Below are 115,343 nucleotides of genomic sequence, written 5' to 3' on the forward strand. Positions count from 1 at the left end.
CAAAACCGCCGCGCTGGATGATTTGAAAAGCCGCTATGAGAACACCCTGGCGGTGGCGCAGTTGGACGTAACCGATACCGCCGCCATACGGCGGGTGGTGAAAGAAGCCTTTGAGCGGTTCGGTAAAATTGATGTCGTGATAAACAACGCCGGTTTCGGCGTGGCCGGCGCCGCCGAAGAGGCCACCGACGAGCAAATCCGCCGGCAAATCGATACCAATGTTATCGGATCGGTTCAGGTCACCCGGGCCGCCTTACCCTATTTGCGCGCCCAGGGCGGGGGGCGGATTTTGCAGCTGTCCTCCATGGGAGGACAGCTCTCTTTCCCGGGCCTGAGTTTTTACCATTTGAGCAAGTGGGCGATTGAAGGTTTTTATGAGGCGGTGATTCCGGAAATCGCGCCCTTCAATATCCAGGTTACGCTTATTGAACCGGGTGTGGCCCCCACCGGTTTTGGCGGCGAAAACCTGTCCCGTACGCCGGTAATGGCGGTGTATGAACCGACGCCGGTGGGCGATTTCCGCCGCAGCGTTGCTGCGGGCGCCTTTTCCACTACCGGCGATGCCGGCAAAATGGTGGCGGCCATGATAGATTCCGTGTCGATCAATCCCGCGCCCAAACGTCTGGCCCTTGGCAGTGATGCCTTCGACATGATTGGCGCGGCGTTGGTAGGCCGGCTGGCGGACCTGTACAATCAGAAAGCGGTGGCATTATCAACGGACCGGGTTCCCCGGACGGACCCTTTTTAACCCGTGACGTTCTTCCCTGCCGGGTCGGCGAACATCCGCGGGCCGGATTTTTGCCATGGTTTTTAATCTGATATGATGTTAAAAATGCCGCTGCGCTTGAAAAGTGGCTATCCTTTTAATATGACAATGCTTTTAAAGTCGGCTTTTTTGCACTGTGCATTGTATACCCTAAATAATTCGAGTTGCAGGAAAGCCAACGCACCTGCAACTTGAAGTATGACGGGTATACCGTCCGGTGGGACGGAGCGAATCATTGAAAAACAGATAAGGCCATGCCCATGCGCTATACCATTATCACGTCGTTGCTCATTCTGGCGGCATCAGCGCTGCCGATTGCCGGTGGGGCGACCCAAACCCCGGCCTCGCCAACCCCTGATGCGGCCGCAAACGCGCCGGCCGTTGCGGCGAATCAGGATATCAGCGTCGCCGTGCTCGACGGCAAAATCACTCTGCGATTGCCGGGGGATTTTGTTGATCAAAGCCGGAAAGACGCCGCCGGACAAAATTCAGGCGTCGTGGTCAGCCTGTACGTTAACAAATCCCGTTCCCAGGTGGTGGGCATCAGTGAGGTTCCCACCGCCGCCGGGGATGCCAACGACACCAGCGACGATGCCTTTAATAAAATGGCCCAGGGTGCGTTTTCCGGCCTCAAGACCCAATTCAACCATGTGACAAAAACCGGCCAGACCACGCCCGTGGCGGGGGGGCACAAATTTCTGCGTATTGACAGCAAACAGGAGATGAAAGGCGAAGCCATGATGGGCACCATACTGGTCACGCCTTACAGCGCGCGCGTCGTGACCCTGCAGATATTGACCCCGGAATCAGGTGCTTCAGGCCATGATCTGTTGGTTAAGCATATTCTGGACAGTATCGCGTTCCACTAAGTCGGCCGCGAGGCGTCAACAGTCGCGGCGAATTCCACTGTTTCTCCTTGCGTGCGCCATACTAAAGTCAGGATGACGGTAACCGGAGGCGAAGATGAAACTCATTGGCAGTTACACCAGCCCGTTTGTGCGGAAAATTTCGGTAATCCTGCTGGAAAAGAGTCTCCCCTTCCAGCTCATAAACGCATCGCCCTGGGAAGAAGACCCCCAGGTCATTGCCGTTAACCCTTTAGGTAAAGTACCGGTACTGATCACCGGGCAAGGGGAGCCCATCTTCGATTCACCGATTATCGCGGAATATCTTGAGCTTTTATGCGCTGAACCGGCGCTGCTGCCGGCGGACCGTCTGCAGGCCCTGCGGGTGCGCCAACTGGAAGCCCTGGCGGATGGCGTGACGGATGCCGCGATGGCCATTGTCAGGGAGTGCCGGCGGCAGGCGGACCGGCAAAACGAAAGTTTTATCCTCTATCATCGGGAGAAGATCCGCCGGGGCTTGAATGCGCTGGAACTCGCGGCTGGTGAGGGTAAATGGCTTAATACTTCCACCCTGTCCCTGGCGGATATCGCCGTGGCCTGTTCGCTGGGATTTATCAATTTTCGCCGGGTGATGCCGAACTGGTGTGTGGAAAGGCCGGCGCTGGTAGCAATGGCCGGACGTATATTGGCCAGAACCAGTTTTGCCCGAACGGCGCCGCCGGCGGCGGCCGATGTGTATACGAGTGAAATGTTATAAACGGAAATGTGAGACCTATCGTAAAGTGCAAATTCCTTCTTCTCCCGCCTATCTCCCCCGCTTCCCTGAAGCTAACGTTAACGGATAGCGTACAGACCGGCTTATCGCCGCGTGTCGAAGTTGTTCGCTGATAACGGCCCTCCAAGGCCGGTAAGGCATCGATCAGGCTATTGAGTGTAAAGGAGAAACCATGGCTCACAATCCCCCCTCAAGCCGGCTGATACCCGGCGAATATGGTTACCCGCTTGAACTGAAACCACGCTACAACAATTTTATCGGCGGCGAATGGGTCGCGCCGGTGAACGGTGAATATTTTGTCAATCTGACGCCGGTAACCGGCCAGCCGCTGTGCGAAATCGCCAGCTCCGGTCCCGGCGATATCGATCTGGCCCTGGATGCGGCCCATAAGGCCAAAGCGGAATGGGGCGGCATGTCCATACAGAACCGCGCCGCCATTCTTTTTCGCATCGCCGATCGCCTGGAGCAGAATGTTGAACTGCTGGCGGCGGTTGAAACCTGGGATAACGGCAAGCCCATCCGCGAAACCAGCGGCGCCGATGTGCCGCTGGCTATCGATCATTTCCGTTATTTCGCTTCCTGTATCCGCGCGCAGGAAGGGGGGATCAGCGAAATCGACGGCGATACCGTGGCTTATCATTTTCATGAGCCCCTGGGCGTCGTCGCCCAGATTATTCCGTGGAATTTCCCGTTGCTCATGGCCTGTTGGAAAATGGCGCCGGCCCTGGCGGCGGGCAACTGCATCGTATTGAAACCGGCTAAGCTGACCCCTTTGTCGGTCCTGGTGATGATGGAGCTGATCCAGGATTTGCTGCCGGCCGGGGTCATCAATGTGGTGAACGGCGCCGGCGGTGAAATCGGCGAATACCTGGCCACCTCCAAACGCATCGCCAAGGTGGCGTTTACCGGCTCCACCGAAGTGGGGCAGCAAATCATGAGTTATGCCTCGCAGAATGTGATCCCGGTGACCTTGGAGCTGGGCGGCAAATCGCCGAACATCTTTTTTGCCGACGTAATGGCAAAAGAGGACGCTTTCTTCGATAAAGCCCTGGAAGGTTTCGCCCTGTTCGCCTTCAACCAGGGCGAAGTCTGTACCTGCCCCAGCAGGGCGCTGGTGCAGGAGTCCATTTACGAGCGTTTTATGGAGCGGGCGGTGAAACGGGTCGAGGCAATCCGCAGCGGCAATCCGCTTGATAGCGGTACCATGATGGGGGCGCAGGTCTCCTTGGGACAAATGGATACCATCCTGAATTATATCGCCATCGGTAAAAAAGAGGGGGCCGAAGTCCTGACCGGCGGACGGCGTAAAGCCATGGAAGGGGAACTGGCCGAAGGGTATTACCTGGAACCCACCATCTTGTTCGGTAAAAACAGCATGCGGGTGTTCCAGGAGGAAATCTTCGGGCCGGTGCTGTCGGTCACCACGTTCAAGGATATGGACGAGGCGCTGGCGCTGGCCAATGATAGCGATTACGGGCTGGGGGCCGGCGTATGGAGCCGCGACGGCAATATTGCCTATAAGATGGGCCGGGGCATCCAGGCCGGCCGGGTATGGACCAATTGCTACCACGCCTATCCCGCCCACGCCGCCTTCGGCGGTTATAAGCAATCCGGCATCGGACGCGAGACCCATAAGATGATGCTGGAGCATTATCAGCAGACCAAATGCCTGCTGGTGAGCTACTCCGAGCAGCCGATGGGACTGTTCTAGATGAGAATATGGCCGGCACTCGCCGGCCATCACTAATACTAATGCGCCGCGGTGGGCAATGACGTCAGCGTCGAGGCGCGGCGGCGGATAAACACCCGCACCAGCGCATACCAGCCCAGCACGCTCAGCAGGTTAAACAGATTGAACAATCCGCTGCCGCCCTGTTCATACAGCACTTTGGCCAGCTCAATGCCCAAGGTATACACCACCATGTTCAGCATGCCCACCGCCGCCGAAACGGTGCCTTTGCTCATGGAGCTGGAGAACAGCGTCAGGCGATACAGGCCGGCGTTGGCGATGCCGATACCGAATGCATACAGGCTCAGGCCGGCAGTCATCCAAAGATAGGCATGGGGAGACCAGAGCGTTGCCGCGGCGGCAACCGTTAGCCCGCCGATAATAGGCGCGACGCCGAGCTTGATAAGCCTGTCCACGGTACGCCCGCCGCTTAAACGGGCCAGGGTGAGATTGCCGATAATCAGCGCGCCGAATATCGGCATTTGCAGCATGCCGTATTCAACCGGCGTCAGCCCCTCCTCCCCCATCAAAATGACCGGCGACTGAGCCAGCCACGAGAGCAGCGGCAGACAGGCCAGGCCGATGGCCATGGCGCCATAAATGAATTGGCGGTTGGTCAGCACTTTTTTATAGTCCTGCCACAGGCCGGCGGGGGACAACGGTTCGCCGATGCGTGAAGCGGTTTCCGGCATTGCGCGCCACAACCCCGCCAGGGCAATGGCCGCCACCGCGGCAAACAAAATGAACATTACCTGCCAGGAGGCGAATCGGACAATGAGGGATCCGCCCAGCGGGCCCAGCAGCGGCGCGATAAGCGCGACATTGGCCATTAGGGCGGTGATTTTGATGCACACCGACTCCTCGTAAGACTCCTGTATCGTGGCATAGCCTACCGCGCCGATGAAACACAGGCCAAACCCCTGCAAAAAACGCAGCGCGATAAATTGTTCAATGGTATTCACCAGCAGGATGCCCAGACAGGCGGCGATAAAAAACAGCACGCCCGCCAGCATGACCGGACGGCGCCCGCGGCGATCCGACAGCGGACCCAATAACCACTGCAGCACCATGCCGCCGGCCAGATAGGCTGTCATTGAAGTGGGAACCCATTCACGCCCGGCATTAAAGGTTTCGATGACCGCCATCATACCGGGCTGGATCATGTCATTGGCGATATAAACCGCAAATTCGAACAAAACCAGGCACAACGGAAACAGCAACGCCCGCCGTCCGGAGCGGGTAGCGGGGGAAAAAGCATTTTGCATAAACTAACCAATTGAATTTAGGGTGAAAAATAGTTCAACCCAGTAGTACAACCACTTCTGGCTGGCTATTTTGCAGACAAATATTGCCAGAAGCAACCCCCAAGATGGCCTGTCAGCACATTCTGGCCGTGGTTCTAAAGACTCGCCTGGCCGCAACGAGAATTCTATTGGGTAGATATTGTTTAATGCCGCTGAGTTATATAGCCTATTTTTAATATAGCCAGATCTACGTCAATGAGTACCGAGCGGGGAAAAGGATGATAACCGAGAACAACGACAATAGATTGTACTGGATAGATAACCTCCGCGCCACGGCCTGTCTTATGGTGATAATGATTCATACCACCTCTTTTTATGTCACTCATGGCCTGGGGGTGGGCGAATATAATTGGTTAATGGCTAATGTACTCAATTCCGCTTCGCGGGTGTCGGTTCCGCTTTTTTTCATGATTTCCGGTTTTCTTTTTTTTGGCGAGAGGCAAGCCGGTAAAAAACATTTTTGCCGCATAGCATGCTGTATACTATTTTATAGTATAATCTCTTTGATTTATATGAATTATTTAACCTCCATCAATACCGTGGAGGCGTTGAAGGATGTGTTTCAAAAGCCGATATTTTTTCATCTCTGGTTTTTTTATGCCTTGATCATCATCTATCTGCTATCGCCCCTTGTTCGGATAAAACCCGTATCGGCGAAAGGTTTGATCTGGATTGTCCTGTTGTTGGGCGTCCTGGCTAATCCCAATACCAATGTGGTAAATATAGGCAAAGTGTCCGTTCTACCCCTCAATTTCTATATCAGCGGCGATGCGTTTTATTATGTGTTATATGCCATGCTCGGGCGCGCTATAGGCGTAATGGACATACAGGGTAAATTCATCCCCTACGCCATGGGGGGGATTTTTTTGCTGGCGGTAGCCTTAATAGCGCTGGGTACGAAAAGGCAATTGATCATAAACGGAGAGTACGCTGAAACCTATTATATCTATTGCGGACCCCTGGTGTTTATTGCCGCCATCAGCCTGTTTATCGTGTTCAAGCAGGCGTTAACCCATCCGCCGGCCATGCCGTTACGGTTGATTTCACACTACTCGCTGGGCATTTATGGTTTCCATGCTTTTTTCATTAACTTTGCCCGCACCCATAATTGGGATAACAAAGCCTATCCGATGCTCGACATTCCGGTGCTGTTTGCGGTTACCCTGGTATGCAGTTTATTACTGGCGGTGGGGCTGGGAAAAATCGACAGACGCCATTGGGTAAGCTGAGGCCGGCTGTTCAGCTATTCCAGCGCAATTGCGCCCGCCGCAGCTGGCGGCTGGATGAGAACCCGGCCGCCAGAGCCGATTTCTCTATTCCCATGCCCTGTTGCAATCGCTGCTGCGCCACCGCGAGTTTCAACTGCTCATGATATTCCCGGACGCTAAGCCCCAAATGCTCGCGGAATAAGCGGGTCAGGTGGCGGCTGCTCATAAACACCTGCCGGGCCAGATCTTCCAACTGCCATTCGGCTTCCGGCTCATGGGCCAGAATATCCTGCGCCCGATGCACCGCCGGATGAAGATGATTGCGATAGCGCAGCCAGGGCGACAGCTGCGGATCGTCCCCGCCGCGGCGGAAAAAAACCACCATTTCGCGGGCAACGGCCATCGCCTGCCGGGCATCGACATACTTGCTCACCAGATAAAGGGCCAAATCAATGCCGGCGGTAATGCCGGCGCTGGTAAAGATGCCGCGATCCTCCACATAAATCCGGTTGTCTTTCACCAGCGCGGCGGGCGCCTGCTGGCGCAGCCGCTCCAGCACATCATGGTGGGTGGTGCAGCGATAGCCGTCCAACAGTCCGGCCCGTCCGGCCAGCAATGCGCCGGAGCAGACGCAAACCAGCGACCAGCGGCGGGACAGAACATGCTGCCGGCTTGCCTGCAGCCAAAGCTGTGCTTCCCTGGCGGGAGCGCTGTCCAACTGGTGCCGGGAATCCGCCACGCCGGGTATCAGCAACAGGCTGTCGTCGGGCAAATCCGCCGGGAGAGGGGCGATGTGCCCCACCGTCAGGCCCACCGACGTCATCGCCTCTTCCCGTGGGCCGATATAATGCAAGCGGAAGGCGCCGGATAAGGCCAATACCTCCGCCGGCCCGGTCAGATCCAGCGCCATCGTTTGCGGCAATACCAGAAAATAGACGTCGCGCATATGTGTGCCCTCGGTGGCCGGCGTCAATCTGCCGCGGTTAATTCAGCCAGGCATCCGGATACATCCCTGATAGCGGCGAAGCGATCTATCAGTACGGTTTCGGTATGAAATTTCAGCTCGGCGGTGCTGACGGCCTGGCCGGCGTGGGTCATGGGAAACGTCAGCGTCGCCTCGGTAACAAAGGTCACCCGGTACCCCAGATCGGAAGCGACCCGCGCGGTGGTCTCACAGCACTGCTCGGTACGCAGCCCGGCGATAATGAGATGTTTTATCCGCCGCTCCTGCAGCCAGGCATGTAATCCGGACTCGGTAAGGGCATTATGCACGTGTTTATAGACTGTGACATCGGCGGTATGGGTCAAAAAAGGGAGCCGGGTCACTAATCCTGAATCCAGAGCAAAAGGCCATTCGCCGTCGTCGTGGAAAATATCCACCAACAACGCTCCCCGTTGACGGCAGCCCTCTATCAGCGCCGTCAGCGCCTGTTTAAACGGGGGCAAATCCGCCTCGGACCAATAGGGACGGTGCAGAAAAGATGTCTGGACATCGATGATCAATAACGCGCTCTGTGCCATTTTCGGACTCCTCAGGTTGACTGTGGAATCATAGTGCCCCAGGGGCTGGGGAATAGACAGGTCAAAACCGGACATCATTATGGTGATACGGGACAGCTTCGGCAAAGTCGTCCAGGGCGAGATGAGAACGGTAGGGGAAAGCCGGTAGGGGGGTTATGAAAAAGGCCGGGGCAAGTCTGGCGGCGGGGTAGCGGTCAGACAGATTAAAATCCGGCCTGGGTATGACGGCCGGACGGTGCCGGCCGTCGGGGACGAAATCTTCCGGCCGGGTTAGGTTTCGGTCCAGACACCCAGAATATATCCCTCGGGATCTTTGAAATGCAACCGCTCTCCGCCCGGAAAGGCGAAGATGGGTTTCACGATCTCAGCTCCCGCGGCCTGCAGCTTTTTCTGGGTTTCAACGAGATTCTTGGCATAGAAAATCACCAGAGGGCCTCCTGCCGTGGTTATGGCCTCGGTGGTGGTAAATCCGCCGGTAATGCGGCCGTCGGAAAATTCGGTATAGGTTGGGCCGTAATCGGTAAAGAGCCAGTCAAACACCTCGCCATAGAATTTTTTAGCGCGGGGTATGTCGCTGACATTGAATTCGACATAGTCTACCTGCCCATTGGCGCCGATCTCTTTCATGGTCATATCCTCTGTTGCGTTGACATACCATAAGTATGGCCTATCGGTTGACGGTTAGCCGATCATCAAAACAAAAAACGTTCCCGGCCTTACCGACCGGGCGCTTAAATCCGATGCATTTAAATGATCATGATGTGGCAAATTGTTATTAAACTAATAATTTAATTATTTAAAAACAAAAGTCATTCGCAATGGGTTAGTCGATTAAAAATATAAATACTTAATGCCAATTGATAATTAATTTTATAATACATTATTATAAAGCGTTATCCGGCTGTCGCGGATGGCCTATACTCTTAGCCGACGGCGTTTCTTTAAGCCGCTTTTCGCCTAGTGAAAAAAATGTTCATGGCATTCACTGGAAAATTTGATAGGAGTTATTATGCTGGGAATCACTGAGGTTGTGGATCGTTTGTCCGCTTGTTTCAAATGTCCGTCGGATAACAATCCGGCTACGGATGAGGGACAAAGGGCCAAACCGGGGAATGTTAACAAGATCGTGAATATCACTTATACGCCCTCTTCTCCCTCCTTATCCGCACCCACCTTGCCTTCCCAGCATGATGCCGCGGCAGATTCCGATTGTACCGAAATCACATCCCAATGCCACCAAGGGGCGCGACAACATTCTGTTCGTTTTTCCGACGAGGTGGTAGTCGATCGGCCCCTACGACTTACACGGCCACAGCTAAAAAAAGTTACTCATGTCGTTAATCGAGAAGTAGCAAGACCCCAAACGCCCTTGCCGGAAAGGCAGAATACATTGTCGCTTAGTGAATAATCGATAATATAAGTAAAATGATGGCGACAGCACAGAGAGCTGCTGCCCGAAACAATATATAAATTTTTTATATGCATAAAAAATTTTATTTATAACTATATATATAATCTCCCGGTCGGCGACAGCTATTGCTAACCCCATTTTCCGATGTTAGTATGTCTCCGGCTGGTAACATTTCATTAACAAAAGCCATGGCTAATTTTATCGTCCTTTTTTCATAACGCGAAAGGCAGCGATGAATGCCTAAAATGATTGAATATGCCTAATGCCAAGGCTGTTGCAATACTCTAAAAATTACAAGGATAATAAATACCTTAAAAACAAATGCCACTATCAGAAACAAAAAACTAATCATTGCTTTTGAAAATATAAAATTAATTCTAAATTTTACTAATATCTATAATAATAGGAGATTGAGGTATGCTAACATTTTTGGATCATGCCAATTATAATAATCGGCTTTCGTTGATTATGCCGCCGGTAGCCAGCAAGAATAATAATTATCTCCCAAATTTACGCCAGGTCTCTAACCGCGATGATAAACCCTATACGAACAAGGCCGAAAAGAATTGTGACCACCTGGTTGATTTGTATCCATCAGCATTGATGTTCGCAACAGGAGAATCGCTGCCGGTAACATTCAAGCAGCTGTTTGTAGATCATTGCTTAAGGGATTTCTTTTCCTTGTGCCAAGGAAATGCTGATAAAACTTATGATAATTTTATCAATACCGATGCCGAAGAAATTTGGGTGCGAGAAAGCATCACTCTCTATGCATGCTCAAATTATATTGTAAAATACTATATTGAAACTTGTTCAATGCAAAAGCAATCCAATGTTAAAAAATTTCATAAGCATATAAAGGCATTGAGCAATCTTATGGTAGGTGACAGTTTCGATAGATCATCAAAATTTATAGTAGACATTGACGGGAGCCACAAAAATCATCCGCCATTGAGCACGCTTTTAAATAAAATAGGCGGCGATATTGTCAAAATATTTGATAATTGTCATGGCCCAAGTGATGATATCATTAATCTCATATTGCTTAACCACAGTATTCTAAATGTCAAAGGCAAGGACAAGGTAATAGTGGTAAATCATTCGTGGGATGGCGATATAAAGCATTTACAGCACATAGACAATGAAAGAGGTAAAACCCGGCAGCGAAGTTCATCCAGCACATCATATACTGAAGAACAATTAATTCGCGTAATCGGTACCCGGACCAAGTATCAATGTTTGAATATAAAAGGAAATAATAGTCAATGATTTCATCTATGCAAAGGTATAACGCTTGTATCCAACAAGCGCTTGTATCCAACAAGAGTGTCCTTCGTTATCCTCTTTAAGCAGATTATCAGGAGATGCCATAATGGACGGAGCCGCAGCATGTTTAGATATCGTGTTCCCTTGCTGTTATTTATCACCACAGACCGGGGCAAACAAAAGCGGGAATCTTTCAGCAGGGGAATCGAGAATCGCGGCAGCCTCTGCGGCTGCCAATAGACCTGTTCTTCCCGGTTTCAAGGATAGGCGGGCGCTCATCTCAACCGATTCGCGCTATAAGGTGTCTGGTCTATGTATATACTCTTTCCCGAGCTTTGTCGGGCCCCTGGAAGGCTTCACGCCCCCTCCAAGCGTATTCGTGATATGCAATAATAGGGGGCCGTCGCAGATTTGCGGCACCCTCAGCCCGGCACCCACCATAACGCGACAGCCGACATCAACGCCAAACCCGCTTATCACGGCCCCCGAAATGGATACCGTGCCGATTTCACTGAATCATCTATAGAACAGTATGCCTTTATTTGCCGTAATGCATGCCTTCCAGCTTCATGCCGTCAGGGTCTAGGAAGAATACCGCATAATAATCATCATAATATTCACCGGCGGGGTCGGCGATTTCGGCGCCGCTTCGTTCAAGCCAGGCCTGCAGCTCATCCACATCCTTACGGCTGTTAAGAGACCAGGCGTAATGATGAAAGCCTATATCGCCCTTGCGATAGGGATGCTTCTTGCCCTCCTGGTCTGCCTGATATATCCAGAAGCGGGTATTGCCGTTGCTCCAGCCCATGGCCTCGGGCATTTCGTTCATAATTTCAAAACCCAGGAAATCGAACAAGCCGCTGTAGAACTTCCTGGAAACCGCAAAGTCACTCACGCTGACCACTAAATGATCCACTGCCTGTACACGGGACATAGCCTTTCCTCCAGCTTGAAAGCCGGGCGGCATTGAGTGGGCGCTGCCTCACATGTCGTGCCGGCTGGGCAAAAAAACAGATTGGCGCTTAGGGTTAATGCGCGCTTGCACACAAAGTGCAAGCCGGGAAAGTTTCCCATCACCCTGTGCCTAAGTATAGCTTCAGGCTTGTTCGGGGTTATGCCACAGAGTGGTAATGCCTCCCCGATCGCCGGTAATCGGGTCGGTGGCGGGCAGGGGGACCTTGGCGATACGCTGACGGACCGCCGCCAGTTTGGCGGGATCATCGCGGCATAAGTCGGCGCTCATTCCGGGCGGATAAGCCCCCACCACCATAAAACCTTCCTCGGATTTGACGGCCTTATGGCCGACCCCGGCCGGAATAAGCACCACATCCCCTACGGTCAATGGCAATACCGGCCCGGTTTCCCCGCCGAACTGAACCTGGGCCTGTCCGGCATACACTCCCAGCAGCTCATGGGTCTCGGCGTGGAAATGGGTAAAGGGGTAGATAATATAACGCCATTGGGGCGGCCATTGATGTGCGGTGAAACACTGTTCAAGCCATGACGCCGGATCTTTTGTTTCAACCGGAATGATATTGCGGTAAATGACCAGCGGCAGCGGACTGTTGGGCACCCCGCCCACCGCCTCGTTCAGGTCCAGGGTTTCTATCGTCATCTGGAATTCCTCTGAAAACATGTTTTATCAGCATAGTTAATCATTAGAATGTCGCGAGAGATTTACAGACCCTACCCCAAGGAATAAGCTATCTGACGAATTGTAAGGTACGGATATCATTGTTCTCTAATTCGTTTTTAACGGGAGTCATCTCATGAGCAACGCTTTTTTAGACGCGATTACGGCTCGACGTTCAATCTATGCCATCGGCAAAAATGTCAGCCTGTCGGAGGACCAAATCACTTCGCTGATCAAACAAGCGGTGAAACACAGTCCCTCGTCCTTTAATTCTCAAAGCTCGCGCGTGGTGGTGCTTTTTGGCGCCCAGCATGAAAAATTATGGAATATCATTAAAGAGACCTTGCGAAAAATCGTTCCCGCCGAGGCTTTCTCCACTACTGAAACCAAACTCGCCTCCTTTGCCGCGGGCAAGGGTACGGTGCTGTTTTTTGAAGATACCCAGGTCATCGATACGCTGCAAAAACAGTTCGCTGCGTATGCCGACAACTTTCCCATTTGGTCGGAACATTCTACCGGTATTGCTCAGTTCGCCGTTTGGTCGACCTTGGCCCAGGAGCATATCGGCGCCACTGTTCAGCATTATAATCCGCTGATAGACGACGAGGTGAAAAGCACCTGGCATTTGCCGGACAGCTGGAAGCTGCGGGCGCAAATGCCGTTTGGCTCCATCGAGCAGCCGGCGGGAGAGAAAACGTTCATCTCCGACGAAGAGCGCTTTCGTATTTTTAAATAAGCAAAGAGTGTGAACCGCTCTTTACGTCCGGACCGATACGCTGCCGCGGGTATCGGTCTTTCAATATTGACGGCCTGACAGATAAAAGAGGCCGCCTTTCTCAAAAAAATCAGAAGCGGCTATAGTTAATGAGCTGAGCGGTCAAAAAATAAGCAGCGGGGTCGGCATCGGCTAACGCAATGGCCGGGGCCGGAAGATAAACGTGGTGAGTCACAGGAGAATGGCGATGACCAGGATTTTGATAGTATTTCTGTTTTTTGTAGCGATTTGCGCCGGAATCATGGTGGTACAGATGGGCGGCCGCTACCCTTGGATTTGATCTGCCCGCGGTAAGTCTTGCCTCCCTTGTGCCTGGTTGATTGATACGGCCGTTTCCTGTGAGTTTGGCCGGGAAAGGCTGTTGTCCGTTTGGTCCGGCTGAGGGCAGTGTGTTAGTTATGATTTGTCCGGCGGGCTGACTTTATGCAAGCCCGACCAAAGCTGCATGGTGTTGATAAAGACCATTAGCGCGGTGAAGACAAAAACCCAGCGAAACCCCAGTACCGCCGATACGCTGGAGCCAATGAGGGGGCCCACCACGTTGCCCATATACATAAAGGATTGATTATAACCAAAAATCCTTCCTGTCACCCGTTCGCTGGAATATTTGACCAGCAGGGTCTGGACGGCGGGCATAAGGGCACCGTCGGCGAAACCCAGCAGAAAGCGCAATATCCCCAACTGCAGGGGAGTCTGCACAAACGCCATAATGCAAAACAGCAGAATGCTGCCAATCATGGCGGTCATCAGGATACGGCCGGTGCCGATGCGATCCCCCAACTGGCCCAGTCGCGGGGCGGCAATAAGCGCCGACACCCCGGGCACGGCGGCGATGGCGCCGCTGATAAAGGCCAGGTTGCCGTTGTTGCCGGCAAGATCCTTGATAAACAGAGTCAGGATAGGGCTGATGGAGCTGTTGGTCAGCTGGATCATCATCGTGGTGATGAACAGGCTGAAAATCAGGGTGGGATAGGGCAGGGTTTCGAAAACCGCTCGCCCTTTGAGCATATTCGCCTTGGTGACCGTGACAACTTTTTCTTTAATCAAAAACAGCGTAATCAGGAAGCTGACAAACATCAGCAGCGCGGTAACCAGAAACACCGTCCGCAGCCCCAGATGGTCCGCCATAAATCCCCCCAGCAGCGGGCCGACGATAACGCCGGCCACCTGCCCGGTGGAAAGAGTACCCAGCGCCCAGCCGCTTTTATCGCGCGGCACCTGTGAGGCCACCAGCGCCATGGCATTGGGAATATAGCCGGAGGTTAGCCCCATCAGGGCGCGCAGCAGGAAGAGCTGGTAGACATTCTGGGCGAACCCTTGTAACGCGATGACCACCGCCATACCCAATGATGCCCGCAGCAGCATCAGTTTACGTCCTTTACGATCCGCCAGGCTGCCCCAGAGAGGGGATACTACCGAGGAGATAAGAAACGTGGCGCTGAAGACCAGACCCGACCAGATACTGAGGGCCTCATGGGAATGCACGCCCAACTGTTCAACATACAGCGGTAAAAACGGGAGTATTTGGCTCATGGCCAGTCCGGTAAAGAAGCAACCTAACCAGACGGAGATAATATTGACCTTCCAGGCTTCCATGTTTACACGCTTACGTTAAAGAAATAATGAGTTGCTTGTCGGGCAATATTAACAGCTTGGCGCGGCAAGACTCTATGTCGTTTATAATATGTAGCAAAATTATGGAGTATTGACATCATTATCCGGCCCTGGGGAAAGCCCGGTTAGCGGGCATCGAGGGAAAATTAAAAAAATAATTTGCTATTCTATAGTGTGCTATATAAAATAAAACCATGAAGTCACCACTTAACGGCAACACACCGATGGCTATGTCAATGTCGCTAGACCAACAGTTCTGCTTTGCCCTGTACTCCGCCAACCTGGCGCTGAATAAGGTGTATCGCAAATTACTGGCGAAGCTGAATCTCACCTATCCTCAATACCTGGTCATGCTGGTGTTATGGGAACGGGATGAAATCATGGTATCGGAAATCGGCGAGCAACTGTTTTTGGATTCCGCCACCCTCACCCCGCTGCTTAAGCGTCTGGAAGCTGCCGGTTTATTGCTGCGGTCCCGTTCCGCCGAGGATGAGCGCCAGGTGATCATCCGTTTGACCGATCAGGGCCGGGCATTGAAAGATGTTGCCAAATCGGTTCCGGACGATGTGCTGTGCGCCACCGCCTGTAGCGAAGAAAAATTAACCGGCTTGAAAAAACAGCTTGAATCCTTGCGCGCCCAGCTGGCGCAATGGTAAAACCGCCCAAGGCGACCCTTTAGCGGAACGCATTATGATCAGAACGGATCGGCTATAATTAATTGATGTGGTCCATTTATATTGCAAGCGATTTAATCGTGAATGAATACGCTCCGGCAAGCGGAGATAACATCCCATAACGTAAGAGGAAAAAACGATGTCTATTGAAAAAGTTCTTTATCGTGCCAAAGCCAAGGCTACCGGCGGACGTGACGGACGGGCAACCTCATCCGACGGCGTACTGGATGTGAAATTAGGCATACCCAAAGAAATGGGCGGACCCGGCGGGGCTTTCACCAACCCTGAACAATTATTTGCCGCCGGCTACTCGGCCTGTTTCCTTGGCGCGCTCAAGCATGTTGCCTCCCAGGAAAAAGTTAAATTACCGGCGGATGCGTATATCGAAGGCACCGTGGGCATTGGTCCCGTTCCCACCGGCTTTGCCATTGAAGCCCAATTGGATATCCATTTGGCGGGCATGGATCGTAACGTGGCGGAAGAGCTGGTCAAGAAGGCCCATGTGGTCTGTCCCTATTCCAACGCGACTCGCAATAACATTGATGTTAAGCTCAACGTCATTAACTAGTTTTGCATAAGACCGGACAGGCGCAAGACGAGGCCGCCGGCGACAGACAAAAAAAACCGCTCCGGGCTGCACGCCTCGGGCGGTTATTTTTTTATATGTTTAATACTGGCCTGGCTAAGCTGTGCATAAAACTTTTTAATGTTATGCGTGTCAAAAAGTATCTATTGTTGTTTTTTTTTAAGATTTTGTTAGCGCTGGTTAGACCTTAATCGTTGCATGTCCTGCAAAAAACACTGTAATAACAGCGACTAAAAAAATTATCACAAAAGTGCCAGGACTTTTTCATTGATGACTTTTGCAAAACTTTTTTCACAGCATAAATTCTCGATATTTCTTGCTGTTTATATTGGGTTTTTTCTTAATCTGTCGGTTTTCATACGCCGTTTTGATTTGCTGCACCCAAGCGCTACCCCTGCCAACATGCTGGTGGCCTTAACGGAGATCACCGCCGCGGTACTGTCCACCTTTTTCCTTATGCGGCTTATCTCATTGGGCGGCCGCTATTTTTACCGGACCGTGGCTTCATTATTGCTGCTGATCTCGGTTGCCGCCAGTTATTACATGACTTATTTCAATGTGGTCATCGGTTATGGCATTATCGCGTCGGTAATGACCACCGACATTGATTTATCCAAAGAAATGGTTGGCTTCCACTTTATCATCTGGATGGTGTCGGTCAGCGCCATCCCGCTGTTTATTATCTGGAAAAACGCCGTTAGCGGTACGCTTATCCAACAGCTGAAAATGCCGGGACAACGTATCAAAGCCTTGGCGGGCCTGCTGGTGGTTTTTGCCTTGATCTGGCTACCGGTCCGCTACCAGGAAAATTTGCAGAATCTGCATGAAAAATTGACCAACACCGATTTGCCCAGCTACGGCGGAGTGATTGCGCACTCCTACCTGCCCATCAACTGGATGGCGGCGCTGGGGCTGTTCACTTATACCCAGCTGGACGAGCGCCAGGATAACGCCTCGCTTTTCGATCCCGCCAAACACTTTACCTATATCCCCCCGGCCGGTATCGATGACACCTACGTGGTATTCATCATTGGTGAAACCACCCGCTGGGATCATATGGGCATACTCGGTTACACCCGGGACACGACCCCCATGCTGTCCAATGAAAAAAACCTGGTGGCCTTTCGCGGCCTTTCCTGTGATACCTCCACTAAACTCTCGCTGCGCTGCATGTTTGTTCGGGAGGGGGGGACGTCGGAAAATCAGCAGCGTACCCTGAAAGAACAAAATATTTTTGCCGTTTTGCATTCACTGGGGTTTACTTCCGAGCTGTTCGCCATGCAAAGCGAGGTTTGGTTTTATAATAATACCGATGCCAATAACTTCTCTTTCCGCGAAATGATTGGCGCGGAAAAACGCAATGACGGCAAAAATGTGGATGATATGCTGCTGGTGAACGAGATGCGGGAGTCAATGAACCGGTATCCCAAGGGCAAGCATCTGATCATTTTGCACACCAAAGGCTCCCATTACCTCTACTCACAACGCTACCCCCGCAGCTATGCCCGTTATCAGCCGGAGTGCATCGGCGTAGATCAGGCCTGCAGTAAAGCGCAGCTGGTTAATGCCTATGATAATAGCGTGCTATATACCGACAGCTTTATCGATAAGGTTATCGACCAGGTGCGGGGCAAGAAAGCCCTGGTATTTTATGCCTCCGATCACGGCGAATCCATTGATGAAAACTATCATTTTCACGGTACGCCGCGGGATATGGCTCCGCCGGAGCAATTCCGCGTGCCGATGATGGTGTGGGCCTCAGACTCGTTCTTGGCGGATCCCGCCCATCGCGATGGGTTTGAACGGTTACAGGCGCAGCAGCGCATCGGCATCACCCATCGCCATGTGGAGCTTTTCGACACGATCCTCGGTTGTCTGGGCTACACATCCCCTGACGGCGGTATCAAGGCGCAAAATAACTGGTGCCAGAAACCCCAGCATGAATCGGCGCTATAAGGACTCAGTCTTGTTGATGAGATTTCAGCCGAGCTTAGCCTTGGTCAGCTGACTGAATGCTTTGTAGACAGTTGTCGTTGATTGATAAAAAAGGGATTGACGCAAAAAGGCGGCCGCAGTAAGATGCGCCCGCATTCGGTGAGTGGCGCAGCCTGGTAGCGCAATACGTTCGGGACGTATGGGTCGGAGGTTCAAATCCTCTCTCACCGACCAATTTTCTCCAAGGCCATGCCGATTGTTTCCCGGGCATGGCCGGTAAGATAAAAGAAAACAGCACGTTATCATGACGCGCTGTTTTTTTTTGTCGGTCGGGTTCTCCTTTGATATAGCTTTCACCGCCCGGGAGTCATGTCCTGTTCCACGCCTGCCGGCTGAGGATGAGATGTGTGACGCCGCCGCCGATTAGCCCCCAAAACGCCGAACCTACGCCCAACAATGTGACACCGGAAGCCGTGATCAGAAACGTGATGATCGCCGAGTCGCGCTGGCGCTCATTTTCCAGCGCACGATACAAACTCCCGGCAATCGTGCCGAGCAACGCCAGCCCGGCGATGGTATGGATCAGCGCGGCAGGCAGCGCGGTAAGGACCATGCCGATAGAACCGCCAAACACACCGGCAATCAGATAAAAAGCGCCGGCTGCGACGGCAGCTATATAGCGTTTTTGCGGATCGGGATGAACGTCCTCCCCCATACAAATTGCGGCGGTAATGGCAGCGATGCAGACGGTAAATCCGCCGAACGGGGCAAGAATCAGCGCCGTCAGCGCCGTCCATGTGATCAAGGGAGAAACCGGCAACTGATAGCCGTGCGCTTTCAGCACGGCGATACCCGGCGCATTTTGCGATGCCATCGTTACCACGAAGAAAGGAATACCGATACCAAGAATCGAGGACAGAGTGAAATGCGGCATCTCAAACGCCGGAATGGCGAACGTTAGCGTCTGGCCGTGCGGTGCGATACCTCCCTGCAGTCCGGCCACAATCAGCCCGGCGGCCAGCGCGAGAACAATCGCATAGCGAGGCAGGACGCGTTTCGCCAGCAGATACACCAGGCACATCGAACCCGCCAGCGCGAAATTACTTTGCAGTGAGGTAAAGGCGTCCAACCCGAAACGCAGCAAAATCCCGCCCAGCATGGCTGCCGAAAGTGCCTGCGGTATGTAATGCATTAGTTTGGCGAATAAGCCGGTGACTCCGCACAGCAGAATCAGCCCGGTGGCAAACACAAAGACGCCAATGGCTTCGTTGATCGACGTGCCGGGAAGGCTGGTAACCAGTAGCGCCGCGCCGGGCGTTGACCATGCCGTGACCACCGGTGCGCGGTAATACAGCGATAAGCCGATGCTGGTGACGCCCATCCCCAGGCCAAGCATACTCAGCCAGCCGCCAATCTGCGCCATGCTGGCACCAGCCGCTTGAGCCGCTTGAAAGATGATCGCCGCAGAGCTGGTATAACCGACTAAAACGGCGACAAATCCGGCGATCAACGCCGAAAATGTCAAATCCTGAAAATTGAAACGCGGTGACATGCGTGAAAATCCTTCTGGTTAGCGGACGCTAGCGGTATGCTGTAGTGCGTTATAGCGCACAGAGGATGCGCCAAATATAGCACCGTGCGTTATAGCGCACAATCGCGATCGTCAAAGGAGCCAGGATGCAGGAAATCACCCGCCACATTGGCAGCCAGTTAAAGGCCGTGCGCAGCGAACGCGGCTGGAGCCTCAGCCAGACGGCGGAAAAAACCGGTGTCAGCAAAGCGATGCTGGGGCAAATTGAGCGCGGCGAATCCAGCCCGACGGTAGCGACACTGTGGAAAATCGCCAGCGGCCTGAATGTTTCTTTCTCGGAATTTCTTGAAACGCCACCCGCACAATCCGCGGCGCTGCATCGCTACGGTGTATTGACCACGTTCAATAGCGAGACGTCCGGGATGCGCGTCGTGCCGCTGTTTCCTTACGACGCCACGCTTCGCATGGATATGTTTGTTATCGATCTAAAACCGGGCGGACACAGTGAATCTACGCCGCATGAAGCGGGCGTTATCGAGCATGTGATCGTGATTGAGGGCGAGCTGACGCTGACGGTAGACGGAGTGACCCGCACGCTGATAGCCGGTGAGGCACTGCGCTTCGTGGCGGATTGCCCGCATGCTTACCGCAACGAAAGCGGTTATACCGTGCGTTTCCACGACCTCATACATTATCCCCACGGCCGCCCGTAACGGACTCATTTCCCGAGCCAAGAATAATCCTAATGTTGCCTCATTTTTACCGTCGCTCTCTCGTCTCCTTTTAGCTTTTTTATTGATATTGCTGGGGAAAAGTACCTCGGATCTTATCATTCAGTTATTTTGAATGTATTAAACAAAAATATTTTCTGGACTATTTTATTAATGAGCGTTAATATTACTTCATCGAAAGCGAAGAGCTTTCACACTCATAACGATTAACACAGGACTTACATCATGAAAAAGACAATCGCAGCACTTGCACTCATCGCAGCTATGGTCGCACCGGCAGTTTCTATGGCCGCACAGAGTGACTACCAGGACTATGCCCATACTTATCCGGTAAGTCAGGGTAACGCAAATCACGTTAATACCGCTGAGTAAAAACGTGTCAAACTGATACAAATAATTTCACTATATTCTCAATCCCGTGGCGTCTAACGCCGCGGGATTGTTGTTTTTGGCCTCATTTATCCCTACAAATGATTTTTTATCATTGCTCCGAATAGTTCCACAGCAGTCCGCCGTCGATTACCATGGTCGCGCCGGTGACATAGGCGGAATCGGGCCCGGCAAGGTAGGCCACCATACCGGCCACATCTGCCGGTTTGCCGAGACGACCCAGCGGGATATTGCCGATAAGCGCGGCGAGCAGTTCGGGGCTGTTGAGCAGCTTGGTATTGATAGGGGTTTCAACGGCGCCGGGAGCGATATTGTTTACCGTAATGCCGTGGGGCGCCAATTCAATGGCCAGGTTGCGCATCAGCATTTTGAGTCCCCCTTTGCTGGCGCAGTAGGTGCTGAAGTGGGGAAACGGCAGTTCCTCATGCACGGAGCTGATATTGATGATTCTCCCCGGACGATTGGTGTCCCGCAGGTGCTGTACCATCGCCTGGGTAATAAAAAAGGTTCCCTTGAGATCGACGTTGAGCACCGCGTTGTAATCCTCTTCGGTGATGTCCAAAAACGGCGCCCTGCGCTCTATGCCCGCATTGTTCACCAGAATATCGATCCGTCCCATTTGCGCGACGCTATCGCTGATGATGCGTTTATTGTCCGCCACGTCGGCGATATTTCCCGCGTCGATAATCACCCGGCGGCCCAATGCCTTGATTTCGGACAGAACCTCTTCAGCGCGATTATCGTCGGCGCGGTCGACAATAATGATATCGGCGCCTTCTTGCGCCAGCCGCACGGCGATGGCTTTACCGATGCCCTGGGCGCTGCCGGTCACCAGGGCGACTTTCCCTTGAAGCTTCGGTTCTTGAAGGCTCGATTCTTGAAGACTCATAGTAATCTCCCGCGTTGATTGGATGGGGCGGCGTTTGCCCGCGCCTGGTTGGTTTCATGATCTCCAAAAAGCGTCAATAGCATGCGTACGACGCCGTTGGTCCAGCCGAAGCCGTCCTGGAGCGGATATTCACCGCCGCCGCCGCCCCGCGAGCCCGCCGCGCCGGAAATATCGTATTTTTCCACCAGCTTGCAGTGCTGCCGGTAATGATCGCCTACGGTGTTGAGCCAGCGGGTGGCTATTTGGTCCGCCAGGAGGTTTTCGCCATATCGGCGCAGCCCTTGAATGGCCATCCATTGCAACGGCGCCCAGCCGTTGGGTTTGTCCCACTGCTGGCCGTTTGCCGACAGGGTGGTCATGATGCCGCCGGCGAACAGCAGCCGATCCGCTAGCGCCTTGGCCACCGCCTTGGCCTGCCGCGGGCTGGCCATACCGGCGAATAAGGGGACGGCACAGGCGGCGCAAAGGGCGCAAGGCCGTGATAAAACCCAGTCGTAATCGCGATAGGTCCCGCTTTCGCTATCCCATAGCAGCCTGTCGACGGCATCGCGCCGGCGCGATGCCCGGTCGCTGAACAGCCGCGCCGTGGCCGGGTCGCCGGTGTTTTTCGCCAGATCGGCGATGGTCGTTTCAAGCTTGAACATAAAGGCATTGAGGTCGATGGGCAGAATCGACGTCGTGCGAATGCTGCTGATATCATCGGCATTGCCGAACCAGCGTGATGAGTAGTCCCAGCCGGAGGCGGCGCCGGCGCGCAGCTCCCGGTAGATTTCATTGGCCGGACGCGAAGATTTGCGCGCGGTTTCCACATCTTCGAGATAGGATTCGTCCCGCGGCGTATCGCGATCGTCCCAGTAGCGGTTCAGCACGGCGCCGTCGGGCAATTTCACCACGTGCCGTTTGGCTTCTCCGGGGGTAAGCGCATCGGCTTCCCCCATCCAATAGTGATACTCCTTCAGCAGCTGCGGCAGATAATGTTCGGCGAAGTGTAATTCCTCTTTTTCGAACAGCTCCACCATCAAGGCGAATACCGGCGGCTGGGATCGACTGAGATAATAGGTACGGTTTCCGTTGGGAATATGGCCGTAATGATCGATGAGGTACGCGAAATTATTCGCCATATTGCGCAGCAAATCCGCCCGTCCGCTGGCGCACAGACCGAGCATGGTAAAATAGGAGTCCCAATAATACATTTCGCCGAAACGTCCTCCCGGCACCACATAAGGTTCCGGCAGCGGCAGTAGCGAAGATTGGGCCGGGTGGTCTTCCGGCCGGCGGATTAACACTTCCCATAAGCCGTCGATATGCTCGAGAATATTTTGTTTCGGGTCGGCAATATAATGACTGACCGGAGCTTGCGGCGGGGCAAAATACTCATTGATAAAATCGGCGAGGCTGAAATCGGGACCGGAAGAGCGCTGTTGATAGCGCGCCAGTATTTCCTCGGGGTCGATTTTAGGCGCACAGTCAACGAACGTCTTGCTGTCCGGGAAAATGCGTGACAGTTGCACCGCCTCAAACAGTGCTCCGTAGCGATCCGCCGGGCTTAATTCATCGGATTTCGGCAATCCGTCGATATGAACCGGCTTCGGCTCCCTATGGACGGGCCGGGCTGAAACGGCATGGGCCGGCGCGGCGTGGGCCGCGGCGTCTTGGACTCCGGCTTGATAGGCTGATTTATTGATAATGAATCCCCTCTCTGGCAACTGAGACTTGACATATACCCGTCATACTTTAAGTTGCAGGTTCGTTGGCAATACTCGGCTCATCCATGAGCCTCGCCCCTTCGGGGTCGCTGCGTCGTCGCCTCCCTGCACCTCGAATTATTTAGGGTATGGTGCGTATTATCGTAAGGCGATGCCGAGGTTAATATCGCTGGTCAATGTCGAATAATTTAAATTAGCTCAGCTTTATAAAAATATCTCTTAAGAATAGTCTGGTAAGCTCAATCTCATTATCTGAATTGGGCAAATAAATCTTTCCTCAAGAATATATTATTTCCAGAATGATCTGGACTTTATCAGTATAGTAAAAGCCGCGATTTTATCCGCTTCTTGGGTGAATTATTAGCAGGTGGAGTAAAAAACCTTAGCTCTTTTACCTTTGGTAAAATTCGCCGGTAATTCCCATGTTATTTTTATTCATAACGTATCTGAGTGTTACTGAAAGGCATTAATCACTTGTAGATTTCATGGTTATTTGAATTATCGAAATTAAAAGAATATATGTAAAAAGGGCAACGGATAAGGGCGATATCTCTTAAACGATTAAGCCTCACGCCCAGGGGCCGCCGGCGCAATGCTAACGGCTGGGCCCCTGGTTAAGGCCGGTGGATGTTTCAACAGGACAAATAACGCCGGGGAGTTTCTCCCAGGGTCTTTTTGAACATGGCGATAAACGCGCTGGGGCTCTGATAACCCAGCGAATTGGCCAGCAGGTTAATCGGCCGGCCCTGGGCCAGATGAGTCACGGCTTCCGCCAGGCGCAGCTGCTGGCGCCATTGGGAAAAGCCCATACCGGTTTCGTCGCGGAACAGCCGGGCCAGGGTGCGGGCGCTGGCGCCGACGCGGTTGCCCCAGTTTTCCAGCGTGTCGTTGTTTTCCGGTTCCCCCAGCAGGGTATCGCACACGCTGAGCACCCGCCGATCCCTAGGCAGCGGCACCATGCAGACGGTGGCGCGCGGGCAGCGGCGCAGCTCATCCAGCAGCAGGGTGGTGCTCATCTCTACGCGATTGAGCTCCGCCGCCTGCTGGGCCTGATGCCAGGATTTAATCAGTTCATACAGCAGCGGCGTGACCTGCAGGGCAACGTCGTCATACCAGAAATCACGCGTCAGCGGCGGAAACAGATAGATATTGTGCGTAGTGACGTCGTTGATGGCGTGCAGTTCATGGGGCATGCCCCCCGGCAGCCAGAGCGCGCGCCTGGGAGCCAGCGTCCAGATATGGCGCTCGGTAAGGACGCGCACCACCCCCTTCAGGGTAAATATCAGTTGCCCCTGTTCGTGTGCGTGCCAGTGTTGGCGTTCACCCTGGCGATAGGCGAGTTCAACATACCGCATTTTCTCTAACCGTTCGGGCTGCGCCGTGTCATACTTCTTTCGCCAGGTGGGTTCCATCGGGTCCTCTCGTTTATCGCTACTGTCTTTTTCAGCAATCGCCGCCAATAACGGAAATAACCGTCAACTACTGTCTGATTTGCGCTATTTCTCCACTTTATATCTTTCCTATACTGGCAGCATTGCTGCTTTTTGAAAAGCAAATGATTATCATTTTTATCCGCGTTGATGGCTGAAACGTTATCTATTGGCCCTTTGCGGTTGAAACATTTTTGTGGAAACGGCGTTTAGTGCGATTTTTGATTCCGGGGATAAGGTATGAACAAGAGAAAAACGGCCGCAAAGGGTGCGCTGCTGCTGTGGGCCGGGATGGCAGGCCACGCCATGGGCGCCCAGGAAACGCCCCAAACGCTGCCGGCGGTGACGGTATCCGGGGCTGACAGCGGCGGCGATGAGGATAACGTGGTTGCCCATAAGGCCGTCGGCGCGACGAAAACCAACACGCCTCTGATTGAAACCACCCAGAGCGTTTCGGTCATTACCCAGGCGCAAATGGCCTCGCAGGGAGCGAGAAACGTTCCGCAGGCGCTGCGCTACCTGGCGGGGGCCGAGTCGGAGGTCAGCGGGGCGGATTACCGTTTCGATACCATTATGCTGCGGGGGTTCGCGGCGGACGAGTACCTGGACGGTTTGCGCCTGCCCCAGGTGTCCTATTGGTCGCGGCCCCAATGGGACCCCTACCTGTTGGAACGCATCGAGGTAGTGAAAGGCCCTTCGTCGGTGCTTTACGGCCAGGTAAATCCGGGGGGTTTGATTAACCTCACCAGTAAAAAACCCACGGAAGAACCGGTGCACGAGGTCTATCTTACCGGCGGCAATCATAACCAGTTCGGCACCGGTTTTGATCTGTCCGGTCCCCTGGACGACCAAAAACAGTGGCTGGGACGGGTCGCCGGTACGCTGTTCCAGACCGATACCCAGGTGGATCACACCCGCTATAAGCACTACGACATTGCGCCGTCCCTGACCTGGCAACCGAACGACCGTACCAGCCTGACGCTGCTGGCGCAGCTGCGGCGCGATCCCGATTCCGGCTTTTTCAACATGCTGCCGGTTAACGGCACACTGGTGAGCAACCCCAACGGTAAAATCTCCGACCATTTCTACGGCGGCCAGCCGGGGACCGACAGCTACGAACGCAAGCAGGCCAGCGTGGGGTATCAGTTTTCACACGAGTTCAACGATGTCTGGACGTTCCGGCAGAACCTGCGGTATGTGAGCAGTACCAGCGATTATCAGATGGTGTATCCCTTCGGTACGGCCACCGATGCGCCGGCGGTGCACCGCTCCACCATGAATATCAACGAGACGCTGAACAGCTTTACCGTGGATAACCAGGCAGAGGCGAATGTCTCCACAGGCGCGGTGGGACACCAGATATTGATGGGGGTTGATTATCTGCACGACTCCCTGCATCAGAACTCCGGCTACGGCAGCACCTCGGACCTTAACTATCTCAATCCGGATTATAGCGCGCCGGTAGACCTGCCTGATGTGACCAACCGTAACCAGCAAACACAGTCCCAGACCGGTTTTTATCTGCAGGATCAGGCGAAATGGCAGCGGTGGGTGCTGAATCTGGGCGGACGTTATGATAAAGCAAACACCGTAACGCATAATCTGGTGGCCGCGAGCCGCAGCGAGGAGAATGACTACGCCACCACCGGCAGGGCCGGTCTGCTGTATCACTTCGACAGCGGATTCGCCCCCTATGTCAGCTACTCCACCTCGTTTGTGCCCACCAGCGGCACCGATTACAACGGCAACGCGTTTAAACCCACCAAGGGCAAACAGGCGGAAGCCGGCCTGAAATACCAGCCGAACGGTTTGGACGCATTGTTTACCGCCGCGGTATATAACCTGCGCCAGACCAATGTCGCCACGGCGGACCCCGATCATGCGAATTTTAGCGTACAGACCGGTGAAATCCGCTCTAAAGGTATTGAGCTGGAGGGTAAGGTTAACGTGACGCCGTCCTGGCTGGTTACCGCGTCCTATGCGCTGACCGATCCGGAAGTCACCAAATCCAACAACGGCGTTGAGGGCAATTCGCCGGTGGGCATCGCCCGTCAAAGCGCCACGCTCTGGAGCGAGTACAACCTGCCCGGTAAATTCGATGGCTTTACCGTGGGGGGCGGCGTGCGTTATGTCGGCACCAGCTACGCCAACACCGACAATACCATGAAGGTGCCCGCCGCCACGGTGTATGACGCCATGGCGCGCTATCGCCTTCAGCAGTGGCAGCTGGCGCTCAACGTGCAGAATCTGACCAATAAAACCTATCTGGCCAGCTGTCAGGATAATGGCTGCTATTACGGTTTGAAGCGTCAATATGTAGCCACCCTCAGCTATCAGTGGTAGGCCAAAGCATGCTGTCCCGCCGCGCTTTTCTGCAATTGGCCATGCTGGCCCCTCTCAGCGCCCGCGCGCTGGCGGAGGGGCCGCGGCCGGATGCGGACATGGATAAGATGGCTCTGCCAAATTCGTCGCCCGGGGTTTCGCCGCCGCGGGTGGCGATACTGGATTGGGGACTGACTGAAATGGCGCTGTCGCTGGGGATTGTCCCGGTAGGCGTGTCGGCGCCGGACTGGTATCGCCGGCTGTTCGCCTTACCGGTGCTGCCGCCGCAGGTGCAGGACGTCGGGCTGCTGTTTCAGCCCAACTTCGAGACTCTCAAGGCGCTGAACCTCGATGCCATCATTATCACGCCCGCGCACGCACTGCTGCGGGACGGGCTCACCGGTATCGCGCCGCTGCTGACCTTAGGCAATTGGGGCAGCCGGCCGATGGCGAATATTGAACGGGACACAAGGCTTATGGCCGGGGCATTCGGCCGGGACGGGGTGGCGGACCGGTTGCTGGAGCAGGCGGCGCAGCGGCTGGCCCGGGCGCAAACGCAGCTGGAGCCATTGCGGGGAACGGCGGTGTTTATCGCCACGGTGGTGGACGTACTGCATTTGAAGCTCCAGACCACCGGCGGCCTGTTCGACGAGGTTGCGCGCCGTTTGGGACTTCGGAACGCCTGGCGCGGCGGCGGCAACGGCCAGGGGGAGGCGCTGGTGGAACTCCAGCAGATTGCCGCTACGGCGGATGCGCGGCTGGTTTCGCTGGGAAACAGCGCCGGCGTACCCCCGGCGGCGGATACGCCGTTATGGCGCAGTCTGCCCCTGACGCAGGCCGGTAATATCGTGCCGTTGCCACCCGGCCTTTCTTCGACGGGGGCGATGTTAAGCGCCGTTCGCTTCGCCGAAGCGCTGGCGGCGGGATTGTTGCAGGCGGAGGGCGCGCGCCATGCATGATTTCTTCTGGCGGCGCTCGCCCCGCTGGCTGGGCGGGGCGCTGTTTCTGGCCGCCATCATCCTGGCCTGCCGGCAGTGTCCCTTCCCGTGGCCGTCTTTTGCGGCATTGCTGCGGGGCAGCGATTCCCACGCTATTATCCTGCGGGATATGTGGCTGCCGCGCCAGGCCATGGCGCTGCTGTGCGGCGCCACGCTGGCGCTTTGCGGGCTGGTGATGCAGCGGGCGCTACGCAACCCGCTGGCGGAACCGCTGACGCTGGGCGTGGCGTCCGGGGCGTCGCTGGCCCTGACCCTTACCACGCTGCTGGCGCCGGGCTGGCTGCTTTATGGCCGGGAGTGGCCGGCGCTGGGGGGATCCCTGCTGGCGCTGGCGGCGGTATTCATGCTGTCGGCGCGACAATGGCTGTCGCCGATGGCGCTGATTCTGGCGGGGCTGATTGTGAATTTATATGGCGGAGCCGTGACGCTGCTGTTCACCATCATTAACGATCGTTCGCTGCTGTCGGTAATGATTTGGGGCGGCGGAACGCTTGCCCAGCAGGATTGGTCAACCTTTGACTGGCTGCTGCCGCGCCTGCTCCTGTGTCTGCTGCCGCTGCTGATGCTGTTGCGTCCGCTGATGCTGCTCAGCCTGCGCGAGGATATCGGCAGGGGGCTCGGCAGCTCTCCCGGCCTGGTGCGCGGGCTGGCTCTGCTGTGTGCGCTGATGATGTCCAGCCTGGTGATAAGCGCCGTGGGCGTGTTCGGCTTTATCGGGCTGGCGGCGCCCCATCTGGCGGCGGCCTGCGGCGCGCGTACGCTGTACCGGCAATTTTTCTGGTCGCCGCTTATGGGCGCCGGCCTGTTGTGGCTGGCGGACCTGGCGGTGGGCAATATGACGGCGCTCAACGGCATGCTGCTGCCCACCGGCATGATGGTGGCATTGGCCGGCGGTCCCTTGCTGCTGCTGTTTTTACCCCGCGTCAGCCAGGTCCGCTCCGGATTGGTTTCTTCCTCGCCGCCCGCGACGGCCGCCCCGGCCGGATCCTGGCGGCCGATAGTCATTGCCGGCGCGCTGCTGTTGCCGGGCATCGCGCTTTCTTTATCGTTCGGCCATGCCCTGCACGGCTGGCATCTCAGCGGCTGGCAGGAGTTCACCGCCCTGTGGCGCTGGCGAGTGCCGCGCCTGGCGGCGGCGATGAGCGCCGGCGTGCTGCTGGCGGGAGCGGGAGTGCTGATTCAACGCCTTAGCGGCAATCCGCTGGCCAGCCCGGAAATCCTGGGTATCGGCGCCGGCGCGTCGTTAGGTATCACGCTATTTTTACTGCTGTCGGGGGGCGGCAGTTTGCCTTTGTTGATACTGAGCAGCGCGCTGGGGGCCTTTGTTACGCTGCTGGTGACGCTGCTGCAAAATCGCCGCAGCGCGTTCAATCCGGAGCGGGTACTGCTTACCGGACTGGCCATCAGCGCGTTTTTCCAGTCCGTCGCCACGGTGGTGATGGTCAATAACAGCCGCGCCGCCAATATGCTGATGCAGCTGATGAGCGGCAGTACCTACTATGTATCGCCGTTGATGGCCGCTATCGCGGCGGCGAGCGCGGTGCTGCTGCTGCTGCTTGCGCCTCTGTTCTATCGCTGGCTTATCCTGCTGCCGCTGCGGGAAACGGCGCCGTCCCTAGGCGTTAACGTGCCGGCGGCGCGGATGTCGGTGCTGGGGATGGCGGCGCTGATGACCGGTATCGCCACGCTTATCGTTGGACCGCTTTCCTTCGTCGGCCTGCTGGGGCCCCATATCGCCCGCCGGCTCGGCGCGAGGGGGCCGGTGGCGCAGCTGCTGACGGCGGCGATGATTGCCGGGCTTATCATGGCGACGGCGGACTGGATGGGGCGCAATCTGCTTTATCCGCGCCAACTGCCCGCCGGGCTTATGGCCACCCTGTTGGGCGGTCCGTGGCTGGCATGGCTACTGTTCCGCCGCGGGCGGGGTTAGGAGGAAAAAGGATGGCGAGTTTTCCTTGTAAACCCCGGTACGTCCTGCTGGCGATATTGGCCCACGGCCTGTTGTTATGGGCGGTGGCGGGACAGCGAAGCTCGCCGCCACGGCTGCTGACGCCGGCTTTGCAGCCGGTGATGGAGATAAGCCTGGCGCCGGAACCGGCTGCGCCCGCCCCGCCGATACCCGCCCCGCCGATAAAAGTACCGCCCCCTGTCCTTGCCCGGGATATACCGGCGCCGCCGCCGCCGGTGAAAGAGCCCGCGCCGTTGCCTGCGGAACCGAAGGCGCCGCCGGCGACTGAACCGGAGCCGCCGTCGCCTGTGCAACAGGTTGCGCAGCCTAAGCCGGTGGAGGTGGCTAAATCTGCCGCCAAACCAATTAAACGGCTTCACAAACCGGCGCCGCAAAAAACCGCTCCGGCACCCCCGGCGCCCCCGGCGCCGGTAAAAGAGTCTGCAACCGCGGCGGCAAGCCGTGTGCCGGATCAAACCCCAAGGGCGCAGGCAGTCACTCAGCCGGTATTCGACGCGGCTTATCTCAATAATCCGCCGCCAGACTATCCGCGCCTGGCGCGGCGGGCGCATCAGCAGGGCACGGTAATGCTTAACGTGCTGGTGACCGTAGGCGGCGGCGCCGGCGAGGTGAACATCGCGCAAAGCAGCGGCAGCGATGCATTGGACGACGCGGCGCGGCAGGCGGTGAAGCGCTGGCGCTTTATCCCGGCGAAACGCGGCGGTGAGCCGGTTGCCGGCTGGGTGCGCGTACCGGTGGTGTTCCGGCTTGACGGTTAGCCCCGTTGAGAAAGCAAAAAGAGGCTTTCCCGTTGCCGGTTAGTCCCGGCGGGAGAGAAACCGGGCGGGAGTAATACCCAGGTTTTTTTTGAACATGGTATTAAAACTGCGGGCGTTCATATAGCCCGTCTCGGCGGCCGCCTGTTTAACCGGCAGGCCTTGCGCCAATCGCAGTATGGCCTGCTGTAGACGATTCCGCCGCCGCCAGTCGCCGAAGGTCAGCCCGGTTTGGCGCACAAAACGACGGGCCAGCGTGCGCGGCTCGATACCGGTATGCTCACTCCACCAGGCCAACGGACGGTCATCGTCGGGACGCTCGTCCAGATACCGGCAAACAGCCGCCAGCCGGTGGTCGGCGGGCTGCGCCAGCCAGACGGCGGCACCGATCCGGCTGCGGTCCAGTTCGCTGCGTATCAGCGGCAGCGTCGGAGGCGGGACATCACCGTTATCCTCATCAATGACCCGCATCAGCAACGCATGCAGCAATGGCGAAATGTGCCGCGCGGCCGCGTGTTTTTCCCACGCCGGCTTGTCTCCCGACATGTACAGGCTTACCACCGGCGCATCGGTGAGGGATAACCAGCTATGAGGCTGCCCGCCCGGCAGCCAGACGGCCGTCAGGGCCGGAGATATCCAGCACTCCCCCCGCGTAAAGACCTGCAGGCCCCCCCGGCAGGCGTAGATCAGCTGGCCCTCTTCATGGGAGTGCCAGCCCTGGCCTTGTCCGGCGGCATAGGTATGTATCCAGCCGCTGACCTTGGGGGAAATAATGCTGAGCGACATGACCGGTCCTCCAGGGGCGGGTGATTGCGGTAAAAAGCGACAATGATTGTCACTCTTGCTGACTTCCGGCGGGATATGTCCCGAAGCGAACACTATGACCGCTGTTTTTTTAAAAGTAAATGATTATCATTTCGTTCATTAGGCGATCTAATAAATAACCATAATCATTTAACTTATTGATTCCGAGGGGATTCATCAATGAATTTGCTCCTGCCCGTTCGCCGCTGGGCGCCGGTTTTGGCTCTTACTTTTACCCATGCCATGACTGCCAGCGCCGCCGTCGCCAGCGCGGACACTGCCGGCACAGCCCCCGCCGCTACCCTATCGGCGAAGGGCGTTCCAGAGGCGCCGGCCGATTCAGTCACGTTGCCGGCGGTACGGGTGACCGCCGGCAATGAGCTGGACGCCGTCAGCGAAGGCACGCAAAGCTATGCCGCCGGGGCGGTTACGCTGTTCGGCAAGCAGCCCGTGGCGACTAAGGATATCCCCAGCTCGGTATCAGTGGTGACCCGCCAGCGCATGGACGACCAGAATATGACCACGGTAAGCGATGCGCTGAATTACAGTACCGGTATTACCGCCGTGGACTATGGCGACGGCACCACGTATTTCAAGTCGCGGGGATATGACGTCGGCATCGAGTTTGACGGCGTACCCCTGGCCAGCGGCATTCAGTATGAGCCGCAGTTTGACCTGGCGATGTACGATCGCGTGGAAGTGTTCCGTGGTCCGTCCGGACTGATGGATGGCGCCGGCGAGCCCGGCGGCACCGTTAACCTGGTGCGTAAAATGCCTGCCGACACCTTTCATTTTGGCTCTCAAACCAGCATCGGCAGCTATGGCGACTATCGCCAGCAGCTGGATGTCACCGGGCCGATGAACGACGAAGGGACGCTGCGCGGACGGGCGGTGGTGGTAGGCCAGGATCAGCATACTTTCCTGGAAAATGAAGTGAACAAGCACGTCATGGCTTACGGCGCATTGGAATATGACGTCTCCCCCGCGACGATGCTGTCTTTTTCCGGTGGAATACAAAGCAATCCCCTGCGAGGCTTTGACTACGGACCGTCCCTGTATACCGATGGCAGCCCGGTTCGTGGCCGCACCACCAGAAACTATAGTCCGGACTGGAACTACAGCGATATCAACATGCAGGAAGCGAACGCCGTTCTGTCGCATACTTTCAGCAATGACTGGAAATCCCGGACTACGCTCTTTTACCGGCATATCCTGTCCAAATCCGACTACGCCTATTCCGGCGGCGGGGTGGACCCGCAGACCAATGAATCGGATTATACCGGACAGCGGCAACGCATCGTCAACGACTGGTTCGGCCTCGACAGCAATCTCTCCGGGCCGGTGTCGGCTTTCGGGCGCCGGCACACGCTGACGCTGGGGGCCAATTACCAGCTTAACAAGCAGAGCAGCCGCAGCGGATTTGCCGATCTCGGTAATTACGATATTTTCTCTCCCAATGATATTCCCCGGCCGGACATTGATTTCACCAGCGGCACCCGCCAGCGTATTCAGCAGGTAGGGGTCTACGGGCAGGGCAACATCGAGCTGGCCGACCCGCTGCACCTGATCCTCGGCGGTCGTCTGGCGGCGTTCAGCCAAAAGAGCCAGCCTTTCCTGCCGGACAGCGGCGATTGGACCACCAGCTATAACGAGCGCCACAAATTTGTCCCCTACACCGGACTGGTGCTGGATTTGACGCCGCAGATTGCCACCTATGTGAGTTATACCAAGATCTTCTCGCCGCAGTCCGCCACCACGTGGGACGGACAAGGATTGCCGCCCCGTACCGGCGAACAGTACGAAACCGGCATCAAAGGTGACTTCATGGATCACCGTTTGCAAAGTTCGCTGGCGTTGTTCCGCATCAATGACGAACACCGCGCCATTGACGATCCGGATCATCCCACGGGCTCCGTGGCCGGCGGCCGGGCCCGCAGCGATGGTTTGGAACTGGAACTTAACGGCAATATCCTGCCGCAGTGGGATATCTACGCCAGCTATACGCTGCTGACCGCCAATTATGTCAACGATCCCACCTACGGAAATGCGCGTTTTGATGATGAAGAGCCGCGCCAGCAGGCCAAGCTCTGGACCCTTTGGCATTTCCGCGGAGGCGCTCTGGATGGTTTTCGCGTCGGCGGCGGCGTACGGGCGCAAAGCGAGACCGATCGCGATGCATGGCAGCAAGGGGGATATGCTTTGGTTGATCTTCAGGCCGGGTACCGCTTCAACAAACATTTAGATGCCAGCCTGACGTTGAATAATGTATTTGATCGCGACTATTACGCCCGCGTACCGTCCAGCTACTTCAGCGAACGTGGCGAGCCGCGCAATGTCATGCTGACAGTGAGCGTCGATTATTGAGGGTTTTGTCGGTTGGGGCATTGCTGGCCGGAACATCGCCGGACGGACAGTTGCTGTCTTTCCGGCGTATTTTTTGGGGGAATCCCGCCGAGCGGACAGGGGAATGGGTGACGCGGCCATCAAGGCAATTACAATGGCCGACATGGATTATAAGCTAATATTCAGCCGCTGTTATGCAAGCCGGCCGCTGTCTGGAGTGTGGTTATGCGTACCTTGTTACAGTTGGCCCGTGATGCCGGAGGATTATTATTGCTGGCATTGATTGCCAGCGTGGTGAGTGGATTCAGCAATGCGTCGCTCATAGCCCTGATCAACAAAACCCTCACCGTCGAGGCGGATGGATTGGCGTTGCTGGGACGGACCTTTATCGCGCTGACCCTGCTGATGCTTATCACCCGCGTGCTGTCCGAAACGGTATTTATGTATCTTGGCCAGCGCGCCAAAGCCCGGCTGCGCAACGAGGTGGTGGCCTGTATCGGCGACGCCGGCCTGCAAAGCGTCGAGAGCCTGGGCATGTCGCGGGCGATGGCGGTGCTGACGCAGGATTTGGATACTATCGTGGTGTTTTTTGTCGGCCTGCCCAACCTGGTGATGTATGGGGCGGTGATCGCCGGCTGCCTGTGCTACCTCGGTCTGCTCTCCTGGCCGGTATTGCTGTGCGCCCTGGTGACCATCACGTTGGGTTCGCTGGGCTTCTGGCTGATTCATGGCCGGGCGCTGACGCTGCTACGCAGTTCCCGGCGGCGCGAGGATACGCTGCTGCATCTGTTTCGCGCGCTGTTTGATGGCGTGAAAGAGCTCAAGCTCAACCCCGTCCGCCGCCGGCGGTTTATCAATAACGAAGTGGCGACAAATATCGAAGCGGTGCGCGCAGAACGCACCCGCGGTTATGTGCTGTATGGCATGGCCACCAGCTGGGGCAGCTTCCTGTTTTTTGCCTTTATCGGCGGCGTGCTGTTCTTGCTCGGACGCTGGCTCCCCCTTAGCCATCCGGTGATAACCGGCTATGCGATGGTTTTTCTGTATATGATTATCCCCATCGAAGGGCTGCTGTCCGCCCTGCCGAACATCGCCACCGCGCGAGTGGCGCTGGCGCGTATCCAGGACGTGCGGCGGCAATTGCCGGCAGAGCCCCTCCAGCGCGGCGCGCCGATGCCGGCGTTGAAAAGCCTTTCCCTTTGCGGCGTTACCCACCATTACCGGCGTGAACTGGATAACGCCTCTTTCCTGCTCGGCCCCATAACCCTGGCCTTACGGCCCGGCGAACTGACGTTTGTCATCGGCGGCAACGGCAGCGGCAAAACCACCTTGGCCAAACTGCTGGTGGGACTTTATCCCCCGGAGGAGGGCGTTATCCTGCTTAACGGCGAGCCTGTGGGCGAAGCGGACTGGGAACGCTACCGCCAGTGTTTCTCGGTGGTGTTCAGCGATTTTTATCTTTTCGATGATGTCAGCAGCGAACGTCCCGCCGATGACGGACAAATATCAACGCTGCTGGCGGCGCTGCAGCTGGAGCACAAGGTCAGCATCCGGCAGGGGCGGTTTTCAACCACCGCCCTGTCCCAAGGCCAGCGCAAGCGTTTGGCGCTGTTGCTGGCCTGGACCGAAGATCGCCCTTTCTATCTGTTCGATGAATGGGCAGCCGATCAGGACCCCGCCTTTAAAGCGGTGTTTTACCGACAAATTTTGCCCGATCTGAAAGCCCGGGGGAAAACCGTACTGGTGATAACCCATGACGATGCCTATTTCCCCTCGGCGGACCGGCTTATCAAGCTGGACGCCGGCCAGATAGTCTCGGATATCAGACAGGAGGGGCCGGTATGGGATAACAGCCGGCTCCACGCCGGGCAATCGGGAGGCTAGGCGGCGCATGCCGGGTTCTTTGCCGGCGCCGCGAACGGTTGGCCGTGCCGGTTTATTTTATCGGGTGCCGGTGTTTTTTACCGGCGCGCAATGGGGCGGTTGACTCAAGGCTTTACCGGCCTGCAATTTGCTGTTTATCTGCAGCAGGATTTCCGGATGCGCCAATAGATATTCGGCGGCGATTTTGCCTATTTGCGCCTGTTGTTCCGGTGAAAGTTCAGACGTGTCATCGGGAAATTCCGGTGCCGGCACCGGCGATATAGCCAGTGCGGCCTCGGCTGCCATTAAGCACGGTATTAATATAAGAATATTAATCAGCAGAGTTTTCATTGTCGTCGTCCTCAAGGACCTGACGTCGTCATAGACCGGGAGCGGGTCCGTCGCTTTCATTCCACTGCTATTCAATGGCGATGAAATAGATATTTCCGGTAAAGAAATACCCCCTATTAACGCATCATAATTAACTTAATCGGTGTGAAATAAAAAAGCCGTAAAAATCGCTCTTGAGAGTATAAAATTTTTGTATAAATCGGTGCGGCTGAATTAAAAGATATATTAATTGAAAGTGTTGGGAAGAGGGACCATTTTTATATTATTTTTACACGCCGCGCCATTATTTTTACGCGGCCTTTTCATTCAAAACATTACACTCAATCCTACCTCAATTCCCCTGTGGAGACGCATTGTGAATTTTTCACTGCTCGCCGGCATTGTGCTGGTGTTTTTATTGCTGGGCTATTTGATTTACGCCCTGGTTAAGGCGGAGGAGTTCTGATGGCTGCCAGCGCATTTTTATTGCTCGCCGGTTATATGGTGGTGTTGATGATTTTGGCCCGTCCTTTGGGCCGGGGACTGACGGGACTGATTAATGACCGACCGGCGCCGGGTTTCGCCGGGGTCGAGCGGCTGATATGGCGCGTATGCGGCATCGGCACCGACAGTATGCGGTGGAGCGGTTATTTATGGGCCGTCCTGTTATTTAATGCCTTGGGTATCCTGATTCTGTTCGTTCTGTTGCTGTTACAGGGGATACTGCCGCTGAATCCGCAGCACCTGCCCGGCCTGTCCTGGCATTTGGCGCTTAATACCGCCATCAGTTTTGCCAGTAATACCGACTGGCAATCCTATGGCGGCGAAAGCACCATGAGTTATTTCAGCCAGATGGCCGGACTGACGGTACAGAACTTTTTGTCGGCGGCCACCGGTATCGCCGTGGCCTTCGCGCTGATCCGGGGGTTCGCCAATCGTTCGGTGGCGACGCTGGGCAACGCCTGGCGGGATATCTACCGTATCACCCTCTATGTACTGTTGCCGATTTCGCTGATTATCGCCCTGATTTTCATCAGCCAGGGCACACCGCAGAATTGGGCGGATTACCTGCCGATACACACCCTTGAAGGCGCGAAGCAAATCCTGCCCATGGGGCCGGTGGCTTCGCAGGAAGCCATCAAAATGCTGGGCACCAACGGCGGCGGCTTTTTTAACGTGAACTCCGCTCATCCGTTCGAAAACCCCGATGCCTTGACCAATTTTATTCAAATGCTCGCCATTTTCCTGATTCCCGCCGCGCTCTGTTTCGCTTTTGGCGATGCCGTTCGCGACCGGCGCCAGGGAAACGCCTTGTTGTGGGCCATGTCGGTGATGTTTATCGCGGCGGCGGTGGCGGTGATGTGGGCCGAACTGAACGGTAATCCGCATTTGCTGGCCCTCGGCGCCGACAGCGCCATCAATATGGAGGGCAAAGAAACCCGCTTCGGTATCCTCAATTCCAGCCTGTTTGCCACCATTACCACGGCCGCGTCCTGCGGGGCGGTGAATGCCATGCACGATTCGTTCACCGCGCTGGGCGGCATGGTGCCGATGTGGCTGATTCAGCTTGGTGAAGTGATATTCGGCGGCGTGGGCTCCGGCCTGTACGGCATGCTGCTGTTCGTGCTGCTGGCGGTATTCATCGCCGGGCTGATGATTGGCCGTACGCCGGAATATCTGGGTAAAAAAATCGATGTATGGGAAATGAAAATGACCGCCCTGGCTATCCTTATCACCCCGTCGCTGGTCCTGTTGGGCACGGCCTTGGCCATGATGACCGCCGCCGGCCGCGGCGGAATGTCGAACCCAGGTACCCATGGTTTCAGCGAGGTGCTCTATGCCGTCTCTTCCGCCGCCAATAATAACGGCAGCGCCTTCGCCGGCCTAAGCACCAATACGCCGTTCTGGAACATGTTGCTGGCGGTGTGCATGCTGCTGGGCCGCTATGGGCCCATTGTGCCGGTGATGGCCATTGCCGGTTCGCTGGCGGTAAAAAAAGTGCAGCCGGTGGGCAACGGAACCTTGCCGACGCACGGTGTGCTGTTTATTTCGCTGCTGGTAGGCACAGTGATGCTGGTGGGCGCGCTGACATTTATCCCCGCCCTGGCGCTCGGCCCGATCGCGGAACATCTGCAATTGTTAGGTCATTAATCGCCGGAGAAATTTTCCATGAGTCGTAATCAAAAGTCATTGTTTGACGCGGCGTTAGTGCGTGTCGCCATGGTGGATGCCGTTAAAAAGCTGGACCCGCGGGTACAGTTCCGCAATCCGGTGATGTTTGTTGTTTATTTAGGCAGTATTTTAACCGCGCTACTGTCCGTGGGGATGGTGGCGAGGCTGGTGGCCGGGTCCGCCGGTTTTTCGGCGGCTATCTCCGTTTGGCTGTGGTTTACCGTGCTGTTCGCCAACTTTGCCGAAGCGCTGGCGGAAGGCCGCAGCAAGGCCCAAGCGGAAAGCCTGCGCGGGGTGCGAAAAAGCAATTGGGCCAAGAAGCTCTCCCAGCCTCATCATGACGCCGAACAACACAAAGTCGCGGCGGATTCATTGCGCAAAGGGGACGTGGTGCTGGCGGAAGCGGGGGATATTATCCCCTGCGACGGCGAGGTGCTGGAAGGGGGGGCCTCGGTGGACGAAAGCGCCATCACCGGTGAATCCGCGCCGGTCATCCGCGAGGCGGGAGGTGATTTTGCCTCCGTCACCGGCGGGACGAGGATTTTATCCGACTGGCTGGTGATTCGCTGCAGCGTCAACCCCGGCGAAACTTTCCTCGACCGCATGATTGCCATGGTGGAGGGGGCCAAGCGCCGCAAGACCCCTAATGAGATCGCCCTCACCATACTGCTGGTATCGCTGACCATTGTTTTATATTTAGCCACCGTCACGCTGTGGCCATTTTCCGCCTGGGGCGGCGAGCCGGTGAGCGTCACGGTGCTGGTGGCCTTATTGGTGTGCCTGATCCCCACTACCATCGGCGGTTTGCTGTCCGCCATCGGCGTGGCAGGCATGAGCCGGATGCTGGGGGCCAATGTGATCGCCACCAGCGGCCGCGCCGTCGAAGCGGCGGGGGATATTGACGTTTTGCTGCTGGATAAAACCGGCACCATTACGCTTGGGAACCGGCAGGCCACCCGGTTCGTCCCGGCGGCGGGCGTCAGCGAGCAGCAAATGGCCGCCGCCGCGCAGCTGGCGTCCCTGGCGGATGAAACGCCGGAAGGCCGCAGCATCGTGGTGCTGGCGAAGCAGAAATACAATCTTCGGGAGCTCGATATACAGAGTCTGGATGCCACCTTTATTCCTTTCTCGGCCCAGACCCGCATGAGCGGGGTGAATTTACAGCAGCGCATGATTCGCAAGGGGGCGGTGGATTCCATTCGCCGGCATATCGAATCCAACGGCGGCCGTTTTCCCGTTGAAGTGACCCGTATGGTGGAAGAGGTGGCGCGCGGCGGCGGCACGCCCCTAGTGGTATCGGAAGATGCCAGGGTGATGGGGGTGGTGGCGCTAAAGGATATTGTTAAGGGCGGTATTAAAGAGCGTTTCGCCGAACTGCGCCGCATGGGTATCAAGACCGTGATGATTACCGGCGACAATCCGCTGACCGCGGCGGCAATCGCCGCCGAGGCGGGAGTAGATGATTTCCTGTCGGAAGCCACGCCGGAAGCCAAGCTGGCGCTCATCCGTCAATACCAGGCCGAAGGGCGGCTGGTGGCAATGACCGGCGACGGCACCAACGACGCCCCGGCCCTGGCCCAGGCGGATGTGGCGGTGGCCATGAACTCCGGCACCCAGGCGGCCAAGGAGGCGGGCAATATGGTGGATCTGGATTCCAATCCCACCAAACTGCTGGAAGTGGTGCATATCGGCAAACAGATGCTGATGACCCGCGGCTCCCTGACCACCTTTAGTATCGCCAACGACGTTGCCAAGTATTTCGCCATTATTCCGGCGGCCTTTGCCGTGACCTATCCGGAGCTGAACCGGCTGAATGTGATGCATTTGCACTCCCCCGGTTCGGCAATATTGTCGGCGGTGATCTTTAACGCGCTGGTGATTGTGTTCCTGATCCCCCTGGCGCTGAAGGGAATCAGTTACCACCCCATGAGCGCCGCCGCGCTGCTGCGCCGTAATCTGCTGATTTACGGTCTGGGCGGCCTGCTGGTGCCTTTCGTCGGCATCAAGCTTATCGATATTGTGCTGACCGTCGCGGGCCTGGCCTAAAAAAAGAGGAATTATGATGAGTCAATTACGTCCGGCCGTGCTGTTAATGATATTGCTGACGCTGATGACCGGCGCCGTGTATCCGCTGCTCACCGGCGCGCTGGGGCAGTGGTGGTTCCCCGGCCAAGCCCAGGGTTCGCTGTTGGATATCGGCGGTGAAATACGCGGTTCCACCCTGATCGGACAGTCCTTTGTCCGTCCGGAATATTTTCAGGGCCGTCCGTCCGCCACGTCGGATTCCCCCTATAATGCATTGGCGTCCTCCGGCAGTAATCTGGCGGCGGGCAATCCGGATCTGGACAAGGCGTTTAAACAGCGTATAGCCGATCTGCGCGCCGCCAACCCTCTGGCCGCCCCGGCGGTACCGGTGGATCTGGTTGCCGCTTCCGGCAGCGGGCTGGACCCGGAGATTTCCCCCGCCGCCGCCCAATGGCAGGCGCAGCGGGTAGCGGCGGCGCGCCGGCTGCCCCTGGAAACGGTGCAGCGGCTGATTGAGGAAAACACCTCTCGTCCGCCGCTTTATTTTCTCGGCGACCCGGCGGTGAATGTGCTGGAGCTGAATATCGCCTTGGATTCCGTGCCGCGGCCATAATAAGGCGGAGCGAGAGAAAAGCCGACCGTCCGCGCGGGTGCGTGGGCGGTCTTGTTGGTAAACGCTGCGCCGTCCTGTTTCCACCAGCCGGCAAGGAGCCTGTATGAACGAGGAGCAACAGCGTCCCGATCCCGATGCGCTGTTAGTGCAAGCCGGGAATCCGCGCCGCGGCAAGCTCAAAGTCTATTTCGGCGCCTGCGCCGGGGTGGGCAAAACCTGGGCGATGCTGCAGGAGGCGCGCCGTCTGCGCGCTCAGGGGCTGGATGTGCTGGTGGGGGTGGTGGAAACCCACGGCCGGGCGGAAACCGCGGCGCAGCTGGAAGGACTTGCGGTCCTGCCCAGGCGGGCCGCAGGCCGGCACCGGCATCAGGAGTTCGATCTGGATGCGGCGCTGGCCCGCAGGCCGGCGGTCATCCTGATGGATGAGCTGGCGCACACCAATGCCCGCGGCTCCCGCCATCCGAAGCGCTGGCAGGACGTTGACGAACTGCTTAATGCCGGTATCGATGTCATCACCACGGTGAATGTCCAGCATCTGGAGAGCCTGAACGATATCGTCAGCGGCGTGACCGGCATCCGGGTGCGCGAAACCGTGCCGGATCCCTTTTTCGACTCCGCCGATGAAGTGGTGCTGGTGGATCTGCCCCCCGACGATCTGCTGCAACGGCTGAAAGAGGGCAAAGTGTATATCGGCGATCGCGCCGAACGGGCCATTGAGAACTTTTTCCGTAAAGGCAATCTGTTCGCTTTGCGGGAACTGGCGTTGCGCCGCACCGCCGATCGGGTGGACTTACAAATGCGCGCCTGGCGGGACGTCCAGGGCCGGGAAAAAGTCTGGCATACCCGGGATGCCATTCTGCTGTGCATCGGCAATAACGCCGGCAGCGAGAAACTGGTGCGCACCGCCGCCCGGCTGGCGGCCAAGCTCGGCAGCGTCTGGCATGCCGTGTATGTGGAAACGCCGGTATCGCACCGCCTGGCCGAACCGCGCCGCCGCGCTATTTTGCGTACCCTGCGGCTGGCCCAGGACCTGGGGGCGGAAACGTCCACCCTGTCGGACCCTGATGAAGTCAGGGCGGTGCTGCGCTACGCCCGGGAGCACAATCTCGGTAAAATCATCATCGGCCGGCGTCCGGCGCGGCGCTGGCGGCGGGACAGTTTCGCCGATCGGCTGGGGCGGCTCGGCCTGGACCTTGATCTGGTGATCGTGGCCCTGGATGAGCGGGTGGAAGCCGCTCCCGGCCCGCTGCAGGATAACCGGTCGTTTATCGATAAATGGCGGGTGCAGCTGCGGGGCTGCGTCGCGGCGATGCTGCTCTGCGCGCTGATTACCCTCGGCGGCAAATGGCTGTTGCCCGGCGTGGATGCCGTTAACCTGGTAATGATTTATCTGCTGGGGGTGGTGATCGTCGCCCTGCGTTACGGCCGCTGGCCTTCGGTGGTGGCGACGGTGCTGAACATCGTGGTTTTCGACATGGTGTTTGTCGCGCCTACCGGCACCATGGCGGTGTCGGACGTGCAGTATCTGGTGACGTTCGGCGTGATGCTGGCGGTGGGCATCATCATCGGCAATCTGACGGCGGGGGTCCGTTATCAGGCACGGGTGGCGCGCTACCGGGAACAGCGGGCCCGGCATCTTTATGAAATGTCCCGCGCGTTGAGCAGCGCCCGGGACGTGAACGATATCGTCGCCACCTGCCAGCGCATTATCAATATCACCCTGCAGGCGCGCAGCGAGCTGTTATTGCCTCGGGAAAACGGCGATCTCGGCCGGGTGGGTGAAACCAACCTTACCTCGATTCCCGACCGCGCCATCGCCCGCTGGAGTTTTGACCGGGGCCTGCCCGCCGGCGCCGGTACGGATACGCTGCCGGGGGTTCCCTGGCAGATGTTGCCGCTCAAGACCACCGGCAACGTTCTCGGCCTGTTGGTGATTGAGCCGGCGAATCTGCGCCAGCTGATGATCCCCGAGCAGCAGCGCATGCTGGAAACCTTCACCGTGCTGCTGGCCGGGGCGCTGGAGCGCATGGAACTCACCCGGCGCGAAGAGCGCGCCCGGCTGTCCGCCGAACGGGAAGAGCTGCGCAATTCCCTGCTGGCGGCCCTGTCCCATGATTTGCGCACGCCGCTGACGGTGCTGTTCGGCCAGTCGGAAATCCTGACGCTGGATTTGGCGGCGGAAGGCTCGAAGTACGCGCCGCAGGCCAGCCAGATTCGCCAGCAGACCCTCAGCACCATTCGTCTGGTGAACAATCTGCTGGATATGGCGCGAATTCAGTCGGGGGGTATCAATCTGCGGGCGGAGTGGGTGGCGCTGGAAGAGGTGGTGGGCGGCACGCTGAAAATCATGGAGCCGTTGCTGAACGGCCGCCAGGTCCAGCTCGATCTGCCGGACCATCTGCTGTTGATTAACGCCGACGGTCCATTGCTGGAACGGGTATTCAACAACCTGCTGGAGAATGCCCTAAAATACGCCGGCGAGCACGCCCAACTGGGTATCCGGGCCGAACAGCGCCAGGATCGGCTGGAAATCGAAGTCTGGGACAGCGGCCCCGGTATTCCGGAAGGGCAGGAAACCGCCATTTTCGAAAAATTCGCCCGCGGCACCAAGGAATCTGCGGTGCCCGGCGTGGGATTGGGCCTGGCCATCTGCAAAGCCATCGTTGAAATGCACGGCGGACATATTCGCGCCGGCAACCGGCCGGAAGGGGGCGCCTGCTTTTATATTCAACTGCCCATGGGGCAGCCGCCCGCGCTGCCGGAAGAGCAGGAGGAAACGCTTCCGCCGGAGTGATGTGTCCGCCGGCAGGCCGCCGTTATCCTTTCCGCGACGCCTGCCTTCGTTGTGCGAGTAACGCGCAGCGGGAGCGCCACTGCCATACGGCTTACGTGCGGCTAAGCAGGGTCTGCGGCCAGGCGGAGCCTTTGCCCCGCCTTGCCCCGCCACAGGGTGACGCTGTCTTCCGGCAGCACCAGCCCGTCGCTGGTCTGGATCCCCTCCCCCTCAAGCCGTTGCCACGCCACGCCGGACAGCAGCGGAGACCAGGGCAGCGTCGCCTGCCCCCCCTCGCCGCGCTGCAATGCCACCAGGATCCGTTCCTGCTGATAGACCCGCACGAACACCAGCAGGCCTTCCCGGGCAATCACTACCTGGCAGCCGCCGTAACGCAGCGCCGGGCTGTCGTGCCGTAACCAGGCCAGGCGGCGGTACAGTCCCAGCAGCGCCTGGTCCTGATCCGCCTCATGCCAGGGGAAGGGTTTACGGCAAAACGGGTCGTTGCCGCCGTCCAATCCCACCTCATCGCCGTAATAGATACAGGGCGCCCCCGGCCAGCAGAACAGCCAGACCACTCCAAGCGCCAGACGGCGGCCATGGCTGCCGAGCACCGTGATAAAGCGCGGGGTATCGTGACTGTCCAACTGATTGAACATGCGCAGCTGCTGCTGATGGGACAATCCGGCGCGGTACTCCTCCAGCCACCGGGCGCACTCCTGCGCCGTCAGCGAGATAGGATGGCCGGCGATATCTTTCCCGGCCAGAAAGGCCCATACCGGCAGGGTGAATCCGCGATAGTTCATCGCCGCGTCTTCCGCATCCGCCTGAAGCCAGGGGCGGGCGTCGCCAAAATGCTCTCCCACTATAAAGGACTGAGGGTTCACCGATTTTGCCGCCCGGGTGATGCCGTTGATGTGATGCAAATTGTTTTTCGCGCCGCCGGATTCTCCCAACATATGCGCCACGTCCAGCCGCCAGCCGTCTATTTGCCACGGAGGGCGCAGCCAGTGGCGCACCACGCTGTCCTTGCCGCTGTAGATTTCATGCACCAGCGCGGAAGAGGCATAATCGAGCTTCGGCAGGCTGGCATGGCCTTTCCAGTCCAGCGCCTCGCCTTCAGGAGTGAAGTTGTACCATTGCCGGTGGAGTGAGTCGGGGTGATGACAGGCGCCGCTACCTCCCTCGTCGTCACGATCGAACCACGGATGGGTCTCGCCGGTATGGTTGAATACGCCGTCCAGGATCAGGCGCATCCTAAGCCGTTGAGTGGCCTTGCGCAGCCGCAGCAGCGCCTGATCGCCGCCAAACCGTTCATCCACATGGCGGTAATCCTTGGTATCATACTTATGCACGCTGGGGGCGGAAAATATCGGGTTAAAATACAGGGCGGTCACGCCCAGCCGGGTCAGCCAAGGCAGCTTTGCCACCACGCCGTGCAGATCGCCGCCGAAAAAGGTGCCGGCGCTGCCATCTTCTTCAAAGTTTTGCCCCCAGCCCTGAGCGCACCCTGCCGACGGTTCACCCGGCAGAAAATCGTTATCCATCTCCGCTGTTGCCTGGCCGGGGCCGCGATTACCTGCTGCCGCTGCGGCCTGGTGGGGATCGCGATTTGACGCTGCCGTTACCGGCAGGACGTGGCCATGGTTATCGGCTGCCGCCGCGGCTTGGCGGGCCGCTCCCGGCTCGGCCGGCAGAGGATGGCGGCTGTCGGACGATATACCCCGCCCATAGGCGCCATTGAGATCGGCACCGGCGGCGAAGCGGTCGGTGAAAATCTGGTAGAACACCTGATCCGCCACCCATTGCGGACCGTTATCGGGCAGATCAACGGCAAATTGCGCCATCTGTCCGGGCGGCGCGGCGCTCCAGCCCAACGGCGTGAACCAGCTCTGGCTCTCTTGCCAGAGCAATTTAAAACAGTAACGCCGGCGCGGCTGCCCGGTGTCCAGCGGAATCTCGGTACGGTACCGCCGGCACCCCAGGCCGGACTGCTCCGGCAGAAGCTGCATAGGGAGCAGCCACTCTTCATTGTCCTGCTCATAACGCAGCAGCGCGGCATCCGGCAGTTCATCTCCCGCCAGCCACAAAGAGAGGATGAGATGCCGGTTACGCTTTTGCATAAAGGGCGCCACCGGAAGATGCCAGGCCTGCAACATACATAACCCTCTTTCTGATGCCTAAAACAACCTACTTTGCCATATATCCACCGGCCCGCCCTCCTCTCCCCCGAACGCAAACAGGGGGGAGCCGGGGGGAGGAGGCGGCAGGCCAGGCCCGCGATCACCGATGCTGAAGTGGGCGTGTTAAAGGGAGAGCGTGCTGATGGAGTCGAAGCGGGCATGGTTTTCCTGCCCGCCAGAGCGCCCCACAGCGCGCTAGGCCCGCCAACACCGGAGCCTGTAGCGGCGTGTTAAACGGAGGTCCGCCGCCAGACTTCCGGCACAGGGCAACGCGGCGGATGCCGGCTTAAAAAGAGAGATCCACCACCAGATTATCGCTATAGGTGCCGGCGGGCGGCGTGGCCTGGCCTGATAAAATTTGGGCCACATAGTTATAGGAACGCAGAGTGCCGTCGGTGCTGACGCCGCTGGCCAGGCTGCTGGACCAGCGATCGCCGCCGGTGTCGCCCCAGCGGCCGCCCCCGCTCCCTTTAAAAATATCATAGCTGATAAAGGAACCGCCATTGGCCATGTTCCGGACATTGTTCACCGCATTGTTGCCGTAATTCACTCCCACCGTATAGGTGCTGCCTTTGGTACAAATCACCGTAATGGACTGGGACACGGGACTGAACGCGGTAAGCAGCGGCGCATTGCCGAAGCTGATATTAGGGGCGGTAATCGTGGTGCAATCGTTGGTAATGGCAAGACTGACGGTCATGGGCACCACCGCGGAACCCGACTGGAGGCCGCCGGGCATGCACTGGCCCACGGCGCCGATGCCGGTACAAATCGCATAGCTGGTAAGCACATTCAGGGTGCCGCTATAGCTGCCGGCGGCCACGTTCTGGCCGGTAAGAGTGCGGATAAAAAGCGGAATGGAAAAATTCAATCCCCCCATCAGCCCGATCAGGTTAACCAACTGGCCGGAGTCATAGCTGGCCGGCGGACCGTTTACCGTCAGTTCCGTCGAGCAGTTGGCGGTGGAGCACAGCTGAATCGGGATCTGGTCGCCGCCGTTGTCATGTTTCAATACCGCACGGCCGCCGCTGATATGGGTTGCGCCGGTGAGCTGCAAACGGATGTAGTTGTCACCCAGCAGCGACAGGGTACTGCCCGAACCGCAGTTGAGATTGATATTGCCGCTGGCGGAGGAAACGCTGCTGTTAACGGTAAAGGATGTCACCGTACCCAGGCCGGCGGATGACGGAGGCAACTGGCAGGCGCCCTGGGCGCGCCAGCACAGGGCGATGGATAACATCATCAGGGCGGATAGCATTAAGCGGGTCATCACGGGGATTCCTCAGGGCAAAGGGGAAAGGGGGCAGGTCAGCGGCCCGTAGGTTTGCAATGGCCGGGGTTTGCCGCCGGGCAAGGCCAGAAACGCGGTACAACGGCGACCGTCCGGCGTGACGGCCCGCAGGCTATTCTCAGCGCCGAGATTATCCACCCAGGCGGTTCCGTCCCAGCCCACGTACTCTATGGACTGACCATCGCGCAATATTCGGCTGCCGGCCGGCAGAGGCTGGCCCTGTTGGTCGTGGAGAACGATCGCGGCGGCGCGCAGCGGTTCAATGGGAAAATGCAGCAAATAGCCGCTTCTGCGGCGCACCGCCACCCGCTGCTCAACGTTTTCCACCGACAGGTCGAGGGGCAGCGCCCGGGTATCGATATCGTATTTCGCCGGATAATAGGCGCTGATTCCCGGCACCAGCAGATAACCCTGTTCGTCGGTGCTTCCCACCAATTGATTTTCATAACGCACCGGAATATCGGGATAATCGGTTTTCACCAGGGCAAAGGCATTGCTTAATTGATCCGCCGCCAGCAAATGGCCGTCCATCAATACCAATGCGCCGTTCATATCGCCCCAAAGGGTGCCGCTGCCACCATAGCCGTACAATCCCGCCGAGGTTTTGAGGTGAGCATTGCGCCAGTTAAGAGTGGCCTGACGATAATCGCTCTCACGCTGCCGGCGGGCATAGGACAGATCCCAGCTAAAACCGCCGTCGCTGGGCATGGCGTGGGTTACCGATACGCGCTGGGCCGTGCCGCCGGGGCGATCGCGCTCCAGGCCGGCGCTGGCGCTGGCCCGCCCGCCGAAGGGGATCACCAGCGAGACGGCGCCGGAGCAGTCACGCTGCCCGGGGTCGTATGTGGCGGTGATAAACAGGCTGGATTCACGCCACAGGGATCTGCTCCAGGAAGCATTCCACAGGCGGATAGTTTCTCCCGCCGCGGTGCGGATATCGATATAGGTCGCGCCGACGCTGCCGTAGGGCTCCAGCGACAGGCTGGCATAATATTGCCCGCTGCGGCGATTGAGGGTCCAAAGGGCATCGGACATATGGTGCGCTCCGCTGTCCAGTATCGTCAGATTGCCGAAACGGCCGCTGCGCACCGTATGCCGCATACCCAAGCTGAAGTAGCGATTGTTGTAGTCATAACCCCAGTCATATTGGCCGCCATGGTCGCCGTACGTTCTGCTGTGGGTGACCGCGCCGTTCGCCACTCCCCACCGACCCAGCTTATACAGACTGCCCGCGCCCGCCAACGCCAGGGATTGCGCCCCTTCCGCATGGCTTTCCAGCGTCCATCCATCGTTAATACCCTGCCGGTAGGATCCGCTGGCCACCGGGATAGCGTAGTCGGCGTTGCGCAATCCGTAAGCCCGGCGCAGCGCGCCGGCGGCAAGGGAATAGTCCGGCAGGCCCGGCTTTAATAGACTGCTGGAAATATAAAAGGGCTGCGTGGTGGTGACCCGGCGGCCCAAGGCGTCGGTGGCCACCACCACCGCTTCCCCCGCCCCGTTAATGAAAGGCAGGTTATTGAAGGCGTACGGACCGGGCCGTACCTCGTTGCTGCCGGCCCGATAGCCGTCGACGAACAGATCAACCGTGGCGGGAACCGCCGCCCGTCCGGCAAACGAGGGCAAAGGGTAAGTCACGAGGTCCGGGCGCAGCGCAAAGTCCCTGGCGATTTGTATCCCGCCGATACGCACGCTGCCGCTCCATGACAGGGCATTGGTGATGACATCCCCGGCTTTCCAGCTTAAGGCGCTATCCTCTTCCTGATCGGCCCAGTAGGTGTCATAACGGATATAACCCTTGGCGGCGCTGCCCGTACCGGATAACGGCTGTTCAATTACGCCATCGGTGGAAAAATGCCCGAACCGGCCGAAAGCGCGCCATTCATTCCAGACGGCAACGCGCGTGGCGCCGCGATTGATGCGGCTGCCGTAGATATCATAATTGAGCAGGGCGCCGGTGCTGGTCAGCCCTTCATGTCGCGGGCTTCCCGGCGCGCCGGTAAAGGTTTGCTGCGGCAGCCATTCCGGCGGCACGGTTAATTTCAATAGCCGCCGTTGCCGGTCATAAATGACGTTCACCTGCGCCATGGCGGTGACGTCGGTTTCCACCGCCGCCAGCTGATCGGTGGGCAGCCCGGCCTGGGCCAAATCCGCCGAACGCAGCAGATAATGTCCGTTGTCGAACGCCACCGGCACAATCCTTCCGCTGTCGAAATCGTTGACCACCAGTTCCAGCATATGGCGCTGGCGCGTCTGGCCCGGAGCCAACGCCGGCGGCGGCGGGAGGGTATCGAAGGTTTCCGCGCCGCCGGCCAGGGGCGCGAGCAAGCCGCAATAGCCGGTAAGGGCCAAAGAGAAACGGCGCAGAGCAGGGCGAGGGGGCCGGTCCATAAAATCAATGGACGTCGGCCATACTGCGCCAGACGGTATTGCGGTTATCCAGGCTGGTTTCCAGCCACGCCTGCGGGGAGACCTTGTTTTTCAGCGGCCAGCGAAGGCTGGAGCCAGCCAGCACATAGCCCAGCAGCCCGTCGGTAAGGGTGTCATTACCCAGGCGTGTTTTGCTAAGCCGGGCATGTACGGGGCCGCCGTTGGTAATTTCCAGGTAGGGATTGCCTGACTCCATGACCATCCGCCAGCTCAGTATCGGCATCCCGCTATCAGGAGAACTTTGCCGGCCATAGGCAAACAGGGGAATGGAGTAACGCATCTGGAAATTAAGCGCATGGGATTTTTCATCCGGATGGCCGTAAGGGGTCGGAATCTCATCCAGCAGCACCCGGTAGGCCCGTTCCCGGTTCGCGGGGGGCGGCAGGCGCTTTATCAGCCTTATCAGCCGTTTTTGCCCTGATTCGAGCCGGATCATGGTGGGCAGGGGCTGGATATCTTGCTGGGTCGCATACTGTTCCCGGCCCGCCGTCTGGCGCCAGGCGTAGACCCTTACCTGCAGCAGGGTCGTGGCGTCGCCGCGGTTCTGCACCCAAAGTTCGGCGCCTTGGCTATTTTCGGTGATGACCGGATCCACCGGCCAGATAAGTACTGAATGGCCGGCCCCGGCCCGGACCGCCCACAAGAGGCATAACGCAAAAGCCGGCATCCATCCGCCGGCTGGCAAGATTTTCATCCGCAGTTCCCTTTGAAAAATCACCAGGACAGTACAACCGACAAGATATCGGTATAAGTCCCCCCCTGGTGGGTGCCGTCCAGTTGCAGTTGGCCGTAAATCGGTAACGTGATATTAGCGGCATTGGCAAAATCGACAGTCATAGACTGATTAACCGGGATTTCGCTGCCGGGAGTAAAGCCGGCGCTGGAGTAGAGCCGGTAAGCCACCCGGTCATTGCCGTTTAGCCGCATGAGGTTGCGGGTGGCGGTATAATGGCGGCCGCCGTCGATGCTGATGCTCAATGTCGTACCCGGCGTACAGGCGATGGTTAGGGCGGAGTTTTGCAGGAAAGCTGTACCCACCGGCCGGATATCGAGGGCCGAGTACGTGCCGAAATCCAAGGCACCCCATACCCCGCCGCCGCCCTCGATCTGGCAACCGGCCACCACGGAAGCCGATACCTGGAAGGATTGGCTGGGCAATGCCCGCGCCGGCCCGGCATACGGCGCAAGCAGGGCGGCGCACAGGGGAAGAAGCAAGGCGGGATGAAACCGCTTTTCCATGACCGGCATCTGGTGTGCTGACCGCGATTAATAAACTACTTGTACGTTAATGACATCGGTATAGGTGCCCGCCGGGATGGCGGTATTATTGCCGCCCTGGGTAATTCTTCCATACACCGGGAATATGGTGCCGTTAATGGGATCGGACGTGCCGGAGGGGATGAGGTTGGCATTGTTGGTGATGGGATTGTTGTACGCCGCGTCGTTATACAGGGTATAGGCAATGCCCTGGGTGGTGTCGTTGTTCAATACCATATAGCGCGGGCTGGTGCTTTGGGCGCCGTAAACCGTGCCGGGGGCGGAATTGCTGCCGGTAATTTGTACCGTATAGGTGGCGCCGTTACTGCAGCGGATACGAATACCGTTGCCGGTGGCGCCGGTCAGGGTGGCATTCAGGGTATCAAATGTCGCGGGAGAAACGCCGAAATCCAGCGTGCCGAAATTGGCATTGCTGGAGGCGGGATTACCGTTTATCAAACACCCGTTGGTGAGGGTCAGGGTTGCGTTTATCGTACCGTTGGTGGTGACCGCCCGGACCGGAATGACAAGCCAGATTCCCAGGGCGCAACCCATGGCTAAAAGCTTTATATTCATCTTATTTCCTTTTCAAAATAATGAACGCGCTCTTCGCCTGATGCTGAAAATAGGTTAATGGGTTAATGAGACTTAGCTAATTATATGACAGTAAAGAATCTTCGTGTTATGGATTTATAGAATATAGACGATTAAATTATTAGTATAAAATTTCAATAAATAAAAATCCGGGCAGGTTTCCGTCAGCACGGGGGATCGGCATGTCTCACCATAGAGAATTGGCGCCGGGAAGATTTCTTTCCGTTGGGCGGTAAAGCGGCAGGCAAGGCCGCATGATGCGGCCTTGCGCCAGGACAGATTTTGAACGCAGCCGGCGCTTTGGCAAGGCAAGGTTCAATTTTCCCGTTTAGCCCCGCAATGGCGTATTTATAGGATGTCTATGTACTAAATTGATTCAGCAACGTCCGATCAACTTTGCCGGATGAGGTTTTAGGCAATTCTTTGTATTCGAGGAAGAGATTCGGCAGCATATAGGAAGGAATCAGGTCTCGCAGACGAATCAGGGCACTACTCTCTTCTAAACGGGCATTTTCCACTAAAGAATAATGGCATATTATATTGCTTTTATCGCTTGATTTGGAAATTGTAATGCATAATTCATGAATTTCCTCCAAGCTGGCAACCGCAGCCTCTATACCGCCAATTTCAATTCGGTAGCCATTGATTTTATACATATGGTCTCTTCTGCCTTTATAATGCAGTTTGCCATCATCATCCAGATAACCATAATCGCCTGTCCTCCAATATCTAACAGGATAGGGATGGAACGGGCTGAGAATATGATGCCGCGCCGTTAACTCGGGCTGATTGATATAACCATGGGTTACGGTTCCTCCCCTGCACCATAATTCGCCGATTTCGTTAACATCACAAATTTTGTTTGCGTCATCATTGACCACGATAATCTCTGTATCATCAACGACTTTTCCCAACGGAATGCTATCACGCAGCAGATCTTCATCCTGTACCCAGTGATAGGTGATAATGTTGGTTTCAGTCGGACCATAGATATTGGCGATGGCAATATAAGGCGCAAGTCCTTTCAGCTTTTCAAGCTTAGCCACCGGGAAGGGCTCGCCGGCATACATGATGGTATGTAGATGGTTTTTGTTTTTTAAAAACTGCCCTTTTTCCATTAATGTCAATAGGGTTGACGGCGTGGTATAAAGCATGGTGGCTTTTTCATTTTCCAGAAGGGCGACATAATCCCGGTGTTTAATGCTAATGTCACGCCGTTTATTCCAATCGTAACAAATCAATGTCGCACCCACACTCAAGGTATTGAAAATATCAAATACCGATAAATCGAATTTAAGCGGCGCCCGTGAGATAATCCGGTCGTTATGGGTGAGCCTGAATTCTTTTTGCATCCAATCCACAAAGGTCATCGCATTCCTATGGCTTAACATAATGCCTTTTGGTGTGCCGGTTGACCCTGATGTATGAAGGATATACGCCAGATCATCCGAAACTTGACTTAAGGTGTCTGTTGTATCAAGCGATTCCATCAGCTCTCCTGGCTTCATCGTCTGCGTAAGCCCGATAGATTTAAAACAGGCATAAGCTGTCATTGCTTCCACCGGCAAATCAACCATTACTCCATCTTTGAAGGTAAAGAGGCAGGGGAAGGCATCGGTTTCGATAACTATCGCATATTTTAAATTGCAATGGAGGAATTGTCGTTGAAATTGATCAAACAAGGGACGGTCGATGAGCAGGATATCAAGGCTCAAATTCGCTATGACGCTGATGAGTAATTGTGCAGGGTAATAGGGATCTATCGGCACATAGGTTTTTTTAGCTTTGAGAATACCGAGAATACTGGCGATCCCATTAACATTTACATGGGATAGTATGCCGACAAAATTATTATTTTTAACACAAGAATTACTAATTTCATTTATTATTAAACTAATTAAATTGGCTTTCCTATTTAGCTGCCGATAGCTCGTCCGGTTTTGATATTCATCAACAATGGCCGTTGCGTTAGCGTATTGATCAACGGATCGGTGAAATCCATCATGTAACAGAGTCGTCATACTGATTCCTTTTGCTATACCCGTCATACATAAAGCTCCGTGCGCGTTGGCTTCGTTGCTATGTTCATTCATGAACCTCGCCGTCTTCCTGCATCTTATATTATTTAGGGTCAGTTTTGATAATTTACCGCTAACGCGGCATACAGCCGAGGCTGAATACTGTCTGAATATCAGCTAAATTATTGCCACTTCGAATAAATTATTATTTTTTGTTTGAGTGATAAAGCCGCTATCTGATCGTAACATTCCTTTGATCGACCTTTTCCTTGATAATATAACATCGGCGTTAAAAATATTTTTTTGATGATGTGGTAAAATACTTGAGTAATATTGTTCGAGCAAATTCCTCGATGTATTTTTTGTACGCCATGTTGAATTAATTATCAGATCGCCTTTTCGTATTCCTTGGGATTTCTCTATTAAATCCATATTTAAATGGCTTATGACATTAAACCAAAATATAAATATTTTATTTTCATCGCCGTCCCTTTGGGTGAGGTACTCCTCAAAGGTGGTTTTGATCAGTTGGGGACATTCAACTCTGGTGGCTAAAGGGTCTATGCCTAAGTAACTTAGGTTTGTGGCCTTTATTAATTCATAGTAGTTGTAATCGCCGCAGCCGACTACCACCGCCTGTTTGTAGTGCTTGAAGAGATTGAGTTTGCAACTTAGAAATTCTTTTTCGGTATCCAAAAAATCCTTTGCTATGTTCAAACTGTTTTCATCCAGCATTTTTTTATAGGTATTATGAATAAATTTCATTTTATCATCTAATCAATATTTCAGTAATTCGGCGTAGGGCATAACCATACCGGCCCCCAATGAATCTGTGGGCCTTATGATAAAACCCATTTTTCCATAAAAGCGCTCGCGCCCTAATGCGGCCATACCCAATATATCAGCCTCAGGACAGGCATGTACTTTTAGATAATGGAATATATTGTGCAGAATACGTACACCTATACCGTAACGATGCTGGAAATCAGGCTGGACCATGAGATCCATTATGCAAAAGATCAGGGAACCATCACCCACCACACGCCCGCTACCTACAATTTGTTGGCCCTGATAGGCGGAGCAGATATATAACGAATGCGCAAGAGCTTGTTCAGCGCATTGGTTAGTTGGCACAGACCAGCCAACGCTATTTCTTAATTCATTGTATTCTGTGGCCGTGATAATTTCATCAGTATATATTATTGCCATTATGTATTTTAAGCCTGATGTGTATTAGAGAAGTATTTCTTTTTTGTAATCCGAAAATGCCTGAATAATTTTTTTCAATTGCCAAGGCTCATTCATGGCGGTGATGGTCATACGGATACATTCACTGCCTTTCGGCATGGTGGGGTAAGGGCATGAAGTCACAAAGAGACCATAGTCCGAATAAAGTATTTTTGAAAAGGTAGTCAGCATTTCGGTGTTGGGTATTTTGACCGATACAATGGGGAAACCATTTTGGCAAAAAGTCTCAAACCCAAGCTGGGCCAATCCGGCCAATAATTCTTGCACCATGCCGTGTATTTTTATTTTCAGAACGTCGCCTTCCTGCGCCAGCAGATCCAGACCGGCATTAAGCAAACCGAAGGCAAAGGGAATGGGTTGCTGAGAATAGTCCAATGGCTTTGAGAACGCGAGCAGGGTGTTTTTCAATTTTTTCGATACGCCGGCAAACGCCATGGCGCAACCCATATTTTTGGCGGTGCCGGCGATGTAAAGTATATTATCATAGGAAAGATCGAGGTAATTAACGATACCCGAGCCATCGCCATAAGGATTCTGGCTTTTATCGGTATTGCCCAGCATACCGAAGCCATGGGCGTCATCAACGAATAATATTGCATTATATTTATGGGCAATTGCCTGTATTTCCGCCAAGCGAACATAATTACCGGTGATGCTGTAGACGCCATCCAGGCAAATCAACTTATGCCGGGCATGCTGATGGGATTTCAACAGCGTTTCGAGTTGGTCCAGGTCGTCGTGGGGATAGCTTTTTAATATTGCGCCTTTATCCCTTGCCAGCTGCGCACCGTGGAACATGATGGCATGGGCGGCTTTGTCCATGATCACCAGATCATTTTCCTCCAGAAGCGCCGGAATAATGCCTATGCTACCGAGAAAAGTGTTGGTGACTATCAATGCATCTTCGGCCCGGATAAAGCGGGCTAAACGCGCTTCAAGCTCCAGGCATAGTCCGTAATGCCCCGTCAGTCTTGCTCTGCCGGTGTGCAGGCCGTAGTCTTTTACCGCCTGTATGGCCGATGGCAGCAGTTCTTCTTGCCTTTTGTCGAAGCCGAGATAGTTGCCTGAAGCAAAATCAATGATTTCCTTGCCGTTTTTGTCAATAAAAACCCGGTTTCGAGATTTTGAAATAGTCACATCATACTGGGAGCTTTCATTTAATAATTTGAACAAATCTTTTCTGCTGCCTGATTTGATATTATCACTCATCTTATTTAATAGTTCATACATATATTAACGCCCTAACCACGATTCAACGATATTTCAATTAACGATTCCCTTGATTGATTATTTTTATCGAATGAGGGGATAAAAATCAAATTTTTTATATTTTAATAATATGATGCTTCCGTTTAATAAAAATTTATAGTTATGGGAGTATGATTTTCTATTTTTCTTCAAATGAAAATATAAAATTCAAGTGTTAATGTTTCACTAATGATATAGACATCATCGATGGTATTATAAATGGTAAGGTTTTAATGTGGCTGTTTGAGCCTGCGGCGGGAACTGGCCAGGCACCAGAGCGGGAACGGCAGCGTCACGACCAGCAACAGCCACAGTAATGAATATACCGCATCGATACCGTCGTTTTGCAAATTGATATAGAGCTTTACCGGAATGCCCTGCGGGAAATAAGAGAACACCAGCACAATACCGAATTCACCCACCACCCTGACCCAGGCGATGGCCAGGCCGGTGGCCAATCCCTGGCGGGCCAGGGGCAACGTTAAGCGTATCAGGATCTGCCACGGCGGCGCGCCGAGGACTTTCGCCGCTTCTTCCACCGTCGGCGGCACGCCTTCAAAAGCCACTCGGGCCGACATGACATAATAGGGCAGCGCGCCATAGATCTGCGCCAGCACAAAAGCGCCGGCATTGTTGGTCAGCGAGAGGCCCAGACGGGCGATGATACCCCCCACCGCGCCGTAGGGGCCGTAAACCGATATCAGCAATATTCCCAATGCCAGGGGCGGCGTCAGCAGAGGTATCAACACCATGATTTCCACCCAGTGACGCATAAATGATGTGGTGCGCGCCAGCCAAAGCGACAGCGGCGTGCCCAACAGGACAATACAGGGAATGGAAATGCAGCTTAATCCCAGCGACGTGGCGACGGAATTCCAATCGCCATAGGCGAGATGGAACCCGTGCCAGGGCGTGACGCCGATGAGCGTGATAAAGGGCAGCGCCAGCAACAGCAATGCCGGCGCCGCCAGCCAGCGGGACACCCGCTTAGGCCGTTGCGCGCTTATTGATAAAGCACCCCGCCCTTAGGCTGGCCGTAACCGTTTTTCTTAAGCTCCGCCTGGCCGGCGGGGCTTTGCAGAAAAGCGATAAATTTACGGCCCAGGGCGGCATCGGGGGCGTTTTTCAATACCGCGGCATAAAACACCAGCGGCTGGGTTTGCAGGGTTTTTTCCTGCCCCTTGGAATCAGTCACCTTGAAGCTTACTTTGCTATACCAGTCCTTGGTCATGGCGGGGTTGCTGAGATTGATTTCATCGGGCAAGGTGATGTAGGGCAGCTTTGACGAAATGGTCGCGCTTTCATAACCTGAAGCCGCGTCCACCTGCCCGGCTTCCATTCGGGTCAGTAATCCGCCTTCGGCGAACACCTGTTGCGGATTTTGCACATCGCCCAATACCTTGTGGGTTAAGCCGGGCTGTTGATAATATTTTTCCGCCAGCAGCATGGTGAAAATAATATTTTGTCCCTGCGGGTCATTGATGGGATCCGTGCGGCCGAACTTCAACCCCGGGGATTCCAGGACTTTCCACCAGGGCGCGGCGCCCGGTTTGGCGTTTTTAATGGCTTCAAAGGCGGGGGCGAAGGTGCTTTTGGGATTATAGGTAATCACCATGCTGGTACTGGCAACCGGCACGGCTTCATCAACCAGACCAGCCTGCTTGAGGATATCCATGGGTCCGGGAGTGATGGAAACAAAGACGTCCGCCACGACTTTCTTCGATTCCAGCAGGTGCGCCATGCCATAGGCGCCCTGCCCCTGGCCTTGATAAGCGGCATGCTCATTTTTGGCAAAGGTCGGGCCGAGATATTTATCCATCACCACGCCCATTGAACCGGCATAAGTCACTCGTATATCTTGCGCCGCCTGGACCGACAGGCTGGATATAGCTCCCAGCGCGCACAGTATCATGGCCGGCAAATATTTTTTCTTTATCATTTTGGGTTACCGTTATATAAAAAATTACATAACAATATCGGCTGCTTAAGTCAAAATGCAAGCTAAAAAAACTGTCAAATTATTAATGACGCTTTAGGATTATATGAGAGGATATGATTTACGCTGCCTGCCGCTGTAAAAGGGACTCTTACCTTTATATTGCCTGTTTTTTCCTAAAGTGGGGAATATAAGAGCCGCCAGGAAGAGCCGCGCGCATTGACGCGAAGTTTATTTAATTGCCGTCCCAGGATGAACCGACCACAGCGAAGTGCCGTGAACTTTCTTTAATCTGATAGGGGTACCAAATGATTACATCAGCCAGAAATCAGCTTACGGGAACCGTATCCGCCATCACAGCCGGCGCGGTTAATGATGAAATTGAGATTACCCTGCCTAACGGCAAGGCGTTGATTGCCACCATTACCCATAGCAGCGTGCAATACCTCGATCTCAAGCGGGGCGGAGAAGCCATCGCTTTTATCAAAGCGCCCTGGGTGATCCTGACCGCCGCCGATACCGGTCTGCGTTTTTCGGCGCGCAATCAATTCGCCGGTAACGTGAAGGCGGTGGTCAAAGGCGCGGTCAACAGTGAAGTGACGGTGGAGATCGATGCCACCATGTCACTGGTCTCGGTGATCACCAACGAAAGCGTCAACGGGTTGAAGCTTAAGGAAGGGGATGCGGTAACCGCGTTGGTTAAGGCCTCCAGTATCGTTATCGCCACCCGCGCCTGAGGGCGGCCATAAGAGGAGAGGGTATAGTGGCCCTCTTCGCTGCATCTATACATAAATGTACATTGTGAGGAATATATATACCCGAATGTATTTTGTCCGGAAATGAGGTTTTTAATTAAATAAACATCAGAGAACTTTTCTTTGAAAAAAAGTACCTGAATGTACTAATGAGCGAAAATCCCCTATCGAGTTCACAGTTTTGCGTTTAGCGGCCGTCATCCTGGCAAGAATAACAATAAGGAATAAACCCTGTTAATACAGGCGCTAAAGTCTCTCAGATAAAATTAAACGGCAATTTAACCCTGATTTAAAACCCCATGGCGGGTTATTGGCATGGGGTTTGCTCTATGTCTATGGCAAGCAATATTATCAGCAGTTTTTATTCATCAGAGGAGTTATTCATTGTGACTCGCAAACTGGCAATTTATGGTAAGGGTGGCATCGGTAAATCAACCACCACGCAAAATACCGCGGCCGCATTAGCCCACTTCCATCACCAAAAGATTTTTATCCATGGTTGTGATCCGAAAGCCGACTCAACCCGGCTTATTCTCGGCGGCATGCATCAGGAAACATTGATGGATGTATTGCGGGATCAAGGGGCGGAAAAAATCACTAATGATATGGTGGTGAAAACCGGCGTATTCGGCATCAGCTGCGTTGAGTCAGGCGGCCCGGAGCCGGGCGTAGGCTGCGCGGGACGCGGCGTCATCACCGCTATCGACCTGATGGAAAACAACAAAGCCTATTCCGAAGATCTTGATTTCATTTTCTTCGATGTATTGGGCGATGTGGTTTGCGGCGGTTTCGCCATGCCCATCCGCGAAGGTAAAGCCCAAGAAGTCTATATCGTTGCTTCCGGAGAAATGATGGCAATTTACGCCGCGAATAATATCTGTAAAGGTTTGGTTAAATATGCCAAGCAGAGCGGCGTTCGCCTCGGCGGGATTATTTGTAACAGCCGTAAGGTAGATGGTGAAAAAGAATTCGTTGAAGAGTTCACCGCGGCCATTGGTACGCAAATGATTCATTTTGTGCCCCGTGACAATATCGTGCAAAAAGCCGAGTTCAATAAAAAGACCGTGACTGAATATGATCCTGAATCTAACCAGGCCCATGAATACAGTGAGCTTGGTCGTAAGATTATTGAAAATAAAAACCTGGTTATTCCTAAGCCCTTGTCGATGGATGCCTTGGAAGCCATGGTGGTTAAATATGGCTTGGCGGATTGATTCCGGCCTTGCCCTAAAAAGTTAAGGGCCGGAGTCATGCTGGCCGCTTAGTGTATTACCGATGAAGTCGGGGATTGAATTATGCCACATCATGAGTTTGACGTTAGCAAATGTATTCCTGAGCGGAAGCTGCATGCTGTCGTTAAAGGAGCTGAAGAAGATTTATCGTCGGTGCTCCCGTTGGGCTATCTGAATACCATTCCGGGAACACTGTCTGAACGCGGCTGCGCCTATTGCGGTGCCAAGCATGTGATTGGCACCCCGATGAAGGATGTTATCCATATCAGTCACGGGCCGGTGGGCTGTACTTACGATACCTGGCAGACCAAACGCTACATCAGCGATAACGATAATTTCCAGCTTAAATATACCTTTGCCACCGATATGAAAGAAAAACATATCGTGTTCGGCGCGGAAAAGGTGCTCAAGCAGAACATCCTGGAAGCGTTCAAGGCACAGCCCACGATTAAGCGCATGACCATTTACCAAACCTGCGCCTCGGCGCTGATCGGCGACGACATCGCCGCGGTGGCCCAGGAAGTGATGGATGAAATGCCGGATGTGGATATTTTTGTCTGCAACTCGCCGGGTTTCGCCGGCCCAAGCCAGTCCGGCGGGCATCACAAAATCAATATCGCCTGGATCAACCAAAAAGTCGGCACGGTGGAACCGAAGATTACCAGCGATCATGTGATCAACTATGTGGGTGAATACAACATCCAGGGCGATCAGGAAGTGATGGTGGACTATTTCAAGCGCATGGGTATCCAGGTGCTGTCCACCTTTACCGGCAACGGTTCCTATGACGATTTGCGCTCCATGCAGGGCGCGCATCTGAATGTGCTGGAGTGCGCCCGCTCGGCGGAATATATCTGCAACGAATTACGGGTACGTTATGGCATCCCGCGTTTGGATATCGACGGTTTCGGTTTTGGACCGCTGTCGGATTCCCTGCGTAAGATCGGGCTGTTTTTCGGCATCGAAGATCGCGCCCAGGCCATTATCGATGAAGAAACCGCACGCTGGAAACCGGAACTTGACTGGTATCTGGCCCGCTTGAAAGGCAAAAAAGTCTGCTTATGGCCCGGCGGCTCCAAGCTGTGGCACTGGGCGCACGTTATCCATGAAGAGATGGGCGTGGAAGTGGTGTCGGTGTATACCAAATTCGGCCACCAAGGGGATATGGAAAAGGGTATCGCCCGCTGTGAATCCGGCGCGATGGCCATTGACGATCCCAACGAACTGGAAACCCTGGAAGCCATGTACCAGCTCAAGCCGGATGTGATTTTTACCGGCAAGCGGCCTGGTGAAGTGGCCAAGAAAATCCGGGTGCCTTACCTCAACGCCCATGCGTACCACAACGGGCCTTATAAAGGTTATGAAGGCTGGGTGCGGTTTGCCCGGGATATCTACAACGCCATTTATTCGCCGATCCATCAGCTCGCCCTGCTGGATATCAGCAAAGACGAGATCCCCACCGACAATGGCTTTGTGACCCAGAAGATGCTCTCCAGCTCCATGGTGAGCGAAGAGGTCAGTTCATCCACCACTTTGCGTCAATATACCGGCGGGTTCGACAGCGTGACGAAATTACGTGAACGTGTTTATCCCGCTTTCGCCAGACAGACTGTGAATACCGAGGAATAAGGAGGACACCATGGCAAGTCCGCTCGACAACCAGATTGAACAGCTGGTGGATTACATCATGAAAAATTGCCTGTGGCAGTTCCATTCCCGCGCCTGGGATCGGGAAAAGCAGAACGAGGGCATTTTATCCATCGCCGAACAGTTGCTGTGCGACGAACCGGTGGATTTGAGTACCCCGGCCGCACGGTGCTACTGGGCGGATGCCGTGGTGCTGGTGGATGCCTATAAGAGCCATTTTTCCTGGCTGGCCGCCATGTCAACGGCGGAGATCAAGCAGCTCATCGCGGCACTGCATGAGCGTTTGAACTACCTGACGATTACCGGATCGTTGAATAAAGAACTCACCGATCAGCGCTATTAGATAGAGGGCAATATCATGTCGTGTGAATTAAAAGCCAAAGACCGTGCCGGTGTGATCAACCCGATATTCACCTGTCAACCGGCGGGAGCGCAGTATGTCAGCATCGGTATCAAGGATTGTATCGGTATCGTCCACGGCGGCCAGGGGTGCGTGATGTTTGTGCGCCTGCTGATTTCCCAGCATTTGAAGGAGAGTTTCGAAATCGCCTCCTCTTCGGTGCATGAGGACGGCGCGGTATTCGGCGCCCTGGATCGCGTTGAGCAGGCCGTAGATGTCCTGCTGATGCGTTATCCCCATGTGAAGGTCATCCCCATCATCACCACCTGCTCCACTGAGGTGATCGGCGATGACGTGGACGGGGTGGTGAGAAAGCTGAACGAGGAGTTATTGCAGGAAAAATTCCCCGGACGTGAGGTTTACCTGATTCCGATCCATACGCCGAGTTTCGTCGGCAGCATGGTGAGCGGCTACGATGTGGCGGTGCGGGATTTTGTGAAATACTTCGCCAAGAAAACCGAACCCAACGGCAAGCTGAACGTGGTGACCGGCTGGGTAAACCCAGGGGATGTCACGGCGCTGAAACATCTGCTGGCGGAAATGCAGATCGACGCCACCGTGCTGTTTGAAATCGAAGATTTCGATTCGCCGGTCATGCCCAGCGGAAATACCGTTTCCCACGGCAATACCACCATTGAGGATTTACGTGGAACCGCCAACGCGCTGGGAACCATCGCCCTCAATCGTTACGAAGGACGCAAGGCCGCCGATTGGCTGGCGGAAAAATTCGATATCCCGACCATTATCGGGCCCACGCCCATCGGCATCCGCAATACGGATACCTTTTTGCAGAACCTGAAAAAGCTTACCGGCAAACCGATCCCGGAATCGCTGGTACGGGAACGCGGCATCGCCATCGACGCGCTGACGGATCTGGTGCATATGTTCCTGGCGGATAAGCGCGTCGCGATTTACGGTAATCCGGATTTGGTGATAGGCCTGGCGGAGTTCTGCCTGGATCTGGAAATGAAGCCGGTATTGGTCCTGCTTGGGGACGATAACGCCCATTACGACACCGATCCCCGCGTCACGGCACTGCAGGAAAAGGTCGATTTCGATATGGAAATAGTGACCAATGCGGATCTCTGGGATCTGGAAAAGCGCATCACGCAAGACGGCCTGAAACTGGATCTTATCCTCGGACATTCCAAAGGACGTTTCACCGCCATCGACAACCAGATCCCCATGGTGCGGGTGGGTTTCCCTACCTACGATCGGGCCGGATCCTACCGTCATCCGGTGGTAGGCTATGCCGGCGCCATCTGGCTGGCGGAGCAAATCGCCAACGCGCTGTTTACCGATATGGAATACAAGAAAAACAAGGAATGGCTGCTGAACGTTTGGTAAGGCGCCCCCCGTGATGCCGCTGTCCGGCGGCACCCGGGGCGCTGCGTCCATTGGCTTCTTACCGGAAGGCGAATCGCGGTCCGGTCACGCCTTCCGAGGATAAACCCGATGTCCAAATTGATTTTCGAAACCGAACAGAAAAAGTTTACCCGCCTTTCCGCCGATGCCCGTGGCTATCACCGCCGCGCGGTACTGTTTGCCGAACAGGCGCAATCGCCGGGGCTGATTTTCAACGTGGGGTCCATTGCCGTTGAATGCTATCTCATTGCCTTATGCGCCTATTACGGCAGCATGGCGTTTAATCATAACTATTCCAGCCTGATGGATACCGCGGAAGAGGTCGTTAACTTCCCGCCGGAATTAAGCCGGAAAATCCGGGCGCTGGATGAAATATTCGGTATCTGTTCCCTGGATAACTATCACCACGGCACTCCCACCGAGGCGGACGCCGCCGGGATCGTCGAAATTTGCCTGGCGCTGTCGGCGATGCTGGACGCCCTAGCGGTGAATAAGCTTCCTTATTAATTAAACGAGGACATTATGCAGTGGATGACAGGCGTTGCGCCCCATGGGCACCCTCATGGCGAAATGCGTCGGGATGATAGGGAGATAACCGATGCGGCGGAGATCAATGAAATCTTGAATGCCGCCAAAGTGATGTATATCTCCCTGGCGGATAACAACATTCCTTTTATGGTGCCGGTGTTTTACGCCTGGGACGGGATGTCCTTATATTTCCACTCGGCCCGCTCCGGCAGCAAGATAGATATCCTGAAAAGAAACAACGCTATCTGTTTTGCCGTTTCCATCGAGCAAGGGGTGGTGGAAGACGAGGTTATTTGTAATTTCGAGGCCAAACATCGCACGGTGATTGGCTTGGGTAACGCGGTATTTATTGAGGATGAACAGGAAAAAATCGCCGCCCTGAACCGCATCGTCGCCCGGTTCAGCGATAAAGCCTGGAGCTTTCCCCAGGCCAATCTGCGTTCCACCCTGGTATTGCGCATTGATGTGGTGTCCATAAAAGGTAAAAAACACGGTTTTTAACCGGAGGACAAAATGAAAATAGCGGTATTTGTCGATACCGAAGGTAAAACGGCGTCTTTGTATCAGCAAGGTACGATTCGGGTGTACGAATCCTTGCAGTCAGGCTGGCAACCGGTGCGGGAAATCCCCTTTGGCCTGAGGGAAGAGATGGGACTGGCGGAAATCCGTGCCCATATCCTGGCAATGCTCGCCGACCTGGACGGCTGCCGTCATTTTGTCGCCCGCGCCATTAACGGCGCGATGCTGTCCTATTTTGACGGTATGGGCATTGTAATGTGGAAGCTGGCGGGGGACCCGGTGGGTTTTTTACCGCGGATACAGCATATCGCCCTGGACAAAGCCCGTCAGGAGCAGACCGCGCAGGGGGCGACAGCCGCCACGTTTATCAAACCCGGCGACGCGGCGGGGGAATATCGGCTCAACCTTATCGACGCCTTGAAGAGCGATAGCGCATTAACCTCCAAACAGGTTTTGCAGCCTTTTTTGCGCCGGTCGGATTTTACCCGGCTTGAGATCGTTTGCGATCATTTGCCCAAATGGTTCGACAGGGAATTACCGGCGCTGGCATTGACCCTGGCGGCGGAGAAAAAGCCGGACGGCCGTTGTTATGCCGTGATCAGCCGTCCCTGAGGGCAACGCTTCGCCACGCTGCTTTTAGTTCAGGCCAAACGGTATTCCCTCCGTCGCGCTGCTTGATGACCGGGTCCCGGTCAGCATGTATCAGGCAATGATCCGCGCTTGAAGGAAGTCGGCGGCCCTGACCGGCTGCTTTCAATCAAGGATGGTCCACCCACCGTGCTAAAACGTACAATGCCGCCGAAGGATTGTCGTTTATGGTACAAAATACAGCCAACGGCGTAATGGCCCCGGCGGCAATATGATGCCAAATCATATCGTTATATATTTTATTACATAGCGACTTTTGGCGTCCGTCTTGCAATATCCTCTGCTCAAGCCAGCTATTTTCCGGCAGACACCGCTGAGGAGAGGGTCATGAATCACGTCGTTAACCCACTGACAAATCACGTCGCCACCCACTCTTTATTGACGGAGTCATTGTCCTTTTCCTGCCACTTGGGTGAGTGCCGTTCCGAACTGCTGCCCTTGCTGTCGGAAGTGAGCAAAGTGGTCAGCCGCGAGGGATCGTTATCCAAGACATTAAAGCTGGTGCTGGAATTGATGCAAAAACACCTCCAGGTCACCCGCGCGATGATTTCCCTATACGACGCCAGCTGCGATCAGATTTTTATCCATGAAAGCTTCGGACTGTCCCGAGAAGAGAGCGAAAAAGGGGTCTATTACCCCGGCGAAGGCATTACCGGCAAAGTGGTGGAAACCAGACAGCCGATTATCGTGCCGGTTATCGCCGACGAGCCGTTATTTCTCAATCGTACCGGCAGCTGGGATAGAAACCTGGATAGCCGTCTTTCCTTTATCTGCGTGCCCATCATGCGCGGCATGAAAGTCATGGGCACCATCGGGGTAGAGCGCTTATACAATAACCGGCAACTGCTGCACCTTGATCTCGAAGTGCTGGGGATTATCGCCACCACCATCGCCCAGGCGGTGGAGCTTCATCTGCTGGAGCGGGCCCACAAACAGGTGTTGCAGGCGCAAAGCGCCCGGCTGAACAGCGAATTAAAGGAAAAGTTCAAGCCCTCGAATATTATCGGCAATTCCAAAGCCATGCAGTCTGTTTACATGATGATTGATAAGGTCAGCCATGCCCGCACCACGGTGCTGATTCTGGGTGAAAGCGGCGTGGGTAAAGAGCGGGTGGCCAGCGCCATTCACTATAACAGCAGCTGCGCCCACGGGCCCTTTATCAAATTCAACTGCGCCTCGCTGCCGGAAAGCGTGATTGAAAGCGAGCTGTTCGGCCATGAAAAAGGCGCCTTCACCGGCGCGGTGGCGCGCCGGGCCGGCCGCTTCGAAGAGGCCCATGGCGGCACCCTGTTCCTGGACGAAGTGGGTGAGCTCTCTCCGGCGGTACAGGCGAAACTGTTGCGGGTCATCCAGGAACGCTGTTTCGAACGGCTCGGCAGTAATGAATCCATCAAGGTGAATGTACGTATTCTGGCGGCCACCCATTGCGATTTGACCGAAATGGTGGAAAAAGGCACCTTCCGCGAAGATCTGTTTTATCGACTGAACGTGTTTCCGATTACCATCCCGCCGCTGCGGGAACGGGGTAACGATATTCTGCTGCTCGCCGAGCATTTTAATGCCTATTTCGCCAAGGAGCAGCAGGTGGACGTCCCCACCATCGCCACGCCGGCGCTGAATTTGCTGCTGAGCTACGATTGGCCGGGCAATGTGCGGGAATTGGAAAACCTGATGGAGCGGGCGGTACTGCTGGCGGAGGGCGGCGTGATCCACAGCTATAACCTGCCTAACGGCCTGCAGCCCGCCGTGCTGGGTGAACTCGGCGGCCAGTCCGGCCTGGAAGCGCGGTTATCCCTGATGGAATACGAGATAATCGTCGAGTCCCTGTCGCGCCATCAAGGGAACATGTCCAAGGCAGCGGCGCAATTGGGCCTGACCCGGCGCATGCTCGGTTTGCGCATGGCAAAGTACCGGCTCAATTATAAAGATTACCGGTGCGGAGGTTAAAATGAGCACACAGACCGATCTCGTTAAAACCGGCGAGCAGGACCGGATATCCGTCCCGCGATTCAATCCCGCCCCAGGCCGGCCGGTCCACGGCCGGTCCCGCAAGCCCCACTCCAGGCACGAGGTGGACCACATCATCGCCCGCTCCCCCGCCATGAAAAATATCATGGCGATCCTCGCGCGCATAGCGCCGACCCGCACGGCGGTGCTGCTGCGCGGCGAGCCCGGCACCGGCAAGGACGTCATTGCCCGGGCGATACATAATCTGTCGCCGAACCGCGAAGGGCCTTTTATCAAAGTCTGCTGCGACTACCTTAATAATGAACAGACCCTGCTGGAGCTGTTCGGCTGCGATTCCGGCTATTCCCCCGGCGCCGCCCGCTACCCCGGCGATATCTCCCTGGCGGCGGGCGGCACGCTGTTTATCAGCGAAATCGGCCATTTTTCCCTGGCGCTGCAAAAAAGGCTGCTGCGAATGTTGCAGGACCAGCTCTATCGGCCCTTGGGGAGCACCGAAACCTTGCCAAGCGACGTGCGGATTATCTGCGCCACGGAAAAAAACCTGGAAGCAATGATGGTGCGGGGGGAATTTTTGCCGGAGCTCTATTACCGGATCCATATCGCCACCGTTAACCTGCCGCCGCTGCGGGACAGGAAAGAAGACATCCCCGCCCTGGCGGCCTATTTTTTTGAACGCTACAACCGGGTTAACGGCCTGCGGCTCTCCATCACCGAGGCGGCGTTGGCGCCGCTGTATGTATGCCACTGGCCCGGTAATGTCCGGGATCTGGAGAATTGCCTGGAACATGCCGCCCTGTTGGCCGCAGACGATGTAATCCGCCAACTGCCCTGCCTGGCGGGACGGTGCTTTCGCCAGCGGCTGAACCAGAAAATCAGCCGGCAGGAAGAGGTACCGCCGGCCCATGAAAGCAACGACGGCGTTCTTGCACCGGCGGTGGCCTGGCGGCCCGTAACCCCCGCAGGCCAAGGCACCCTATCCCCCCCGGCCCACGACGCCGCCTTAGTGGACGAGGACGACCCCCGTAACCGGTTAATCAGCGCGCTGGAAAAAAGCGGCGGCGTCAAAGCCAAAGCGGCCCGGTTGCTTAACATCACACCCCGCCAGCTCTATTACGCCCTCAAAAAACTGCAAATAGAAGTCAAGAAATTCTAGCGACTGCGTCGGGCTAATACCCTGTCCGCGAGTACCGCACTTTAAACCGTGCCCGGTCGGAGCAGGATGCTAGATCGTAAACACGCCGTAAATCCATCCCTGGAGGCTCGATCCGCGCCGTCCTGGCGCGGACGGTTTACTCTCCTAGCATCCTGCCCCGCCTCATAAACTCTGAGAACGTTTGCAAGTTCCCCACGGCCCGCGAGGCCCGCCATCACCATTCGTGCAACGAGCCTGTTAAAGGGCGCCCAAACCGATGCCGGTTTTTAGCGCGCCCCGCGCGCAATCATCAAGCAAAGACCCCAGCCAGCCAGGACCGCCAAAAATCCCCCGCAGCCTGCGCCAGCAACGGCGCATAGCGGCGGCTCTGCTCCCGCAATTGCGGCACGCTCACCCCCGCCCCGGCCAGCTCGGCGGCATGGCCCACATACCACGACTCCAAACCCGCCGCGGTCACCTCCAAATGACACTGGAATCCCAACGCATAGTCACCTAATGCAAAGGCCTGATTGGCATACCTGTCTGAGCCCGCCAAATGCCATGCCCCGGCCGGCAGATCAAAGGTATCCCCATGCCAATGCAACACCTTCACCTGCCGGTTCAACAGCCCGGACAGCGCCGGCAGCCGCGAGATGTCCCCACCGGCATGCAGCGCCCCCCAGCCGATTTCCTTACCCGCCGTACCGGGATAAACCCTGGCGCCCGCCGCCGCCGCCATAAGCTGCCCTCCCAGGCATATCCCAAGCGTCGGCCCTTGCCGCGCCAGCCTGGCGCGTATCAGTTCGATTTCAGGCACCAGGAAAGGATAGGCCTCCTGTTCATACACCCCGATAGGGCCGCCCAAGACAATCACCAGATCGTAGGCCAGCGGGTCCACCTCGGACCAGTCCAGCGCGCAGGCGTCGGCCATGGTGATGTTAAACCCGCTCCGGGTTAATATCCCCCCAAGGGATCCCAAGTCCTCAAAAGCGACGTGGTAAATGGCCAATGCATTACGCATTATATTCTTCCAGTAAAAGAGTTATTAATGAAAACGGGAATAGATATTTTTATCAGGTTAAATCTTTCGCGAAATAAAAATCTTTTATTTAATTGATCTCGGCATTGCCAATTGCTTAAAAATGTCTACCCCGCTGTTTAAGAGCGGTAAAAGACGGCAGGAACCACAACCAAAATATCAGACAACACCCCCTTGGCGCCGCGAATTATTCAGGGGAATATAGCGTGTCAAGGACGCGCCGACGCTGGTGATCCTCTGTTATTCTTATGGCTAGTCATATTGTTTTAATATAGTAGGCGGATAGTATGGCGATGTGAGCGGCAGAGTTGTCGAATCGCCAAATAACCTAATTAATGACAGCATTTTAACCTGCTTTTAACCCACATTCTTGAAACAACCGTTCATATATTAGCCATTCGGAAAGAAAGTTTTTTAGTTTTTAATTAGAATCTATGACCAGTAATCTTTGATAATATAGTGCAATACTTTGGTTTATTAACTATAAGCCTAATGTTCGTGCTGGTTTTATGATCAAATACCTGGTGTTTATGTTCGTTTGGCCTGCCCCGCAAAATGTGTAAATCCCTATTGGTTATATTGACGTCATGGCAAACTGTTGCCAAATTGGGAGCCTCGGAAGTCAGGGGGGCAAAGGATTGTTTGAATGTGTCCTGCATTCAGCATGTCGGTCGACGCTTTTCATCGGGCAGTCCGCACTCTTCTTTCCCCTCTTTCGTTCGGTTGCCGCAAGGCGCACAGCACAGACCGCAGCCTAAAAAAAACAGCGTCTGGCCGTATACACAACACACAACATCACATCACGTAATGGAGCATAATGATGACAATTTCCTTGACCAAATCAGGGATACTGAAGGTCGGCATTAGCCTGGCTGCTTTAGCTGTGGCTGCCAGCGTTCAGGCCAAAACCCTGGTGTATTGCTCAGAGGGTTCCCCTGAAGGGTTCAATCCGCAGCTGTTCACCTCCGGCACCACCTTTGACGCCAGTTCCGTTCCTATCTATAACCGCCTGGTGGATTTTAAACTCGGCACTACGGAAGTGATTCCGAGTCTGGCGGAAAAATGGGACATCAGCGCCGACGGTAAAACCTATACTTTCCATTTGCGTCACGGCGTCAAGTGGCAGGAAAGCAAGGATTTCAAACCGACGCGCGAACTTAACGCCGACGACGTCGTCTTCTCCTTTACGCGCATGAAAGATGCCAATGCCCCCTACCATAAAGTTTCCGGCGGCAGCTATGAATACTTTGACGGCATGGGCATGGGCGATTTGATAAGCAGCGTGGAAAAGGTCGACGATTATACCGTCCGCTTTAACCTGACCCGTGCAGAGGCGCCTTTCCTGGCCGATTTAGGCATGGACTTCGCTTCCATTATGTCCGCCGAATATGGGGATGTGATGATGAAAGCCGGCACGCCGGAAAAAATCGACCTGAACCCAATCGGCACCGGTCCGTTCCAACTGCTGCAGTATCAGAAGGATTCACGCATTCTGTATAAAGCGTTTGAAAACTACTGGGGCACCAAACCGAAAATCGATCGCCTGGTATTCTCCATTACCCCCGACGCGTCGGTACGTTACGCCAAACTGCAGAAAAACGAATGCCAGGTTATGCCGTACCCGAATCCGGCCGATATCGCCCGCATGAAGCAGGACAAAGATATCACCATGCTGTCCCAGCCGGGTCTGAACGTCGGTTATCTGTCGTTCAACGTACAAAAGAAACCGCTGGACAACCTGAAGGTCCGCCAGGCGCTGACCATGGCGGTGAATAAATCCGCCATCATCGACGCCGTTTACCAGGGCGCCGGCCAAGCGGCCAAGAACCTGATCCCACCGACCATGTGGAGCTATAACGACGCGGTGCAGGATTATCCTTACGATCCGGTCAAGGCTAAAGCGCTGCTGAAAGATGCCGGTTTCCCCGATGGCTTCTCCATCGATTTATGGGCGATGCCGGTACAGCGTCCCTACAACCCGAATGCCCGTCGCATGGCGGAGCTGATTCAGTCCGACTGGGCGAAAATCGGCGTGAAAGCCAAGATTGTCAGCTATGAATGGGGCGAGTATCTTAAACGCGCCAAAGCCGGCGAGCATCAGACCGTTATGATGGGCTGGACCGGCGACAATGGGGATCCGGACAACTTCTTCGCCACCCTGTTCAGCTGCGATGCGGCTAAAGACGGCTCCAACTATTCAAGATGGTGTTACAAACCGTTTGAGGACGTGATCCAGCCGGCCCGCAGCACTTCCGATCAGGCAAAACGTATCGAGCTGTACAAGCAGGCTCAGGTGGTGATGCACGATCAGGCCCCTGCGTTAATCATTGCCCACTCAACGGTGTACGAACCGGTGCGTAAAGAAGTCAAAGGGTACGTGGTTGATCCGTTAGGTAAACATCATTTCGAGAACGTATCTTTAGAGTAAAGGTCAATAAACCCTCCTTAACCCTATAGGGAGCCCCCTCCGTTCATGCGAGGGGGCGGGAACATCCCCTGTGCCGCACAGGGGAAGGTATCGCGCCAGCGAGGCCACGGGGGGGAATCCTGAAGATGTGAGCTTTGATAACCCGGTCGCCGCAAGCGACCGGGTAAACTATATACAGAAACAGAGAGTTCGGAATATGTTGCAGTTCATACTCCGACGTTTGGGACTTGTGATCCCGACGTTTATTGGTATTACCTTGCTGACGTTTGCGTTTGTCCATCTGATCCCGGGCGATCCGGTGTTGATCATGGCCGGCGAACGGGGCATGTCGCCGGCGCAGCACGCCCAGGCGATGGCGCAATTGGGCCTGGACAAACCGCTCTATGAGCAATATATCCGTTATGTCGTCGGCATTCTGCACGGCGATCTGGGTATATCCCTTAAAAGCCGCATACCCGTCTGGCAAGAGTTTGTGCCGCGTTTCAAGGCAACCCTCGAACTGGGTGTTTGCGCAATGATTTTCGCCGTGGCGCTGGGTATTCCGGCCGGCGTGCTGGCTGCGGTAAAACGCGGCTCGCTGTTTGATCATACCGCGGTCAGTATCTCCCTGGCCGGCTATTCGATGCCCATCTTCTGGTGGGGCATGATGCTTATCATGCTGGTGTCGGTGCACTGGAATCTCACGCCGGTCTCCGGGCGGGTCGGGGATACGGTGTTCCTGGACGATTCGCTGCCCCTCACCGGATTTATGCTGATTGATACCCTGATCTGGGGGCAGCCCGGTGATTTTATCGACGCCCTTAAGCATATGATTCTGCCGGCCATCGTGCTCGGCACCATTCCACTGGCGGTGATCGTGCGCATGACCCGCTCGGCGATGCTGGAAGTGCTGAGCGAAGATTATATCCGTACCGCCCGGGCCAAGGGCCTAAGCCGTATGCGGGTCATTATCGTCCATGCGCTGCGCAATGCCCTGCTGCCGGTGGTCACGGTCATCGGTTTGCAGGTGGGTACCCTGCTGGCGGGGGCAATCCTCACCGAGACCATTTTTTCCTGGCCGGGATTGGGGCGGTGGTTGATTGAAGCCTTGCAGCGCCGGGATTATCCGGTGGTGCAGGGCGGTGTGTTATTGGTAGCGATCCTGATTATTGTGGTGAACCTGCTGGTGGACGTGCTGTACGGCGTGGTTAACCCGCGTATTCGCCACAAGAAATAGGGGAATGGAAAATGACTGAAATTTCTGAGCCGGTGGTAGCCGGCGCACCTAAGCCCATGACCCCGTTGCAGGAGTTCTGGCACTATTTTCACCGCAATAAAGGCGCGGTAATCGGGCTGGGTTACATCGTACTGATGTTCGTGATTGCCATCGGCGCCGGGGTAATAGCGCCACACGGCCCGGCCGAGCAGTTCCGCGAAGCCCTGCTGCGGCCGCCGGTCTGGATGGAGGGCGGCAGCTGGCAGTTCATCCTGGGTACCGATGACGTCGGCCGCGATATCATGACCCGGTTGATGTACGGCGCCCGGCTGTCGCTGCTGGTGGGCTGCCTGGTGGTGGTGCTGTCGCTGATCTTCGGCGTGATATTCGGCCTGTTGTCCGGTTATATCGGCGGACTGGTGGACGTTATCATCATGCGTGTCGTGGATATCATGCTGGCGCTGCCCAGCCTGCTGCTGGCTCTGGTGCTGGTGGCGATATTCGGCCCCTCCATTGTGAATGCCTCCCTGGCGCTGACGTTCGTGGCATTGCCACACTATATCCGTTTAACGCGCGCGGCGGTGCTGGGGGAAGTGAACCGCGACTACGTGACCGCCTCCGGCGTTGCCGGCGCCGGCGCCATGCGGCAGATGTTTATCAATATTCTTCCCAACTGCCTGGCGCCGTTAATCGTGCAGGCGTCGCTGGGTTTCTCCAACGCCATCCTTGATATGGCGGCGCTGGGCTTTCTGGGCATGGGCGCGCAGCCGCCGACACCGGAGTGGGGCACCATGCTCGCCGACGTGTTGCAGTTTGCGCAAACTGCCTGGTGGGTAGTGACCTTCCCCGGGGTCATTATCCTGCTCACCGTTTTAGCCTTTAATTTGATGGGCGACGGGCTGCGTGATGCGCTCGACCCCAAACTCAAGCAGTAACGAGGAAGCAATGGCGTTATTAACCATAGATAAACTGTCGGTGCATTTCGGTGATGAAGGGACACCGTTTCGCGCCGTCGATCGTATCAGCTACCAGGTGGAGCAAGGCCAGGTGGTGGGTATCGTGGGCGAATCCGGCTCCGGTAAGTCGGTAAGTTCGCTGGCCATTATGGGCCTGATAGATTTTCCCGGCCGGGTGATGGCGGAAAACCTGGTATTCAACGGGCGGGATTTGCAAAAGATCTCCAATAGCGAGCGCCGCCAGCTGATCGGCGCCGATATTGCGATGATTTTCCAGGATCCGATGACCAGCCTGAATCCTTGCTACACCGTGGGTTACCAGATTATGGAAGCCATCAAGGTGCACCAGGGAGGCAACCGCAGAACCCGGCGCCAGCGGGCTATTGATCTGCTGACCCTGGTGGGAATTCCCGCCCCGGCTTCCCGTCTGGATGTCTATCCCCATCAGCTGTCCGGCGGCATGAGCCAGCGGGTGATGATAGCCATGGCCATTGCCTGCCGGCCGAAGTTATTGATTGCCGACGAGCCCACCACCGCGCTGGATGTGACTATCCAGGCGCAGATTATCGAACTGCTGCTGGATTTGCAGCAGCGGGAAAATATGGCCCTGGTGCTTATTACCCACGATCTGGCCCTGGTGGCGGAATCGGCTCATTATATTATCGTGATGTATGCCGGGCAGGTGGTGGAAACCGGCAAGGCGACGGAAATCTTCCGCGCGCCGCGCCATCCCTATACCCAGGCGCTGCTGCGCGCCCTGCCGGAGTTTGCCGCCGATAAATCGCGGCTGGCCTCGTTGCCGGGCATGGTGCCGGGTAAATACGACCGCCCGCTGGGATGCTTGCTTAATCCCCGCTGCCCCTATGCCGACGAGAAATGCCGCCAGGTGGAACCGGAGCTGATGACGCTGCCGGATCGGCAGTCGAAATGCCACTATCCGCTGGATGACGAGGGGAGACCCACCCGATGAGCGAACCTATTTACGATCCCGCGTCAACGGCGCTGCTGCATGCGGTTGATTTAAAGAAATACTATCCGGTGAAAAAGGGCATTTTCGCCAAGGAAACCCTGGTTAAGGCCCTGGATGGCGTCTCGTTTACCCTGGAGCGGGGTAAGACACTGGCGGTGGTGGGCGAATCCGGCTGCGGCAAATCCACCCTGGGCCGGCTGCTGACCATGATTGAAATGCCCACCGGCGGCGAACTCCATTATCTGGGCCAGGATTTGCTGAAACCGGACCAGACCGCGGAGCACTTGCGCCGGCAGAAAATCCAGATTGTGTTCCAAAACCCTTACGGCTCGCTGAATCCCCGTAAGAAAGTGGGGCAGATACTGGAGGAGCCTTTGATTATCAATACCTCCCTGAACCGGGAGCAGCGCCGTGAAAAAGCGTTGGCGATGATGGCAAAGGTGGGGTTGCGCACGGAGTACTACGAGCGCTATCCGCATATGTTTTCCGGCGGCCAGCGCCAGCGTATCGCCATTGCCCGCGGTTTGATGCTGGACCCGGATGTGGTGATTGCCGATGAGCCGGTTTCCGCCCTGGATGTGTCGGTTCGCGCCCAGGTCTTGAACCTGATGATGGACCTGCAACAGGAAATGGGGCTGTCCTATGTATTCATCTCCCACGATCTGTCGGTGGTGGAGCATATCGCCGATGAAGTGATGGTGATGTACCTGGGACGCTGCGTGGAGAAGGGCAGCAAGGCGGCGATATTCGACAATCCGCGCCATCCCTATACCCAGGCGCTGCTGTCCGCCACGCCGCGGCTGAACCCCGATTTGCGCCGCGAACGCATCAAGCTGACCGGTGAACTGCCAAGCCCGCTGAGCCCGCCGCCGGGCTGCGCCTTCAGCGCCCGCTGCCGCCGCCGCTTCGGTACCTGTACCGAGTTGCAGCCGCAGCTGAAAAAATACGGTGAACAGCTGGTGGCCTGTTTCGCCGTCGATCAGGACGAGGCGCAGGGCATTCGCTGATTTCGGCAATAAATAATAAAGCGGGCAGAGGCCAATCTCTGTCCGCTTTTTTTTGCCCCCGAGGTTACTTAAGGGACCAGTACGTCAACTGGTGCAGGCTGGCGGAGTAATAATCCTCTTGCGACAGGATGTTGTCGGTGACCTGGGCCTGATTTCCCATAATAGCGTCCCGGATGGCCAGCATGCCCGGCGTCAGCATGTAATTGGGCTTTTCGCCGGTGAGCACATCCACCCAGGCCGGGGTGCTCAGGCGGTCGAACTGCCGCCAATAGCCGACATAGGGCCCCAGGGCCAGGCTCCTGGGCTGCGCCCAATTGATGTAGAGGGGAATGCGAACGGCATCGAAGCTGAAGCGGGCGGGCTTGTTATCCGCCGGAGACAGGGTTTTATCCGATCTTAGGGTGACCCAGTCGGTGGGCAGCTGCGGGTCGCCAAAACGCATCTGCGCCAGCAGCTTCAGGCCGTCGGTGGATAAATCATTCCAGGTTTTCAGGTGGCCCTGCTGATAAAACGCCTGCCAGGCCGGGAAGATGAAATAGGAGGGATTGAGCGTTATCGCGCTGGTTTGATTGAACCCCGTCACACCGGGCAGCAAGACGGTATAGCCGGCGTACCGGATCACGTTGTGTTTGATCAGCGCCTCCTGAAGCTTGCCGGAGGCGGCGATATAGGCCGGCTGCTGCCATTTTTGGCCCGCCAGCAGCAGTGCCCAGGCGATAAGGGTATCGCCGTCGGATGCGGTATTGAGATCCGCCACCGGCGGGGTGCTGGCGGGGTCGTAGCGCCAGGAATAGAGGCCGATATCTTTGCGATACAGGTGGGCATCGCTCCATTTCAGCAACTGATCAAAAGTGGCGCGATCGTTATTGAACACCGCCAGCAGCATGCCGAAACCCTGTCCTTCGCTGTGGCTGATATTGTGGTTGCCGGTATCGATGATCCGGCCTTCCGGCAGCAGAAAGCGGCTTTTATAATTATGCCAGCCCATGGTTTCCCCCTGGGTGGAGCCGGAGATCAAGGCAAAAACCAAACCTATCAGCAGTGCGAAATGGCGAGCGAATTTCATAAAACGACCGTCCCTTATAAGCCGTTACGGTAACTGAACGTCATCACGCCTTCGGCGCTGTCTTGCTGCCAACGCAGCGCAACATGTGATTGACCCCCTTGCGCCACCAGCCATGCGGCGTAGGCGCCTTCCAGTATTGCCGCCAGCCCGGCAATCCATTGCGACTCATCCGCTCCGGCCGCCGCCGCCGGGAAGGCATAATGCTTAAGCGTCAGCGAGGCCTCCGCCGGCTGCAGACGCACATAACCCCAGTGAAAACCGGCCCACAGGCGGTTAAGCTCGTCCTCGAGATCGCCGACGGTTTGCGCCTGCGCCATGGGAAAACGCTGGGCAAGACGGCTGCCCATCAGGTTGAGAAACTGCCGCCGGTCTTCATCGCCGGCGTTCTCGGCGATGCCGGAGATCATAATATCCAGTATATCCTGCCAGCCGGACTGATATTGCCGCCGGCGATAATAGCCCAGCTCGGGAGAAGCGTTAAGCATATCCTGCATTCTTAATTACCACCCAATAAATATTTGAAATATAACAAGGCTGTGCTTTCGGAATAATCGCCGAATGTATCGTAACCCACCTGTCCGCCCACCGTTACATGAGGATTGATTTTATAGCTGCCGTTGGCATGCACATTATAACTTACGCCGTTTTTGCTTTGGGCGTCGTAATAGGCCGCGGTGCCGTAACCCGCCGCCACCAGGGCTTCCAATTCGGATTGCAGGGTGGAATTGCCGGGGAAATAAGCGGTCTTATCCTGGGTGTAGGATTGATAGCCCACCGAGCCCCCCAGGTTCAAGTTCCAGTCGTCGTAGGTTTGGTTGTAATTCACCGGCAGCGACACGCTGATATAGTTTTGCGGGCTGAAATACCCCCCCTGGCCGAAGCTGTAATAGCTCAGGTTTTTATCATAATCCATAAAGGTAATATTGACGCCGGTTCGCAGCTCGCTGTTGTCGTCGCGGTAAGGGCGCATATAGACGCCCTCAGAGGAGGTGATACCGGTATTGCGGGGAACGTTTTCCCCCACATAGCTGTAGCCGCCCACCCCGGCATATAATCCGGCGTCGCCGTCATCATAGGAGTACTGGATATAACCGCCGTTCTTGGTCACCTGTCCCCATTTATCGCCGCTGATTTTATCCCGGCTACCGACGTAGGCCAGCAAACTGTCGGTGACCGGCCGCCGTTCAGCGGTGATCGTCAGCTTGCTGAAATTGGTCAGGCTGGGGGACCATTGGAACCCGCCCACCAGGGTGCTTAGATCCTGTCCCAGCGGAGTGGAGCCGATATCCGCCTGATAGCTGTCGCCGCTCAGCGCCAGGTTCACTTCCGTACCGGTGGCTTTTTGCGAGCCGGGGGAGTCGGCGACATAATCGTCCGGGTTGACCGTGGTGGTGCTATCGGTGGTGGAGGAAGTGGTGGTGGTAGTGCTGCTCTGGGTCCCGTCGGCATTGGTGGTGGTGGACGTGGTGGTGGTGGACGTGGTGCTGTTCGCCGCGGCGGCGGTAGCGGCGGCGGCGGTTGCGGCCTCAACCATTCTTGCCTGCTGCAGCGCGCCGGTACCGAAACGGTTGCTGGAGGTGCCGGAGGTGGAGCCGGCGTCCAGTGAGACCGGCGTCACGGTGAGCTTAAGACGTGAGCTGTCGAACGGCACGCCGGAGAGAAGCAGGGGCGCCTTGACCTCGGTCAGGTTGCTAAGGCCGCTTTCGCCGTCGCGGCTGCGGATACCTATATCCCCCTCCACCCAGGTGGAGGTCGCGTCCTGCTCCTGATCGAGCAGTTGATTGATTTGCTTGAGCGTGCGCTCTGCCGGCGTTTGCGCCCGGACCGGGGTTTGCGCCACGCCCGTCAGGGGCAGCGGCGTCACGGTGTCGGAGCGCTGCCAGGGTAATATCGTGCCGTAGGCGGAGGCGGTACGCGGCGTAGGGGCATCGGTGCTCTTGTTGATAAAAGGATTGTCGGCGATTTCCAGTCCGCCCACCACCGGCGCGCCGCCGGCGCCGGAGGCGCTCATGCCGATAACCTGTCCCTTGGCCGAACGCAGGAGAGCGAGGGCCTGCTGGTGATCCCCTGCCGCTTCCGCAATGCGGGCTTCCAGTATCATGCGATCGACGGTACGCGGTCCCTGCATGCCCGCCACCAGCCGCTTGGCGCGGCCGATGTCCCCCTGCGCCAGCGCGGCATTGGCCGCGCCGGTACGGGCATCGTCATTATTGGGCTCTTTGGTCAGCACAAAGTCGTAGACCCGCATCGCCTGCTCGTTCATTTTGCCGGATTGATACAGGCGGGCCATGGCCAGCATCAAATCGACATTTTGCGGGTCGCTTTGCATCGCCGCGATGAGCTTATCGTAGGCGGCGGCATATTGTCCGCGCTCGCGCAAATCGTCCGCCTGCTGGATAACCGAACCCTGCCGGATGCGGCTCAGTTCGGCCGGGGTGCTGCCGGCCACAATCTTCGGATTGTTCAAAACGGCGTCCGCCTCGTCGTTAAGGCCCGCCTGGGTCAGTACGCCGATTTGCGCGGCATAGTCGTCAAGAGTGCCGTTAATCCCGGCCCGCATATTGCCGCGTACCAGGGACACCGCGGTGGCGCTATCCCCCAGCTTCATCAGATCCTGCGCCAGGTTGCCCACGTCGGACGGGGCGGACGGCGGCGTTTGCGCCAGGGCATGCAGCGTGTTCAACGCCGCGGTGCGGTTACCCTGCTGCATGTAAGCCTCGGCGCTGCTCATCTGTTCATTGAAGCTGACGCTGGCGGCCAGGTCGCGCATCGCCCGGTTACGGCGGTTTTGCGGTATCGAGGCCAGCAGTTGGGATGCCACGGACCAGCGCTTGGTTTCACTGGCGAACAGGGCGGCGGCATAGAGATTATCCGCCGGGGCGCCACGTTGGCCGGCGGCGGCCATCAGCGACTCCGCCTGAGCGCTGTTCCCCTGTTTTTGCAGAATGCGCGCCATATCCAGCCGGACCCAGATATTGGACGGCTGTTTTTGCAGCGCCTGCTGCAACAGGTTCAGCGCCCGTTGCGGATCCCCTGCCTGCAGCGCCTGGGCGGCCTGTTGCCGCAACGGATCCACATTGACGCCCACATAGACTTTCGGACGTTTATCCGCCGGAATGGTTTGCAATAACTGCTGCGCCTCGGCGCCTTTATGCTCCTGCTGCAGCGTGTAATACAGCCCCAGCTTGGCATCGGTATTCTGGCTGTCTTTGGCAAGCAGGCCGCGATAAGTCTGCTCCGCCCCCGGCAGGTCGTTTTTTCGGCGCTGCACATCGGCACGGAATAATTCCGCCGATGTGCCCTTGTCGCCTTCCTCCTGCGCCAGCGGTTCACTAAGGGCCAGGGCCGAATTCAAATCGCCGGAGGTTACCGCGCCCTTGGCTTTGTTCAACGCGCCGTAAAAATGCGCGTCCTTGGCCAGGGACGCCCACTGCGCGCTGTTGGGACCGCCCTGTTTCACCGCCTGGTTCAGATAGTTTTCCGCCGCGGCAAAATCGCCGCCGCGCATGGCGATATACCCCAATCCCGCCAGCGCATCGCCGTCATTGGGGTTAGTGGTCAGCACCGCTTCAAACCGGCTGCGCGCCGCGGCGAGATCGCCGCTGTTCAGCGCGGTATACCCCTGGCCCTTCTCCTGCCCGCCGACGCTTTGCTGGAAATGCGTCAGTACGCCGGCATCGTCTGGATGGCGCTGCATGTAGCTGTCGTAAACGGCTTTATCTTCCGGTTTCGGCGCCATCCAGATGAGCGCCTGGCGCAACGCGCTGTCCGCTTGTTTATTGCCGGCCGCCAGGGGCATCAGCAGGCCGATGCCTTCCCGGCGGCTGCTTTCGTCATAAGTCAGGATACGGCCAAGGGCCGCTTTGGCGGCATTGTCGGTGGGCTGCTGGCTCAGCCGGTCCCGCAGGCCGGCAATGGCTTCGGGGCGGGAGGCGGGTACGCCGGACAGCGTTTCGTAGTACTCCACCGCCAGGCTGTCCAGGGGCTTGTTGCCCTGAAACAGCGTGCGATAGCTTTCCAACGCGCGGGCGGTATTGCCCTGGGCCGCCAATTGACGGGCATTGGCCAGCTGGGTGGGAGAAATGGCCTGCATGACCTTGGCGTTATCAAGATTTTGCAGCCGGGGATCGTTCGGAGAAACCGCCTCCAGCCTTTGCCGCCATTGCTGGGCCTGGGCCCGCTGTCCGCTGCTTAGGGCATAAAGGGCCAGCAGGTAGAGCGCATCGGCGTTGTTGCTGTCCACCGCCAGAATTTTTTGCAGCGATTCTTCCGCCAGTTCGTTATGGGCTTTGTCATGCCAATAGGCGGCCTGTTGCAGCAGGGCATTGATGGCAGGGCTGTTTTGGGCCGCCGTGGCCATGGCGGAAAAGAACGATAGGCCCGCCAGGCCGACCAGGCACAGCGTTCTGAATTCTTTATTTTTGTCCTGTTTCATCTTCTCTTACCCATATGGCCCAGTGGTGCGATCCGTCTTTGAATCCCGTTATTTATTGGCGCTGTTCGCCAGGCGCTTGGCCGCGTGCCGCGCCAGCAGCACGGTCACGCTGCTGCCGATGACGATGGCGAACAGCAGGCCACATAATGAAAGGAAAATAATATGCTGGTTGGCATACCAGATAATCATCATGTACCAGGGCATCTCGCCGCGGGGGAACTGTGAACCCACACTAAAACTCTTGACCCCGTTTTCGCTGCTGATAACCGCAATGTCTCCGCGAATGCCTGCATTAATCGTCAATGACTGCAAATCGGTGTTCAGGGCGGCAAGCTGGTCGCTGTCGGTAGCGGTGGCCATAACCACCAGGCGGTTGCCGGGCCACGGAGAAGCGAAACTCAGAAAACCCCGCCAGGCGTCGGTGGAGGCCAAATAGCGATCCGCTTCCACCCCTTGCCGGAAAAAATTGCCGGAGAAATAGCCCTTGAGCTTGTCCGTTAAGGTCTCTGCTTTTACCGACAGTAATCCATTGCGCATTTCAAAGGGCGAGCTCGCGAGCAGATCCCCAATCAAGGCGGTTTGCTTGAGGGAGGAGAAGACCAGAATATCTTTATCCGCCAATTGGGCGTTGTCCCCCTGCAAACCGAGCCGCACTTCAACATGGTTCAAGGGAATGCCGGTGGCGTTGCCGGCGCGGGCGGCCATGGCCAGCAGGGCGGCGATCTCGCCCGCCTCGGGCTTGGCGGGCAACAGCATTACCGTCTCGGAAAAATCCGCCAGGCGGCTGAAGGGAAACGCCGCGCCGACGTAATACGAGAGGTTGGGCAATAAGGTAAAATGGTGTGTCTTGCTCAGATCAATGTAGGAATCGGGATCGATCCGGCTTTTGATATTGTTGCTGGTGAGCAGGCTGCACGGGGCATCCGGTTTCGGTTGCAGGGAGAAGTAGAATTCCAGCTGGTTGTCGCCATAGATAAGGTAGGGCGACAATTGCAGGCTGTAGGATTCCTGGCGGGTATCGCCCCCCAGCTTATGCCAGGCGGTTTCAACCAGACCGCGTTTATTCACCGACAGGCTGCGCAGAAAGGTGCCGTTCAGGGTGATGCTCAGTTGGGAGCGATCCTCGTCAATCCAGCTCTCGGTGGGAAAGCGGTAATCGATTTGCACCGGGAAAAAGTCGCCATCCCACAAGAACAGATCCGGCGCCGCGCGAAAGCCGATGCGGATACCGTCGTGATATAGGCCGTTGACGGTAAGCGAGTCCGTATTTTGCGCCAAATCCTTCAGGTAAACCGGTTTGCTGGTATCAATCCAGCGCGGGGCATCATAGGGTTGCCGCAGCGGAATGCCCTGGGTAGCGACCTGAATAATATCCTGCCGCGAGGGCAAGGGTGAAGAGATGGCCCGGTAAGCGGCCTGACGCAGCTCTTCGCTGTTGCGTCCCACCACCAGCAACAGCTTGTAGACCGGATTCAGCGGGTTATCAATCATTTGCAGGGTGGGGCCGCTGGCGGCGGGCAGGGTAATGTCGCCGATTTTCTCTCCCGGCGCGCCGAACAGTATGCCGTTTTGCACCGGCAGTTCGTTCAAATGCACCGGAAAATTCACGTTACGGTAATTCGACAACAGGCCGAAATAGGACGCCAGCATGGCGGCGGCGGTGACCGCTTCCGGTTTCACCGTCTGACCGAAAATAAACGATACTGAAGGAGATTGCATGGACAGCGGGTCGAAAAAAGGCCGGGGGAAATGGCCCAGATCCCGGCCGATATCCAGTATCTGGCTGCTTAGCTGTATGTGGCTGGCGGGTAAAATGGTGACCCAATATTTATCCGACTGGTTGCGATCGCATTGCAGAGTATTTTCGTCGCTGACGCTGAAGCTGAGGTTGTTATTGCCCACCACCATGGCCGCGGGAATATCCAGCTGGAAGACATTATCCACGGCATTCGCCTGGTTCAGCGCCACATTGCCGAGATCCTGGCCGTTAAGCGTCAGGCGCAGACTGGTATCGCGGGCGGCAAGCTCCGGCGAGACTTTTAGCGCCAGGAATAAGCGCGCGGTGGTGGCCACCTGATCCTGCGGCAGGGTGAAGACCACCCCCGACTGGAGCTGGCCGCCGCTTAAGGTCAGGCCGTTGGGCTGGCCCATGGTGGCGACGTTGATGGTTTCGTCCCGGATGGGGTTTATCTGCGCCGACTGGCCGTCCGCCGCTTGCCCGCCGCTATTGTCCTGGGGCGCGACGCTTATCACCGGCGGCGGAAAATCCATCGGCAGTCCGCCGGCCGACGCGCTGCCGCTATCGGATGACGCGGCGGCACCAGGGGCAGACGCAGGGGTAGCATCGGCGGAAGACCGGGCCGGGTCGGCTGATGCGGCGCCCGCCGCGCCTTGGGCATCAGCGCTGCCCGGCGGCAAAGCCTGGCCGCCGGCCGGTACCGGCAAGGGCGGCAATCGATAGACCGGTTTCGCCGGCTCAGCGTTGTCAGCGCCGTAAGCCGGATTGATTTGGGCAGAAAACCCAAGCCCTCCCATAATGGCAATAACCACAAAAAAACAAGCAATCTTCCCGATACGCTGTGGCATTCGAATTTTTCCGAGTTAAGTCGCTTCACCAGGTCCGGCGGACTTGGCACTCTTTCTTTTCTGGCCGCGTTCTTTCCACGTGTTATAAAACAGTTCAAAAACACAACGGACAATGCTGGCAAAAGAGTGCAGCGGGCGGTCGCGCGGATAGGGCGGCGTTATCCAGGCATCCGCCCGGGCCAGGACCACCCGCACCAGTTCGCGCCTTTTTTCCAACGGCATCTCTTCAAACATCATTCGGATGGTATTGGCATCGGCATCAATCAGGCTGACGGGAATACATACGCTTCCGGATTGGAGCAGCAATTCCACTTCCTCGATGCGATCGCGCTGATAGCGATCGTCGGGCGTGACCAATTTCACTCCGCCCATGGAGAGGTCCAGGGTTTCGGTGCGGGCGGAAATACCGCTGGCGAAGTGGATAATGGCCGGTATTTTGACATCAATGCGGATGGTTTTGCGCACCTGGCGCGTCTCTTTGGCGACCGCTATCGCCGCCAGCAGGATTATGACGCTGAGGGATGCCCAGACGACGTTGAGCAGGATAACGCGCGGATCGACATTAAAATAGTCGTGCATCACCGCGCGCACAATGCCGGCGGCAATGCCCAGCCCCAGCAGAACCGCCACAATCAGATGAGGTTTGACGATATGAAAGTCGAAAAAGCCGACATCCAGCAGCCCCCCCTTATCGGTAACGTTAAACTTGCCGTGTTTGGGGGAAATCAACGTCAGTACCGTAGGGATAATAAGATGGAAAGCCATCACCGTTTCATAGATTTCGCCCCAGAAGGCATAGCGGAAGCGGCCGTTCATGCGGGAATTGATGTAGATGGCCAAAAACAGGTGAGGGAGCACATAGGCAAAAATGGTGCTGGCCGAAGAGGCGATAATATTCTGGTTAAACAGAAGATAGGCCAGCGGCGCGGTTAAAAACACCACCCGCGGCAGGCCATACTGGAAATGCAGCATGGCGTTGAGATAACACAGGCGTTGCTGCCATTTCAGTCCTCGGCCGAACAGTGGATTATCCATACGGAATATTTGCGTCATACCCCGGGCCCAGCGGGTGCGCTGGATAACATGCAGTCCAAGGCGTTCCGTGGCGAGGCCGGCCGCCAGCGGTACCGATAAAAAGGCGGAGTTCCAGCCCAGGCGCTGCAGCTTCAGGGCCGTATGGGCGTCTTCGGTGACGGTTTCCACCGCAAAACCACCGATCTCTTCCAGGGCGCTGCGGCGGATGACCGCGCAGGAGCCGCAAAAAAACGTCGCGTTCCAGTTATCGTTGCCCTGCTGCACCGGTCCGTAGAATAGCGCCCCTTCATTGGGGATATCCCGGGCCGCCGACAGGTTGCGCTCAAAGGGGTCTGGGGAATAGAAATAGTGAGGGGTCTGGATCAGCGCCAGGCGATCGTCAATGAGAAAGCTGCCCACGGTGGCCTGGAGAAAACCCCGGGTGGCGACATGATCGCAATCGAACACGCAGATATATTCGCCTTTGGTAATGGTCATGGCGTGATTAAGATTTCCCGCCTTGGCATGCTTGTTATCGTTGCGGGTAATGTATCCCACGCCGGCGTCGGCGGCGAAAACCGCGAATTCGCTGCGTTTGCCGTCGTCGAGAATGTAGATTTTCATTTTATCGCGGGGATAATCGATGCACTGCGCCGCGAGCACCGTGTCCCGCACCACGTCAAGGCTTTCATTGTAGGACGGCACGTAGACGTCCACCGTAGGCCAGGTCGCCGGATCGTCCGGCATCGGTTCGATTTTGCGTTTCAGCGGCCAGGTGGTTTGCAGATAACCCAGCACCAGGATCAGCCAGGCGTAAAGCTCCGCAATAAACAAGCCAATGCCCAGACCCGCCTCGATAACCGAATTGAAATGCAGCGTTTCGGTGGCGCGCCAGTAGATATAGCGGGTTGACATCAAAAATGACATGACCACCATAATCACGCTAACCAAATGGCTTTTACTGACGCCCAACAGCAGCAGCAAAACAATGCTCAGCAGGCCGAAAACATATTGCTTATCACTGTCCATGGGCGTGATGATGATCACCACCGCCACGGGCAGCAACAATAACAGTAGAAAGGCAAATATCAGCTTATTCATACCTGAGCCTGTGCTTTATTTAATGCCTTGATTGGGCGCGGCGTAAAATTCCCCGTCACCCACTTTCACCCCGACGATAGCGGCGACCTTTTTACTGATAAGTTCGATATCAAAGGCAGCGGCGGAAACCGGGCTGAATTCGATGATGGAGCGCTGGGACGCATTGGCTTCCGGCACGCATTCGTCCCGATGGATGATGCCTAATAATCGGTCCCCGAGCCGCTGCTCGAAAAATTGCGAGACATCGCGGCTCAGATTCCGCCGCATATCGCTTTGGTTAACCACATAATATTCGCCGAGCCGGTTATTCATCGCCGAGCCGAGAAATTTATGATTTTCCATTTGCGGCAGCAGCGACAGCGAAGCGGTATCCGCCAGCATCACCACGATATGCAAATCCGCCAGGTTTTTCGCCGCTTTCAGCGCCGGGACCGGGCCGGGAGGGAAATCGGCGATAATCACCAGGCCGGGATAATTCAACACCGTATTCAACCCGCGCTGCAGAAAATGGGGATCATGGCTGACCGCGTTTTCAAATGCCAGCCGCTCTTCCTCTTCAACCTCGCCATAGGGCAGAACAAACAAATTGGCATCCGCTTTCAGGATAAATTGGCTCCAATCTACGGCCGTGGTCGCTTGGGCCACATAACCGCGGGTATCTGAAATAGGGACGCCAAAATGTAAACGCAGCGCGTTTTGCACATCAAAATCGATGACCAGCACCTTGCTGCCGCTTCGGGCAAGCGCATACGCAAGGTTGGCGCTGACGGTCGTTTTCCCTACTCCGCCTTTTGGCGAACAGACACACACTAACGGCATAAAGCGATATTCTCTAATAGAAGTGAAAGGGGCATATCCCGGCCCGGCGCAACTCCGGTCGTCAGTGGGGACTTGCGGTTGAATAATCTACTGAAGCGCATTTCATTGACCGGGGCGGCGGCGGGCTCGCGGCGGCCGATGCCGTCAAAAATCGACGGCCCGGCGGCGGGCTGGGCGCGCGCGTTATCCCTGTTCAATGGCGACGCCGGGGCGGCGGCGGGCTGCGGAAGCCCGCGGTCGACGCTGTCCAGGATGGACGGCCGGAACCCGCGCTCGCCGTGACCGGAGCCGCTCACCGGCGAAGAACCGGCCGACGGCCTCTCCTCTTCCGCATAACCGGCACCCTGTTCAGCGGAAAGGACCTTGCTCACGGCCGCCATCAGCGGCGAGGCAAAGGCGGGTTCCTTAATGCCCTGGGCATTGTTTTTGCTCAAATCGCGGGGCGATGGCATGGCCGCCGGTTTATCGAAAGCCGAGGCGGTGAATTCCTTATTGGAAACCTGCACCGGTACTGGCTGGGTGGTTTGCCCCTGATCCAGGGGATGATACGGCTCGTCGGCAGCGGCTATTTGCTTGAGGATGGCCCAATTATGCGGAGTATTATGAGGATTATTTTCGGCGATTTCTTTATAATCAATGCCTTCCATATTTAATTTTTCTTTGAACCGCTTAATATCATCATAATTATTCATTTTCAACCTCATAGGTTAAATTTGGACGGCATCCCGCCGAGGCGTCTTTGCAGTAAAGAAAGTTGACGCCGATCGGCTTATCGAGTCTTTTCGGTGGTTCTAGATGATGGATATAACAGATCTAAAGATAAACTAATACATGTCTCATTTTTTTACAAAATTAAATCCGCTGAAACACCGTTAATCGCGTTATCCTCAAACCGGAGCGTTGCCAGGCTAGGCGTGTAAAAAGCATTATTTTTCAGGGTGAAAAATACGTCATTACAAATATAGCCTTTATTCCGAGCAAAATGTCATTATCTGCAAGCCCTAAATAAAAGCCGTGAAAGACGTCGCGAAATGTTAAAGAAAACAGCAAATTCCGGCACGGCGGCAACGCGTTTATTCCCGCGGTCCGTTTTCGCACCGGCCTGATGCTTTCGCGGGTAACCGGCTGGCCGCCACGGTTCCGGTCCGGCTGTCCGGGACTGGAGCGAGGCCAAAGTTTATCCTAAGACAGAATATTCGTATGCATAATGTCAACTTTTACGAGCTCTATAGGTTATACGCACAGTTTGAACGAAATGCTTGTTTTAAAGAACAAAATGCCGCTCAAGATAGTATATATTAATATACATATCTTTACCTATAGACTCGAGCGGCAATCTACGTTGTCAAAAAAGGTCAATCATCTTGGGATGTCCCCGGTACGCCGCGCTGAAAGTTTCGGGGATGAATGCCGTTGCTGGTGCGGCGGGACGGAAGGAATTCTTTGGAGAACAGTTTGCGGATCAGACGCTCATTAACGATTAAACAAATGGCATCGGTGTCAGGCGTGACGCTGGTGGTTGTTTGCATCTTTATCGTGATCCAACTGTTCCATTTTGTTCAGCTCCGCCGTGAAGACTATGCCCAGCAGTTGCAAAATATCGCCATGTCGGTGCGACAACCTCTGGCCAACGCGGTGCTTAAAGCGGATGTGCAGCAAGCCGAACGGATACTCGATACCCTTAAACCGGTGGGCATATTAAGCCGGGCGGATGTGGTTTTACCGGATAACTTCCAGGTACTGCATGGGAATTTTCCTCCCGAGCGGCGGGTGCCGGATCTCATCGAATATCTATTCAGGCTGCCGGTGGAGATCTCCGTGCCGCTCTATGCGCTCCCCCATGTTTCCCATCCGCGCGCCCTGGCATCATTGGTGCTTCAGGCCGACTCGTACCGGCTGTATCAGTTTATCGCCAGTACGTTCTCCACCCTGCTGTCTACCTTTATCTTGCTGGCATTGATCATGACCGTGGCCATTACCTGGTGCATGAATCGTCTGGTGGTCCATCCTTTACGGGAAATCGCCCGTGAATTGGAAAAACTCGCGCCTGAGGATACGCCCCGGCACCAGCTTTCGCTGCCGGATATGCATCGCGACGATGAGCTGGGGGTGCTGGTTCGCAGCTATAATCGTAATCAGCAGGTATTGTCCGGCATGTTCGAGGAACTGAGCCGTCTTTCCACCCGCCACGCCGAGACCGCGCTGCCCAACAAGAATCTTTTCACCGCCATGCTGGATTCACAGATGGCCTTGCCGACAAAATCGAAACATTTCTGCTTACTGGCCATCAGTATCGGCACCTTGCAGGAAGCCACCGGCGTAATGACGGAAGCGCAGCGGGGAATCCTGCTGATGACCCTTATCCGGCAGATCAAACAGCATATCAATGAAAACCGGTTTCTCGGCCAGCTTAACCATAATGAATTCGCCATTTTCGATAACGGCATCCAAAATCCGTTCGAAGGGATGCAGTTAGCGCAAAAAATCTTGAAAAGCATCAACGAACCGCTGAATATCGGCAGTCTGTCGCTACGGCCGATGGCCAGTATCGGCATCGCCCTGGGCCAGCCTCTTGATGAATCCGCCCATCAATTATTGCGCCGTGCCACCTCCGCCATGATGTCGGCCCATGACAAAGGCAAAAACCAGATTTTATTCTTCGAGCCCAAGCTGATGGAAATGGTCCATCGGCGTTTGACGCTTGAGAGCACCATCCTCGAAGGCATTGAGTTGGGCCGTTGCAAACTGTTCTTCCAGCCCCAGGTGGATATCCGCAATCAGCAGCTGATTGGCGCTGAGGTACTGTTGCGCTGGCGGCGTGAAGACGGTACCTATTCCCTGCCGCCGGATTTTATCAGCGAGGCGGAAGAGATAGGCGCGATGGTGCCCCTGGGCAACTGGGTGCTTGAAGCCTCCTGCCAGGTATTGGCCGACTGGCGCAAGCAGGGCATCCATATTCCGCTGGCGGTGAATATATCCGCCAAACAGCTGCAGGAAGCCAATCTGGTGCCTTACCTTAAATTGCTGCTGTCGCGTTACGAAATCGGCCCTGCCCAACTGGTGCTGGAGATCACGGAGACCGCCGAGATCGATGAGTTTGAACAATCCCTGCTTTTACTGCGCCAGGTACGCGATTTGGGGATTTTGATCGCACTGGATGACTTCGGCATGGGTTACGCCAGTTTGTATTACCTGGACCGGTTGCGTAATCTGCCCATCGATCTGCTGAAAATAGATCGCAGTTTTATCGAGGGGCTGCCGGAAGATCCGGTCATGCTGCGTATTGTCAGCGCCATCGCACAGGTACTGGCATTACCTGTCATCGCCGAAGGCGTGGAGACCGAGGCGCAACGCCAATTCCTGCTGGAACAGAAAATCGCCTGGGGCCAGGGTTATCTCTTCGCCGAGCCTTTGCCGCAGAAGGTATTCGAACAGCGATTTCTGAATTTCGCCGCGGTGTAAGCCGCCGGCGCGACGCATCCGCCCTTGACTCGGACAAAATAACCGTTTGGTGTCTCAGGCCCGGCTCCGCCATGTCAATGCTTTTGTAAAGCCTTCTTGCCTCGTATTTTCCTGCTGTTTCAACGCGCAAGAGTAATATTTTCTGCGGTACGGTGACATCCGCAAAGGTCCGCGGTCTAACAACATGGTACACTTTGCGCCACACTTTTTTCCGACGGAAAAGTACTGACGATGGAACGCAAGTAGCCGTCTGACTGAGATACACATAATTTAATAGGTAGTTTTTGAGTAGGGGTTCACATGCAGGGCACCGGAATTCGTCTTTTCATGAGTGGAATGTTACTGGCGACGGTGGGTGGCAATGTGCGAGCAGAAGCATTACAACCCGATCCCGCCTGGCAACAGGGTAAACTCATCAATGGCTTCTCCTGGCAAGTATTGACGACACCGCAGCGGCCGAACGACCGGATTGAATTACGCCTGATGGTCAATACCGGTTCACTGGCGGAAAATGCGCAGCAGACCGGCTTCGCGCGGCTCTTGCCCCGGTTGGCGCTGGCCCACAGCGAAAATTTCTCCGCCACGCAGCTCAAATCGTTGTGGCAGCAGGGTGTCGATGCCGGACGTCCGCAAGCGCCGGCGGTCATTTCTTACGATTACACCCTATATAGCCTCAGCCTGCCCAACGGCCGACCCGATTTGCTGCGGGATGCATTCAGATGGATGGCGAACACCGGCGGGCGTCTCATCATTAATCCGGCGACAATACACAGCGCCACGCAGGGAGCCGATCCGGTGGCGACCGCTCCCGACAAGCCCGGCAGCACCTGGTGGCACTACCGCTTGAAAGGCTCGGTTTTGCTGGCGCACGATCCCGGCCAATCGGCCCGGCTACCCGTCAGCGGCCAGCAGTTGCAGCAATTCTACCAGCGCTGGTATACCCCTGACGCCATGACGCTGTACGTGGTGGGCAACGTGGACGGCCGCGGTTTGAACGAACAGATCGTGAAAGCGTTTTCTTCGCTGAAGGGTAAACGGGATACGCCTCCCCCCATGCCGGCGCTGTCGCCGCTGCCGTCTCAACCGGTCAGCCTGATAAGCGATAACGGCAAAGAGGATAGCCTGAAACTGATTTGGGACGCCCCGTGGCAGCCTATCAGGGACTCCCGTTCCCTGAACCTCTACTGGCGCAGCGATCTGGCGCGGGAGGCACTCTATATGCATGTGCAGCAAGCGCTGCAGGCGTCAAAGGACAATAATCTCAAACAGGCCAATCTGCGCTTCGATTGCAATGTCCATTATCAGCGCGCCCAATGCGCCTTTCATATCGATACCCCGGCTGAAAATCTGATGCCCACCATGACTTTTGTGGCCCATGAACTGGCCGGCTTGCGTAATTCCGGGCTTGGCAAGGCGGAATTCGATGCGCTGATGGCACGTAAGACCGGAGAGCTCAGCACGCTTTTTGCCACTTATGCCCGCACCGATACCGGTATATTGATGAGCCAGCGTTTGCGCTCGCAGCAAAATGACGTGGTGGATATCGCGCCGGAGCAATACCAGAAATTGCGCAACGAATTTTTGTCCCAATTATCGTTGCCGATGCTGAACCAGGAGCTGCGTAATCAATTATCCCAGAATGCGATCCTTGTCCTTATGCAGCCCAAAGATGAACCGGAAGTCAACATGAAGGCGCTGCAGGAAACCTACGATCATATCATGGCGCCGGGGCCGCAGCCCTCATCCATCGATGAGAGCAAACCGGAAGTCACGGACATCCCGCCGCAGTCCTGACGCATTTCAGCGCGGCCGGGGTGTTATACCGCAGCCGCGTTGTCTACAAGATTGGGCGCTCCTCTCTTCAAAACCGCCGGCAGAATTCACATGCCGGCCGGCGCGGCGCTAAAACCGTTTTTCCGCATGATGATATGGATTAGCCAGTACAACATACTCGCCACCAGCAATGAATTGATGGAAGGAATGCCCCAATGAACGAACAGGCCGAAAAGGCTGCCGATTATCCATGCGAACATGGCCGGCCAGCCGATGACCGGCGTAGCGGCGGCATCCGGTAATTGTCCGCTTATGCGGGTTGCCTCGAGGATGGATCGATGGGAGCGCAAAATATAATAATCAATCAGCATCACGCCGGCGATAGGGGGAAAAAACACGCCGAACAGCGTCAGTATCCCGGTGAATTGGTCGAGGATGCCCATGACCGACAGTGACGTGCCCACCACGCCCAGGAACAGCGTTAAACGCCGGTAGGACCATTTTTTGCCGGTAATGGCTTCCAACATAGTGGCGAAGCCCAAGGTGGAGGAATATAGATTGATATCGTTTATCTTCACCGCCGACAGCAGTGCCGCGGCCAAACCCAGCCAACCCGCGCTTTGCGTCATGATGGCCACCACATCTGACGTATGCAAGGCCTTGGCCACCAGAATGGCTATCCCGTTAACGATAAATTCCCCGATAAGAATGGAGAGCGTCATCATCCAGAAGACATGGCGGCCGCTCCGGCAATAACGGCTCATATCAGGGGAAACAATGGCGAACACCATATGGCCGCCGGCGATAATGGTGGCGGCCGCGCCAAGAGACAACGGCGGCCCGTCGGGCGCGGCATCCATGAGTTCCCGCAGGTCCTGGCCCTGTATCAGACCGAAGCAAATCCAGGCTATCGCCAGGAAAAACAGCGGCACCGCCACTTTTGCCGTCCATTTCAAACCTCGAAAGCCAAAGGCCACCAGAATGGTGAGCAACAGCCCTGATATGGCCGCCCCCCAACGAAAAATCCCCTGATGCTCCTTATCCAGATCCAGCGCGGAGATAGCCCCTTTAGCAAGAATGGCATTTTGTACGCCAAACCATCCCAGCATGCTGAAAGCAATGGCTAAGCCAATCATGGCCGAACCATATCGGCCAAAACCGCACCAGCGGGCCAGCAGGCTGGTGGACAATCCTTCCCGCGCAGCGGCAATACCTAAACCCAAACTGATGAATTCGAGGATGAGACTCCCCAATAGCGTAGCCCACATGGCCTGGGAGAGCGTCATGGAGTGCCCGAGCGTGGCGCCCAGCATGAATTGCACCAGCGACGTGGTGGCGCCGATGCGAATAAGGGCGACGCTGAACAGGCTGGCGCGGGCGGATGCCGGCACGCGGCCGGAGACGAAATCATCAGTGGAAATATGTTCTTTCATGGCTTCTCCTTGAAAATTGTTGCTGTCCTGAAATAGTGCCATGCACACCCTGTTTAAATGCTCAATCAATTTGAATTGTTAACCCCATTCACTGTAATCAATAAGCTTTTACTAAATTAATAAAATAATTAATTAAAAAAGTTATTTGCGATTTAATTGTAAATGCGAAGATAATATCTATGGTCTCAATATATTTAGACGCGACTAAATTGGAAAAATCGTAAAATGATGAGTTATTTTTTTCATCTATTATCATAAGAAAAAACGACAGTAACCCAGCGCGCCTGTCACTTGAAACCTGATGGGTATATTTGAGGGGCGGCAATGGTGGATGACATCTCATCCGTTGTGAATTAATACACCTAAATGGCTGCGTTATAATGGCTTAACGCTACAGCGCGGGCGAAGGTAACCAGAATGTTCCGCCGCGTCTTGTGCAAAAGGCGCGACGGAATAACCGGCTGGGGTCGACGAAGCGGGGACTCAGCGCGGCATGGCTTCCCGGGGAATAATGGCGCCCCGGTATTGAATCACCGTGCCGGCGGTGAGATGGCCGCATTTGGCCGCCGCCTCGGCATCGCCGCCGGTCAGCCGCACCGCCAGGTAGCCCGCGCTGAACGAGTCTCCCGCCGCGGTGGTGTCAACCACTTTTTCCTTCGGTAATTTTACGGCCGGTACGTCCAGCAGTTCACCGGCTTCGGTGGAGACCAGACAGGATTCGGCGCCGCGTTTGATCACGATTTCCCGCACGCCCCATTGGCGGGTGCGTGCGAGCACGTCGTCAACGCTGTGTTTTCCCCACAGCATGTCCTCATCGTCCAGCGTCAGAAAGGCGATATCGGTACAGGACAGGATATTACGGTAAGCCGCCTGGGTTTCTTCTTTGCTTTGCCACAGGCGCGGACGATAATTGTTGTCAAAAATCACTTTGCCGCCCTTGTCACGGCAGGCTTTTAACAAAGCCAGCAACCGTTCCCGGCTTTTCGCGCTTAAAATGGCGATACTGATGCCGCTGAGATAAAGATAATCAAATTCGGCCAACTGCCGGCATATACGCTCGGAATCGTCGCTTTCAAGCCAATAACGGGCGGCGGCTTCATTACGCCAGTAATAGAAGGTGCGCTCGCCGGTTTCATCCGTCTCGATATAGTATAACCCGGGCAAACGGTTATCCATTCGCTGAATCAAATCGGTTTGCACGCCTTCCTGCCGCCAGGCCCCCAGCATTTCCTCGCTGAAATTATCGGTACCCAGCGCGGTGACATAATGTACGCCGAGGGTTTCCGGCTTCACCAGCCGGGATAAATAGACCGAGGTATTCAGCGTGTCGCCGCCGAAGCCGCGCTTCACATCGGTCCCTTTTTGGGACAGTTCAATCATGCATTCGCCGATGACGGCAATGTTTTGGGTTGTCATTAACTGCGACCTGTATGAGTAAAAAAGAATGGATAACAATATAGCTAGTCTCAACAGATTGGTTGGTACAGTCAATAGCCGATGAAACGTTGTTTTAATTTTTCATGACCTGGATCGTCTCCCGTCCAAATGCCCATCGGCGGCAAACGCCATGCCAAAACGGCGGGGCGTACCGGAAATCCTCGACTATGATTAATGTTACAAAGACGCTTGTGGAGGGACGAAACAATCATGACACTGACCAAAAAAGCGATCGGTGGGACAGTATTGTTTCTGCTATTGGTAATCGTTGCCCTAATCATTTTTATCGCGACATTTGATCTCAATCGCCTAAAACCGACCATCAATGAAAAAGTGACCGCCGAGCTGCACCGCCCCTTTGCCATTAACGGCGACCTGGGCGTGCAATGGATGCGCCAACCGGACCAGGCGGGCTGGCGCTCCTGGGTCCCTTGGCCGCATCTCCATGCCGAAGACGTGGTCTTGGGCAACCCGCCCGAGGTTCCCGGCGACTATACCGCCCGGATAAAAAGGGTGGAGGCCAGCATTTCACCGCTTGCATTGTTGCATAGGGAAGTTTATCTGCCCCGCATTACGCTGGTTGAACCCGATGCCGCGCTAAAGCGTCTACAAAATGGTAAGAATAACTGGACCTTTAATCTGGCTAACAGCGATCAGCCGCAGCAGGGCACTCCGCCTTCCCCCTGGTCGTTCAAGGTGGACGATATCGCTTTTGACCAGGGAAAAATCGGTTTTCAGGATCCCATCACCAAAGCCGACGTGCAGGTTCTGGTGAACCCGCTGGGCAAGCCGGTACCGTTCGCCGAGCTGGCCGGCGGCGAGGAGAAAGCCACCGGTACCGCTTCTCAGAATGCGACTGAAACCTCTTCGAAGAAAACCGCCGGAACCACGTCGAAGGAAACCACCGGAACCACGTCGAAGGAAACTACTGGAACCACGTCGAAGGAAACCGCCGGAACCACGTCGAAGGAAACTACCGGTACCGCTTCGCAGAAAACCGATGATTATGTGTTCGGGTGGAAAGTCAGCGGTAAATACAACAATGAACCCTTGAAGGGGGACGGAAAAATCGGCGGCATGCTGGCCCTGCGCAGCAGCAACCGACCGTTCCCGCTGCAGGCGGATGTCAGCTCCGGCTCCACCCGCGTGGTGCTGGCGGGAACCCTGCAAGACCCCATGAATTTGGGCGGTCTGGATTTGCGGCTGAAATTGGCCGGCGACAGCCTGGGGGATCTCCACGGCCTTACCGGTGTCGTGTTGCCGGACACGCCGCCTTACTCCACCGACGGCCATTTGATTGCCCGTTTCCAGGAGAAAGCGGGTAACCGTTTCCGCTATGAAAAATTCAACGGCAAAATCGGCCAAAGCGATATACACGGTACGCTGGAATATATACAGGGTAAACCGCGTCCTTCGCTAAGCGGCGAAGTGGAGTCCAATCAGCTGCGTTTTGCTGATTTGGGCCCCTTGATTGGCGCCGATTCCGGTACCGCCGGCAAGAAACAACAGGCCAAGACCAATTCAATCCAGCCGCCGGATAAAGTCCTGCCGTACGATAAGTTCGATACCGACAAATGGAGCACCATGGATGCGGACGTGACTTTTAGCGGTAAACGCATCGAACATGGCAAATCCCTGCCCATCAGCGATCTGTTTACCCACGTCAAACTGGACGACGGCGTGCTGCTGCTGGACCCGCTGCGCTTTGGCATGGCAAGGGGCAACCTGAACTCCACCATACGGCTGGAAGGCAACCAGAAGCCCATGCGCGGCCGGGCCGACCTGCATGCGCGCAAACTCCAGCTTAAAGCGCTGTTCCCGGATGTGGCGGCGATGCGCAGCAGCATGGGGCAGTTAAACGGCGATGCGCAGTTCACCGGCACCGGTAATTCGGTGGCGGCCCTGCTGGGCAGCAGCAACGGTGAATTACGCATACTGATGAATGACGGCGTTATCAGCCGCAACCTGATGGAAATCGCCGGTCTGAACGTCGGCAACTACGTGGTGGGCAAGCTGTTCGGCGATGATCAGGTGAAGATCAACTGCGCGGCGGCGGATCTCGGCGTACGCAACGGTTTGGCCACCCCGAAGGTATTCGTTTTCGATACTGAAAACGCGGTGATCAAAATCGACGGCACCACCAACTTCGCCACTGAACGGCTGGATCTCTCCATTAACCCTGACAGTAAAGGGGTGCGAATCGTGACGCTGCGTTCACCGCTGTATGTGCGCGGGACCTTCAAACATCCGGATGCCGGAGTGAAACCCGGCCCGCTGATTGCCCGCGGCGCGGCGGCGGTGGCCCTGGGGACGGTATTGGCCCCGGCGGCGGCGCTCCTGGCGCTGATCTCCCCCAGCGGCGGCGAGGAGAACCAGTGCGGACCGATATTGCAGGAAATGAAAAACAGTAAATAAGCGCCGCTAATGACGCAAAATAGCGCAGCTGTGGTCCTGGATTTCCTCGGTAGAGGCATTATCGAAGTGCAGCAGACTGCGCTGGTTGGCCAACAGCGCAAAGGTTCCATCCGGCAACTGCGCCAGCGCCAAACCAAAGTGCCCCATGTCGCCGGCGGCGCCGGGAACCTCCCGCGCCAGGGTGATAAACGGGCTTTGCTCCGCCAGACCGGCGGCGGTGATGCGTTTGGCCAGGTAGGAATGACCCATCACCGCGGCGGGCAGCGGTTGCCAGGCTGAACCTATGCTGCCTGCTTCATCATCCAGCTGCCGGCGCACTTCGGGGCGCAGGCAGGAGATATGGATATGCAGCTGGTTTTGCGTCCGTGAGGAGGGTGAATTGATCGCCAGCGCCAAGGCCCGGTCGGGAACCGGCGCGCCGGCTTTTTCCGTCAGGTATTGCCGGGCTTGCCAGGCGTGATAAAAAAAGTTGGGCGTTTTTTCGTTCAACAGCACCGGACTTTCGATACCGACTATTTTTTCCACGGGAATCAGCAAATATTGCAGCGGGCCTTCAAGGTCTTTTAGTACCGTATACCCCGCATCCAGATTCACTTCGCGACAGGGATCCGGCCGGCCGAGCTGCTGCTGGTGGGGTACGCACTTCTGGCTGACTATCTGCCACAGGGCATCGGGATTGCCGGCCGCCGCCACGTGGCGATAGTAATAAAAACCGCTGGATGCGGCGATGGCCACCGCGGCAAAAAACAGGATAAAGGGGTTGCGGCCCCAGCGCCATTTCATCATGAGTTCTTCTCTGAGCGGGCTCCGAACGAACCGGATGACACGTCTTCCCGGCCGTTCTTATTCTAACGGACCGGCGGAATACATTCGCCGGTCCGCTTATCCTACGCTGTTTTAAATGAGAAATTATTACAATGCCAGATGACGGGTCTCGTGGGTGGCCAATAGCGCCAGCAGCGTCAGGACCGCCATGGAAGCCAGATAAATCCCCACATAGAATAGGCCATAATGGACCGTTAGCCAGGCGGCGATATAAGGGGCGACCGAGGCGCCGATAATGGACGCGACGTTATAGGAAAACGATGCGCCGGTATAGCGGACCTCCGTTGGGAACAGCTCAGGCAGTAATGCGCCCATGGGGCCGAATGTCAAACCCATCACAATAAAACCGCACAGCAGGAAGGCCATCACCAGCCAGGTCTCGCCGGAGCCGAGCATAAATGGAAAGACCAGCGCGAAAGCGATAATGACCAGGGTAATGACTATCATGGTCTTGCGGCGGCCGAAGCTGTCGGCCAGTTGCCCGGAAACCGGCACCAGCAAGCCGAAACCGACGACCCCCACCATCAGCATCAGCAGGAAATCATTACGGGAAATGCCCAGGCCCAGCGGCTTGGGCGCGGTGCCGTAGGTTAATGAATAGACGGTCATGATGTAAAACAGGGTATAGGTGGCCACCATGATAAAGGTGCCCAGAACCGTGGCTTTCAAATGCTTGCCGAGCAGGGTGCCGATGGGCATGCGCACCTGGGCTTTCGCCAGGGCGATTTTGGCGAATACCGGCGTCTCGTGCAGCGATATCCGCACATACAGGCCGATGATCACCAACACCGCCGACAGGATAAACGGCACGCGCCATCCCCAGCTCAGGAACTGTTCGTCCGTAAGCCCCCAGGAAAGCAATAAGAATATGCCGTTGGCAAAAAAGAAGCCGATAGGCGCCCCCAGCTGCGGGAAGGAACCATACAGCGCCCGCCGGTGCGCCGGGGCGTTTTCGGTGGCCAGCAGCGCCGCGCCGCCCCATTCGCCTCCCAGCCCAAGCCCCTGGCCGAATCGCGCCAGGGCCAGCAGTATCGGCGCCAGGATGCCGAGGGTGTGATAACCCGGCAGCAGCCCGATAACCACCGTCGATATGCCCATGGTCAGCAGCGAAGCCACCAACGTGACCTTGCGCCCGAGCCTGTCGCCGAAATGACCGAACAGCGCCGATCCGATGGGCCGGGCGACAAATGCCAGGGCGAAGGTGGCCAGCGACTGAAGCGTGGCGGCGGCGGCATCCCCGGGCGGAAAAAAGATATGCGGGAAGACGATAACCGCGGCGGTGGCATAGATATAAAAATCGAAAAATTCGATGGCGGTGCCGATTAACGACGCCACAAGGACTTTGCCCCGTGAATTGGTCGGGACGGTATCGGAATCAAGGACGGGCGCGATGGTGGACTGCATTATTGTTTCTTAATGATTAAATGTGTAAAAGAAAGGCATCTTAGACAGAGAAAATCGCAATTTCAATGGCGTTTTATTGACCATCGGCGGGCCGGCGGCGTCTAAAAGCAGATAATACAAGCGGACTCTCTTCCCGTAGCCAATCCCTCTCGTCAAAAGGGATATCGCAGGGTTAAACCCTGGCACGCCGGCGACAGGAGACGGCGAACCGGCGTTATATGCCGGATTATGGCTGAATTTTAGGAAAACCTGGTGACAACCACTGACGTAATCGCCTATGGGTAGGGTTATGCACTGGATTTTTCTTTGTGAGTGCTATGAGATAAGGAATGGCGTCTCTTAGGCCGGCCGGACACGGGCCGCGGACGCCAAGCCAAGGCTTAGGTGCGAGGCCCTGGTTCCTCCTTATAGTCGGCGGTGGCAATCCAGGCGGCGCAAAAAAGCGTCAGCCGGGCAAAGAAATAGAAAAAGGCCATTAACCCCAATACCGAACCGAAAGCGGCGCCGGAAGGCGAGGTGGCCAGTTTAGGCAGCGTTAGGGTCATAATGATTTTGATAACTTCAAAACCCACCGCCGCCAGCAGCGTTCCGCGAAAGATAGCCTTGCTATGGGGCCGGTGGCGGGGAATTATCCAAAATATCCACAAAAAAAGCAGATAATTGGCCGCAATGGACACGATGAACCCGGTGGCGGTCATGGCCGGGCGCAGCCATGCAATGCCGTCCAAGCCGAGGGCGGTGACGATGCTCTGCTGAGCGGCGCCGGCAATGGAGGTCAATGACAGCGTGACGATAAGCGCCACGATAAGACCGATCAGGGAAAGCAGGTCCCGCAGGTACTTCATATAAAATTTCTCTTCATCCTGGGGGTTGCGCTCCCATTCATCCCGCAACTGGGCGCGGATCGCTTCGCGCAAATTACCCATCCAGTTCAGACCGGAATACAGGGCTATCAACAGACCGGTGATGCCCACCGTGGTTCGCTGCGCCACTGCGGTTTTCACCGTGGTTTTCAACGTATCGGCCAACGTCCGGTCGCTGATACTGTCGACAATTTTATTAATCAGGTCGGTGAGAATATCGGGATTGAACGCCAGGAAAAATCCGACCCCGGCGAAAGACACCATCAAAATGGGAATCAGCGACAGGAAGGAAAAATAGGTAATCGCCGCGCCAAACTGGCTGCCCATGCGATCGTTGAATCGATCCGCCGCCCGTAGCAGATGGGCTATCACCGGGTAACCACTTACTTTTTGGATTAAGCGACCCGATTTCAAAGCAAGTTTGTCCACCCGTTCATTGCCGGTATGGATATCGGCGAATATCTGTGGGGATTTTGATTGCCGGGCGGTGGCGGTCGTTGGGTTTTTGTCGGCCATAAATTCTCTTATCCGCTGCGGAAACTTAACCAGATAGAATCATTATAGGAAAAAAATAGCGGCAACGGGGCGTGCCGGGGGTGACCTATGCGGCTTCGCGCCAATTTACCGGTATCGTTGCCATGGCGAGCGGCCTGGGGCGCGGGAAGCCGACGCCGGAGACTGGAATCTATTCTTGATATTTTTTTAACAAAAAGGGGTAAAATCATGAAAGCAGGAATCATAGCAATCAATATTAATTTTATTTTAATGATGATGGTTTTTGATGGAATTGATTGCCAAGAATCCAATAATTCTTCTTAAATTAACAATATAGAAATAAAAGAAATGTTAAACTTTCACTATTAACCTGGTTTTTTTATTATATTAAACTAACTAATTGAATTATTATCGTACGTATGAATTAGCTGTTTTAATGCTATTGGAAAATGTGGCGTAATCAATAAAAATTAATTTGCGATACAGCTCATTAATATGCTATCTACTATTTAGAAGTTAAAGAAAAAATTGGATTGAGATCACAATTTTGATTCTAAATATGGGATGAGGTTTTTATCCATCGTGAGTTAATGGGATTAACTATGGCAAACACCACGGAAAATAAATTATCTATTTGGTCACTCTCCGCGCTGGTTGTGGGATCGATGGTGGGGGCCGGTATTTTTTCTTTACCGGCAACCTTCGGCCGTGCAACCGGTGGTTTTGGCGCCCTTATTGCCTGGGGTATCGCGGGGGGAGGTATGCTGATGCTGGCATTTGTTTTCCAGTCGTTGGCTCAACGTAAACCCAATCTGGATTCCGGCGTCTTCATTTATGCAAAAGAAGGTTTCGGCGACTATTTAGGCTTTGCTTCAGCATTGGGTTTCTGGGCGGGGACCTGTATCGGCAATGTTTCCTATTTTGTGTTAATCAAGTCGACGTTGGGGGCTTTTTTCCCGGTCTTCGGCAACGGTAATACCGTGTCGGCTGTGCTGGTGGCTTCAGTTATTCTGTGGGGATTTCATATATTACTTTTAAGGGGGGTAAAAAGCGCGGCGTCAATAAATACAATTGCCACTTTTGCCAAGATTGTTCCCATATTCTGCTTTATTATCATCTTGATTATAGCTTTTGATCACAACCTTTTCGTTCTTAATTTCCATGGAGGAACCGATCCTGCTAATGCCGGTGTCCTGGCGCATCTGAATGATTACGGTTATGCCGGCCACGCGGCGCTGGCCATTACGTCGGCGGCGGGAACGGAATCCCTCTTTTCCCAGGTCCGCAGTACCATGCTGGTGACGGTATTTGTGTTCTTGGGTATTGAAGGGGCCAGCGTATACTCCCGTTACGCAGAAAAACGCAGTCATATCGGCCTGGCAACGGTGGTGGGATTTATCGGCGTGCTGTGCCTGCTGATATTGGTCACCATGCTGTCCTACGGCGTCATGCCGCGGGCCGATCTGGCGGCGCTGCGGCAGCCTTCCATGGCCGTCGTGCTTGAAGCGGTGGTGGGCCGCTGGGGCTCGATATTTATCAGTATCGGTCTGCTTATCTCAGTACTGGGCGCTTACCTTTCCTGGTCTCTGCTGGCCGCCGAAGTGCTGTTTTCCGCCGCCAGGCATCAAAGCATGCCGAGGGTCTTTACCACGGAGAATAGCCGGGGCGTGCCGTCCGCCGCGGTATGGCTCACCAATATCACCATTCAGGTTTTTTTGATTTTAACCTTATTCAGCGATTATGCATTCCAACTGGCGCTTGAATTAACCAGCTCGTTAACTCTCATTCCTTATTTGCTGGTGGCGGCCTATGGTTTCAAACTGGCCTGGACCGGCGAAACCTATGAAACCATTAAACGTGGGCATAAGAAAGATCTGGTCTTTGCCATTATCGCCACTTTTTATTCTTTATTGATGCTCTACGCCGGTGGCCTGAAATATATATTACTTTCGGCCATTATTTACGGCCCTGGCTCTGTTTTATATCTCATCACCAAACGTGAACAACATGCTGTTTTTTTTAATCCGGTTGAAAAAATAATTTTCATCATTGTCATGCTTGCCGCCATTGTGGCGTTGTGGAGTATCGCTACGGGCATTATCACGATCTAAGCGGATGGAGCTAAGATGACCAGAAAAAAAGATACTGTTAAATATGGCGTGTATTCCGAAGTAGGTAAATTACGCAAGGTGTTGGTGTGCGCACCGGGGCGGGCACATAATCGGCTGACCCCCAGTAACTGTGATGAATTGCTGTTCGACGATGTATTATGGGTAGAACGGGCGAAACGGGATCATTTTGATTTTATCGTCAAAATGCGCGAGCGCGGCGTGGATGTGCTGGAAATGCATAATTTATTGGCGACCACCCTGGAAAATCCGACGGCCAAGGCGTGGATTCTGGACCAGCAAATAGTGCCGAACGAGGTTTCACTGGGCATACTCAAGGAAACCCGCGACTTTCTCGACGGCCAGCCGTCCCGCCTATTAGCTGAAATCCTCATTGGCGGCCTTTCAACCACCGAACTGGCGGACGCCGGCCATTACGATAACGAAGAACTGAAATTGATTCGCGAAGCGGTGGGCATTACCGAATATATGTTGCCGCCGCTGCCCAATACGTTATACACCCGGGATACCACCTGCTGGATTTATGGCGGCGTGACGCTTAATCCGCTGTATTGGCCGGCCCGGCATGAAGAAACGCTGCTGACCGCCGCCATCTATAAATTCCATCCGGATTTTGTCCACGGGGATTTTGACATTTGGTATGGCGATCCCACACAGCACCATGGCACCGCCACTCTGGAAGGGGGGGATGTAATGCCTATCGGCAACAAGACCGTGCTTATCGGCATGAGTGAGCGTACCTCCCATCAGGCCATTACCCAACTGGCGGCCGCGCTGTTTGCCAATCCGCGTTCCGGTGTGGAGCGGGTAATGATTGCCGCCATGCCGAAACTGCGAGCGGCCATGCATTTGGACACGGTGTTCACTTTCTGCGATCGGGACGTGGTAACGCTCTATCCGACCATTGTTAATCAAATCAAAACTTTCTCCCTGCGCCCGGACAGCGGCCCCACCGGCATGAAGCTCAGCCGCGACGGCGGCAGCTTTGTGGAAGCGGTGGCGGCGGCGTTAAACCTGGACAAGCTTCGGGTGGTGGAGACCGAGGGCAACGATTACGACACCGAACGCCAGCAGTGGGACAGCGGCAATAATATGGTAGCCCTCTCGCCGGGGGTGGTGATGGCTTATGATCGCAACACCAAAACCAACACGCAATTGCGCAAAGAGGGCGTGGAGGTGATTGAAATCGTCGGCAGCGAGTTAGGCCGCGGCCGCGGCGGCGGTCATTGCATGACCTGCCCGCTGTGCCGTGACGCGGTGGAATGAAAGCAAGATGGCGCTAAACGCCAGGGGCGGTAATGCCATTTCGCATAATGATTCGCGAACCAGGGTGAAAATACACTAAGCTACCTTTTTCAGGAGCGTTTTATCTGGGCCGGGATAGCCCTTTTCTCCGAGTAAATTAAGGGGCTTTTATGCTGTTCCGCCGTTTTGAAAGCATGATCGATATTTTCCAGGAATCCCCCGCGTCCGCGCCGCCGGATCGGGTTTTACCCTTCTATGTGTATTATCTGCGCCAGGTGTGGCCTAGCTTCGCCGCTCTCCTGGTGGTGGGGCTTATCGGGGCGTTGATCGAGGTGGCGTTATTTCCTTACCTCAGCCGTCTTATCGACCTGGCGCAAAGCAGTGGTTCAGGTCAACGTTTCTTCAGCGAACACGGGCACGAACTGCTGTGGATGGCGGTGGTGATACTTATCCTGCGGCCGATTTTTTTGACACTGCACGATTTGCTGGTACACCAGACCATCAATCCCGGCATGACGAGCATGATCCGCTGGCAGAATCATAATTATGTCCTCAGGCAGAGCCTGGGGTTTTTCCAAAACGATTTCGCCGGCCGTATCGCCCAGCGCATTATGCAAACCGGCAATTCATTGCGTGATTCGGCGGTGCAGGCGGTGGACGCTTTATGGCATGTGCTGATCTACGCCGTCAGTTCGCTGGTGCTGTTCGCCGAAGCCGACTGGCGCCTTATGATTCCGCTGATCGTCTGGATAGTGGGCTATCTCTTTTGCCTGTATTATTTTGTGCCGCGGGTTAAATCCCGCTCGGCGGTCTCTTCCGCCGCCCGATCCCGCTTGATGGGGTGCATCGTCGACGGTTACACCAATATCGCCACGTTGAAGCTGTTCGCCCATACGGATCTCGAGCGTCAGTACGCCCGGGAAGCCATTACCGAGCAGACGGAAAAGACCCAGCTGGCGAGCCGGCTGGTGACCGGCATGGACGTCACCATTACCATCATGAACGGTCTGTTGATTGTCAGCACCACCGGGCTGGCGCTGTGGCTGTGGTCGCAGTCGTTGATAAGCGTCGGCGCCATCGCCCTGGCCACCGGCCTGGTGATTCGCCTGGTGAATATGTCCGGCTGGATCATGTGGGTGGTGAACGGTATCTTTGAAAATATCGGCATGGTGCAGGACGGTCTTAACACCATTTCGCAGCCGGTAAGCGTTACCGATCGCCCACTGGCGCCCAAACTGCAGGTGCGTGAGGGCGCGGTGAGCTTTGAAAATCTGCATTTCAATTATGGCAAAGGACGGGCGGTGATCGACGGCCTGAATCTGGCTATCCGTCCCGGTGAAAAAATCGGTCTGATTGGCCCCTCCGGCGCGGGCAAATCGACGCTGGTGAACCTGCTGCTGCGCCTATATGACCTCAACGGCGGGCGTATTATTATCGACGGGCAAAATATCGCCGAGGTGAGCCAGGAGAGCCTGCGGGCCGGTATCGGCATGATTACCCAGGACACGTCGCTGCTCCATCGCTCCATTCGCGAAAATCTGCTGTACGGCAGGCCCGGCGCCAGCGACGCCGAGCTGTGGCAAGCCATACATCGCGCCCGGGCCGATGAGTTTATCCCGATGCTATCCGATGCCGAAGGGCGCACCGGCCTTGATGCCCACGTGGGGGAACGGGGCGTGAAACTTTCAGGCGGCCAGCGCCAGCGTATCGCCATCGCCCGGGTACTGCTCAAGGACGCGCCGATCCTGATAATGGACGAAGCCACCTCGGCGCTGGATTCGGAAGTGGAAGCGGCCATCCAGGAAAGCCTGGAAGTGCTGATGCGGGGTAAAACGGTTATCGCCATCGCGCACCGCCTCTCCACCATTGCCAAAATGGACCGGCTGGTGGTGATGAACGAAGGGCGCATCGCTGAAATCGGCAGCCATAGCGAACTGCTGAGCCGGCAGGGGCTTTATGCGCGGCTGTGGCAATACCAGACCGGCGGTTTTGTCGGCGTGGACTGACTCTTGACGCTTACTCTTGACGATAGGGCAGCGCTTTACGCGCTTCTTCCGCCCAGGCGCGCACCGCGTCCCGTTCTTCGTTAAGAAACTCCGCCACCGCGGTTCGCAGCCCCGGATGGCGCAGGTAATGCCATGAGTCGGTCAGCACCGGCTCAAAGCCGCGAATCAGCTTATGTTCTCCCTGGGCGCCGGCGTCGAAGCGCGACAGACCGTGGGTGATGGCATATTCGATTCCCTGGTAGAAACAGGTTTCAAAGTGCAGGCGATCGAACTCCGCCAGGCAGCCCCAATAGCGGCCGTAAAAGGTGTCGTCGCTCACCAGACTGAACGCCATGGCAACGGGACGGTCCTGCCGGCTTGCCAGCACCACCCGGATTGCATCGGGCATCCGCTGCGCCAGCAGGCTGAAAAAATCCCGCGTCAGGTAAGGCGATTGGCCCCGCACTTCATAAGTATTGGCATAGCAGGTATAGATAAAGTCCCACTGCGCCTCGCTCACCAGTCCCCCTTCCAGCCATCTGAAATCAATGCCTTGCGCCGCCACCGCTTCGCGCTCCTTACGCATCTGCTTGCGCTTGCGCGAACTCAGGGCATCCATGAAATCCTGGAAATCCCGATAGCCGCGGTTATGCCAGTGATACTGGCAACCTAATCGATGCAGCCAGTCCGGCCGGGCCGCCAGAAGAGAACCGGCTTTGGCATCGGTGAAATTCACATGGGCGCCGGACCAGCCCTGTTCGGCCAGATAATCCGGCAGCGCATCCAGCAGTTTTGCCGCCGCCGTCTCCGCCCCCAGCACACGGGAGCCGGTTACCGGGCTGAAGGGCACCGCCCCCAGCCATTTGGGATAATACTGAATTCCGGCGCGATGGCAGGCTTCGGCCCAGCCGTGATCAAACACGTATTCTCCGCTGGAGTTTCTTTTGCGATAGCCGGGCATGGCGGCCAGGCAGCGGCCGTTTTCCTGCCACAGCAAATGATGGGGACGCCAGCCGGAAAGCGGTCCCAGGCTGCCGCTCTCTTCCAGGGTCGAGAGAAAAGCGTGCTGTAAAAAAGGCTGTCCCGCGGGGACCAGGGCATCCCACTCGCCGGCGGGTACATCGTTCAGGTGCGCCAGGGACGTCAAAGACATAACGTTGTGCTCCGGTTACATGCCGTCAACCACAGACAGTAGCCAGTTGCCGGGCGATACGCAAGACAAGGGGCACGCAGAGCCAAAAGCCGGGCGCACCCACGGGTGGAAATGTGCGTTGCTCACGGCTTAATTGTGAAAGCGGTCTCTGCCCTATCCGCTTCAGATCCAGACATAATCAGGGATCGTGGAAAAAATCGATCATACTGAAAGGAGAATAAAAACATTATCAGGAGACTCCATGGGTTTTACGGGATGGATAGCGGCCGTGGGCGGTCTGTTGTTGTTGATGTCGCTGGCCTCCGGCTGGATCCATCGCGGTCCAGTCACTTCTTTCGGGTTGTATTTGGCGGCGGGCATTGTCTGTGGTCCATGGGTCCTGAATCTGCTGCGGGTGGACGTGGCCGCCCATGCGGTGCTGATAGAGCGGGTGACCGAAATTGCCATGGCGGCTTCCCTGTTTATCACCGGTCTCAAGCTGCGGCTGCCGTTTCGCGATCCTGGCTGGCTCATGGGGGTGCGTCTGGCCTTTCCGGCCATGATCTTTACCGTGGTGGGCGTCACCGTGGCTGCTCATTTTCTGGCCGGCTTTTCCTGGCCGCTTTCCCTGGTCTTCGGCGCGATAGTGGCCCCCACCGATCCGGTGCTGGCCAGCCTAATCTCGGTCAACGATGCACGGGACGACGACAGCCTGCGGGTTTCCCTGTCCAGCGAAGCGGGCATGAACGACGGCACGGCGCTGCCGGTATTGATGCTGGCGATGCTGCTGCTTACCGCCCATCATCCGCTGTCGTTTGCCCAACTGGGCCATTGGGCGCTGGTGGATGTTCTTTGGTCGCTGCTGGGGGGGCTGGGCATCGGTTTCGGCCTGGGCCGGCTTATCGGACATTTGGCAACCCATTCCAAAATCAGCCAAAACGACACCGCCCCCAATGATTTCCTGGCCCTATCCCTGGTGGCGTTAAGCTATGCCGCGGCGCAAAGCCTGGACGCCTCGGGCTTTTTGGCCGCCTTTGCCGCCGGGGTCGGATTGCGCCGCACCGAACTGGGCATTTTTAACCGCCATCCGCCGGATCACCTGCCGGAAGAGGAGCGAGGCGGCACGGCGGAATCCCTGGTGAACCCTAACCAGCGTGAAGCTTCGGGCGCCACCGGGCCGCTGCGCTCCGTCGGCCTGGTGGTGAGCGACGCACTCTCTTTCGGCGATACCATGGAGCGACTGTTCGCCGCCGGTATCGTGATCGTGCTGGGCATCACCCTGGCCATGCATTGGGATCCCCTGGGGTTGCTGCTGGCCGCCATCCTGTTTTTGCTCATAAGGCCGGCCGCGGTTTACCTGGCGACCATCGGCAGCGGCGAGCCGCCCCTGCACCGGGCATTGATCGGCTGGCTGGGCATCCGCGGCATCGGCAGCATCAACTACATTACCTGGGCCTATAACCAGGGCCTGGCCGGCCCCGAGGCCGAACGCATGGCCAACATGGCCTTTACCCTGGTAGTGGCCAGCGTCATTGTGCACGGCGTTTCGGTGTCGCCCCTGCTGAACTGGCGGCAAGGCAAAATGGCGGCGGACGCGGAGCGGGAGAATAAGCAGTAATTTACCATCGATTTTGTTTTGTGGTAGTCCGGGCGCGACCAGTATCGACCTTACCCTACTTGCGGCATTGCACTTGTCCGGGCGGGATATTCGCTAATCACAGACGTTATTACTAACAGCGGATAGGCGCCTTGCATAAAAATAAAAGGGATTACCCTTGTCGCGGACGATTCCTTTGGTTTTATCTTTACCGCTCATAATAGGACGGCTTGGTTATCAAGCCGGGCCCTCATCGAAGATCTGCACGGTAATGGTTCTTGCAGTGACAACTTGATAGTATTTGGCAGAGCGGAGATCCTGACCTAAACCTGAACGTAGTGCAAGAACGGGGCTGATGCTATCAGTACTTAAATGTGTATAGTCAGATAATGCAAAACGACAATTTGTCGTATTTCTATCATATACATATCCTTCAGGACAAGCGCCCAGGTAAAGGCCTGCCGAGGGAATGCCTACAATCCTATAAACATGACCTTGAATGATATCAAGGGAACTCATAAAATCCTGAAGCCCTAAACCCATTGGAACTGCCGGTATCGGTATTACATTCGAGCCTAAATATATTCCCCTCGGAATAAAAGTGACTATGCTTGCGGCAAATACGACCCTATTGTTTACCACTTCCGCCCTGACGTTCACTTCACCGGGAGAAGAACTGGCAACATAGGCAGTATAAAGGCCGTCGAGTCCGGTGGTGACCAGCGTGGTAAGTTGGCCGGTCACAAACAATATTAGCTGCCCTGAGTAGGCTAGCCCGGCATAGGTTAAATAAAATTCCACTACGTTTGTGCTTCTGTCGTCGGCATATGCATTATTAACCACAATTCTAGATGATATTTCGTAAGTAGGAAGCGACACTGGTATAAAGCTTAACAAGCTATTGGCACTCACCGAGGTATCGGCGGCCAGGCTTGCGAAAAGCTGAATCGTTTCTGGTTCATAATTTATCGCCACCACATCGACAATGCCGCTATAATTGGTATTAGGGTGTCGGAATAATTAAAGTGGCGCTGCCGGAAACGGTAAACTCCAGCATTTGATTGGCCACCGGCAAATTCACCGGGCTGGAGAGGGTGAAGCGTACGCCATTGAGACTGAGGCCGTCCGCCGGCGCGTTATTAGCCAGAATTTGAGAGGAGAGCACATAATTGGCTAACGGCGAGACCGGGCATTCCGGCGGGGTAAGTGGATAACACGCATTATTCTTTTCCATAGGTAACCTCTTAAAAAATTCTGGTCGCTGGGTCGAAATTGTTTTCGCTCATAAAGTAGAAGAAAATAACCCTGCTTGACTAGCGTGCGCGATAAGCGTTCATTTTGGAAATCTCGAAGGCATAAGGCTTCGCGTTTTAATTTTCATATGTTTTTGAAAATCATTATTTTATCAAAAAAAGAAGCAAGTTTTTATTTGAACATTCTGCTGCCAAAAAATGCTAAATAATAAACGATGCCTTAAGCAGTTGCTTTCTCTTCATACATAGCACGAAGATTTTCCCCATGATCCAAATCTTATACAACGAAAGGAAAAAGGATTATCATTTGATACGGACAACCCCCTTTCCCAAGCATTAGGCCACGATTATTATCATCCTGGGCCGTTATCATAAACAGTGATGGTAAACGTGAGATACTGTGCAAAAGCAGGCCAGACGGCGAGACGGGACCGCAGATAACTGCCCTGGCCGGATGTAAGCGCACGAACCGGGGACATGCCGCTGCCCAAATGTTCATAATCACTGCTTACGCCGGTAAGGCAACTCTGACTGCCATTGTCAAAAACGCTTCCTTCGGGACAAACAGAATAGTTAAAGGCATTAGCTGGAGATATTGTAAAAGAATAAATATGACCCTCAATGACATTGAATCCCGCCATAAATCTTTGTATGCCGGCCAGCGTCCCTGCACCCGCCTGTTGGAACGTGATCACATTTGGACCTAGACGTATTGGATAAACTATTACCGGCGTAAAGGTCACTGTCTCGGACGTAAACACCGTCCTATCGTTCTCAACTTCCGCTATGACGGTAAAGGAACCGGATTCGGCGCTGCTAAAAGAAGCGATATAAGACCCGGTGGGTGCGGTAGTGACCACCTCGCTGAATGCGCCGTTAAAATACAATCGTAATTGAGCCGAAACGCCCACGCCGCCATACGATAGAAAAAATTCTACTTCGTTTCCGCTGCTGCCATTGGCAGGCGCGTCATTGACGATAATTCTGGATGTCAACTCGTAAATCGGTACAGGACCCGTTGATGTGAATGTCAACAAGCTATTGGCGCTCACCGTCGGGTCTGCCACCAGATTTGCGAAGAGCTGAACCGTCTCAGGCTGGGTGTTTCTCGCCACCACATCAACAATGCCGTTATTATTGGTATAGGATGTCGGAATGACCAACGCGGCGCTGCCGGTGACGGAAAATTCAAGCTCTTGGTGGGCCACCGGCAAACTCGCCGGACTGGAGAGGGTGAAGCGTACGCCATTAAGACTGACGCCGTCCGCCGGCGCGTTGTTAGCTAAAATTTGTGCCGTGAGCACATAGTTGGCTAAGGGCGACACCGGGCATCCCGGCGGGGTAAGTGGATAACACTCTTTGTTATTTTCCATAGGTGACCCCTGAAAATACTGATAGCTTGGTCGAAACTGTTTTTGCTCACAAAGTGGAAGTAAACAAAAACCAATTTTTGCTAGTGTTTGCAATGGGTATTCATAGTAAAAATCTACAACGCAAAACGTTGAGCGTTTATAAATTCCGAGAATTTGCTAAATCATAAAACCTGCGAGAAAATAATCAAGTTCATAAATTGGCATACTTTTGCCAAAAAAAAACAGAGGACATTTATGCCGTTTCGACATCCATCCCTAATTTCCACGACTAAATCAAGCATTACAACCAACAGGAAATTACGCTTAATGCCTCTTTAATGAGACTGATGATGAATATTAAAACCGTTGCTCATTGGCAGCACCTCAACAGTGCGGCTAAAGCGTATGGCGTAATATGGCCGGCCCTGTAATACCGGCTAATAAACATAAAAAGAGCTCCTCGTGCCGCGGCGCATTATCGTCATTGGGCAGTGTATCGGCCTGGAACGGAAATATCATATTTAACGCATTATCGTTTGCCTATCCAATAAATATTCTCCGTCCAAGCCTTGATTAAGCCCGACTATTCCACCAATATCAGTTGAACGTGATAAGGGTGGTATTTTCAGCATTGCCCGCCGAATATTCAGCAATAATGATGAAGCTACCGGTAGAAAAACTCTGTATACCAACGGTAATTTGTCCCAGGCCGTTGGTAAAGCCCACAGTTGGCGTTATAGTGGGTATCGCGGGACTGGAGCTAAAAGTCATCAAGTCGTTAGGAACGGGATTGCCGTCTATATCTCTGAGCGTATAACGAATACGATAGGTGCCCCCTGCGGGTACATTGATATCAAGAGGTTCGGCCGAAATGGTATGGGTAATGGGGGTGGAGAAACTGACCACGGTGTAATTATAGACCGTGGGCTGGCCATCCAAAACGGCCCTGACTTCCACCGCATCCGGTACACCGCTGCGTAAAGAAACCCGTGCCTGCCCCGAGGCGTTGGTGGTATCAAAAGTGTTATACAAACTTCCAGAACCACGGACTATTGAAAAGTTTAGCACCCTGCCCGGGACGGGCTGGTCGGTTGTAAAATCCTGCAATGTATATTGTATGACATTACTATCATAATCATTCGCCGCAGCGTAATTGCTTTCGACACTGGCGATAATGCCTAACCCGGTTATTTCTTCAGCACTTTCGAAAGTGGAGTAGCTTACCGCGGACATCCCGTCGAATTTGCAACTCACGGCCACGGTTTCTTGCCGGCAGTCGGTAAAATACACTGCCGCCTGACCCCGGCTATCCGTTATTGCGCTGGTTTGTTGAGCGCCATCGCAGAATGCGGCGCTGCCTGATAGCCAGAAGGTAACTTGACGTCCGCACAGCGGTTGCCCGTGACTATAGAGCGTCGCTATGGCATTATTTCTGTCTCTTCCGTCAGCCTTTGCTGTAGCGGAAGAGATTAAGGTAAGATAGTAATCTCTTTGAGGAGCATGATTAGGCGGATATTGATTTTGCATAAAGTACCTCCGGCAAATATTCTGTTTTTTTAACTATAAAAATAATATTGCTAATCTTTACTAAAATTGTATCCATTAATTTATTTGAACCTTCCGGCATAATTAAACTGTGCTATCCCTGGAATAAATATTGTCTCTAATTAAAAGTCACTCTGGTAAAGTTTTCCGTACCAAGTCCCGAAGCTAATAAAGCCGTAATTGTCACTATCCCACTCATTCGGTTGGTTAATGCTAGGGTAACGTAGCCATTTAAATCAGTAATCCCCGAGGATGGAGATAGCGCCGCGCCGTTGGTGGCGCTGAAATCGAGCCTGGCGTTGGCCACCGGCAAATCGCCGGCCAGGGTTCTGACCTGATAGCGTATCCGGTTAACTCCCAGACCATTTCCCTGCGCCTTGTCCGCTTGTACCTCGGCCGAAATGAGTTGTGTCAGCACGGCGCCGAAAAAGGTGAGCCTGATATGGCTGTAAACGGCAATCGGATCGGATGCAAGAACGGTATGCACCGTGACGGTTCCCGGCGTGCTGCTGAAGACGCGCAGTTGGGTATGCCCGTTGCCATCAGTGGTATCCGACACAGGCGGCACAAGCGTGGCGCTGCCATCGACGCTGTATTGCAACAAGCGGCCGGGAGCACCTACGCCCGCCGGAGTAATTAGCCAGTAATCAATGATATGTGGGATTCCGCTACCGGCCACAATGTTTGCGGTGCTCACCTCGGCTTCTAGTAACAAGGCGTTATTGGAAACTTCCACCAGAACAGTCTCGGATGACGTCGTATTGCCGAAACGGTCCTCTATGATATAAGAGACTAAATATCTTCCTATGGGGGCGAAGACTGCCGGTATGCGGATCACGATGGGAAAGCTTGGATTATAATCTGCTACGGTGTACTGTCCTCTACCTATAAAATTCCACAATACCGTTATCTGGTCTAAGGGCGCAGGATTGGTATAAGCTGGAATCAGGACTATCACGGCTCCATCATTCGTAACGCTTTGGATAGGTATTATGCCATCGACCGTTTGTGGAAAAATAGGATCCGCGAGTGCCATAGTTTTACCTTGTTTTAAATAAAATCCGTTAAATCAATGAAAGTATGACTTATGCTTTAAGGTTATGCATTGAACAATAGAATATATATAAAGGCTCACTCAAATAAGCAAGGTTAATATGCGCCATCGTTCTGCTAAAAAAGGCTAACGTATCGGACTCTTGAAGTTTTTACCGCAGATGGGGGGATAAAATCAAAAATATCCAAAAACGGCATTGTGAATGCTAATTTTTGTCATCTGATTATTAATGGAATTGTGGTATTTGATGCTGTAATAATAAAATGTATTATCAGACCACGCGTTGTACCTTTTAAAAGGTTAGAATGCTTTTCAATTCATTCGTCAACTAGCCCACTTTCTTTAAGGAACTGCTGCAAGGTACAAATATTGAATTGAACACAGCCCCTCCCATGATCGGTCGGGGCATCGGCAGCTATCACTGTCGTCCTGCGGTATTGCTAACGCTGCTTATCGCATGGTCACCAATTCTTCCGCCGCCGTGGGATGGATGGCCACGGTATTATCAAAATCGCGCTTGGTGGCGCCCATTTTGATCGCCACGGCAAAACCCTGCAGTATTTCATCCATGCCCAAGCCGATGCCGTGCAGTCCGACGATTTTTTCATCCGGCCCGACGCACACCAGCTTCATGCGGCAAGGCTGGCGATGATCGGTGACGGCGGTATACATGGAGGTAAAGCCGGTTTTATAGATTTTGACCTCTTTCTCGCCGTATTTCGCCAGCGCCTCCGGTTCGGTCAAGCCGATGGTGCCGATGGGGGGATGGCTGAACACCACGGTGGGAATCAGGTTGTAATCCAGGTGTTCTTCCGGCTTGCCGTTGAACAGGCGTTCGGACAGACGGCGGCCCGCCGCCACCGCTACCGGCGTCAATTCCACCGCGCCGGTATTGTCGCCGACGGCGTAAATTCCCGGGACGTTGGTGTTCTGGTATTTATCCACCCGGATATAGCCGTTGCTGTCGGTTTCCACGCCGGCGGCGGCCAGGTTCAGGTTGTCGGTGGAGGGTTCCCGGCCGATGGCCCAAATCAGCGCATCAACAATAAATTCGCCGCCGTTTTCCAAGGTCAGCGTCAGGCTGCCGTCGCTGTTTTTGACGATGGATTCCGGTATGGATCCGGTATGCAGGGTAGGGCCTTCCGCGTTCATGATCTCCACCAGGGTATCGATAATCAGCGGGTCGAAGGTACGCAGCGGCGCATGTTTGCGCACGAACAGGTGCGTTTCCGCCCCCAATGCGTTC

Annotated in this window: 91 protein-coding genes and 1 tRNA gene (2 of these 92 only partly in view); 47 read left to right on the top strand and 45 right to left on the bottom strand. The window is 55.5% G+C overall.

The window, feature by feature from the left end; all coding sequences use genetic code 11:
• From ACL2XO_RS01585 to ACL2XO_RS01600, 4 genes are all read left to right on the top strand, one after another.
• Positions 1-748 carry the 3' portion of an SDR family oxidoreductase gene (locus ACL2XO_RS01585; protein WP_413742048.1) on the top strand. Its footprint begins 104 nt before the window's first position, so 748 of the gene's 852 nt are visible here — the last part of the coding sequence; its start codon lies off the left edge, out of view; the stop codon is at positions 746-748.
• A gap of 278 nt (positions 749-1,026) precedes the next feature.
• Positions 1,027-1,635 (top strand): hypothetical protein, encoded by a 609-nt coding sequence (locus ACL2XO_RS01590; RefSeq protein ID WP_413742049.1) that lies wholly within the window; start codon positions 1,027-1,029, stop codon positions 1,633-1,635.
• Positions 1,636-1,729: 94 nt separating this feature from the next.
• The gene (locus tag ACL2XO_RS01595; protein WP_413726196.1) at positions 1,730-2,368 is read left to right on the top strand and encodes a glutathione S-transferase; all 639 of its coding nucleotides are present in this window, start codon (positions 1,730-1,732) and stop codon (positions 2,366-2,368) included.
• Positions 2,369-2,558: 190 nt separating this feature from the next.
• Complete coding sequence (locus ACL2XO_RS01600; RefSeq protein WP_132924037.1) at positions 2,559-4,097, top strand: aldehyde dehydrogenase family protein; 1,539 nt, start codon at positions 2,559-2,561, stop codon at positions 4,095-4,097.
• 38 nt (positions 4,098-4,135) lie between these two features.
• Here the strand turns inward: ACL2XO_RS01600 and ACL2XO_RS01605 are convergent, their stop codons facing one another.
• A complete protein-coding gene (locus tag ACL2XO_RS01605; RefSeq protein WP_132924036.1) occupies positions 4,136-5,380 on the bottom strand; it encodes an MFS transporter in 1,245 nt (414 codons plus the stop codon).
• A 257-nt stretch (positions 5,381-5,637) separates the two neighbouring features.
• Between ACL2XO_RS01605 and ACL2XO_RS01610 the strand changes: the two genes are divergently transcribed.
• Entirely contained in the window at positions 5,638-6,648 is a 1,011-nt protein-coding gene (locus ACL2XO_RS01610) for an acyltransferase (protein ID WP_413742050.1), read from the top strand.
• Positions 6,649-6,658: 10 nt separating this feature from the next.
• Here the strand turns inward: ACL2XO_RS01610 and ACL2XO_RS01615 are convergent, their stop codons facing one another.
• From ACL2XO_RS01615 to ACL2XO_RS01625, 3 genes are all read right to left on the bottom strand, one after another.
• The gene (locus ACL2XO_RS01615; protein WP_413742051.1) at positions 6,659-7,573 is read right to left on the bottom strand and encodes a GlxA family transcriptional regulator; all 915 of its coding nucleotides are present in this window, start codon (positions 7,571-7,573) and stop codon (positions 6,659-6,661) included.
• Positions 7,574-7,596: 23 nt separating this feature from the next.
• Positions 7,597-8,148, bottom strand: coding sequence for a cysteine hydrolase family protein (locus ACL2XO_RS01620; protein ID WP_413742052.1), 552 nt, complete (start codon positions 8,146-8,148; stop codon positions 7,597-7,599).
• A gap of 270 nt (positions 8,149-8,418) precedes the next feature.
• Positions 8,419-8,775, bottom strand: a complete 357-nt coding sequence (locus ACL2XO_RS01625; protein ID WP_413742053.1) for a VOC family protein — start codon at positions 8,773-8,775, stop codon at positions 8,419-8,421.
• A gap of 1,201 nt (positions 8,776-9,976) precedes the next feature.
• Between ACL2XO_RS01625 and ACL2XO_RS01630 the strand changes: the two genes are divergently transcribed.
• Positions 9,977-10,828: a hypothetical protein gene (locus ACL2XO_RS01630; RefSeq protein ID WP_413742054.1), complete on the top strand. Its 852-nt coding sequence runs from the start codon at positions 9,977-9,979 to the stop codon at positions 10,826-10,828.
• A 535-nt stretch (positions 10,829-11,363) separates the two neighbouring features.
• Here the strand turns inward: ACL2XO_RS01630 and ACL2XO_RS01635 are convergent.
• Positions 11,364-11,759, bottom strand: a complete 396-nt coding sequence (locus tag ACL2XO_RS01635) for a VOC family protein (protein WP_413742055.1) — start codon at positions 11,757-11,759, stop codon at positions 11,364-11,366.
• 162 nt (positions 11,760-11,921) lie between these two features.
• Positions 11,922-12,440 carry a cupin gene (locus tag ACL2XO_RS01640; protein WP_203524294.1) on the bottom strand — a complete coding sequence of 173 codons (519 nt, stop codon included), beginning with the start codon at positions 12,438-12,440 and terminating at the stop codon, positions 11,922-11,924.
• A gap of 154 nt (positions 12,441-12,594) precedes the next feature.
• Here ACL2XO_RS01640 and ACL2XO_RS01645 point away from each other — a divergent pair, with 154 nt between their 5' ends.
• On the top strand, positions 12,595-13,194 hold the full coding sequence (locus ACL2XO_RS01645) for a nitroreductase family protein (protein WP_413742056.1): 600 nt from the start codon (positions 12,595-12,597) through the stop codon (positions 13,192-13,194).
• Positions 13,195-13,629: 435 nt separating this feature from the next.
• Here the strand turns inward: ACL2XO_RS01645 and ACL2XO_RS01650 are convergent, their stop codons facing one another.
• Positions 13,630-14,829: a multidrug efflux MFS transporter gene (locus ACL2XO_RS01650; RefSeq protein WP_132924027.1), complete on the bottom strand. Its 1,200-nt coding sequence runs from the start codon at positions 14,827-14,829 to the stop codon at positions 13,630-13,632.
• Positions 14,830-15,077: 248 nt separating this feature from the next.
• On the opposite strand from ACL2XO_RS01650, the gene ACL2XO_RS01655 reads away from it, so the two are divergent.
• The 4 genes from ACL2XO_RS01655 (at position 15,078) to ACL2XO_RS01670 (ending at position 18,276) form a co-directional block, all read left to right on the top strand.
• Positions 15,078-15,503 (top strand): MarR family winged helix-turn-helix transcriptional regulator, encoded by a 426-nt coding sequence (locus ACL2XO_RS01655; RefSeq protein ID WP_243701599.1) that lies wholly within the window; start codon positions 15,078-15,080, stop codon positions 15,501-15,503.
• A gap of 157 nt (positions 15,504-15,660) precedes the next feature.
• Positions 15,661-16,089: an organic hydroperoxide resistance protein gene (locus tag ACL2XO_RS01660; RefSeq protein WP_132924025.1), complete on the top strand. Its 429-nt coding sequence runs from the start codon at positions 15,661-15,663 to the stop codon at positions 16,087-16,089.
• A gap of 288 nt (positions 16,090-16,377) precedes the next feature.
• Positions 16,378-18,063 (top strand): kdo(2)-lipid A phosphoethanolamine 7''-transferase, encoded by a 1,686-nt coding sequence (gene eptB, locus ACL2XO_RS01665; protein WP_413742057.1) that lies wholly within the window; start codon positions 16,378-16,380, stop codon positions 18,061-18,063.
• A gap of 136 nt (positions 18,064-18,199) precedes the next feature.
• Positions 18,200-18,276: transfer RNA gene (locus ACL2XO_RS01670), tRNA-Pro, on the top strand.
• A gap of 133 nt (positions 18,277-18,409) precedes the next feature.
• Here ACL2XO_RS01670 and ACL2XO_RS01675 read toward each other — a convergent pair.
• Positions 18,410-19,594 (bottom strand): benzoate/H(+) symporter BenE family transporter, encoded by a 1,185-nt coding sequence (locus ACL2XO_RS01675; protein WP_413726203.1) that lies wholly within the window; start codon positions 19,592-19,594, stop codon positions 18,410-18,412.
• A 125-nt stretch (positions 19,595-19,719) separates the two neighbouring features.
• On the opposite strand from ACL2XO_RS01675, the gene ACL2XO_RS01680 reads away from it, so the two are divergent.
• Positions 19,720-20,286, top strand: coding sequence for a helix-turn-helix domain-containing protein (locus tag ACL2XO_RS01680; protein ID WP_413726204.1), 567 nt, complete (start codon positions 19,720-19,722; stop codon positions 20,284-20,286).
• Positions 20,287-20,529: 243 nt separating this feature from the next.
• A complete protein-coding gene (locus ACL2XO_RS01685; protein WP_165934190.1) occupies positions 20,530-20,676 on the top strand; it encodes a hypothetical protein in 147 nt (48 codons plus the stop codon).
• A 109-nt stretch (positions 20,677-20,785) separates the two neighbouring features.
• On the opposite strand, the gene ACL2XO_RS01690 is transcribed toward ACL2XO_RS01685, so the two are convergent.
• From ACL2XO_RS01690 to ACL2XO_RS01700, 3 genes are all read right to left on the bottom strand, one after another.
• A complete protein-coding gene (locus tag ACL2XO_RS01690) occupies positions 20,786-21,583 on the bottom strand; it encodes an SDR family NAD(P)-dependent oxidoreductase (protein ID WP_413742058.1) in 798 nt (265 codons plus the stop codon).
• A complete protein-coding gene (gene treF, locus ACL2XO_RS01695; protein ID WP_413742059.1) occupies positions 21,580-23,289 on the bottom strand; it encodes an alpha,alpha-trehalase TreF in 1,710 nt (569 codons plus the stop codon). Before treF ends, ACL2XO_RS01690 begins: the two co-directional genes overlap by 4 nt.
• 632 nt (positions 23,290-23,921) lie before the next feature.
• On the bottom strand, positions 23,922-24,701 hold the full coding sequence (locus ACL2XO_RS01700) for an AraC family transcriptional regulator (protein WP_413726207.1): 780 nt from the start codon (positions 24,699-24,701) through the stop codon (positions 23,922-23,924).
• A gap of 258 nt (positions 24,702-24,959) precedes the next feature.
• On the opposite strand from ACL2XO_RS01700, the gene ACL2XO_RS01705 reads away from it, so the two are divergent.
• Genes ACL2XO_RS01705 through ACL2XO_RS01720 form a run of 4 tightly spaced genes read left to right on the top strand, consistent with a single transcriptional unit; the run spans position 24,960 to position 30,766 of the window.
• On the top strand, positions 24,960-27,062 hold the full coding sequence (locus tag ACL2XO_RS01705; protein WP_413742060.1) for a TonB-dependent siderophore receptor: 2,103 nt from the start codon (positions 24,960-24,962) through the stop codon (positions 27,060-27,062).
• A gap of 8 nt (positions 27,063-27,070) precedes the next feature.
• On the top strand, positions 27,071-28,000 hold the full coding sequence (locus ACL2XO_RS01710) for an ABC transporter substrate-binding protein (protein WP_203524848.1): 930 nt from the start codon (positions 27,071-27,073) through the stop codon (positions 27,998-28,000).
• Positions 27,993-29,969, top strand: coding sequence for a Fe(3+)-hydroxamate ABC transporter permease FhuB (gene fhuB / locus ACL2XO_RS01715; protein ID WP_413726210.1), 1,977 nt, complete (start codon positions 27,993-27,995; stop codon positions 29,967-29,969). Before ACL2XO_RS01710 ends, fhuB begins: the two co-directional genes overlap by 8 nt.
• An 11-nt stretch (positions 29,970-29,980) precedes the next feature.
• Positions 29,981-30,766: an energy transducer TonB gene (locus tag ACL2XO_RS01720; protein WP_413742061.1), complete on the top strand. Its 786-nt coding sequence runs from the start codon at positions 29,981-29,983 to the stop codon at positions 30,764-30,766.
• A gap of 39 nt (positions 30,767-30,805) precedes the next feature.
• Here the strand turns inward: ACL2XO_RS01720 and ACL2XO_RS01725 are convergent, their stop codons facing one another.
• The gene (locus ACL2XO_RS01725) at positions 30,806-31,549 is read right to left on the bottom strand and encodes an AraC family transcriptional regulator (protein ID WP_413742062.1); all 744 of its coding nucleotides are present in this window, start codon (positions 31,547-31,549) and stop codon (positions 30,806-30,808) included.
• A gap of 198 nt (positions 31,550-31,747) precedes the next feature.
• On the opposite strand from ACL2XO_RS01725, the gene ACL2XO_RS01730 reads away from it, so the two are divergent.
• Complete coding sequence (locus ACL2XO_RS01730; RefSeq protein ID WP_413742063.1) at positions 31,748-33,931, top strand: TonB-dependent siderophore receptor; 2,184 nt, start codon at positions 31,748-31,750, stop codon at positions 33,929-33,931.
• A gap of 204 nt (positions 33,932-34,135) precedes the next feature.
• Positions 34,136-35,794 (top strand): cyclic peptide export ABC transporter, encoded by a 1,659-nt coding sequence (locus ACL2XO_RS01735; protein ID WP_413742064.1) that lies wholly within the window; start codon positions 34,136-34,138, stop codon positions 35,792-35,794.
• 57 nt (positions 35,795-35,851) lie between these two features.
• On the opposite strand, the gene ACL2XO_RS01740 is transcribed toward ACL2XO_RS01735, so the two are convergent.
• Complete coding sequence (locus ACL2XO_RS01740; protein ID WP_165934292.1) at positions 35,852-36,079, bottom strand: DUF3500 domain-containing protein; 228 nt, start codon at positions 36,077-36,079, stop codon at positions 35,852-35,854.
• 400 nt (positions 36,080-36,479) lie between these two features.
• On the opposite strand from ACL2XO_RS01740, the gene ACL2XO_RS01745 reads away from it, so the two are divergent.
• The 5 genes from ACL2XO_RS01745 (at position 36,480) to kdpD (ending at position 43,707) form a co-directional block, all read left to right on the top strand.
• On the top strand, positions 36,480-36,569 hold the full coding sequence (locus tag ACL2XO_RS01745; RefSeq protein ID WP_132924009.1) for a potassium-transporting ATPase subunit F: 90 nt from the start codon (positions 36,480-36,482) through the stop codon (positions 36,567-36,569).
• Positions 36,569-38,254 (top strand): potassium-transporting ATPase subunit KdpA, encoded by a 1,686-nt coding sequence (gene kdpA, locus ACL2XO_RS01750; RefSeq protein WP_413742065.1) that lies wholly within the window; start codon positions 36,569-36,571, stop codon positions 38,252-38,254. The genes ACL2XO_RS01745 and kdpA overlap by 1 nt, the downstream gene beginning before the upstream one ends.
• 18 nt (positions 38,255-38,272) lie before the next feature.
• A complete protein-coding gene (kdpB, locus tag ACL2XO_RS01755) occupies positions 38,273-40,321 on the top strand; it encodes a potassium-transporting ATPase subunit KdpB (RefSeq protein ID WP_203524527.1) in 2,049 nt (682 codons plus the stop codon).
• A 16-nt stretch (positions 40,322-40,337) separates the two neighbouring features.
• Positions 40,338-40,913 carry a potassium-transporting ATPase subunit KdpC gene (gene kdpC / locus ACL2XO_RS01760; protein WP_203524552.1) on the top strand — a complete coding sequence of 192 codons (576 nt, stop codon included), beginning with the start codon at positions 40,338-40,340 and terminating at the stop codon, positions 40,911-40,913.
• 103 nt (positions 40,914-41,016) lie between these two features.
• Complete coding sequence (gene kdpD, locus ACL2XO_RS01765) at positions 41,017-43,707, top strand: two-component system sensor histidine kinase KdpD (protein WP_413742066.1); 2,691 nt, start codon at positions 41,017-41,019, stop codon at positions 43,705-43,707.
• Between the two features lie 101 nt (positions 43,708-43,808).
• Here the strand turns inward: kdpD and malZ are convergent, their stop codons facing one another.
• From malZ to ACL2XO_RS01825, 12 genes are all read right to left on the bottom strand, one after another.
• Positions 43,809-45,845 (bottom strand): maltodextrin glucosidase, encoded by a 2,037-nt coding sequence (gene malZ, locus ACL2XO_RS01770; protein ID WP_413742067.1) that lies wholly within the window; start codon positions 45,843-45,845, stop codon positions 43,809-43,811.
• A 310-nt stretch (positions 45,846-46,155) separates the two neighbouring features.
• Positions 46,156-47,139 (bottom strand): spore coat protein U domain-containing protein, encoded by a 984-nt coding sequence (locus ACL2XO_RS01775; RefSeq protein ID WP_413726220.1) that lies wholly within the window; start codon positions 47,137-47,139, stop codon positions 46,156-46,158.
• Between the two features lie 12 nt (positions 47,140-47,151).
• Entirely contained in the window at positions 47,152-49,548 is a 2,397-nt protein-coding gene (locus ACL2XO_RS01780; protein WP_413742068.1) for a fimbria/pilus outer membrane usher protein, read from the bottom strand.
• 4 nt (positions 49,549-49,552) lie between these two features.
• Entirely contained in the window at positions 49,553-50,281 is a 729-nt protein-coding gene (locus ACL2XO_RS01785; protein ID WP_413742069.1) for a molecular chaperone, read from the bottom strand.
• 20 nt (positions 50,282-50,301) lie between these two features.
• On the bottom strand, positions 50,302-50,826 hold the full coding sequence (locus ACL2XO_RS01790) for a spore coat U domain-containing protein (RefSeq protein WP_413726223.1): 525 nt from the start codon (positions 50,824-50,826) through the stop codon (positions 50,302-50,304).
• 27 nt (positions 50,827-50,853) lie between these two features.
• The gene (locus ACL2XO_RS01795) at positions 50,854-51,420 is read right to left on the bottom strand and encodes a spore coat U domain-containing protein (RefSeq protein WP_132924002.1); all 567 of its coding nucleotides are present in this window, start codon (positions 51,418-51,420) and stop codon (positions 50,854-50,856) included.
• A 377-nt stretch (positions 51,421-51,797) separates the two neighbouring features.
• Entirely contained in the window at positions 51,798-53,531 is a 1,734-nt protein-coding gene (locus ACL2XO_RS01800) for an amino acid adenylation domain-containing protein (RefSeq protein ID WP_413742070.1), read from the bottom strand.
• Positions 53,532-53,633: 102 nt separating this feature from the next.
• Positions 53,634-54,221, bottom strand: a complete 588-nt coding sequence (locus tag ACL2XO_RS01805) for a hypothetical protein (protein WP_413742071.1) — start codon at positions 54,219-54,221, stop codon at positions 53,634-53,636.
• A gap of 12 nt (positions 54,222-54,233) precedes the next feature.
• On the bottom strand, positions 54,234-54,665 hold the full coding sequence (locus ACL2XO_RS01810) for a GNAT family N-acetyltransferase (RefSeq protein ID WP_413742072.1): 432 nt from the start codon (positions 54,663-54,665) through the stop codon (positions 54,234-54,236).
• A 24-nt stretch (positions 54,666-54,689) separates the two neighbouring features.
• Entirely contained in the window at positions 54,690-55,841 is a 1,152-nt protein-coding gene (locus tag ACL2XO_RS01815) for an aminotransferase class I/II-fold pyridoxal phosphate-dependent enzyme (RefSeq protein ID WP_413742073.1), read from the bottom strand.
• A 341-nt stretch (positions 55,842-56,182) separates the two neighbouring features.
• Complete coding sequence (locus tag ACL2XO_RS01820; RefSeq protein WP_413742074.1) at positions 56,183-56,935, bottom strand: molybdate ABC transporter permease subunit; 753 nt, start codon at positions 56,933-56,935, stop codon at positions 56,183-56,185.
• A 20-nt stretch (positions 56,936-56,955) separates the two neighbouring features.
• Complete coding sequence (locus ACL2XO_RS01825) at positions 56,956-57,891, bottom strand: extracellular solute-binding protein (protein WP_413726228.1); 936 nt, start codon at positions 57,889-57,891, stop codon at positions 56,956-56,958.
• Positions 57,892-58,196: 305 nt separating this feature from the next.
• On the opposite strand from ACL2XO_RS01825, the gene ACL2XO_RS01830 reads away from it, so the two are divergent.
• The 10 genes from ACL2XO_RS01830 to ACL2XO_RS01875 all read left to right on the top strand — a co-directional run bounded on the left by ACL2XO_RS01830 (position 58,197) and on the right by ACL2XO_RS01875 (position 68,103).
• Positions 58,197-58,625, top strand: a complete 429-nt coding sequence (locus ACL2XO_RS01830) for a TOBE domain-containing protein (protein WP_132923995.1) — start codon at positions 58,197-58,199, stop codon at positions 58,623-58,625.
• 404 nt (positions 58,626-59,029) lie between these two features.
• The gene (nifH, locus tag ACL2XO_RS01835) at positions 59,030-59,857 is read left to right on the top strand and encodes a nitrogenase iron protein (RefSeq protein ID WP_132927923.1); all 828 of its coding nucleotides are present in this window, start codon (positions 59,030-59,032) and stop codon (positions 59,855-59,857) included.
• Between the two features lie 81 nt (positions 59,858-59,938).
• Positions 59,939-61,504, top strand: coding sequence for a nitrogenase iron-iron protein, alpha chain (anfD, locus tag ACL2XO_RS01840; RefSeq protein WP_132923994.1), 1,566 nt, complete (start codon positions 59,939-59,941; stop codon positions 61,502-61,504).
• Between the two features lie 10 nt (positions 61,505-61,514).
• Positions 61,515-61,865: a Fe-only nitrogenase subunit delta gene (anfG, locus tag ACL2XO_RS01845; protein ID WP_132923993.1), complete on the top strand. Its 351-nt coding sequence runs from the start codon at positions 61,515-61,517 to the stop codon at positions 61,863-61,865.
• A 15-nt stretch (positions 61,866-61,880) separates the two neighbouring features.
• Positions 61,881-63,269, top strand: a complete 1,389-nt coding sequence (gene anfK, locus ACL2XO_RS01850; protein ID WP_203524517.1) for a Fe-only nitrogenase subunit beta — start codon at positions 61,881-61,883, stop codon at positions 63,267-63,269.
• Between the two features lie 108 nt (positions 63,270-63,377).
• Complete coding sequence (locus ACL2XO_RS01855; protein WP_413742075.1) at positions 63,378-63,794, top strand: hypothetical protein; 417 nt, start codon at positions 63,378-63,380, stop codon at positions 63,792-63,794.
• A gap of 15 nt (positions 63,795-63,809) precedes the next feature.
• Positions 63,810-64,316, top strand: a complete 507-nt coding sequence (locus ACL2XO_RS01860; protein ID WP_243701486.1) for a pyridoxamine 5'-phosphate oxidase family protein — start codon at positions 63,810-63,812, stop codon at positions 64,314-64,316.
• 12 nt (positions 64,317-64,328) lie between these two features.
• Complete coding sequence (gene anfO, locus ACL2XO_RS01865; protein ID WP_413742076.1) at positions 64,329-64,946, top strand: Fe-only nitrogenase accessory protein AnfO; 618 nt, start codon at positions 64,329-64,331, stop codon at positions 64,944-64,946.
• Positions 64,947-65,309: 363 nt separating this feature from the next.
• The gene (locus tag ACL2XO_RS01870) at positions 65,310-66,929 is read left to right on the top strand and encodes a sigma 54-interacting transcriptional regulator (protein WP_413726232.1); all 1,620 of its coding nucleotides are present in this window, start codon (positions 65,310-65,312) and stop codon (positions 66,927-66,929) included.
• A 1-nt stretch (position 66,930) separates the two neighbouring features.
• Entirely contained in the window at positions 66,931-68,103 is a 1,173-nt protein-coding gene (locus tag ACL2XO_RS01875) for a sigma 54-interacting transcriptional regulator (protein ID WP_132923988.1), read from the top strand.
• Between the two features lie 289 nt (positions 68,104-68,392).
• Here ACL2XO_RS01875 and ACL2XO_RS01880 read toward each other — a convergent pair whose 3' ends face one another.
• Positions 68,393-69,103, bottom strand: coding sequence for a glutamine amidotransferase (locus tag ACL2XO_RS01880; RefSeq protein ID WP_413742077.1), 711 nt, complete (start codon positions 69,101-69,103; stop codon positions 68,393-68,395).
• Between the two features lie 838 nt (positions 69,104-69,941).
• On the opposite strand from ACL2XO_RS01880, the gene dppA reads away from it, so the two are divergent.
• From dppA to dppF, 5 genes are all read left to right on the top strand, one after another.
• Positions 69,942-71,549, top strand: a complete 1,608-nt coding sequence (gene dppA / locus ACL2XO_RS01885) for a dipeptide ABC transporter periplasmic-binding protein DppA (protein WP_132927921.1) — start codon at positions 69,942-69,944, stop codon at positions 71,547-71,549.
• Positions 71,550-71,745: 196 nt separating this feature from the next.
• The gene (gene dppB, locus ACL2XO_RS01890; RefSeq protein ID WP_132923986.1) at positions 71,746-72,765 is read left to right on the top strand and encodes a dipeptide ABC transporter permease DppB; all 1,020 of its coding nucleotides are present in this window, start codon (positions 71,746-71,748) and stop codon (positions 72,763-72,765) included.
• 11 nt (positions 72,766-72,776) lie between these two features.
• Positions 72,777-73,679, top strand: a complete 903-nt coding sequence (gene dppC / locus ACL2XO_RS01895; protein WP_132923985.1) for a dipeptide ABC transporter permease DppC — start codon at positions 72,777-72,779, stop codon at positions 73,677-73,679.
• Positions 73,680-73,689: 10 nt separating this feature from the next.
• Entirely contained in the window at positions 73,690-74,670 is a 981-nt protein-coding gene (dppD, locus tag ACL2XO_RS01900) for a dipeptide ABC transporter ATP-binding protein (RefSeq protein ID WP_132923984.1), read from the top strand.
• The gene (gene dppF, locus ACL2XO_RS01905; protein WP_132923983.1) at positions 74,667-75,677 is read left to right on the top strand and encodes a dipeptide ABC transporter ATP-binding subunit DppF; all 1,011 of its coding nucleotides are present in this window, start codon (positions 74,667-74,669) and stop codon (positions 75,675-75,677) included. Before dppD ends, dppF begins: the two co-directional genes overlap by 4 nt.
• A 64-nt stretch (positions 75,678-75,741) precedes the next feature.
• Here the strand turns inward: dppF and ACL2XO_RS01910 are convergent, their stop codons facing one another.
• The 7 genes from ACL2XO_RS01910 to ACL2XO_RS01940 are packed head-to-tail and all read right to left on the bottom strand — an operon-like array spanning position 75,742 to position 87,390.
• A complete protein-coding gene (locus ACL2XO_RS01910) occupies positions 75,742-76,743 on the bottom strand; it encodes a glycosyl hydrolase family 8 (RefSeq protein WP_132923982.1) in 1,002 nt (333 codons plus the stop codon).
• Between the two features lie 14 nt (positions 76,744-76,757).
• Positions 76,758-77,228 (bottom strand): cellulose biosynthesis protein BcsD, encoded by a 471-nt coding sequence (gene bcsD, locus ACL2XO_RS01915; protein WP_413742078.1) that lies wholly within the window; start codon positions 77,226-77,228, stop codon positions 76,758-76,760.
• 11 nt (positions 77,229-77,239) lie between these two features.
• Entirely contained in the window at positions 77,240-81,178 is a 3,939-nt protein-coding gene (locus ACL2XO_RS01920) for a cellulose synthase subunit BcsC-related outer membrane protein (protein ID WP_413742079.1), read from the bottom strand.
• Positions 81,179-81,226: 48 nt separating this feature from the next.
• Positions 81,227-83,764, bottom strand: a complete 2,538-nt coding sequence (bcsB, locus tag ACL2XO_RS01925) for a cellulose biosynthesis cyclic di-GMP-binding regulatory protein BcsB (protein WP_413742080.1) — start codon at positions 83,762-83,764, stop codon at positions 81,227-81,229.
• Positions 83,765-83,779: 15 nt separating this feature from the next.
• The gene (gene bcsA / locus ACL2XO_RS01930; protein WP_132923979.1) at positions 83,780-85,879 is read right to left on the bottom strand and encodes a UDP-forming cellulose synthase catalytic subunit; all 2,100 of its coding nucleotides are present in this window, start codon (positions 85,877-85,879) and stop codon (positions 83,780-83,782) included.
• 15 nt (positions 85,880-85,894) lie between these two features.
• Positions 85,895-86,698, bottom strand: coding sequence for a cellulose biosynthesis protein BcsQ (bcsQ, locus tag ACL2XO_RS01935; protein ID WP_132923978.1), 804 nt, complete (start codon positions 86,696-86,698; stop codon positions 85,895-85,897).
• Entirely contained in the window at positions 86,689-87,390 is a 702-nt protein-coding gene (locus tag ACL2XO_RS01940; protein ID WP_413742081.1) for a hypothetical protein, read from the bottom strand. The genes bcsQ and ACL2XO_RS01940 overlap by 10 nt, the downstream gene beginning before the upstream one ends.
• A gap of 763 nt (positions 87,391-88,153) precedes the next feature.
• Here ACL2XO_RS01940 and hmsP point away from each other — a divergent pair.
• Together hmsP and ACL2XO_RS01950 are read left to right on the top strand one after the other, a co-directional pair.
• Complete coding sequence (gene hmsP, locus ACL2XO_RS01945; RefSeq protein ID WP_203524547.1) at positions 88,154-90,160, top strand: biofilm formation regulator HmsP; 2,007 nt, start codon at positions 88,154-88,156, stop codon at positions 90,158-90,160.
• Between the two features lie 300 nt (positions 90,161-90,460).
• Positions 90,461-91,954, top strand: coding sequence for an insulinase family protein (locus ACL2XO_RS01950; protein ID WP_413726240.1), 1,494 nt, complete (start codon positions 90,461-90,463; stop codon positions 91,952-91,954).
• Positions 91,955-92,040: 86 nt separating this feature from the next.
• Here ACL2XO_RS01950 and ACL2XO_RS01955 read toward each other — a convergent pair whose 3' ends face one another.
• On the bottom strand, positions 92,041-93,366 hold the full coding sequence (locus ACL2XO_RS01955; RefSeq protein WP_413742082.1) for a purine-cytosine permease family protein: 1,326 nt from the start codon (positions 93,364-93,366) through the stop codon (positions 92,041-92,043).
• A gap of 483 nt (positions 93,367-93,849) precedes the next feature.
• Complete coding sequence (locus ACL2XO_RS01960; RefSeq protein WP_413726242.1) at positions 93,850-94,782, bottom strand: sugar kinase; 933 nt, start codon at positions 94,780-94,782, stop codon at positions 93,850-93,852.
• A 231-nt stretch (positions 94,783-95,013) separates the two neighbouring features.
• On the opposite strand from ACL2XO_RS01960, the gene ACL2XO_RS01965 reads away from it, so the two are divergent.
• Complete coding sequence (locus tag ACL2XO_RS01965) at positions 95,014-97,218, top strand: AsmA family protein (protein ID WP_413726243.1); 2,205 nt, start codon at positions 95,014-95,016, stop codon at positions 97,216-97,218.
• A 6-nt stretch (positions 97,219-97,224) separates the two neighbouring features.
• On the opposite strand, the gene ACL2XO_RS01970 is transcribed toward ACL2XO_RS01965, so the two are convergent.
• The 3 genes from ACL2XO_RS01970 to yhjD all read right to left on the bottom strand — a co-directional run bounded on the left by ACL2XO_RS01970 (position 97,225) and on the right by yhjD (position 100,826).
• Complete coding sequence (locus ACL2XO_RS01970; protein ID WP_413743018.1) at positions 97,225-98,001, bottom strand: CDP-diacylglycerol diphosphatase; 777 nt, start codon at positions 97,999-98,001, stop codon at positions 97,225-97,227.
• Positions 98,002-98,130: 129 nt separating this feature from the next.
• On the bottom strand, positions 98,131-99,447 hold the full coding sequence (locus ACL2XO_RS01975; protein ID WP_413742083.1) for an MFS transporter: 1,317 nt from the start codon (positions 99,445-99,447) through the stop codon (positions 98,131-98,133).
• A 380-nt stretch (positions 99,448-99,827) separates the two neighbouring features.
• Positions 99,828-100,826 (bottom strand): inner membrane protein YhjD, encoded by a 999-nt coding sequence (gene yhjD, locus ACL2XO_RS01980; RefSeq protein ID WP_413742084.1) that lies wholly within the window; start codon positions 100,824-100,826, stop codon positions 99,828-99,830.
• 87 nt (positions 100,827-100,913) lie between these two features.
• On the opposite strand from yhjD, the gene ACL2XO_RS01985 reads away from it, so the two are divergent.
• The 4 genes from ACL2XO_RS01985 to ACL2XO_RS02000 all read left to right on the top strand — a co-directional run bounded on the left by ACL2XO_RS01985 (position 100,914) and on the right by ACL2XO_RS02000 (position 106,185).
• On the top strand, positions 100,914-101,129 hold the full coding sequence (locus tag ACL2XO_RS01985; RefSeq protein ID WP_413726246.1) for a hypothetical protein: 216 nt from the start codon (positions 100,914-100,916) through the stop codon (positions 101,127-101,129).
• A 278-nt stretch (positions 101,130-101,407) separates the two neighbouring features.
• Positions 101,408-102,916 carry an amino acid permease gene (locus tag ACL2XO_RS01990; RefSeq protein WP_413726247.1) on the top strand — a complete coding sequence of 503 codons (1,509 nt, stop codon included), beginning with the start codon at positions 101,408-101,410 and terminating at the stop codon, positions 102,914-102,916.
• Between the two features lie 15 nt (positions 102,917-102,931).
• Positions 102,932-104,200 (top strand): arginine deiminase, encoded by a 1,269-nt coding sequence (gene arcA / locus ACL2XO_RS01995; protein ID WP_203524498.1) that lies wholly within the window; start codon positions 102,932-102,934, stop codon positions 104,198-104,200.
• Positions 104,201-104,349: 149 nt separating this feature from the next.
• Positions 104,350-106,185, top strand: coding sequence for an ABC transporter ATP-binding protein (locus tag ACL2XO_RS02000; RefSeq protein ID WP_413742085.1), 1,836 nt, complete (start codon positions 104,350-104,352; stop codon positions 106,183-106,185).
• Positions 106,186-106,195: 10 nt separating this feature from the next.
• On the opposite strand, the gene ACL2XO_RS02005 is transcribed toward ACL2XO_RS02000, so the two are convergent.
• Positions 106,196-107,317: a GNAT family N-acetyltransferase gene (locus tag ACL2XO_RS02005; protein ID WP_413742086.1), complete on the bottom strand. Its 1,122-nt coding sequence runs from the start codon at positions 107,315-107,317 to the stop codon at positions 106,196-106,198.
• A 241-nt stretch (positions 107,318-107,558) separates the two neighbouring features.
• Between ACL2XO_RS02005 and ACL2XO_RS02010 the strand changes: the two genes are divergently transcribed.
• Positions 107,559-108,914: a cation:proton antiporter gene (locus ACL2XO_RS02010; protein ID WP_413742087.1), complete on the top strand. Its 1,356-nt coding sequence runs from the start codon at positions 107,559-107,561 to the stop codon at positions 108,912-108,914.
• 216 nt (positions 108,915-109,130) lie between these two features.
• On the opposite strand, the gene ACL2XO_RS02015 is transcribed toward ACL2XO_RS02010, so the two are convergent.
• The 6 genes from ACL2XO_RS02015 to gorA all read right to left on the bottom strand — a co-directional run.
• Positions 109,131-109,871, bottom strand: coding sequence for a hypothetical protein (locus ACL2XO_RS02015; protein ID WP_413726251.1), 741 nt, complete (start codon positions 109,869-109,871; stop codon positions 109,131-109,133).
• 25 nt (positions 109,872-109,896) lie between these two features.
• Complete coding sequence (locus ACL2XO_RS02020) at positions 109,897-110,127, bottom strand: hypothetical protein (protein ID WP_413726252.1); 231 nt, start codon at positions 110,125-110,127, stop codon at positions 109,897-109,899.
• Positions 110,128-110,499: 372 nt separating this feature from the next.
• On the bottom strand, positions 110,500-111,519 hold the full coding sequence (locus tag ACL2XO_RS02025) for an Ig-like domain-containing protein (protein WP_413726253.1): 1,020 nt from the start codon (positions 111,517-111,519) through the stop codon (positions 110,500-110,502).
• A gap of 576 nt (positions 111,520-112,095) precedes the next feature.
• Positions 112,096-113,025, bottom strand: a complete 930-nt coding sequence (locus tag ACL2XO_RS02030; protein WP_413742088.1) for an Ig-like domain-containing protein — start codon at positions 113,023-113,025, stop codon at positions 112,096-112,098.
• A 136-nt stretch (positions 113,026-113,161) separates the two neighbouring features.
• On the bottom strand, positions 113,162-114,079 hold the full coding sequence (locus ACL2XO_RS02035; protein ID WP_413726255.1) for an Ig-like domain-containing protein: 918 nt from the start codon (positions 114,077-114,079) through the stop codon (positions 113,162-113,164).
• A gap of 468 nt (positions 114,080-114,547) precedes the next feature.
• Positions 114,548-115,343 carry the 3' portion of a glutathione-disulfide reductase gene (gorA, locus tag ACL2XO_RS02040; protein ID WP_413726256.1) on the bottom strand. 557 nt of this gene lie beyond the right edge of the window, so only the last 796 of its 1,353 coding nucleotides appear in the window; the start codon falls outside the window, past its right edge; the stop codon is at positions 114,548-114,550.

This window comes from Sodalis sp. RH15, assembly GCF_047324255.1.
GTDB classification, from domain to species: domain Bacteria; phylum Pseudomonadota; class Gammaproteobacteria; order Enterobacterales; family Enterobacteriaceae; genus Acerihabitans; species Acerihabitans ligni.

What these genes read in the sequence shown, in the direction of transcription:
- ACL2XO_RS01590 (WP_413742049.1), top strand. Translation starts at nt 1,027, where the DNA reads ATGCGCTATACCATTATCACGTCGTTGCTCATTCTGGCGGCATCAGCG.
- ACL2XO_RS01595 (WP_413726196.1), top strand. Translation starts at nt 1,730, where the DNA reads ATGAAACTCATTGGCAGTTACACCAGCCCGTTTGTGCGGAAAATTTCG.
- ACL2XO_RS01600 (WP_132924037.1), top strand. Translation starts at nt 2,559, where the DNA reads ATGGCTCACAATCCCCCCTCAAGCCGGCTGATACCCGGCGAATATGGT.
- ACL2XO_RS01605 (WP_132924036.1), bottom strand. Translation starts at nt 5,380, where the DNA reads ATGCAAAATGCTTTTTCCCCCGCTACCCGCTCCGGACGGCGGGCGTTG.
- ACL2XO_RS01610 (WP_413742050.1), top strand. Translation starts at nt 5,638, where the DNA reads ATGATAACCGAGAACAACGACAATAGATTGTACTGGATAGATAACCTC.
- ACL2XO_RS01615 (WP_413742051.1), bottom strand. Translation starts at nt 7,573, where the DNA reads ATGCGCGACGTCTATTTTCTGGTATTGCCGCAAACGATGGCGCTGGAT.
- ACL2XO_RS01620 (WP_413742052.1), bottom strand. Translation starts at nt 8,148, where the DNA reads ATGGCACAGAGCGCGTTATTGATCATCGATGTCCAGACATCTTTTCTG.
- ACL2XO_RS01625 (WP_413742053.1), bottom strand. Translation starts at nt 8,775, where the DNA reads ATGAAAGAGATCGGCGCCAATGGGCAGGTAGACTATGTCGAATTCAAT.
- ACL2XO_RS01630 (WP_413742054.1), top strand. Translation starts at nt 9,977, where the DNA reads ATGCTAACATTTTTGGATCATGCCAATTATAATAATCGGCTTTCGTTG.
- ACL2XO_RS01635 (WP_413742055.1), bottom strand. Translation starts at nt 11,759, where the DNA reads ATGTCCCGTGTACAGGCAGTGGATCATTTAGTGGTCAGCGTGAGTGAC.
- ACL2XO_RS01640 (WP_203524294.1), bottom strand. Translation starts at nt 12,440, where the DNA reads ATGACGATAGAAACCCTGGACCTGAACGAGGCGGTGGGCGGGGTGCCC.
- ACL2XO_RS01645 (WP_413742056.1), top strand. Translation starts at nt 12,595, where the DNA reads ATGAGCAACGCTTTTTTAGACGCGATTACGGCTCGACGTTCAATCTAT.
- ACL2XO_RS01650 (WP_132924027.1), bottom strand. Translation starts at nt 14,829, where the DNA reads ATGGAAGCCTGGAAGGTCAATATTATCTCCGTCTGGTTAGGTTGCTTC.
- ACL2XO_RS01655 (WP_243701599.1), top strand. Translation starts at nt 15,078, where the DNA reads ATGTCAATGTCGCTAGACCAACAGTTCTGCTTTGCCCTGTACTCCGCC.
- ACL2XO_RS01660 (WP_132924025.1), top strand. Translation starts at nt 15,661, where the DNA reads ATGTCTATTGAAAAAGTTCTTTATCGTGCCAAAGCCAAGGCTACCGGC.
- eptB (WP_413742057.1), top strand. Translation starts at nt 16,378, where the DNA reads ATGACTTTTGCAAAACTTTTTTCACAGCATAAATTCTCGATATTTCTT.
- ACL2XO_RS01675 (WP_413726203.1), bottom strand. Translation starts at nt 19,594, where the DNA reads ATGTCACCGCGTTTCAATTTTCAGGATTTGACATTTTCGGCGTTGATC.
- ACL2XO_RS01680 (WP_413726204.1), top strand. Translation starts at nt 19,720, where the DNA reads ATGCAGGAAATCACCCGCCACATTGGCAGCCAGTTAAAGGCCGTGCGC.
- ACL2XO_RS01685 (WP_165934190.1), top strand. Translation starts at nt 20,530, where the DNA reads ATGAAAAAGACAATCGCAGCACTTGCACTCATCGCAGCTATGGTCGCA.
- ACL2XO_RS01690 (WP_413742058.1), bottom strand. Translation starts at nt 21,583, where the DNA reads ATGAGTCTTCAAGAATCGAGCCTTCAAGAACCGAAGCTTCAAGGGAAA.
- ACL2XO_RS01700 (WP_413726207.1), bottom strand. Translation starts at nt 24,701, where the DNA reads ATGGAACCCACCTGGCGAAAGAAGTATGACACGGCGCAGCCCGAACGG.
- ACL2XO_RS01705 (WP_413742060.1), top strand. Translation starts at nt 24,960, where the DNA reads ATGAACAAGAGAAAAACGGCCGCAAAGGGTGCGCTGCTGCTGTGGGCC.
- ACL2XO_RS01710 (WP_203524848.1), top strand. Translation starts at nt 27,071, where the DNA reads ATGCTGTCCCGCCGCGCTTTTCTGCAATTGGCCATGCTGGCCCCTCTC.
- fhuB (WP_413726210.1), top strand. Translation starts at nt 27,993, where the DNA reads ATGCATGATTTCTTCTGGCGGCGCTCGCCCCGCTGGCTGGGCGGGGCG.
- ACL2XO_RS01720 (WP_413742061.1), top strand. Translation starts at nt 29,981, where the DNA reads ATGGCGAGTTTTCCTTGTAAACCCCGGTACGTCCTGCTGGCGATATTG.
- ACL2XO_RS01725 (WP_413742062.1), bottom strand. Translation starts at nt 31,549, where the DNA reads ATGTCGCTCAGCATTATTTCCCCCAAGGTCAGCGGCTGGATACATACC.
- ACL2XO_RS01730 (WP_413742063.1), top strand. Translation starts at nt 31,748, where the DNA reads ATGAATTTGCTCCTGCCCGTTCGCCGCTGGGCGCCGGTTTTGGCTCTT.
- ACL2XO_RS01735 (WP_413742064.1), top strand. Translation starts at nt 34,136, where the DNA reads ATGCGTACCTTGTTACAGTTGGCCCGTGATGCCGGAGGATTATTATTG.
- ACL2XO_RS01740 (WP_165934292.1), bottom strand. Translation starts at nt 36,079, where the DNA reads ATGGCAGCCGAGGCCGCACTGGCTATATCGCCGGTGCCGGCACCGGAA.
- kdpA (WP_413742065.1), top strand. Translation starts at nt 36,569, where the DNA reads ATGGCTGCCAGCGCATTTTTATTGCTCGCCGGTTATATGGTGGTGTTG.
- kdpB (WP_203524527.1), top strand. Translation starts at nt 38,273, where the DNA reads ATGAGTCGTAATCAAAAGTCATTGTTTGACGCGGCGTTAGTGCGTGTC.
- kdpC (WP_203524552.1), top strand. Translation starts at nt 40,338, where the DNA reads ATGAGTCAATTACGTCCGGCCGTGCTGTTAATGATATTGCTGACGCTG.
- kdpD (WP_413742066.1), top strand. Translation starts at nt 41,017, where the DNA reads ATGAACGAGGAGCAACAGCGTCCCGATCCCGATGCGCTGTTAGTGCAA.
- malZ (WP_413742067.1), bottom strand. Translation starts at nt 45,845, where the DNA reads ATGTTGCAGGCCTGGCATCTTCCGGTGGCGCCCTTTATGCAAAAGCGT.
- ACL2XO_RS01775 (WP_413726220.1), bottom strand. Translation starts at nt 47,139, where the DNA reads ATGACCCGCTTAATGCTATCCGCCCTGATGATGTTATCCATCGCCCTG.
- ACL2XO_RS01780 (WP_413742068.1), bottom strand. Translation starts at nt 49,548, where the DNA reads ATGGACCGGCCCCCTCGCCCTGCTCTGCGCCGTTTCTCTTTGGCCCTT.
- ACL2XO_RS01785 (WP_413742069.1), bottom strand. Translation starts at nt 50,281, where the DNA reads ATGAAAATCTTGCCAGCCGGCGGATGGATGCCGGCTTTTGCGTTATGC.
- ACL2XO_RS01790 (WP_413726223.1), bottom strand. Translation starts at nt 50,826, where the DNA reads ATGGAAAAGCGGTTTCATCCCGCCTTGCTTCTTCCCCTGTGCGCCGCC.
- ACL2XO_RS01795 (WP_132924002.1), bottom strand. Translation starts at nt 51,420, where the DNA reads ATGAATATAAAGCTTTTAGCCATGGGTTGCGCCCTGGGAATCTGGCTT.
- ACL2XO_RS01800 (WP_413742070.1), bottom strand. Translation starts at nt 53,531, where the DNA reads ATGAATGAACATAGCAACGAAGCCAACGCGCACGGAGCTTTATGTATG.
- ACL2XO_RS01805 (WP_413742071.1), bottom strand. Translation starts at nt 54,221, where the DNA reads ATGAAATTTATTCATAATACCTATAAAAAAATGCTGGATGAAAACAGT.
- ACL2XO_RS01810 (WP_413742072.1), bottom strand. Translation starts at nt 54,665, where the DNA reads ATGGCAATAATATATACTGATGAAATTATCACGGCCACAGAATACAAT.
- ACL2XO_RS01825 (WP_413726228.1), bottom strand. Translation starts at nt 57,891, where the DNA reads ATGATAAAGAAAAAATATTTGCCGGCCATGATACTGTGCGCGCTGGGA.
- ACL2XO_RS01830 (WP_132923995.1), top strand. Translation starts at nt 58,197, where the DNA reads ATGATTACATCAGCCAGAAATCAGCTTACGGGAACCGTATCCGCCATC.
- anfD (WP_132923994.1), top strand. Translation starts at nt 59,939, where the DNA reads ATGCCACATCATGAGTTTGACGTTAGCAAATGTATTCCTGAGCGGAAG.
- anfG (WP_132923993.1), top strand. Translation starts at nt 61,515, where the DNA reads ATGGCAAGTCCGCTCGACAACCAGATTGAACAGCTGGTGGATTACATC.
- anfK (WP_203524517.1), top strand. Translation starts at nt 61,881, where the DNA reads ATGTCGTGTGAATTAAAAGCCAAAGACCGTGCCGGTGTGATCAACCCG.
- ACL2XO_RS01855 (WP_413742075.1), top strand. Translation starts at nt 63,378, where the DNA reads ATGTCCAAATTGATTTTCGAAACCGAACAGAAAAAGTTTACCCGCCTT.
- ACL2XO_RS01860 (WP_243701486.1), top strand. Translation starts at nt 63,810, where the DNA reads ATGCAGTGGATGACAGGCGTTGCGCCCCATGGGCACCCTCATGGCGAA.
- anfO (WP_413742076.1), top strand. Translation starts at nt 64,329, where the DNA reads ATGAAAATAGCGGTATTTGTCGATACCGAAGGTAAAACGGCGTCTTTG.
- ACL2XO_RS01870 (WP_413726232.1), top strand. Translation starts at nt 65,310, where the DNA reads ATGAATCACGTCGTTAACCCACTGACAAATCACGTCGCCACCCACTCT.
- ACL2XO_RS01875 (WP_132923988.1), top strand. Translation starts at nt 66,931, where the DNA reads ATGAGCACACAGACCGATCTCGTTAAAACCGGCGAGCAGGACCGGATA.
- ACL2XO_RS01880 (WP_413742077.1), bottom strand. Translation starts at nt 69,103, where the DNA reads ATGCGTAATGCATTGGCCATTTACCACGTCGCTTTTGAGGACTTGGGA.
- dppA (WP_132927921.1), top strand. Translation starts at nt 69,942, where the DNA reads ATGACAATTTCCTTGACCAAATCAGGGATACTGAAGGTCGGCATTAGC.
- dppB (WP_132923986.1), top strand. Translation starts at nt 71,746, where the DNA reads ATGTTGCAGTTCATACTCCGACGTTTGGGACTTGTGATCCCGACGTTT.
- dppC (WP_132923985.1), top strand. Translation starts at nt 72,777, where the DNA reads ATGACTGAAATTTCTGAGCCGGTGGTAGCCGGCGCACCTAAGCCCATG.
- dppD (WP_132923984.1), top strand. Translation starts at nt 73,690, where the DNA reads ATGGCGTTATTAACCATAGATAAACTGTCGGTGCATTTCGGTGATGAA.
- dppF (WP_132923983.1), top strand. Translation starts at nt 74,667, where the DNA reads ATGAGCGAACCTATTTACGATCCCGCGTCAACGGCGCTGCTGCATGCG.
- ACL2XO_RS01910 (WP_132923982.1), bottom strand. Translation starts at nt 76,743, where the DNA reads ATGAAATTCGCTCGCCATTTCGCACTGCTGATAGGTTTGGTTTTTGCC.
- bcsD (WP_413742078.1), bottom strand. Translation starts at nt 77,228, where the DNA reads ATGCTTAACGCTTCTCCCGAGCTGGGCTATTATCGCCGGCGGCAATAT.
- ACL2XO_RS01920 (WP_413742079.1), bottom strand. Translation starts at nt 81,178, where the DNA reads ATGAAACAGGACAAAAATAAAGAATTCAGAACGCTGTGCCTGGTCGGC.
- bcsB (WP_413742080.1), bottom strand. Translation starts at nt 83,764, where the DNA reads ATGCCACAGCGTATCGGGAAGATTGCTTGTTTTTTTGTGGTTATTGCC.
- bcsA (WP_132923979.1), bottom strand. Translation starts at nt 85,879, where the DNA reads ATGAATAAGCTGATATTTGCCTTTCTACTGTTATTGTTGCTGCCCGTG.
- bcsQ (WP_132923978.1), bottom strand. Translation starts at nt 86,698, where the DNA reads ATGCCGTTAGTGTGTGTCTGTTCGCCAAAAGGCGGAGTAGGGAAAACG.
- ACL2XO_RS01940 (WP_413742081.1), bottom strand. Translation starts at nt 87,390, where the DNA reads ATGAATAATTATGATGATATTAAGCGGTTCAAAGAAAAATTAAATATG.
- ACL2XO_RS01950 (WP_413726240.1), top strand. Translation starts at nt 90,461, where the DNA reads ATGCAGGGCACCGGAATTCGTCTTTTCATGAGTGGAATGTTACTGGCG.
- ACL2XO_RS01955 (WP_413742082.1), bottom strand. Translation starts at nt 93,366, where the DNA reads ATGAAAGAACATATTTCCACTGATGATTTCGTCTCCGGCCGCGTGCCG.
- ACL2XO_RS01960 (WP_413726242.1), bottom strand. Translation starts at nt 94,782, where the DNA reads ATGACAACCCAAAACATTGCCGTCATCGGCGAATGCATGATTGAACTG.
- ACL2XO_RS01965 (WP_413726243.1), top strand. Translation starts at nt 95,014, where the DNA reads ATGACACTGACCAAAAAAGCGATCGGTGGGACAGTATTGTTTCTGCTA.
- ACL2XO_RS01970 (WP_413743018.1), bottom strand. Translation starts at nt 98,001, where the DNA reads ATGAAATGGCGCTGGGGCCGCAACCCCTTTATCCTGTTTTTTGCCGCG.
- ACL2XO_RS01975 (WP_413742083.1), bottom strand. Translation starts at nt 99,447, where the DNA reads ATGCAGTCCACCATCGCGCCCGTCCTTGATTCCGATACCGTCCCGACC.
- yhjD (WP_413742084.1), bottom strand. Translation starts at nt 100,826, where the DNA reads ATGGCCGACAAAAACCCAACGACCGCCACCGCCCGGCAATCAAAATCC.
- ACL2XO_RS01985 (WP_413726246.1), top strand. Translation starts at nt 100,914, where the DNA reads ATGCGGCTTCGCGCCAATTTACCGGTATCGTTGCCATGGCGAGCGGCC.
- ACL2XO_RS01990 (WP_413726247.1), top strand. Translation starts at nt 101,408, where the DNA reads ATGGCAAACACCACGGAAAATAAATTATCTATTTGGTCACTCTCCGCG.
- arcA (WP_203524498.1), top strand. Translation starts at nt 102,932, where the DNA reads ATGACCAGAAAAAAAGATACTGTTAAATATGGCGTGTATTCCGAAGTA.
- ACL2XO_RS02000 (WP_413742085.1), top strand. Translation starts at nt 104,350, where the DNA reads ATGCTGTTCCGCCGTTTTGAAAGCATGATCGATATTTTCCAGGAATCC.
- ACL2XO_RS02005 (WP_413742086.1), bottom strand. Translation starts at nt 107,317, where the DNA reads ATGTCTTTGACGTCCCTGGCGCACCTGAACGATGTACCCGCCGGCGAG.
- ACL2XO_RS02010 (WP_413742087.1), top strand. Translation starts at nt 107,559, where the DNA reads ATGGGTTTTACGGGATGGATAGCGGCCGTGGGCGGTCTGTTGTTGTTG.
- ACL2XO_RS02020 (WP_413726252.1), bottom strand. Translation starts at nt 110,127, where the DNA reads ATGGAAAAGAATAATGCGTGTTATCCACTTACCCCGCCGGAATGCCCG.
- ACL2XO_RS02025 (WP_413726253.1), bottom strand. Translation starts at nt 111,519, where the DNA reads ATGGAAAATAACAAAGAGTGTTATCCACTTACCCCGCCGGGATGCCCG.
- ACL2XO_RS02030 (WP_413742088.1), bottom strand. Translation starts at nt 113,025, where the DNA reads ATGCAAAATCAATATCCGCCTAATCATGCTCCTCAAAGAGATTACTAT.
- ACL2XO_RS02035 (WP_413726255.1), bottom strand. Translation starts at nt 114,079, where the DNA reads ATGGCACTCGCGGATCCTATTTTTCCACAAACGGTCGATGGCATAATA.